Here is a 115,343-nt window from a genome sequence, read left to right on the forward strand (position 1 = left end):
ACCCCGCCAATGGAGAGCAGATCGGCCACTACCCTTTCGAATCCGCCGAGGCACTGGACGCCGCCCTCGCCCGTGCCGCCGCCGGTTTCTCGGTATGGCGCCGGACACCAGTAGAACAGCGCGCACAATCGCTGATCGCCCTGGCCCAGGCACTGCGCGACGATGCGCCAAAACTGGCGCGCATGATCACTCTGGAAATGGGTAAGCCCACCACCCAGGCCCGCGGTGAAATCGAAAAGTGTGCGCAACTGTGCGAGTGGTACGCCGAACACGGCCCCGCCATGTTGACCGCCGAGTCGACGCTGGTTGAAGGTGGCAAGGCGCGCATTGAATACCGCCCGCTGGGCCCGATTCTCGCCGTGATGCCGTGGAACTTCCCGATCTGGCAGGTACTGCGTGGCGCCGTTCCGGCGTTGATCGCCGGCAACACCTACGTCCTCAAGCACGCGCCCAACGTCATGGGCAGCGCCTATTTGCTGCGCGATGCAATCCAGCGCGCCGGGTTTGCCGAAGGTGTGTTTGAAGTTATCAACGTCACGCCGGACGGCGTTTCAAAAGCAATTACCGACCCACGCATCGCCGCCGTGACCCTCACCGGCAGCGTGCGCGCCGGTATCGCCATCGGTGCTCAGGCCGGTGCGGCGCTGAAGAAGTGCGTGCTGGAACTCGGTGGCTCCGATCCTTTCATTGTGCTCAACGACGCCGACCTGGACGACGCCGTCAAAGCCGCTGTGATTGGCCGTTACCAGAACACCGGGCAAGTGTGCGCGGCGGCCAAGCGCCTGATTGTCGAGCAAGGCGTTGTCGAGGAATTCACCCGCAAGTTTGTCGAGGCGACTCGCAAGCTGGTAGTCGGTGATCCGCTGGCCACCGAGACCTACATTGGCCCGATGGCGCGTTTTGATCTGCGTGATGAACTGGACCAACAGGTACGCGACACCCTGGAAGAAGGCGCGACGTTGTTACTTGGCGGTAAGAAGGCTGAAGGCCCCGGCAACTTCTATGAGCCGACCGTGTTCAGCAACGTCACCGACCAGATGACTTCGTTCAAGCAGGAACTGTTTGGCCCGGTCGCCTCGATCATTACCGCCCGCGATGCCGCCCATGCGTTGGCGCTGGCCAATGACAGTGAGTTCGGGCTGGCTTCAACGATCTACACCCGCGATCTTGAACTGGCCAAGCAAATGGCCGATGAGCTTGAAACCGGTGGAGTGTTCATCAACGGCTACTGCGCCAGCGACCCGCGCGTCACCTTCGGCGGCGTGAAGAAGAGCGGATTTGGTCGTGAGCTGTCGCACTTTGGCGTACGCGAATTCTGCAACGCGCAGACCGTGTGGCTGGATCGCCGCTGAGTAACAACGCATGAAAAAGCCCGGGAGCGTTTGGCTCCCAGGCTTTTGCGTGTTCACGGTGAACCATTGACCGGCCTGGGCCGAACAAACCATTGCCCGATAATCCGTCCACCCCAGTGCTCCCCTTCTTGCTCCTGCTCCAGTGTGAAACCCACGTCTTCATACAGTTTGCGCGCCGCATCCAGGCCTTTGAACGTCCACAGTCGCGTTGCCCGAAAGCCCCATTCGTCACAGAACTTGATGGCTTGCGCCAGCAAGCGTTTGCCGGCACCTTTGCCCCGCGCGCTGTCATCCAGAATGAAACAACGCAGCACTGCGTCCCCACCCTCACCTTCGCCGTCGATGGCGATCGAACCGACGATCCGCTCGCCGTCGAGCGCCACCCACACCTCGTTGCGCGGGTTGTGCAAACGCCCCATCAGTTCGGCCATGTCGCTGGCCACCAGGCTTTCGAATGGCTGGCCGAAGTTCGCGTGTTTGGCGTAATAGCAGGCATGCATTTCCACCATGCGGCCGATGATGCCGGGGCGGTAGCCCCGGGCAATTTCCAACGGTGCCGGGGGCGTTGGCTCTGTACCGAGTCGCTCAGTGTGCAGCGCTCCGGCATAGTGGCCGAGACCTTCGCTCACTGTCTGCTGTTGCGCCTCGGTCAAGTGTGCCATGGCCGCGCCGACCCGCCGGGTGGCGAACGCATCCACCGCGCGCAACGTCTGTCGGCCCTGTGCCGTGAGTTGCAGTTTTTTCGAGCGCGCATCCTGCTCATTCGGCACTTCTTCGATCTCGCCCGCCTCGATGAGTTTGCGCACCATACGGCTGACGCTGGATTTTTCCAGACCCAGCAGCGCCACCAATTCCACGGCCGTCAGCGAATCGCGGTTGCCCAGCTCCACGATGGTGTGCACGGAGGACGGCGGATACTCCGTCGCCGCCAGCGTGGCCTGCATGAAACCCAACTCCCGCACCATGAGGCGCGACGCCGAACGGACGTGGTTAATCAGGTTGGAATCGGTCACGGCACACACCTCGCGAGAAACGATGAGTTAGTTGTATAGCACAACAAAATGATCGTCAATCGAGGCGTGACCGCCCGTAACCCGGCCCGAGGCCGCTGCAATGCTTCGCTATTCTTAACGACACACCCGCTGGAACTGCGCAATGTGGGGCTGGCGGTAATCGGGAGCAAGGGTCTTGGTAGGGAGCAGCCACTTCAACCGAGCATCAAACAATGAAAATGCTACTGACGGTCGAATTCCCGCACGAACCTTTCAACACGCTGGTCCGGGCCGGCAAAGTCGGCGAAATCATAGGGCGGGTACTGGATAGCATCAAACCCGAGACGGCTTACTTCACTGAGCAGGACGGCATGCGCGGTGGGATTTTCCTGATCGACATGCAGGACGCTTCCGAAATCCCGCGTTTTGCCGAACCGTTTTTCTCAACTTCCAGGCCAGTTGCAAATTCCGTATCGCCATGAGCCCGCAGGATCTGCAGAAAGCCGGACTGGAGGCCCTTGGCAAAACCTGGGGCTGAGGCCTGATCAGGACGCCGTGGCCCCAGCCCTGCGGCCACGACTTGCCAAAGCGATGGCGAGCGCTACGACGATCAGAACAGCGGCCACCGCAAACGTAATGCGCATACCGGAGGCGACGGCTTCAGGAGCCGTCGTGGTCAAGTCAGTCGCCGCTGAAGCGAGGGCAAACACCGCGCCGATCACAGATGCGCCGGTGATCAGCCCGAGATTGCGTGACAGGCTGAGCAGGCCGGACATCACCCCCGCTGCTCCGAAGGCACGTCCAGCATCACGATCGTGTTGTTCGCTGCCTGGAACAACTGATATCCGGGGGTCAAGATGACGATGGCCGCGACGTACCCCGCCAGGCCGAACAGCGCCGGGAGCACGGAAAGTGCCACGCAACCCGCCGCCATCGCGATCAGCCCGACGATGACCATGATCGGCGCACCAAAACGGTCAACCACACGCCCCGCCGGAAAACCGCTCAGTGCCGAGATGACCGGGCCAATCGACATCACCCCGCCGACAATGGCCAGGTTGAGCCCCAGGCCACGAAGAAGGTAGAACGGCCCTACCACCAGTGTCGCCATCATCACCGTCGAAACGAACAGGTTCATGGTGAGGCTGCCGCTCAGCGAACCATCACGGAACATCGCCAAACGAATCAGCGGTGATCGCACCCTCGCCTCGACGAAAACGAAGAGCCCACCACCGAAGACAGCCGCCAGTAGCAGCGCCACGTTGAGCGCACCGAAACTGCCGCGGCCCAGGGTCATGGCGAGTGCATAGGCCGCGAGTGTCAGCGCCAGCAGCAGCGTGCCCAGAGGATCGAAACCGTAACCTGCGGTCTTCGGCTCCCGCCGATCGGCAGGCAGGTAAAGGTACGCGAGCACGAACGTCAGAATCCCCAGCGGTACGTTGATGAGGAAAATCGACTGCCAACCGAATCCGGCGATCAGCACACCACCCAGCGACGGACCGAGCGCGGTGCCAATGGCCGACATCGTCCCGAGCAACCCCATGGCGCTACCGGTCCTGTCCTTCGGCACCGTCTCACCGATAAACGCCATGGTCAGCGCCATCATGATCGCCGCGCCCAGGCCCTGTACCGCCCGCGCGGCAATCAGCAGCGAGAGCTTCGGCGCCAGGCCGCACAAGGCTGAAGCCAGCGTAAACACAACAATGCCGACCAGCAGCAATCGACGTCGGCCGATGAGGTCACCGAGCCGTCCTACGCTGACAATCAACGTGGTAATGGCGAGTAGATAGGCGAGGACGATCCACTGCACGGCTTGAAAGGACGCGCTGAACGCCTGGGCCAAGGCCGGCAAGCCGACATTGGCGATGCTGGTGCCCAGGGATGAGAGCAACATCGACAACGACAGGCTCGCGGCCCTCGTCGCGACCGACGGTGTCCACTGCTCGCTGGCGGCGATAGTCTGATTTGGATTGATCATGAGGATGAGTTCCTTGACTGGTAACGCCCGAAACGGAGCTGTAAAAAGCCTACGGCGTTGCCTGACAAGGCGGAAGGCGCACCATTTGCACATTACTTGTGCGTTTGACGCCATACCCCGATCACGCTTGTGCTACCGTCGAAATATGTCGATGCCCGATCTCAACTTGCTTATTACCCTGGATGTTCTGCTCACAGAAGGCAGTGTCACGCGCGCTGCCCAGCGCCTGCGACTGAGCCCGTCGGCGATGAGCCGGGCCTTGGCGCGCTTGCGTGAAACGACGGGCGATCCGCTGCTGGTCAGGGCCGGTCGCGGCCTCGTACCCACCCCCGCGCACTCGAACTGCGCGAGCGGGTCAGCCAGTTGGTCCAGGACGCGGAAGCGGTTTTGCGCCCGGTTGAGCAGCTCAATCCGAAACTATTGGTGCGCACCTTTACCATCCGCACCAGCGACGGTTTTGTCGAGACGTTCGGCCCGGACCTGCTTGCTCGTGTCAGCGAAGAAGCGCCGGGCGTGCGGCTGCTGTTTGTGCAAAAGCCCAACAAAGACAGCACGCCACTGCGAGACGGGAGTGTCGACATGGAAACCGGCGTGGTCGGCAAGTCGATGGCGCCTGAGGTGCGAGCGCAGGCGCTGTTCAGGGACCGATTTATCGGTGTCGTGCGCCTGGAGCATCCACTGAGCCAAGGCGAAATCACCCCCGCCCATTATGCCGCCGGCCGCCACATTGGCGTGTCGCGACGGGGCCCGGAGAAAGGGCCGACAGCCATTGATGACGCCTTGAATGCCCAGGGGCTGGAACGAGAGATCGTCACCATCGTCGGCGGCTTTTCGACCGCTCTGGCGCTCGTTCGGGCCTGCGACCTGATCGCCAGCGTGCCCGAGCGGCATACCGCCAGCCTGCGCGCCGGCCTGCACAGTTTTCCCCTTCCGGTTGTCATCCCCCCGATCACGGTGTCATTGCTCTGGCACCCTCGACTGGAAGCCGACCCGGCACATCGCTGGTTGCGCGGGTGTATCCGGGATGTGTGCGCCCAGCCATTCTTGTAGCGCCATGCGTAAGTCCCGTGTCTAGAGGACTTGCCCAATACCCGTCAGTCAAGAAGTACAACCTGTGGGAGCGGGCTTGCTCGCGAAGGCAGTGTGTCAGCCAATGTTAATGGCGACTGACACTCCCTCTTCGCGAGCAAGCTCGCTCCCACAGGGATTGCGGTGTTCGTAGTTTCTGCTGTGGTCTTTATAAGATCTTTATTCCCCCGCCCCTAATCCTGATAACAACTTACCAAGCGTCCCTCTAGGCTTTGCTCATCAGCGGGAGGAAACGCCATGGACTTCATCTTTCTAATACTCGACGCAGTGTTTTTCATCAGCCTGATCGGCCTGGCACTTGGCTGTGCGGCGCTCAACAGGAGACGGTCATGACGGGCTTTTATCTGTTCGGCGGGATCATCGCGGCCGGGTTGCTGGTGTACCTGGTCGCCGCGCTGTTTTTTCCGGAGGACTTCCTATGACCACTCAAGCCTGGGTCCTGCTCGGGGCCTTTTTGCTGGCGCTGGGTTTGTTGGCGTGGCCGCTCGGGCGGTGGCTGACCACAGTAATGGAAGGTCGGTTTGCCTTCGGTGCGCGCATTGAGTCGCCGCTGTATCGCCTGGCCGGCGTAAAACCGGAAACCCAGATGGGCTGGCTGCAATACGCCCTCGCCCTGATCCTGTTCAACGCCTTGGGCTTGCTGGTGGTCTACGCGCTGCAACGCTTGCAAGGTGTGCTGCCATTCAACCCGCAAGGCTTCGGCGCCGTAACGCCGGACTCCTCGTTCAATACCGCCGCCAGTTTCGTCACGAATACGGACTGGCAAGGCTATAGCGGCGAGTCGACGATGAGCTACCTGACACAAATGCTCGCGTTGACGGTGCAGAACTTCCTGTCGGCCGCCACCGGCATCGTGGTGGCCGTGGCCCTGATTCGCGGCTTCGCCCGCCACAGCGCCACCAGCATCGGCAATGCCTGGACCGACCTCACCCGCATCACATTGTGGGTGTTGCTGCCGCTGTCGTTGATCTTCGCGCTGTTCCTGGTCAGCCAGGGCGCGATCCAGAACCTTGACCCCTACAAGGACGTCACGACGATGGAGGTCATGCAGTACCAGAACCCGGTGCTCAATGACGCCGGCCAACCAAAACTCGATGCCCAGGGCAGCCCGGTCACCGTGGCCGCCAGCACCGACAAGCAAACCATTGCCATGGGCCCGGTCGCCTCGCAAGAAGCGATCAAGATGCTCGGCACCAATGGCGGCGGTTTCTTCAATGCCAACTCGGCGCACCCTTACGAGAACCCGACCGCGCTGACCAACTTCTTTCAACTGATCGCGATCTTCCTGATTCCGACCGCGCTGTGCTTCGTCTTCGGCCACGTCGTCGGTGACATCCGCCAGGGTTGGGCGCTGCTGGCGACGATGACGATCATCTTCGTGATCGCTGTAGTCGCCGTCACCCACTACGAACAACTCGGCAATCCACAGTTTTCCGCGCTGGGCATCGACACGGCGGCGGGCAACATGGAAGGCAAGGAACTGCGCTTCGGCATCAGCGCCTCCAGCCTGTTCGCGGCAGTGACCACGGCGGCCTCCTGCGGCGCAGTCAATGCGATGCACGACTCGTTCACCCCACTGGGCGGCGCGGTGCCGCTGGTGCTGATGCAACTGGGTGAAGTGGTGTTCGGCGGCACCGGTTCGGGCCTTTACGGGATGCTGATATTCGCGATCCTGGCGGTGTTTATCGCCGGGTTGATGATCGGCCGCACTCCCGAATACCTCGGCAAGAAGATCGAAGCCTACGAGATGAAAATGGTCGCCATCGCGATTCTGGTGACGCCGCTGCTGGTGCTGTTCGGGACCGCCATCGCGGTCATGGCCGAGGCCGGCAGGCTGGGGATCGCCAACCCCGGCGCCCATGGCTTTTCGGAAATCCTCTATGCCTTCACCTCGGCGGCCAACAACAACGGCAGTGCCTTCGCTGGATTGTCGGCCAACACCCCGTTCTACAACACGATGCTGGCGATCGTCGCCTGGTTCGGCCGCTTCGGCGTGATCGTCCCGGTCCTCGCCGTCGCCGGCAGCCTGGCGGCGAAGAAACGCCTGGCGGTCACCGGCGGCACGATGCCGACCCACGGAATGCTGTTCGTGGTGTTGTTGATCGGTACGGTGCTGCTGGTCGGTTTGCTGAACTACGTGCCGGCGCTCGCGCTGGGGCCCGTCGTCGAACACCTAATCCTGATCAAGTGAGACCACGACCATGACACGCCAAGCGTTCTCCTTGTTCGACCCAAAACTGATAACCCCGGCCATCGTCGATTCCGTACGCAAACTCAGCCCGCGGATCCAGTGGCGCAACCCGGTGATGTTCGTCGTCTACATCGGCGCAATCATTACCAGCGCCCTGTGGGTCCAGGCCCTGCGTGGCCAGGGTGAAGCCAGCGCCGGGTTCATCCTCGCGATTGCCTTGTGGCTGTGGTTCACCGTGCTGTTCGCCAACTTCGCCGAAGCCCTGGCCGAGGGCCGCAGCAAAGCCCAGGCAGCCTCGCTGCGGGACCTGAAAAAGGAAACCTGGGCGAAGAAACTGCGCGAACCGCACTACGGCGCCGAGTGGCAATTAGCGCAATCGAGCGGCCTGTGCAAAGGCGATGTGGTGGTGGTCGAGGCCGGCGACCTGGGCGACTCGATCATCCCCGCCGACGGTGAAGTGATCGAAGGCGCCGCCTCGGTGGACGAGTCCGCGATTACCGGCGAATCGGCCCCGGTGATCCGCGAATGTGGCGGCGATTTTTCAGCCGTGACCGGCGGTACTCGCGTGCTTTCCGACTGGATCGTGGTGCGCAGTGACCACCAACCCCGGGCGAGACCTTCGTCGACCGCATGATCGCCCTTGTCGAAAACGCCAAACGGCAAAAAACCCCGAATGAAATCGCCCTATCCATCCTGCTGGTCGCACTGACCATCGTATTCCTCGGCGTGACCGTGACGTTGCTGCCCTTCTCGCTGTTCGGAGTCGCGGTGGCCCAGGCCGGGACGCCGGTTTCGATCACCGTGTTGATCTCGCTGCTGGTCTGCCTGATTCCCACCACCATTGCCGGTCTGCTGTCGGCGGTCGGTGTGGCGGGCATGAGCAGGATGATGGAAGCCAACGTCATCGCCACCTCTGGCCGGGCTGTTGAGGCGGCCGGTGATGTCGACGTTCTGTTGCTCGACAAGACCGGGACCATCACCCTCGGCAACCGCCACGCCTCGGCATTTTTACCGGCACCGGGAGTCAAGGAAGCGGAACTGGTGGACGTGGCACAACTCGCCTCCCTGGCCGATGAAACCCCTGAAGGCCGCAGCATCGTGGTGCTGGCCAAACAACGCTTCAACCTGCGCGAACGCGACATCGCGGCGCTCGACGCGCACTTTGTGCACTTTTCTGCGCTGACTCGCATGAGCGGCGTCGACATGGGCACTCGCCAACTGCGCAAAGGCGCGGGCGAAGCGATCCTGCGGCACGTCCAAAGCCTGGGCGGCCACTTCCCGGAGGCGGTGCAAACCCTCGTCGACGAAGTCGCGCGCCGGGGCAGCACGCCGCTGGTGGTCGCCGACGGCGCCAAAGTGTTGGGCGTGATCGAACTCAAGGACATCGTCAAAGGCGGGATCAAGGAACGTTTCGTCGAGCTGCGGCGCATGGGGATCAAAACCGTCATGGTCACCGGCGACAACCGGATCACCGCTGCGGCCATCGCCGCCGAGGCCGGTGTCGATGACTTTCTGGCGGAAGCCACGCCGGAACAAAAACTCGAGCTGATCCGCCGCTACCAGGCCGAAGGCCGGTTGGTGGCAATGACCGGCGACGGCACCAACGATGCACCGGCGCTGGCTCAAGCGGATGTCGCGGTGGCGATGAACTCGGGAACCCAGGCGGCCAAGGAAGCCGGGAACATGGTCGACCTCGACAGCAACCCGACGAAGCTGATCGAGGTGGTGGAAACCGGCAAACAACTGCTGATCACCCGCGGCGCCCTCACCACCTTCTCGATCGCCAACGACATCGCCAAGTACTTCGCGATCATGCCGGCGGCGTTCGTCACCACCTATCCGCAGCTCGCGGCACTGAACATCATGGGCCTGACCAGCCCGAATTCCGCGGTGCTGTCGGCGGTGATTTTCAATGCGCTGATCATCATTTTCCTGATTCCCCTGGCGCTCAAAGGCGTGAAATACCGCCCGGTCGGTGCCGCCCTGCTGCTGCGGCGCAATCTGTTGATCTATGGGTTGGGTGGGGTAATCGTTCCATTCATTGGCATCAAAATCATCGACATGGCCCTGGCCGCTGTCGGTCTGGTTTGAGGGAGCACTGTCATGGCCACTCTGTTGCGTCCGGCGTTGACCCTGTTGATTGTATTTTCACTGCTGACCGGCCTCGCCTATCCGTTGGTCACTACCGGGATCGCCCGACTGGTCTTTCCCCATCAGGCTGCCGGCAGCCTGATCGAACGGGACGGCAAAACCGTCGGTTCGCTGCTGATCGGCCAGGGCTTCAGCGATCCGAAGTACTTCTGGAGCCGCCCTTCCGCCACCAGCCCCATGCCCTACAACCCTTTGGCCTCGGGCGGCTCGAACCTCGGCCCATCGAACCCGGCGCTGGCGGACGCGATCAAGGGCCGGATCGCCGCCTTGCACGCGGCGGATCCGGGCAACACCGCTACGGTGCCCGCCGACCTGGTCTACAGTTCCGCCAGTGGTCTTGATCCGCATATCAGCGTGGCGGCCGCGTTGTACCAGGCTGGCCGGGTGTCGCGGGTGCGCAACTTGCCGGTCGAAAAAGTTCGTCAACTGATCGGCGAGTATGCTGAAGGCACGCTGCTCGGGTTCATCGGCGAGCCCCGAGTCAACGTGCTGGCGCTGAACCTGGCACTCGACACCACCCACTGAGCGCTAACTCACACACGGTGAGCTTGATGGCCGAACAACGTCCCGACCCGGACCAATTACTGGCGCAGATTCGCGAAGAGGAAGCGCAAGCCAAACGCGGGCGGCTGAAGATTTTCTTCGGCGCCAGTGCCGGGCGTCGGCAAGACCTACGCCATGCTTGCCGCCGCTCATACCGCGAAACTGCAGAACATCAACGTGCTGATCGGCGTGATCGAAACCCACGGTCGCAGCGAAACCCAGGCGTTGACCGAAGGCCTCGAGTTACTGCCGCTCAAGCACGTCGTCGACAAGCAGCGCACCGTGACCGAATTCGACCTGGACGCCGCACTCACCCGCGCGCCGAGCCTGATCCTGATTGACGAACTGGCGCACTCCAATGCCGTCGGCTCCCGGCACCCGAAACGCTGGCAAGACGTGGAAGAATTGCTCAGCGCAGGGATCGATGTCTGGTCGACGATGAACGTCCAGCACCTGGAAAGCCTGAACGATATTGTCGGTGGCATCACCGGCATTCGCGTCTGGGAGACCGTGCCCGACCACGTGTTCGACAACGCCGATGAAGTGGTCATCGTCGACTTGCCGCCCGATGACCTGTTGCAGCGTTTGAAGGAAGGCAAGGTCTATCTGGCGCAACAGGCCGAGCGCGCGGTGCAGAATTTCTTTCGCAAAGGCAACCTGATTGCCCTGCGCGAACTGGCGCTGCGGCGCACCGCGGACCGGGTCGACAGCGACATGTTGCAGTACCGCCAAAGCAGCGCGGTGAAACCGGTCTGGGGCACCCGCGATTCTCTACTCGCCTGCATCGGCCCTCATGAACAGGCCGAAAAAACCGTGCGTTCCACCGCTCGCCTGGCCGCCCAGCTCAATGTGCCGTGGCACGCCGTGTATGTGGAAACCCCGGCCTTGCAGCGCCTGCCCGAAGCCAAGCGACGCAGGGTGTTGGCGACGCTAAAACTGGCTCAGGACATGGGCGCGCAGATCTCCACCCTGGCGGGTCAGGACATTGCTGAAGCGCTGGTCAAGTACGCGCGCCAGCACAATCTGTCCAAGGTTGTGCTCGGACGTGACGAGCAACCACGACGGCGGTTCTGGCGTCAGGTGCTGGCCGATCGGATTGGCGCGCTGGGCGCGGATCTGGATGTGATTCAAGTCTCACTGCCGTCGGGCAGCCCACGCACCGAAAACAAATCCGAAACCCGCGAAAGCCCGATCCTCTGGCCCGCCTATCTGTGGAGCGTCGTGTTGTGTGCGGCGACGACCCTGATTGCCCTGCCGCTGCTAGGCGTACTGGAACAAGCCAACATCGTCATGCTCTTTCTGCTGGCGGTGGTCGCCGTCGCGGTGCGCTTCGGCCGTGGCCCTGCGGTGCTCGCGGCGTTTGTGTCGGTCGGGGCCTTCGACTTTTTCTTTGTCTCGCCACGGTTTTCCTTCGCCTTTGCCGATGTCCAGTACCTGGTGACCTTCAGCGTCATGTTGGTGGTCGCGCTGGTGATCGGGCAAATGACCGCCGGCCTGACGTACCAGGCGCGGGTGGCGCAACGGCGCGAAGACCGCATGCGCGCGCTGTACGACATGTCGCGCTTGTTGTCCGCCGCGCTGATCACCGAACAGGTGGCCGAGATCAGCGCCCAGTTCCTGAGTGCCGAGTTTGGCGCCCGATCTGCCTTGCTGGTGGCCGATGACAACAACAAACTGCTGGCGCCGATGGTCACCGGCGATGCTCCGCAAGTCGACCTGGCCATCGCCCAGTGGTCGTTCGATAAAACCGAACCGGCCGGCTACGGCACCGACACCCTGCCCTCCAGCACCACGCTGTACTTGCCCTTGTCCGCCCCGATGCGGGTACGCGGAATACTCGCCGTGCAGCCTCGCGACACCACTCGATTGGTGGTGCCGGAACAGCGGCGCCTGCTCGATACTTGCGCGTCGTTGCTGGCCATCTCCCTCGAACGAATTCACTACATCAACGTGGCCCAGGACACGACGGTGCAAATGGAATCCGAGCGGTTGCGCAACTCACTGCTCTCAGCCATTTCCCATGATTTGCGGACCCCGCTGTCGGTAATGGTCGGGCTCGCCGAAGCGCTCCAATTGACCAAGCCACCCTTGACCGGCGAAGCCGCCGAGATCGCCACGGCGGTGGGTGAATCGGCGCTGCGCATGAACACGCTGGTCAACAACCTGCTGGACATGGCGCGGCTAGAGTCCGGCAAAGTGGTGTTGAATCGTCAGTGGCAACCCATCGAAGACGTGGTGGGCAGCGCCCTGCGAGCGGTGCAGCCGATACTCGGCGGGCGTTCGGTGCACGTGGTGCTGGAGGATGACTTACCGCCGGTGCGCATCGATGCGGTGCTGATCGAACGCATCCTGATCAACCTGATCGAAAACGCCGTCAAATACACCCCGCCCGCCACCACCCTCGACCTCGGCGCCAGAGCCACGCCGGACCATTTCGAGGTGTGGGTCGCCGATGAAGGCCCGGGGCTGCCCCACGGTCACGAAGAGGCGATCTTCAACAAATTCATGCGCGGCAAAAGGAAAGCTCGATACCCGGCGTCGGCCTCGGCCTGGCCATCTGCCGGGCCATTGCCCAGGCGCATGACGGGACCATCACCGGCGTCACCCGGCCCGAGGGCGGTGCCTGCTTCACGTTACGTCTGCCCCGTGAAACGCCTCCCGTCATCGAACCCTTTGCCCAGCAAACTGACGAGGAACAGCCATGACCGAATCAGTGCCGCACGTCCTGATCATCGAGGACGAAAAGGAAATCCGCCGCTTCGTGCGCATGGCCCTGCAAGCCGAAGGCCTGGAAGTTCATGAAGCCGACACCTTTCACCGAGGCCTCATCGACGCAGGTACGCGCCGCCCCGACCTGATCATCCTCGACCTCGGCCTGCCCGACGGCGACGGCATCGACCTGATCCGCGATGTGCGCAGCTGGTCGCCGGTGCCGATCATCGTGCTGTCTGCCCGAGGTAGTGAATCAGACAAAATCCTCGCCCTCGACACCGGCGCTGACGACTATCTGGTGAAGCCGTTTGGTACCGGCGAACTGCTCGCCCGAGTCCGCGCGCTGCTGCGGCGGCAGGCGAAAGATGCCGACAACAATTCCGTGCTGAGCTTCGGCGAGGTGCGCATCGATATCGAACGGCGCGTGGTGGAACGCTCTGGTGCACCGCTGCATCTGACGCCGCTGGAGTATCGGTTGCTGGTGCACCTTTGCTCACATCCGAATCGGGTGCTGACGCATTTGCAACTGTTGAAAGCGGTGTGGGGGCCATCGCATACCACCGATACGCCATATCTGCGGGTGTTTATGGGTGGGTTGAGGAAGAAGGTTGAGATGGACCCTTCGCAGCCGCGGCATTTGGTGACGGAGACGGGGGTTGGGTATCGGTTTATTCCGTGAGGTGGGGATTTTGGGGGGCGAGTCCATCATTGTCTTTCTGGGATTTAATCTTCGAGCTGATATCATCCAGGCTTTTACACGCTGAGCAGAAAGACATGAATCGTCAAAAAAAACTACAGCAGTTATTTAAGGCTAAAGCCAAAAAGGCGAGTGCCAAATTGGCACCGCAAAGCAAGACTAAATACGTTAGTAAAGCTGACCGATTGAAACTGGCGGCTGAATCCAGTGATGACTCAGTCGTTTCCGCTGAGAGCTGATCTGTAGAGCTTAAGCACCAGCGGAATCTACAAATCTGGTTGGGCCAGGCATTCCGATGGCACCTACCACGAGGACGCGGCCTGACAATTCATTCAAGCCGAAGCCGCTTCCTGCCGCGCCCAACCTCGGTGGGGCACCCGCCCTTGCTTAACGCATGACGAATCCGCCATCGACGGAAATCGACTGGCCGGTGACAAAGCTTGAGGTGTTGCTGCTCAGCCACAGGACGGCATCGGCAATTTCTTCAGGTCGGCCATGGCGGCCCATCGGCACACTCTTGACCATCGCCTCAAGCGCTTCGCCCTGACCTGCGGCGACCATCTGATCGGCCATCGGCGTCCAGATCAGCCCTGGGCACACGGCATTGACCCGAATGTTGCGCGCCGCATATTCAAGCGCTGCGCTTTTGGTCAGGCCAATGACGCCGTGCTTGGCGGCGTGATAGTTGGCCCGCTCGGCGCCGCCCACCAACCCACCGAGAGACGAGCAGTTGACGATGGTTCCGCTGCCCTGCCGGCGCATGTGCAGTAACTCGAACTTCATGCAGCTCCACACGCCACGAAGATTGACCGACATGACTTTGTCGTAATCGTCGACGGTAGCGTCAGCCATTTCCGCCAGGATGTTTTGAATGCCGGCATTGTTGAACGCTGCGTCCAGACGCCCGAAGGTGGCGACGGTCTCCTTGACCATGGCCTCGACCTGATCGACGTCGGCGACATCACAACGAATGCCAATGGCCTTAAAACCTGCGCGAACCAATTCCTCCGCAGCAGCCCGCGCCGCCTCCCCGTTCACGTCCGCCAAAGCGACCGACGCACCGGCCTGGGCAAAGGCCTTGGCTGTCGCCAATCCGATACCGGAGGCGGCGCCAGTGACGAGTGCGACCTGATTTTCAAATGAAAAACTCATCAATACATTCCTCAACATCACGTTTGAATAGATCTGATGCAGTGCACGCTAACCAACACCGGCGGCAATGAATACCGGGTGAAAACGAGATGCGTCGATGAGCAGCGCTCATCAATCAGTCAAGCGCAGTGTCTTGAGGGGTGTGCAGGAGGATCTTGATGCGAGGTGAGATTGATGAGCCATGCTCATCGCTTCATGCGGTCTCGGGGCCGTCTGTTCGTGGACTAAGTAGGCTGTTGAATCGTCCTTTCAAGCAGGAGAAAAGGTCTGGTCGACCTCTACTCCCCCAGCGGCTTCATTTCGCGGATCAGATCAATCAGCAAGCGCAGCCCCATCGGCAGTTGCCGATGGCTTGAATAGTACATATGAAAACCCGGTGCGAGACTGGACCAGTCATCCAGTACACGCTGGACCTCGCCGCGCTCGACCAGTGGCGTGATGACCGGCTCGGGCGCATACATCATCCCCGCGCCGTGGCGCAGCAGCGACAGGCCGACACGGGTTTCGTCGATAGTGATTGCGCCGGGCACAGCGATTGCCAGGTGCTCGGTGCCTTTGTCGAACTCCCAGTCGTACATGCGATCATTGCCCAACCGTATGCGCAAGCACCGATGCCGGATCAAGTCCTGAGGGTGCAGCGGCACACCAAAGCGACCCAGGTAAGCCGGCGAGCCCGCGACGACCCAACGAATGTCCGGCGACAGACGCTGGGCGATCATGTCTTCCGGTACCGTGCCACCGTAGCGGATACCCGCATCATGACCGCCGCCAATGACATCGATCATGCGGTTGGTAACCGTCAGGTCGATCTCAATCTCCGGATAGCGCTCGTTGAAAATCGGCAGCACCGGGCCCAGCAGCAGATCCGCCGCATCACTCAGAATGTTCAGGCGAATGCGCCCCGCCGGCGCGTCGCGAAACCGATTGAGCACTTCCATCGCCTGGCCGATGTCATCGATGGGTTTGCTGATCAGCGCATGCAACTCCTCGCCTGCGGCGGTCAGCGTTACGCTGCGTGTGGTGCGATTCAACAGGCGGACCCCAAGCCGACTTTCCAGGCCTTTGATCGCATGGCTCAACGCAGAAGCACTGATGCCCATCTCCAGGCCAGCACGATTGAAACTCTGATGACGGGCGATGGCCAGGAAGTAGATGAAGTCCGCCAGATTGGCGCGGCTGAGTTGCATGTCAATCTCCGGCAATGGATAGCTGTATTTTTTTAGTGCGCCAATAAGCAATCGACGACTGCCGTGACCAATTCAGCCAAAAGAATTGGCCGGCAGGCGTCCGCTAGACAATCGGCTGCATGGTCCGACACTTGGGAAATGCACTACACCCCCAATACTGTTGACCGATTTTCGGGCCACTCTTGAATGCACGAACCACCAACGCACTCCCACAACGTGGACATTGGCGCAACGCCATCGGATCACTGCGCTGCTTAAGTCGTTGCACATGTTCCCGCCCGGTCGCCAGCGTTGGCGCTCGACGCCCGGTTTGCAAGGCTAGCAGCATCGCCCTCACCTCCTCCTCGCTGAACACCGGTTGCTGGAAGGATTTGATGTAGCGGATGAAGCGCATGCCTTGGGTGACGTTGGCGGGCATCTCGGTCTTGAAGGTGCTCGCGCCGACAAAGGCAATGACCGAATGCAGATGTTCTGGCCCGATACCCAGTGCTACCTCCAATGCCTTCAAGTGCTTGTAGTTCTGCCGCGTCGGGTTCTGGAATTTGAAACGCTGCTTGAAGATTTGTTGCGTCCACTGCGCCTGGTTTTCGCTGCCAAAGATCCAGCCGCGCATGTTCTTGGTCTCCAGCACGAAGACGCCGAAAGGTGAAAGGAACACATGGTCGATCTGCGTGGTGCCATCCGGAGTGTCGAGTGTCACGTTATGCAAGCGGCGGTAGATCTGGCGATCCAGGCAATAGTGCGCAAAAAAACCGACCAATTGCTCACCGAACCAGCCTTTAAACCAGGGCGTTTTCAGCAGTTTTATCAGAACCCAGATCAGCAGCACCGGCGGTAGCAGCCACTTCAGGGTGTCGAATAGCGGTTGAAAAACAACGAGGGTATTCACAGGGCCGTCCTTTGCGTTGGGGCCGAAATGGATACTTGGCCCGAGTCAGCGTCGCGTCAGCATTGTGCGCGTAAATGCAGACCCAATGCGTGTGGATCGAGTAGGACATCCCCTGTGCGGCGATTCTCTCGATGCTGATTACCGAAGCGCGCGATGTCCGATGGTCACCGGTTCAGGCCAGTCGCCACTGGCGATCTATACTATTGAGTTGGTTATCTGTGTGTCATGCAACACGTCGACACCTGTGCGCTGTGCGGCGCACCCGTGCCAATCGCCAACGTAATCAGTCCGAGCCCGTGCGTCGTGTCTCCCTGGATCAAACGACCGGCCGTGCTCAATGGCTTTGTGGCTGATGGGTTATGGAGAACATCATGAAACATAAGCTTTTTTCAGGCGTTGTATTGGCGCTCGCGGCGGCGGTGGTAATGCCCGGAGCCTGGGCTGCGCAGGCGCGAGCCTTGGCGGCGGATGGGGCTGATCATGTGGGTGCCGGGGCCGTCGCGGCAGATGGAGCCGATCATGTCGGGGCCGGCGCAGTCGCGGCGGATGGTGCCGATCACGTCGGGGCCGGGGCCGTCGCTGCGGATGGTTCCGACCATGTCGGTGCCGGCGCAGTCGCGGCGGATGGTGCCGATCACGTCAGGGCCGGCGCAGTCGCGGCGGATGGTTCCGATCACGTCGGGGCCGGCGCAGTCGCGGCGGATGGTTCCGATCACGTCGGAGCTGGCGCAGTCGCGGCGGATGGTTCCGATCACGTCGGGGCTGGCGCAGTCGCAGCGGATGGGTCCGATCACGTCGGGGCTGGCGCAGTCGCGGCGGATGGTTCCGATCATGTCGGGGCTGGCGCAGTCGCTGCGGATGGTTCCGATCACGTCGGGGCCGGTGCAGTCGCAGCGGATGGGGCCGATCACGTCGGTGCAGGCGCAGTCGCATCCGATGGCACCAATCACGTCGGATCTGCTCGTCTTGCATACTCGCGCAGTGGAATAGGTTCGGATCGGGTGGCATCCTCGCTCATGGACGGCAGTTACTCCGACCAGTTCAACAGCCCGACCATCAATCAGTAACGCGCCACTTCACTGAGGGGAATGACCATCCATGACGACGCAAACCGAAACCGCCATTTTGGCCGGTGGCTGCTTCTGGGGCATGCAGGATCTGCTGCGACGTTTCCCCGGCGTGCTCTCCACGCGGGTGGGTTATTCAGGCGGCGATGTGCCGAACGCGACCTATCGTCATCACGGTGACCACGCCGAATCCGTCGAGATCGTCTTCGATCCCGCGGTGATCAGCTACCGCGAGCTGCTGGAGTTCTTCTTCCAGATCCACGACCCAACGACCAAGAATCGCCAGGGCAACGATATGGGCGCCAGCTACCGCTCTGCCCTCTTCTACCTCAGCGAGGCGCAGAAACAGATCGCCGAAGACACCGTGGCCGATGTCGACGCTTCTGGACTTTGGCCCGGCGAGGTGGTCACCGAAATCACCCCGGCCGGCCCGTTCTGGGAAGCCGAACCGGAACACCAGGACTACCTCGAACGCTTGCCCAACGGCTACACCTGTCACTTCATCCGGCCAGGCTGGAAACTGCCCAGGCGCGGGTAATCACTGAACAGAGGCGGCTCGAATGAGTCGCCTCTGGCTTTTGCGTCAACGTGGAGTGAACTCACATGACACAGATATTATTTATCGGACAGACGCCAGAAACCGTCGACTTCTCTGATCCGGCCTTACCTCCTGGCTTTAATGCCGAAAAGATACATGCAGGCATAGCGATTGGCATGGCGACCTTGGAAGACCGGGGCTGGCACGCCGACCTGTGCTTGATCCCACCCGACAAAACCGCCGGGCCCTTGCTGGAGAAACAGCTGGCAACGACGACCTACGATTGTGTAGTCATCGGCGCCGGTCTGCGCCTGCCGCCAAAAAGTCTTTCACTGTTCGAAGTCGTCATTAACGCCGTGCACAAAGCTGCGCCCAACGCATCAATCGCCTTTAACACGGGACCTGAAACGACCGCCGACTCCGCTGCTCGCTGGTTAAAAGACGATTGATTGCATTCGGCAACAGCATCCCAACCCGCAGACTCAGCCCTTGGCCGCCATCGCGGTGACTTCAACACGCATACCTTCAACGGCCAGTGATGCCACGCCAACAGCGGCGCGAACCGGCCAAGGCTTGGCGAAGAAGCGTTTGTAAACCTCGTTGAACGCCGCGCGGTCAGCCATGTCGGTGAGGTAGATCGTCAGGTGCATGACGCGGTCCATGGAACTGCCGGCACGTTCCAACGCGACCTTCAGCGCCTGCAAGGTGCATTCGCTCTGCTCGATGATGCCGCCCAGCTCCAGACTGCCGTCGGCGCGGGTCGGGATCTGGGTGGAGACCAACAGGCCGCCGAAACCGGCGACGTCCGAGGAAATGGAATCCGCGTCAGGGTCGGGGGTGAAGGTGATGTCGTGGTTTGCCATGAGGATCTCTTGTTTGTGTTCGTAAATTGAGCGGTCGTTGCCGTTGGGGCGTTCAATGAGGCAACGCCTTTTGAGCGGTCAGTTTACAACTCCGTTGTGATCGACGGGAAATGCAGCGCGAAAGTGCGCAATGGGTCCGTTTTCAGCCGGTCACCACAGGCAGAAAACGGCCAAAAACGGTCATTCGTGAGCGCCTCCAAACGACGATCCATCGTAGATAGTCAGTTTGATGGAGTGGCCTTCGCTTGCTCAATAAGCCAGTCGATCAGCAACACGATCTCGGGAACACCTCGACTTTCTTCGTTGCAAATACAGTAGTAATCCATTGCGGCAGGGACTTTCATTGAGAACGGCTGCACCAGCCGCCCTTCCATTAAGTCCCTCGATGAGTTGATTTCATCACTCAACGCTACCCCGTACCCATCCCGCGCAGCCTGTAGCGCGATACCAAAATCTTCAAAATGGACGTCCGCGTCCCCTGGATACGGCAACCGGGCTTCAAGCAGCCAGCGTCGCCATTGCGTCCCGTCGTCTTCATGCAAGAGCCGGTGATGAATCAGATCCGATGGTTGCCGTAAGGCATGCGGGCCACGCAACAATTGCGGACAACAGACTGGAAACATATGCAAAGGTTGCAGTGGGCGCCACCAGAAACCGTCCCAGATCGGCGCGTCATAGAGCACGGCGATATCCGCTCTGCGCCAGTCCACCTCGCCCAGCTCATCGGCGCTGATCACCCGAAGCTGAATATGAGGATGCTCGGCTCGAAATGCGAAAAGCCTAGGCATCAGCCAAGTCGCGCCAAATATCGGTTCGGTAGAAATCGTCAGCACCTTGGCCTGTGGCTCTTTGAAGTGCTCCTGCGCTATCTGGCGCACGCCTTCGGTTATTTCGTGGATGCCACGGGCCACCGAACGTTGCAACGCCAACCCGCTTTGCGTCAGCACCAAATGGCGACCCTGTTTGTAGAACAGGTCGATGCCTAACGAACTTTGCAAGGTCCTGAGTTGTTGGCTGACAGCACCGGGGGTCACATGCAGTTCGGCGGCCGCCGCACCGACATGGCCCAATCGTGCGACGCATTCAAACACTCGGAAAGCATGCAAGGGTGGAAAGGACATAGCGTTCAACCGTTTAGTTTTATTGTAAGTTTGTTCGGTAATTTATATAGATTGATTGGCGCATGGGCAACAACAACAATCGTGGGGTAGTCGAGCCAAAAAACAACAATTCAAAGAGCGCCCCCTATGAAAGTCATACAGGCACATCGAAAACATGCGATACCGCAAACAGATCAGCCTCTCCCAAACCATTATGAGTTCGGAGGGTGCCAATCATGAGGGTCACGCTTGCACTGATACTGGTCGCTTTGGCATTACCTGCGTCAGCCGCTGAACGGGTCGTCCAGTTCTATGGATGGGCGGAATACGTCGGGGTCAAAACCCTTATGGCCTTCGAGGCGGAAACGGGAATAAAGGTCCAGTACGACACCTTTGATAGCGCCGACGTGCTGGAGACCAAGTTACTCACCGAGCACAGCGGCTATGACGTCGTCGTTCCGAGCATCGCCATGCTGGATCGGTTGCTCCAAGCCAAAGCCCTGCAACCGAGCGGCATTCAGCAGACCCAGCGACTCGGCGAACTGGACCCTGTGCTCTTGTCGCAGTTGACTACTGTCGATCAAGGCAATCTTTACGCGGTGCCCTACACCTGGGGCACCACAGGACTGGCAATCAACCGCAAGGAGATCGAGAAGCGGATCCCCGATGCTCCCTTGAACAGCTTTGACTTGCTATTCAAACCCGAATACGCAAGCAAGCTCAAAGAGTGTGGCGTTTCGATCGTCGATGCGCCGCAAGAAGTGATCAGTATGGCGCTGCACTACTTGGGTAAATCGCCGTATAGCAAGGATCGGGGAGACCTGAAAGCGGTGCAGGCGCTACTCACGCAACTGCATCCATCGGTGCGTTACATCGGCACGGGCACGCAAAGCAGTGACTTGGCCAACGGGGATATATGCCTCGCGCTGACTTACAGCGGCGATGCAGTCCTGGCTAGGATTATGGCTGAGAACGCAAAAAAACCGTTCGACATCGATTACGTCATTCCCCGCGAGGGCACCCTCAACTGGATCGATACGCTGGCCATCCCGGCCGATGCACCTCACCCGGAAGAGGCCCGGGCCTTCATCGAGTTCCTCACTCGACCGGAGTCTCTCGCCGACCTCACCAACAGCTTGTATTACGCCAACGCCAACACGGCGGCCACCCGGCTGATAGATCAAAGCATTGCCGAAAATAGCGGCATCTATCCCTCCGCCGCCGTGCGCAACACCTTATTCGGCGAAGAACCCATGGCCCTGCAACTCATGCGTGAGCGCACACGGGTCTGGTCCACCTTTCGTAGTCAACGTTGAGCATTTCCATGGAAAACAGTAATCCAACCGATCAGGCGATCACCCGTACCAGCCTGTATGGCACCGACGCAGAATCGACTTACGGCGGTATCACCAGCTTCATGCGCCGCCGCTATAGCCGGGATCTTCGTGGCGTAGACCTGGTCATCAGCGGCGTGCCTTTCGACACAGCGACCAGCAACCGACCGGGCAGTCGGTTCGGACCACGCGCCATTCGTGAGGCCTCCGTTCAATCCGCTTGGACGCGGCACTGGCCATGGGATTTTGATCCGTTTGACGTGCTGGCCTGCGTTGATTTTGGCGATTGCTCCTTCGACTATGGCCTACCTCAAGAGACGCCGGCCGCCATCAAGGCGCACGCCGATCACATTCTGGGGGCCGGCGCTGCGATGTTGACCCTGGGGGTGATCACTTCATCAGCTATCCGTTGCTGCAAGCCCATGCCGCCAAGCATGGTCCATTGTCCATGATCCATTTTGATGCTCACCATGACACCGAAAATGATGGTGAGGAAAAGCGCATCGATCACGGTTCGATGTTCTATCACGCGGTGAGGGAAGGTCTGGTTGATCCCTCCAGATCCATCCAGATTGGCCAGCGCATGACCAACGATGATGTGATGGGCTTCCAGGTCGTGGATGCACGTCAAGCCAACACCACCAGCGCTCAAGATATTGCCCGCATGATTCGTGAGCGAGTCTGTGACCACCCGGTGTATCTGACCTTCGATATCGATTGCCTGGACCCGGCATTTGCCCCCGGTACCGGCACCCCGGTATGTGGCGGTTTGTCTACGTTCCATGCCTTCGAGATTCTGCGCGGCCTTCGCGGTATCAACGTGATCGGCATGGACGTGGTTGAGGTGGCCCCTGCCTATGATCATGCCGAAATCACAGCGTTGGCGGCAGCAGCGCTCGCGATGGAAATGATCTGTCTGTATGCAGCTCGGCATAAATTGTGAGCTGACAGGAGATGCTCAAAAGCAGATGGAGAGCTTTCACCGTGCAGCACGAAGGCTTGAATAAGAGCTACCTCGGGTTGGCGTTAACCAGAACCTAGATGGCATGATCAAAGGGTGGCCGGTTGAAGCGGACGGCTTTCATAGTCCGCTCAATCGGCTTACATGAATGTCTGCTGTGGGTCCAGGCTGTGTGAAAACGCACTGAATACGTCGAAAGTTGAGAACGACGGGCGTTGTCTGCGAAACCAGCAGACGGAAGCGCGATTTGCCCTAGTCAGCTACATAGACGTTCGTAATGCTGTTTGGGCCGCGTCAGCGGCCCAAACGGCTACTAACTGGCGAGCCAAGCGGCTGGGTTCACGCCCTGATCGCCTCAAGCAGTCCTGCGATGCCGAAGATGCTCATCATTCGTTTGAGGTTGCGAGCACATGAAGGCTCATTTCGGTACTTACCCGCGGAAGCGTTTTGGTCAGGACGTGGGTGGCTCCCATCCAATATTTGAGCGTTCCAAAAGGATGCTCAACAGTCTGGCGGCGAACCTTCATCTTCCCCGGGTCATGCTCCAGCCGAACCTGCATCGCGTCGATTACCGCCTCATGTTCCCAGCGCTTCACACGGCGCTCCTTACCCGTCGTACATTGCTTTTGCATTGCGCAGGACTGGCAGCCCGAGAAGTAGTAACAATGCAATAACATGCCGTCTTCCATCGACGAATGCCGCCTGGTTAGTAACTGCCCCGCAGGGCATCGATACTCGTCCGACGCCGCAAGATAGATGAAGTCCTGCTTACCAAATCGGCCTTCGGCTTTGCTGCCAGATGTGAGGGGTTTTGGTACGAAGGTAGTGATGCCAGCCTGCTCGCAAGCAAGGATTTCCAGACCTTTGTAATAGCCTCGGTCGGCCACCACTGTTAGCGATTCAGCCTTGATTTCTTCACGCGCCTGGTTCGCCATATTGCTCAGTTGCCCACGATCATTACCAACGTTGGTCACCTCATGGGCAACGATCAGATGGTGTTTGTCGTCGACAGCAGTTTGTACGTTGTAGCCAACCGTTCCGGTGCCTCGGCCGCTCGTAGCCATTGAGCGTGCATCTGGGTCTGTGAGGGAGATCTGTTGGTCTGGACTTTCGTGGAGCTGCGCCTCGATGTCCTTGAGTTTCTGCATCTGCTTTTTCAGTGTTTCTATCTTTTCTTTCAACCGCTCTGCTTTGGCCTCGGCCACTTCGGGCGTTGCCCGATCCGCCGAATCCATCGCCGCCAGATATCGATCAATGCTCTGTTCGATCTGCTGCATGCGTGCCTTCACTTTGCCCTGAGTGAAGTTGCGGTCGCGATTATTGACGGCTTTGAATTTGCTGCCATCGATGGCGATGATCGATTGGGAGAAGAGATTGAGGTTGCGACAAAGAACTACGAACTGGCGGCATACGCTGCGAATGGCTTTGCCGTTGTCCTTGCGAAAGTCGGCAATGGTTTTGAAGTCCGGAGCCAAACGCCCCGTTAGCCACATCAACTCGACGTTGCGCTCGGCCTCACGTTCAAGTCGGCGGCTGGACTGAATCCGATTGAGATAGCCATAGATATAGATCTTCAGCAACACCGCTGGGTGATAGGCCGGACGACCCGTTGCGGCAGGATCGACGCCCTCAAAACCAAGTGCGCCCAAGTCGAGTTCATCGACGAAAACATCGACCACGCGCACTGAATTTTCTTCGGCCACGTAATCGTCCAGACACTCCGGCAGCAAGGTGACTTGCGTCCGAGCCTCACCTTCAATAAATCGCTTCATGATCGCCCCCGCTACGATCTCGACGATCAGAAGATTAGACAATTGCGGGAGTTTTCACACAGCCTGGACCCAAAGCTGTCGATCAATACCTGGCAGATAGCGATCAGAAAGTAGCGGTAGGTGGCTTCTCTAACCTGCCAAGATCCCAAGAGCCGAAATGGTGCTCACCAAAATCGATAGGCACCATCACTCTGAGTACTTCTGCGCGCTTTCTCGTGCGTCACTGATTTAGATCACCGAACCCAACTTGAACGAACAAACTATGGTCGCTTGCTCCCAACAAAATAAAAAACAACGCTGATCACGAAGAACGCTATGCCAGCGATGATCAAACCGTACAAAAAGTAATGCTCACGGAACGTTAGATATACAACCGATCCGTGCGTATCCAGCGGGTAGATTTTTCCACTTTGAGGATCCGCTGTTCTCAGCCCGTGAGCATCAAAGTACTTCCAGACAAAAAATGAAGAAAACCAAAAGCCTATGGCCAGTATTCCCACGACGAGTTTAAGTGAATTCATTCTCCAGCCTCCCAGATTTCCAAAGTGAAGACTTCGGCTGGGACCGTTCGTCGTCAGCTGAAGAGCAGGAATGAGCAGGAGTGGGCACATGTCCAGCAAAGATTTGAGTGGGCCGTCTCACTTGGATAATGACCAATTTTGGCCGATTTCTGCCCGCCACAAAGGACAGAAAACGACCCCAAAGCGGACTCTGACCAGCATTTGGTAAAGGGGGCTTTAGCCCGTCCCATTGAGCGAAGCGAACGGTTTGAACCAGTTGTTATGCATGTTTTACTAGACGTTTCTTTAAATGATACAGGTTACTCCCGATTGGGCGATCCTCAAGAACACCATAAATCTCATACCCATGCCGCTCATAGAACTGTTTAGCATCAACGGTTTTTAAGAATGCAACTACTGCCCCATTGTTGACACCAATCGCTTCTGCTTTTTCCAAAAGCATAGATCCTACCTTTTTACCGCGATGAGACTCCTTAACCCAAAAGGTGTCAATTTCTAAGCCATCCCAGTAACAATTACAGCTTATTGCACCGATATAGTCGCCTACTTCATTGTGTGCAACCACCATAAATATTTTATCTTCCGACTCTGGTGGTAGATTTGGATATTGAATTCGAAGATATTCTGAAAACCTATCATTCAGAGCTCCTTTGTCCTTTGCTGATGGAGAACCCAATATATCAATCTTGATTTCCACTTTATCGCTCCTGAAATTAAACTTTGAGGTGCCAAACGGCTTTTGGCATAACATTCCATGTTTATGCATAACCCCTTGAGCAATCAAAAAATCGAGTCTGTAAACGCGACTTCAAGAAGGGGGAAGCAGTATATTATTTTGCACATTACTGACGTATTAGCTGCGTGTCCATGGTCTGCTTTTGGCCGATTGTTGCCTTTCGAAAGGGCAGCTTTAGGTCGATATCAGTCCTCTGTGAACGTCTGCTTATCACTATTTTGCCTTGAGTGTTGCAGCTGAAGCTGTTGAGGAACCCCATACAGGTTTTCATAGAACACGAAGGTCAGTCATTTGAAACTTCGCTTTTGTTCCGTCATATATCAACTCAAGGGAAAGAGTCAGGTCGCTCATTCCTTCTCCCTCTGTCCACAGAGATACATCGAGAGCTAAGCCGGAGCCATCGCTGTACTCATAAGTATCTATCTTCTCACGAAAGACGCTGGAGGCAATACCAATGTATTGCCGTACTCAGAGAGTCTTGCCTCAACATCATGTTTGTTGAGTCTGCCATACCAGTTTTCGGCGGAAATTTTATCAAAATCGCCATTAACTAGTGCGTCAACAAGATCAATTATTTCTAGCTCGAGCCTCTTATCAATCTTCATTTTCGTCTATTCTCTGGTATGCGAGTCGAAGTCTCCGGTTTAACATTAATAGCACTTGAAGTGCTCGTCAGTGTTTCTGATCAAGGCTTTGCATAGAGAAAAAGGGGACAGATTTATTTTCGAACAAACAGAAAATAAATCTGTCCCCTTTTTTGGTCTCTCGCTGGACTTTACTTTTTAAACGCTTAACAGCCAAGACTCGCACTGGTTTATTTTTTCATTGTCGTCCATGGTATGAGATATTTTCTTATCAATTTCTTTGAATTTATTTGGTTCGTTTTCTTGGTAGAACATTAGCCAGCCGTCTCTACCGTCGTGCTCTATCATGTATTTTTTATTGTCTTTTCTGATGTTTAATGACCAAGATGAAAAGAAGTCTGGATGGTCCGAAAACACCGTTACCGTAAAGCCGCAACGACTTGCCATGTTATATAAATCAGTTTGCTTCATTCGTAGCCTCTTAGATTTTAATAAATTATTGGGTTTTTTCAAAGTTGCCTTTAGCGCTGCTAAAGACTTGAGTGCCCCCACCTGATGACGGTTGCGTCATCCCTTTTACAGACCACGTATCATCAATCGGTTTGGCTGTCGATTTCAATACAGGCGTTTTTTCGGTCGTTCGATAAATGTCTTGCAGTTTTAGTTCCACCGTGCCTGCTGCGCGATTATCTCCGAGCGGACCAATGCCGAGCTTTGATGGGCTTGTAGCAGGGTTCAGAGAATAATAGTTGCCTTGTGGGGCTCCGGGTGATTGAAATTGATAAACCGTTTTACCTCGATTCAACGTCTCTACATTTACTGGCTGATTAAAATCGATTCCGCTCAAGTGGCCCGGAATGCTCGTCTCTTCAAAACCTTGTGTTCGATAGAACTCTGTAGCAGTCTCTTTTCTTCCACGAGCGTTGATATCGTTATTGATATCCCCTGTCCGACCGTATTTTTGATTGAGTTCAGATCGCCTGTCATCTGGGCAGTTGCTGGGAGCGCAGCTCAACCCCAATGGATCCACCCACCCCGTAGGGTTAGGCACGTACTGGTAGTTGTTCAACCCCCAGCCAGCTTGATTGGATCTGGCGTCAGATACCGTCCAGTGCCCGGATTGTAGTAGCGATGCCGGTTGTAATGTAAGCCCGTCTCAGCATCGAAGTATTGACCCTGGAAGCGCAGCGGGTTATCGATTTGAGCCACATCAAGAGTGGCGAGGTTGCCATAGGCACGGTATTTCGCCGACCACATGATCTCGCCGCTGTAGTCGGTGAGTTCCTGAGGAGTGCCAAGGTGGTCAAGTTGGTAGTAGAACGGCTCAGCTTTGAGCGGGCCTTCGCCATCGAGCATTGCCAACGGTCGGAAGCTGCCCGGCTCGTAGATGTAGCTGCGATAGCGATTGTTGGCGCTTTCGGCAATGAGGCGTTCGCCTTGCCACAGGAACTCTGTGGTTTGGCCGTCGACGGTTTTGGCTATACGGCGACCGAAGGCATCGTATTTGTAGCTTGCAACGCTGCCGCCAGGAAGGCTAACGCCGACCAATCGATGCTGGCAGTCGTAACTGTATTCGGTGACGAGCTTTTGTCCTGTTCCGCGGCGCTCACGGCTCAAATTGCCAAAGGCGTCGTAGTCGTAATGTCGATCGCCCTGCATCAGCAAACGGTTGCCTTTGACATTGGCCAAGTTCGCGGTGGGTTGGTTACCTTGACCTAGAAGGTTGCCCGCCGGGTCGTGGGCAAAACTTTCCGGGGTGGCGCCTCGAACGTTGATCAAACGGTCGAGCGGGTCGTAGTGATAACTACGATTGCCTTTCCGGCTGTCATCGATGCTTTGCTGTTGCTGCGGTGGCTTGCTCGATTTTCAATGCAGCCTTTTTGGCGGCATCCATCGGTACGCCTTGCGCACTGGCCAACAGTGGTTTCACGGTTTCGCCGTGAGCCTTCAAGGCGTGTCCCTTACTCGCGGCCAAGAGTTTTTCCGCGAGTTCCTCTAGCATTTTTACCGCTGTGCCAGATTGGACCTTGGCCAAGGTTTTTGTGCCAACACGAATCGCTAACCCGAGACCGCCCGATAGGCAGATACCCAGCACCAAATTGATCAGAAAGGAAGCGCCGATGGCCGTAATTACTTCCACACAGACTTGCGGCGGCAGCATGCCAACCCACGCGATAATGGCTGAGAGGTAGATGAACATCAGCGGTTCGTCGCTGAGAATCAGCAGTCCGGTGGCAATCGCTTCTTTCGATGCTGAATAGAGTTTCTCGATTTCTTCTTCACTCAGGTACTGAAGAAGTTTTTTCACATTTTTAAAGGGGTCGGCTAATAGTTCGAACAGGCTTTTGATGTCATCCCACAGACCCAGAAGCGCCTTCTCAAGACTATCGAGTGCAGACTGCATCAATATGAGCGAGCGACCCGCCCGGTCAGTCGCCGAGTAGCTCGCCCACTGCGGCTGGAACTTACTCGACCATTCGCTTTTCAACCAGCCGTCAAGATTGCCGATGACACCCTGGTATGAGTCGTACAGCGCTTTGACGTTGCTTTCAGAAACATTAGGGAAAAAAGTGATGCGGTACATCTGACCCGGCTTGCAGCCCTTGATAACTTCAATGCCGCTCGGGCCGATATTCGCAGGAGTCACCGGGCCGACCACGTCGTATCCGCCGAACATCGCTTTTTTGACGGGTTCGAGCTTGACCGGTGTATTGCCGATGGGCACGTACCGAGCGCTCTCAAACATATGGATCAGTGTGAAATCACCCATCAACGGGCAGGTGGCAAAGGTTTCAACCGGCCCTGTCTTGGTCTTGCGCTCAGTAACGCTGACTTCGTTGCCCACCTTGAACTTCTGATCTACATCCATTGCCCAGCCAGTCCAGAAGCCGTCGGCCCAGGTCTTGTATTCGGTTAGGCAATTATTGAAGTCCTTGAGAATGACATTCACGTCTGGGGTCTTGGCGTCGAGAACTCGAATAACCAAATTACCGATGGGATCAATCATGACGTGACTTCCTTTGTCAGCTCAGCAGCAAGACGCTCTGCCATATCTTCTGTATTGGATTGTTGGCGCACGAAGCGCTCGACCTTGTGGCGCAGGTTACTTTCGGGGAAGGCGAAGAAGAGTTCCGGGCAATCCTCTCCCAACCACTGCATCAAGTTGTCGACGACGGTGGTGTGGTCTTTCTCTGCCAGTGTGTCGACTAACTTCTGCGGCACCTCCCACCACGGCCAAGCCTTGGCCGGTGGCACTCCCCTTGGCCCCACCTCCAGTTTCTGGCCATTGATCAGGTAGCGGTCGAACACTGGCAAAACCTCACCAGCTCCTGCACCCAGCCCTTCAAGAATCGGGAAGATGTGCCGCCCATCCCAGAACCGAAAAAACACCTCGGTTCCGTCAGGCATGAACACCTGAGTCAAACTGCGAAGATGTTCAAACACGACGTCCTGGGTGCTGGAGGACACCGCCAACCAACCCCAATCCTGGGCGTCGGTTTCGGCAATCCACTGAAGAAAACCGGCGTTGGGTTTCAATTCGGTGAGGTAGGGCATAACGGGCTGCCAATCGGCGTAAGGCGTGCCGCTCCAGATGGGGGTCAGTTCTGGAGCCATGTCTTGTTGGTAGAAGGCTTTGATCGCCTCTGCATCACTGGCCGCACTAACGATCAAATACAACCGCTCACCCACCTGCAACGGCCGCTCAGCCAACCACGCCTGCGGGGTCAAAAGATCAGATTGCACAAGCACCTGCCTTGCATTTCTCACACTCTTCACAGAACGGCGCATTGCGTTTCAACGTATTGATTTGCGCCGGCGACCGGCAGCCATTAGCAGACACTGGGAGGTCCAATCGCGCTGAAGGAAGCGAATTGTTCCAACTTCAGCAACGCCGCATACTGGTATGTAAAGCCAATGGAGGACTTTCATGTCAACTTCCCAACCTGATTTCACTCACCGCCTTCTCTCGGATGCGGGGGTTCGTGTTGGAATGCGAGTGCTTGATATAGGCTGCGGCTCCGGGGAGGTCACCCTCCTCGCAGCAAGGCTCGTTGGACTAAACGGAACAGTTGTTGGTATCGACCAGGACGAAAATGCGCTGTCCATGGCACGTCAGCGGATACACCCGGAGGGCGCAGCGGCAACAACCTTTATACAAGGGGATCTGCTCTCAATGCCGGAGGCTCTAGGAAATTTCGATGCCATTGTGGGACGCCGGGTACTGATGTACCAGGCTGATACTGTGCAGACCGTCCGTGCGCTCGCCGCTCGACTTCGACCAGGAGGAATTATTGTATTCCAGGAGCACGACAGCACAATGGTGCCGGCCAGCCTTACACCCTTTCCGCTGCACGCCCAAGCCCAAGGCTGGATTCGAAGGATGATCGAGTTGGAAGGGGCTGATCTCCACATTGGCTTCAACCTGCATCGAATCTTGACGCAAGCAGGACTGGTCGTGGAAAACGTCCGTGCAGAATGTCTGGTGCAGACGCCCAGTTCGGCCTATGGCTTAGGCAGCATTGTCCGCGCCTGCCTGCCACGAGTTGTTGCACATGGCGTCGCGACGGCAGAAGAGATTAAGATCGACACGTTGCAAGCGCGACTGGATGCGGAACAGGCACAGACCGACAGCATTTATATTGGTGATGTGATGTTTGGAGCTTGGGCACGCAAACCAATGCAGGTTCTCTAAACATCGTCTAGGTCGCAGCCCAACAGCAACGTCTTAAACGGCAAAAATCATCCCCTCACCCACCCTCACCGCCCCGTAGCCTGCCGATACTCCCGCGGACTAAAACCGGTCGATGCCTTGAACTGCCGAGTGAACGCACTGTGGTCGGTATATCCGCACTGCAACGCAACATCAGTGATCGGAATATCGGTATGGAGCAAACGATGCGCATGCTCCAGCCGAACCTTTTGGATCATCTGCCGGGGCGTCAGGTGGAACACGCGCTTGCAGTATCTTTCCAGTTGGGCCACTGAAATACCGGCAATCCGTGTCAGTTCGCCCAGGGTGACGCGACGATTGAAATTGGCACGAATGTATTCGTCGACGGCGGCCAGGCGCTGGTAGGCCGGGTGCGTGTCGCTGGCCGATTGCAGGTCAACCGAGATCCCTGCGAGGCCGATGATTACACCGTTGCGGTTGTACAGCGGCCGTTTGTGCGTCAGGCACCAACCGGGTTCTCGACTTCCGTACAAGTGCAGCTCGAGTTGGTCTTCCAGGACCAGGCCTTGCTCCAGAACACGTCGATCCTGTTCGGTATAGCCAGGCCCCAACTGCGCTGGAAAAACCTCGGCACTGGTTTTTCCGAGCAAGGGTTGCAGCTGTTTCAATCCACATCGATGAACCAGGGTGCGATTGGCCATGACGTAACGCGCCTGGGTATCTTTGATAAAGATCGCGGCATTCGGAATCACATCCAGCATGGGCAACAGCAGTGCCACGCCCGCCAGTAATTCTTCGATGGTTTCAGGGCGACTCTGATCGTTTCCCTGGCACAGGATCGCAAAGGCGTTCTGCGTCATGAATCTCACTCTCCCACTGTCCGCCAGGCGAAAGGCCGCGCCTGTGTCGAGACACCTGCCCATCAGACTGCCCCAAGGTCGACGCACTGTCGAGCTTGCAGCGATGCACCTGAGCACATGCTGAAATGCGGCAGTGTAGCTCCAGCTCGCCCGTCAAAACTGTGCCGATTTCGTCATCGACATCCACGCAAAACATCAATCGCACGCCTGCTGACGCGTTCAATCTATGGCCATTGCATGCACACCTGCCTATCCAATAACTCACAAGAAGGCGACGCTATGTCAGGCAAAGGCAAGTTCAAAAAACAACTTTCATTGATGGACCTTACGTTCATCGGATTGGGAGCGATCTTCGGTTCCGGCTGGTTGTTCGCGGCCAGTCACGTTTCCGCTATCGCGGGGCCGGCCGGGATCTTTTCCTGGCTGCTGGGCGGTTTTGCCGTCCTGCTGCTGGGCATTGTTTACTGCGAGTTGGGTGCTGCGCTGCCGCGTGCCGGTGGTGTGGTTCGCTACCCGGTTTACTCCCATGGCCCGTTGCTGGGTTACTTGATGGGTTTCATCACGCTGATCGCCTTCACCAGCCTGGTGGCGATCGAAGTTGTTGCCTCTCGCCAGTATGCCGCTGCCTGGTTTCCCGAGCTGACGAAGGTCGGTTCCAGCGATCCGACGATCATTGGCTGGCTCATGCAGTTCGCCCTGCTCTGCCTGTTCTTCATGCTCAACTATCGCAGCGTGAAGACCTTCGCCATGGCCAATAACCTGGTCAGCGTGTTCAAGTTCATCGTTCCGCTACTGGTGATTGGTGTGCTGTTCACCTTCTTCAAACCGGAAAACCTCCACGCCCAGGGCTTCGCGCCATTCGGCCTGTCGGGTGTAGAGATGGCCGTTTCTGCAGGTGGCGTCATCTTCGCTTACCTCGGGTTGACGCCGATCATCTCGGTGGCCAGTGAAGTGAAGAATCCACAACGGACCATTCCGATTGCACTGATCTTGTCCGTGCTGCTTTCCACCTTGATTTATGTGTTGTTGCAAGTGGCTTTCCTCGGCGGCGTGCCGACCGAAATGTTGGCCAACGGCTGGGCTGGCGTTGCCAAGGAATTGTCCCTGCCGTATCGCGACATTGCCCTGGCACTCGGCGTGGGTTGGTTGGCCTATCTGGTGGTCGCCGACGCGGTGATCTCCCCCAGCGGTTGCGGCAACATCTACATGAACGCTACACCGCGAGTGATCTACGGCTGGGCGCAAACCGGTACGTTCTTCAAGGTGTTCACCCGCATTGACGAAAAGTCCGGCATCCCGCGCCCGGCGCTGTGGCTGACCTTTGCCTTGTCGGTGTTCTGGACCCTGCCCTTCCCTTCCTGGGAAGCCCTGATCAACGTCGTCTCCGCCGCGCTGGTGTTGAGCTATGCCGTCGCTCCGGTGTCGGTGGCGGCACTGCGCCGCAATGCGCCAGATATGCCGCGTCCGTTCCGGGTGAAGTGGATGGGCGTACTCGGTCCACTGTCGTTCGTGATCGCCGCGCTGATCGTTTACTGGTCGGGTTGGGACACCGTGTCCTGGCTACTTGGCCTGCAGATCCTGATGTTCGTGGTCTACCTGTTGTGCGGTCGCTTCGTCCCGACTCAACACCTCAGCCTCGCCCAGCAAATCCGCTCATCCGCGTGGCTGATCGGTTTCTACGCCGTGACCATCGTGCTGTCCAAACTCGGCAGTTTTGGTGGCCTGGGCGTGCTCAGTCATCCCTTCGACACCGTGGTCGTGGCGGCCTTCGCGTTGGGGATTTATTGCTGGGGCGCAGCCACCGGCGTGCCGGCGCATCTGGTTCGTCTGGAAGACGAGGACGATGAAAGCGAAGCCGAGCTTCCACAGACAAGCATCCCATCAGGCCAACGCCCGGTGAGTGCGCGCACCCAGGCTTCTTCCTGACATTCAGGCTCTCGTCTAAAGGATAGGTTTATGAAAAAGTCCATGTCATTGACTCCCACACCGGCGGCGAACCGACTCGGTTGGTGATGCAAGGCTTTCCACAGTTGCCGGGCCAGACCATGGTCGAAAAGCGCGATGCCCTGCGCGATCAGCATGATCAATGGCGTCGCGCCTGCCTGCTGGAACCCCGTGGCAACGATGTACTGGTCGGCGCGTTGTACTGCGAACCGGTCTCGCCGGATGCCACTTGCGGCGTGATTTTCTTCAACAACGCCGGCTATCTGGGCATGTGCGGTCACGGCACCATTGGCTTGGTCAACTCATTGCACTACCTGGGGCACATCGCTCCGGGTGTGCACAAGATCGACACACCGGTCGGGCCGGTCGATGCCACGTTGCATGAAGACGGCACCGTGACTCTGCGCAATGTGCCCGCCTACCGTTATCGCCAACAGGTGTCGGTCGAAGTGCCAGGACACGGCCGCGTGTACGGCGACATCGCCTGGGGCGGTAACTGGTTCTTCCTGGTTTCCGATCACGGGCAAGCCTTGCAACTCGACAACGTCGAGGCTCTCACCGAATACACCTGGGCGATGCTCAAGGCCCTGGAAGCCCAGGGCATTCATGGTGAAGACGGCGCCCTCATCGACCATGTCGAACTGTTTGCCGACGACGATCAGGCCGACAGCCGCAACTTCGTCATGTGCCCGGGCAAGGCCTACGACCGCTCGCCCTGCGGCACCGGCACCAGCGCCAAACTGGCATGCCTGGCGGCCGACGGAAAACTGGCCGCCGGTGAGTCTTGGGTACAAGCGAGCATCACCGCCAGCCAGTTCATCGGCAGTTACGAATGGGAAGGCGAGCGCGTCCGCCCGTTCATTACCGGCCAGGCTTTTATGACCGCCGACAGCACCCTGCTGATCGACGAACAAGATCCCTTCGCGTGGGGCATTTGAGCGGCCACGCGGCACTTCACCTTAAATAAATTTGAATGCTTCAAGGAGTGACAACGATGAGCGACAACATTTTCACTGGCTGCATCCCTGCACTGATGACCCCTTGCACCGCCGAGCGCAAGCCGGACTTTGACGCGCTGGTGGCCAAGGGTCGCGAACTGATCGACATCGGCATGAGTGCGGTCGTGTACTGCGGCTCCATGGGTGACTGGCCGCTGCTCACCGAAGCCGAGCGTCAGGAAGGTGTGGCACGTCTGGTCGCTGCGGGCATTCCGACCATCGTTGGTACCGGTGCCGTGAACAGCCGCGAGGCGATTTCCCACGCGGCACATGCGGCCAAAGTCGGCGCCCATGGCCTGATGGTGATTCCCCGCGTGCTGTCCCGGGGCGCCTCGCCAGCCGCGCAAAAAGCCCACTTCGGCGCCATTCTGAACGCCGCGCCAAAGCTGCCGTCGGTGATCTACAACAGCCCTTATTACGGCTTCGCCACCCGCGCCGATTTGTTCTTTGAACTGCGCCGCGAACACCCGAACCTGATCGGCTTCAAAGAGTTCGGCGGTGCCGCCGACTTGCGCTACGCCGCCGAGAACATCACGTCCCAGGACGACAACGTCACGCTGATGGTCGGCGTCGATACTCAAGTGGTCCATGGCTTCGTCAACTGCAACGCCACCGGTGCGATTACCGGCATCGGCAACGCCCTGCCACGGGAAGTGCTGCAACTGGTGGCCCTGAGCAAGCAAGCGGCCAAAGGCGATGCCAAGGCCCGACGTCTGGCCCGGGAGCTGGAATCTGCACTGGCCGTGCTGTCGTCGTTCGATGAAGGCTGCGACCTGGTGCTCTATTACAAGCACTTGATGGTGCTCAATGGCGACAAGGAATACACCCTACATTTCAACGAGACCGATGTGCTGAGCGATGCCCAGCGTCATTACGCCGAGAACCAGTACGCGCTGTTCCGCCAGTGGTACAAAAACTGGTCGGCAGAACAGAACGTCGCCTGACCTTAGCCCGTGTTCGTGCCCGCTGCGCAACACCCCTGTTGCGCAGTTGGGCCCACCCTTTTTCCAGGAAAGCGCCATGACTCTGACAGGGCAAATGCTGATCGGTCAGCACGCCATTACCGGCACTCGCGAAGCGATCCGGGCGATCGATCCAGCCACCGATAAACCGCTCGATCCGGCCTATCCCGGCGGCACCGACCAGCACGTCAAACAAGCGTGCGCATTGGCGTCGGCAGCCTTCGACAGCTATCGCGAAACGCCACTGGCGACCCGCGCGCACTTCCTTGAAACGATCGCCGATGAGATCGAAGCCCTTGGCGATGAATTGATCGAACGCGCGGTCGCCGAGACAGGACTGCCGCGCCCGCGTATCCAGGGTGAACGTGGCCGCACCTGCCAGCAACTGCGAACCTTTGCCCGCACCGTGCGTGCAGGCGAATGGCTGGACGTGCGCGTCGACGCGGCGTTACCGGAGCGCCAGCCGCTGCCGCGCCCGGACCTGCGTCAGCGTCAAATTCCGCTGGGGCCGGTGGCCGTATTTGGCGCGAGCAATTTTCCGCTGGCCTTCTCCGTTGCCGGCGGTGACACCGCTTCGGCCTTGGCCGCCGGTTGCCCGGTGATCGTCAAGGCCCACGGTGCTCACCCCGGCACCAGCGAACTGGTTGGCCGCGCGGTGGCTCGTGCCGTGAAAAAATGTGGCCTGCACGAAGGTGTGTTTTCGCTGTTGTTCGGCTCTGGACGCGAAGTGGGTATCGCCTTGGTCACCGACCCGCGCATCAAGGCTGTGGGCTTCACCGGTTCGCGCAGTGGCGGCATCGCTTTGTGCAAGGCAGCCCAGGCGCGGCCCGAGCCAATTCCGGTGTATGCGGAAATGAGTTCGATCAACCCGGTGTTGCTGTTTCCGGCGGCCCTTCACACCCGAGGCGAAACGCTGGCGCAGGGCTTCGTCGCCTCCCTGACTCAGGGTGCCGGCCAGTTCTGCACCAACCCGGGTCTGGTGATTGCCCGCCAAGGCCCGGCACTGGAGCATTTCATCAGGACTGCTGCGGACCTGGTTCAGCGCAGCCCGGCGCAAACCATGCTCACCCCCGGCATCTTCAATACTTATGAGGCCGGCGTGGGCGCGCTGCTCGAACATGCCCACGCCAAGGCAGCGGCTGTTGGACTGAGGGGCGAAACCCCGAACCAATGCCAGACTCATTTGTTCGTCACCCAGGCGCAGGATTTTCTCGCCGACCCAGCGTTGCAGGCGGAGATGTTCGGCTCTGCATCGTTGGTTGTGCAATGCGTCGACGACAACGAAATCCGCCAGGTTATCGAGCATTTGGAAGGCCAATTGACCGCAACCCTGCATCTGGACGACGCCGATCTGGACAGCGCCAGGGCATTGCTGCCGATGCTCGAGCGCAAGGCCGGACGCCTGTTGGTCAACGGCTGGCCGACCGGGGTTGAGGTATGTGATGCCATGGTCCATGGCGGCCCCTACCCAGCCACTTCCGACTCACGCACAACCTCGGTCGGCACCGCCGCCATCCTGCGGTTCCTGCGCCCGGTCTGCTACCAGGACTTTCCTGACACTTTGTTGCCTGCAGCGCTCAAACACAGTAATCCGCTGCAATTGCGGCGCCTGCTCGATGGCCAAAGAGAAGCCCAGGACAATGTCTAATCACCACAGCCACGACACTGCTGACATTGCCGTGGTCGGCGCCGGGATTATCGGCGTTGCGTGCGCCCTACGGCTGGCACGCCAAGGTCTGCGAGTGGTCGTAATCGATCAGCAGGAGCCGGGTCACGGCGCCTCGTTCGGCAACGCCGGGCATCTGGCGACTGAACAGGTATTTCCCATCGCGGACCTGTCCATCCTCAAACGCCTGCCCGGCATGCTCATGGACCCCATGGGCCCGCTGCGGCTGGACTGGAAATACATGCCGCGCGCGTTGCCGTGGTTCACGCGCCTGTTGTTGAACCTGCGTCCGGCGCCCTTCCAACGCACCGTCGCCGGCCTGCGCGCACTCAACGAGAGCAGCCTTAGCGCCTGGCAGCGGTTGTTGGCGGACATTGCTCGCCCCGATTTGCTGAGAGAAGACGGCTCTTTGCTGGTGTTCGAGCGGCCCGAATCGCGTCAGGCGATCGAAGCACTGCAAGCACGTATGCGCCAACAGGAAGTTCCGGTCGACTACTGGCAGGCCGAGGCCATCCGCGCGAAGGCCCCGCAACTCAGCGAGCGGGTCCAGGGCGGACTGTTCTATCCGAGCACAGGGCATTTTCTCGATCCCTACCGGGTGGTCTGCGAACTGGTACACGCGGCCAAGGCCAGCGGCGTGGCGTTTTTGAAGCAACAGGTCCAGGGCGGACGCCTGCATGAGCGCGGTGTGTCGCTGACGACAGAACAAGGCAATTTGACGGCCCGCCAGGTACTGATCGCTTGCGGTGCCCACTCGGCGAAACTCACCGCTGCGTTGACCGGCAAGAAGGTCCCGCTGGACACCGAACGCGGCTATCACCTGATGCTGCCGCATGAGCATGATCGATTGCCTTTCGCCGTCACCTCGCTGGAACGCAAATTCATCATGACGCCGATGACCGATGGCTTGAGGCTGGCAGGCACCGTCGAGTTCGCCGGCCTCGAGCGTCCTGCGACCATGGAGCGTGCGTGGCAGTTGCACCGCCTGAGCAAAGGCCTGTTCAGTCGCGACTTGAACGCGGAAGCCGCCACGCCCTGGATGGGCTTTCGCCCGTCCTTGCCGGATTCCCTGCCGATCATCGACCGGGTGTGCGACGGCAAAGTCCTGCTCGCCTTCGGCCATCAACACCTAGGCCTGACACAGGCGGCCGTCACCGCCGAGCTTGTTGCACGAATCGCGTCACCTGCGACCGTCACTTCATCACAGGAGTTGCCGGCGATGGAGCCCTACAGGCTGGATCGTTTTTAAAAGACGTCGAGACTGACGACAATCAACCCTGTGGGAGCGAGCTTGCTCGCGATGAGACCATCACATCCAGCATCAATGTCGACTGACACACCGCCATCGCGAGCAAGCTCACTCCCACCCTGGATCGGTGTCAGGCGCATAAACTCCGGTCAACACCACCCCCTGTGGGAGCGGGCTTGCTCGCGATGAGGCCAGCACATCCAGCATCAAAGTCGGCTAACACTCAACCATCGCAAGCAAGCCCGCTCCCGCCCCGAAATTTGCCGCAGTGCCACCATGAACCAGAATTCAAACCCGCAGTCATAGACCTGCCCTGAAATACGCTCGCCCCCCGCCAGCGCATCCTCAGCCCCATGGTCGTCAGTACCGTCGTCATCTCATCAGAGCCATTCGCCCCATGCGCCAAGCCGTCCTGTCCTTTCGCGTTGCTTCGCTCTGCCTCATGCCTTTGCTTCCCCTGTTTGCCACGTCCGCCCATGCCAGCGAGGAGCGGCAACTAGTGTCGGACATCAACAACTACCGCGCCCACCCTGGCCGCTGCTCGGTACGTCCGCCCCAATCTCTGACACCCCTAGCGCTGAAATCGAACCTGGCCTTGCCGATCGGTTACGGCGGCCCGTTGCGCGAGGGTTTGAAGCAGAACGGCTATCAAGCGGTGAGCGTGCGCACCATCCGCCTGGTCGGTGCGCAAGATGCCGAAGAGGCGTTCGATATGCTGCAGGGCCGCTACTGCGGGGCGCTGCTCGATGGGCAGTACGCCGACATCGGTATCAGTCGCGCCCGCAGCGAGTGGCAAGTGGTGCTGGCGCAGCCGTTGCTCGACAGTCGCATGGGCGACCCGCGAGCCACGAGCAAGACCTTGCTGACCGAGGTCAACGCCGCACGGGCCAGGCCGCGGATGTGTGGTCGCCAGCGTTTTGCCGCCGCCCGGCCGCTGAGCTGGAATGCCGCGTTGGGCGCCGCCGCGCAGGGCCACAGCAAAGCCATGGCCTACGGCAATTACTTCGCACACCAGGACCCCGACGGTGATATGCCGGCAGACCGCGCCAGGGCCGCTGGCTACCGTGGCCGGCAGATCGGCGAGAACATCGCCGCCGGCCAGGGCTCACCGAGCAAGGCGATGGCCGGTTGGCTAGCCAGCCCCGGCCACTGCGCCAACTTGATGAACCCGATGTTCACCCAGGTTGGCGCAGCCTTTGCCACCGATACGCGCAGCAGCGAGGGCGTCTACTGGACGATGTTGTTCGGGGCAAAATGACGCAGCAGCCGTCTACAGAAGCGCAATGGATTTAGGTAGAGTGAGGGCCTTGCGCAGCGCCTGCACACGGGGAGTCGGGAAAATGATCAATCAACAGTTGGGCGTGGTCCTTCCCGGCTTGGCCAGTCAAAACTCATGACTCAGCCAGCCTCGAATCTGCCAGCCGCCACTCCCGGCAAACTCACCTCCCGTGAACTCCGTGGGTTGGTGGCGATTCTGGTGTCGATTGCCCTCGCGGTACTCGACACCGCCATCGCCAACACCGCGCTGCCGACCATTGCCGCCGATTTACACGCGTCGCCCGCCGCGTCGGTGTGGATCATCAACGCCTACCAACTGGCGGCCGTGGCCACCCTACTGCCGTTCGCCTCGCTGGGCGGGATCATCGGGCACCGCAAGGTGTTCCTCGGTGGCATCATCCTGTTCGTGGTGGCTTCGGCGTTGTGCGCGCTCGCCTGGTCGCTGCCGACCCTGACCATCGCCCGAGTCCTCCAAGGCGTCGGCGCCAGTGCGATCATGAGCGTGAATGCCGCGCTGATCGGCTTGATCTTTCCCCCGGAACGCCTCGGTCGCGGCCTCGGTTTAAACGCATTAGTGGTCGGCACCTGCTTCGCCGCCGGCCCGACCATCGCCTCGCTGGTGTTGTCGGTCGCCAACTGGCCGTGGCTGTTTTTGATCAATCTGCCACTGGGCCTGTTTGCCCTGACCTTCGCCTGGAGTTCCTTGCCGACCAGCACACTCAAAGCCCAGGTCTTTGACCGGCCAACAGCCGTGCTCAATGCCATCACCTTCGGTGCGTTGATCTTCGCGTTGAGCCAGGCCGCGCAGTTGGGCTCAATGAACAGCGTGTTGATCGCCCTCATGGTATTCCTGGTTGCCGGGGCCTTGATGTTGCGCCGAGAATCCGGGCGTCCGGCGCCGATGTTCCCGCTGGATTTGCTCAAGCGCCCGATGTTCGCCTTATCGGCGCTAACCGCGTTCTGTTCCTTCGCCACTCAAGGCTTGGCCTTCGTCTCGCTGCCCTTCTTCTTCGAAACAACCCTGGGCCGCGACCCGATCCAGACCGGATTCTTGATGACCCCGTGGTCCATCGTCGTGGCGCTTATCGCGCCGGTGGCCGGGCGTCTGTCCGACACCTACCCGCCCGGCCTGCTCGGCGGGATCGGGCTGGCCATTCTCAGCGCCGGCATGGTGTCCCTGGCCTTAATGCCGAGTGATCCCGGCGCAATCGAGATCGTGGTCCGCATGATCATTTGCGGCATCGGTTTCGGTTTCTTCCAGGCCCCGAACCAGAAAGCCCTGATGACCAGCGCACCTCGGGACCGCTCCAGCGGTGCCAGCGGCACCATCGCCATCGCCCGACTGATCGGCCAGGCGACCGGTGCCGCGTTGGTCGCGTTGAGCTTCGGGATATCCGGCCCCCACGGCCCGGTGCTGGCGCTGAGCATCGGCGCAGGGTTTGCTGCGGTGGGCAGTGTCGCGAGTGCGTTGCGGTTGGTGACGCGTAATACCAGCACCTGATCCTGACCGACGGTACCAACTCACGCGAACCGCTCTGGAAAGCAGTTCCGAACAAACAGCAGAACCCAAAATCCCGGCATGCCCGGGATTTTTCACGCCTCAATCTGACACGTTTATTTTCAGACTATTGATTAATGAAATAATACATGTCATTTATAGCCTCACAAAATCATCAGGACTGCTCCACCGCGCCAACCGGACGGCTCGCACCTGCACCACCCAACGCCCCCTCCAAGGAGTCAACAATATGAACAAGACAGAACTTCTAGGTGCCCTGGCACTGTGCGCTTTCAGCTTTTTGGCTCACGCCGACGACGACAGCCTGCGCATCGGTATCGAGGCCGCTTACCCGCCCTTCTCCTACAAAACGCCGGAGGGCAACGTCAGTGGTTTCGACTACGACATCGGCAACGCGCTGTGCGAAGAGATGAAGGTCAAATGTGAGTGGGTGATCCAGGAATTCGACGGCATGATCCCGTCGCTCAAAGTGCGCAAGATCGATGCCGTGTTGTCGTCGATGTCGATCACTGAAGACCGGATGAAGTCGGTCGACTTCAGCAAAAAGTACTACCACACGCCGGGCAAGTTCGCGATGAAGGCCGGCAATGTGATCAACGACCCTCTGGTGGATCTCAAGGGCAAGAAAGTCGGCGTGCAACGCTCCTCGACTTACGACCGTTTCGCCACCGAGCAGCTTGAAAAAGCCGGGGTCGACGTGGTGCGTTACGGCTCACAAAACGAAGCCTTTCTCGACCTCGCCTCGGGTCGTCTGGACGCCACCCTCGCCGACATCGTCAACACCAATGAAAGCTTTATCAAAACCCCGGCAGGCAACGGTTTCGCCCTGGTTGGGCCGGACATCAGCGACCCGAAATACTTCGGTCGCGGCGCCGGGATTGCGGTGCGCAAAGGCGACAGTGTGACCGTCGCGCGCCTCAACACCGCGATTGATGCGATCCGTGCCAACGGCAAGTACCAGCAAGTGATGGCCAAGTACTTCGCGTTCGATATCTACGGCGAATAAGCCCTTACCTGTGACCCTGGCGTCGCCCCGCTAAAGGCGCTGCGCCGGGTTTGTGTCGCGCGCCATTCGGCGCTCGCTTGAGGAATTTCATCATGCTTCACGGCTACGGATCGAGCATTCTCGATGGCGCCTGGCTGACCATCAACCTGGCCCTGACCTCCATGGCCATGGCGATTGCCCTCGGCCTGATCGGTGCAGCGTTTCGCTTGTCGCCGCTCAAATGGCTGGCGATGCTCGGCGAAAGTTACACCACCCTGATTCGCGGTATTCCTGACCTGGTGCTGATCCTGCTGATCTTCTACGGCGGCCAGGACCTGGTGAACCGCCTCGCGCTCGCGTTCGGTTACACCCACTACATCGACATCAACCCGTTCATTGCCGGCGTCTGCACCATGGGCTTCATTTTTGGTGCCTATCTCTCGGAGACTTTTCGTGGTGCGTTCATGGCGATCCCCAAAGGCCAGGCCGAGGCTGGCGCGGCGTATGGCATGAGTGGCGCGCAAGTGTTCTGGCGGATTCTGGTGCCGCAGATGATCCGCTTCGCCATTCCGGGCTTCACCAATAACTGGCTGGTGCTGACCAAATCCACCGCATTGATCTCGGTAATCGGCCTGCAAGACATGATGTTCAAAGCCAAGAACGCGGCGGACGCGACCCACGAGCCGTTTACGTTTTTCCTCGCGGTGGCGGCGCTGTACCTGATGCTCACCAGCGTGTCGTTGCTGGTGCTGCGCTATCTGGAAAAACACTACTCGGTCGGCATCAAAGCCGCCGAACTGTGATTGGGAGCAACCTTTGATGCTCGACTACAACCTGATCTGGGAAAACCTGCCGCTGTATTTCAACGGCGCCTTGTTGACCCTCAAAGTGCTGCTGATTTCCCTGGCGTTTGGCCTGATGCTGGCGATCCCGTTGGCACTGATGCGCGTGTCCCGCTCACCGCTGCTCAGCTTCCCGGCCTGGCTCTACACCTACGTGATTCGCGGCACGCCGATGCTGGTGCAATTGTTCCTGATCTATTACGGCCTGGCGCAGTTCGCCGCCGTGCGTGAAAGCGCGCTGTGGCCGTACCTGTCCAGCGCGACCTTTTGCGCTTGCCTGGCCTTTGCGATCAACACCAGTGCCTACAGCGCGGAACTGTTGGCCGGCAGCTTGAAGTCCACGGCCCACGGCGAGATCGAAGCGGCCAAAGCCATGGGCATGTCGCGCTTCACCCTGTACCGGCGGATTCTGCTGCCATCGGCCTTGCGCCGGGCAGCTGCCGCAGTACAGCAACGAAGTGCTGATGATGCTGCAAACCACCAGCCTGGCGTCGATTGTCACCCTGGTGGACATCACCGGCGCCGCGCGAACAGTCAGTTCGCGGTTCTACCTGCCGTTCGAGGCGTTCATCACCGCCGGCCTGATCTACCTGGCCCTGACCTTCATTCTGGTGCGTCTGTTCAAGCTGGCCGAGCGCCGCTGGCTGGCGTATCTGGCACCGCGCAAGCACTAAGGAGCATTTATGGAGCACATTGAATACTTGTTGCCGTGGAGTGCGTCGGGCACTGAACGGCGTCTGTCGCTGTTTCGCTTTGGCAGCGGGCCGCGCAAGGCTTACATCCAGGCTTCCCTGCATGCCGACGAGCTGCCGGGAATGCGCGTGGCGGTTGAACTCAAGCGACGTCTGCGGGTGCTGGAAGAACAAGGTCGGCTGAACGGAACCATCGAGCTGGTGCCGATGGCTAATCCCATCGGCATCGCCCAGATGTTCCAGGCCACCCATCAGGGGCGCTTCGAGTTCAACAGCGGCAAGAACTTCAACCGCGACTTCCCGGAACTGGTGGAAGCCGTGGCAGCGCTGGTGAAAGATCAACTGAGCGACGATGCCGACCTCAACACCGTGCTGATCCGCCGCGCCATGCTCGATGTCCTCGCCGACATGCCGCCCGCGACATCGGAACTCGATGGCCTGCGCCGGCTGTTGCTACAACATGCCTGCGACGCCGATGTGGTGCTGGACCTGCACTGCGATTTCGAGTCGATCATGTTGCTTTACGCCATGCCGCAAAACTGGCCGCGCCTGCGCTCGTTGGCCGCTCGACTCGGTGCCGGCGCCGCTCTGCTGGCCGAAGATGCCGGCGGCAGCGCCTTCGATGAAGCCTGTGCGATTCCTTGGCTACGGTTTGCCGAACTGTTTCCTGAAGCCGCTATTGCGCTGGCCTGCGTGGCCACCACCATCGAGTTGCGCGGCATGGCCGACACCGAACGCGAGCAATGTGTGGATAGCGCCGAAGCCATTCTCGGTTACCTCGCCGAACAAGGCCTGATCAGCGGCGACTGGCCGGACGCGCCACCGAGCGGCTGCGAAGCGACGCCCTTCGCCGGCGCGCAATACGCTTATGCGCCGCACCCCGGCGTGGTGAGTTTCCTGCAACCGCTGGGCGCCCGGGTCAGGGTCGGCGATCCACTGTTCGAAGTGCTGGATCCGCTGACCGACCGCCACAGCATCGTGCGCGCCAGCACCGACGGCATCCTCTATGCCCGCGAACGCCTGCGTTTTGCCCAACCCGGTTTGTGGCTGGCCAAAGTCGCCGGCTCCCGCCTTATTCGCCAGGGTCGCTTGCTCAGCGACTGACTCCAGAAGAGTGAACAGCATGTACAAACTTGAAATCCAGAACCTGCACAAAAGCTACGGCTCACACGAAGTACTGAAGGGTGTGTCCCTGGAAGCGAAGGCCGGCGATGTGATCAGCATCATCGGCTCCAGCGGTTCGGGTAAAAGCACCTTTTTGCGCTGCATCAACCTGCTGGAGCAGCCCAACGCCGGCAACATCGTGCTCAACGGTGAACAACTGAAACTGGTGAGCAACAAACTCGGCGGGCTCAAGGCTGCCGAACCCAAACAGTTGCAACGCATGCGTTCGCGACTGTCGATGGTGTTCCAGCATTTCAACCTCTGGTCGCACATGAGTGCGCTGGAAAATGTCATGGAAGTCCCGGTTCACGTGCTGGGCATCAACAAGAAAGAGGCACGGGAAAAGGCCGAGCATTACCTGAACAAAGTCGGCGTGGCCCATCGTATGGACGCCTGGCCGGCACACATGTCCGGTGGCGAGCAGCAGCGGGTGGCGATTGCCCGCGCGCTGGCGATGGAGCCGGAAGTGATGCTGTTCGACGAACCGACCTCGGCCCTCGACCCGGAACTGGTCGGCGAAGTGCTCAAAGTCATGCAGGACCTGGCCCTCGAAGGCCGGACCATGGTGGTCGTGACCCACGAAATGGGCTTCGCCCGCGAGGTCTCGAACCAATTGGTGTTCCTGCACAAGGGCCAGGTCGAAGAGCGTGGCGACCCGCGTGAGGTGCTGGTCAATCCGCAGTCCGAGCGCCTCCAGCAATTTCTGTCCGGCAGTTTGAAATAGTCGGTCAAACCCGCGCTGCGCACCGACGGTTGGCTTCGGATACACTCCAGCCAACCTTATGCCCTCAGGATCTGTTGAGCCGCACATGCCGACTTCATCGAAAAACACCACGGTCTATGCCGCGCCGGTCATGCGCAAACTGGCGGAAATCGTTGCCGATTTGCCGCCGTCGCTGCGCAAGGTCGCAGATTTTATCCTGCGTCACCCATTGCGGGCGGCAACGCTGACCATCGAAGAGATGGCGCACGAGACGTCGACTTCACCCGCGGCCGTCAACCGCTTGGCCAAGGCCATGGACCTGGGCGGTTACACCGGGATGAAGGCCGAACTGGTCGCAACGTTGCAGCAGATGGTCTCGCCAGTCGACAAACTGCGCAACGAACTGGCTCATCGGCCCGGTGGCGCGTTTGGCCTGCATGAGCAAATCCAGAGCGCCAGCAGCAACCTCGCCACGGCGGCGACCAACAATCATGCCGACACCTTCGAAGCGTTCGTCACCCGACTGACCACCGCGCGCAAAATCTACATCCTCGGCTTTGGCAACAGCGTCTACTTCGCCGGCCTCGCCGCCTCGACCCTGATGCCGTTCTGTGCCGACGCCACCGCGATCAGCATGGAAGGTGGTAACGAAAACGCCGCGTACCGACTGGCGGCGATCACCGATCAGGACGTGTTGCTGGCGATCTCGCTGCCGCGCTATTCCCTCGACACCCTGCAACTCGCGCGCTTCGCCAACGAACGTGGCGCCTCGGTACTGGCGATCACCGACTCCCCCGCCTCGCCGCTCACCAGCATCGCCGAACACACGCTGTTTGCCCCCGCCGACCACCCGGTGTTGACCAGTTCCAACATCGCCGTGCTCGCGTTGATTGAAGGCTTGGTCGCGGGCGTGATGGCGCGCAATAAAGAAGCTGTGAAACTGGCGACCGAACTGACCGAAAGCGTGATGGCTTACCTGCACATCCCTACCAGCGGTAAAACCCCGAAAAAATAATGCCGCTCCGACAAGGACTGACCGGACCATGCACAAAACCACCGCGCGATTGATCTTGAGGCCGCCAAAAACCGAAGATCTGGCTCGCCTGTTTGAGATCTACGGCGACCCGGCGACGAATCAGTTCAACCCGGCAGGGCCGCTGGCCGACGCTCGTCAGGCCGAAGTGTTGCTGCAAAGCTGGCTCCATCACTGGGGCAAAAACGGCTACGGCCAATGGGCGATTTCAACCAGTGGAGCACCGGAGCAGGTGATCGGTTTCGGCGGCATTGCGTTGTACAACTACCTCAACGTTGAGCGACTGAACCTGGGCTATCGGTTTGATGCCGCCGCGTGGGGCAAGGGCTATGCGACGGAGTTGGGCAGCGCAGCGCTCGAATTCGCCTTTACTGACCTGGAGGTCGAACAGGTTTATGCGTTAGTCCGGCCTGCCCACTCGGCCTCCATCGGTGTGCTGGAAAAAATCGGCATGCAACCCTTCGGTGAGCTGGATGATGTACCGGGGCAACCGCAGAGCCTGGTGTATAAGGCTGAACGCCTTCAGATGATATAGCCGCCAGCAACCTCGATGTTCTGCCCGTTGATCCAGCCACTGTCCTCGGACAACAGCATGGCGATGACCCGCGCGACATCGGCCGGTTCGCCGACGCGACCGAGGGCGGTTTGCGAAGCGAGCAATGCTTCGAATTCATCGTTCAGGCCACCACCCAATTCCGTGCGGATCGCGCCGGGCGAGACGGCATTGGCGCGGATACGCCGCTCACCGAATTCCTTGGCCATGTAGCGGGTCAGCACTTCCAGGCCACCCTTGAACGCGGCGTACGGGGCTACGCCGGCAGTGGCCACGCGGGTGGTCGCGCTGGTCAGGTTGACGATGCCCGCGCCCTCCTCCATCAGCGGCAACAGGGCCTGGGTCAGGAAGAACGGGCCTTTGAGGTGGACGCCCATCAGGCTGTCGAACTGCGCCTCGGTGACCGTCTCGATCGGGTTAAACAGGCCATGTCCGGCGTTGTTGACCAAGCCTTTCAGGGTCGCCTTCTGCCAGGTCGATTGCAGCGCATGCCGTACCGCCTCGACAAACACACCAAACGAGCCGACATCCCCTACGTCCAGTTCCAACGCCACGGCCTTGCCGCCTTCAGCGTTAATAAGCGCCACGACCGACTCGGCCGCCTGGCGGTTGCTGTTGTAGGTCAGGATGACGCCCATGCCGTGCCGGGCACATAACTGGGCGGTGGCGGCGCCGATGCCGCGACTACCGCCGGTGATCAGGATGACGAATTCATATGTTTGCTCCGTTGTGAATGAGGTAAGCCACCACGGTAGCGATTGACCTGCCGGCGAGCGCAGCCATTCCTACTCGAAACCTGCCTGTTTCTGCTTTTTGCTTGCGCCGTGGGTGGTCATGGGATCAGATGTCTCCCCATGAACAATCAGCTGAATGAACTTAGAACCCTCGCTGCCAGGGCGGAAAACCGCCGTACCGAGACCGGCATCCCACGGGTGGCAATGGTTCAGGGCGCAATCCCGGAACACCTGCTGGCCGCGGTCTACGAGCCGATGATCAACCTGATACTGACGGGCAGTAAATCGATGACCGTTGGCGACCGCACGCTGCGCTATGACCCGGCGACGTACTTCGTCATGTCCATCGAACTGCCGGCGGTGGGCCAGGTGCATCCGGCCGCGACCGGCGAGCCTTACCTGGCCGTCAGCCTGACGCTCGACCCTGCGGTGGTGGCGAATCTGCTGGCGGACCTTCCCCGGCGGCCGGGCGCCATGAACAGGAAGCCGGTTTCTCGGTCGCTGCAGTCACACCCGAGCTGATGGACGCCTGGGTACGGATGCTGCGATTGATGGATCGGCCGACGGATATTGCGGCGTTGAGCCCAGTCTACGAGCGGGAGATTCTCTATCGGGTGTTGCAGGGCCCCCACGGCGGGATGCTGCGGGAAATCGCCGCGCCCGATTCGGCAATAGCGCGGGTGAGTCTGGCCATCCAGTGGATCCGCCGCGACTTTGCCGAGCCGCTACGGGTGGAGGCGTTGGCGCAGAAAGCGGCGATGAGTGTGTCGGCCTTCCATCGGCACTTCAAGGCCGTAACCAACTTCAGCCCCTTGCAGTATCAAAAGCGCGTTCGACTGCTACAGGCCCGGACGCTGTTGGTGGCCAACGCTAAAAGCGTCACCAGCACAGCCTTCGATGTCGGCTATGAAAGCGCCACCCAGTTCAGTCGCGACTATGCTCTCGTATTCGGTTTACCGCCGGCGCGAGATGCGGCGCGGATCCTGGCCGATATCCGAGGTGCGATCCGCTGAATATGGACTCTTTATGGAGGCATCCCATGCCCGCGCTGAGCAAAATCCTGGCGACCCTGTGCCTTGTCGTGCCGGGCATGGCCAACGCCGAACCACGGCCCGAGCACATGGTTTATCTGCGCACAATCGCCCCCAGCATCGAGCAAGACATCCGCTACGCCACGGCCCACAACTTCACCGGCCACCCGCTCGACGGTTACGAGGCGCCTGAATGCCTGCTGTCGGTGGATGCGGCCAAAGCCCTCGCCCGGGTTCAAACCGCACTGCATTCCCAAGGCTACGGGTTGAAGGTTTTCGACTGCTATCGCCCTGCTCGCGCGGTTGCCGATATGGGTAATTTCGCCAAAGTGGTGGGTGATCCGACCAAAGCCGAATTCTATCCGCGCGTGGACAAGCAAGACTTCTGGCACCTGGGCTACGTGGCGCGGGTGTCGAATCATTCCAAGGGCAGCACCGTTGACCTGACGCTGACCGGCCCAACCGCCCTGCCCGCCGCCACCTGGACGCCGTCGGCCAGGCAAGTCGATTGCACCGCGCCTTATGACCAGCGCTTTGCGGACGGTGCGCTGGACATGGGCACTGGCTTCGATTGCTTCGATGAGCCGGCACACACCGACAGCACGGCAATCAACGCCACCGCCAAAGCCAATCGCCAGCGACTCACCAGCGCGCTGGAGAAAGAAGGGTTTGTCGGTTATTCGAAAGAATGGTGGCACTTCACCTACACCGGCAATCCCGCGTTGAAGCAGGTGATGGATTTCCCGATTACCCCGCTGGCACTGAGTACCAGCAACCAATTGATTATCGTCACTACCAAAAACTGGACCGACATTCAGGGCAGCGCCCAGCGCTATGAACGCCATGGGCCAACCTTTGAAAAATACGGCGAGCCGTTTGCGGTGGTGGTCGGTAAAAGTGGACTGGCCTGGGGCAAGGGACTGACCGTCGTCGACCAACGCGAGGGGCCAGTCAAGCGTGAAGGCGATGGCAAAGCCCCGGCGGGGATTTTCAAACTCGGCACAGCGTTTGGCTACGGCAACTCGGCGGACACCAAATTGCCCTATCTGGCGCTGACCTCGACCGAGGAATGCGTGGATGACAGCCAATCCAAACGCTACAACCAACTGGTCGACGGCTCGACGGTAAGCAAGGACTGGAACAGCTCCGAACAGATGCGCCGCGACGATGACATGTACCAAAATGGGATCTTCATCGAGCACAACACGCCAGCGGCTGCGGGTGCTGGGTCGTGCATTTTCTTCCATATCTGGCGTGGGCCGACTTCGCCGACGTTGGGGTGTACGGCCATGGACCCGGCTAATATTGCGAAGTTGTTCAGTTGGCTCGACCCGCGGCAGGAGCCGTTGCTGGTTCAGTTGCCGGAGTCGGAATATGCGCAGCTGCGTGAAAGCTGGGATCTTCCAGAACGCTGATACCCGTCAATCAAGCCTGACACCGAACCTGTGGCGAGGGAGCTAGCTCCCGCTGGGCTGCGAAGCGGCCCCGCTCTATCCAAAAGCTGGGGCCTGCTGCGCAGTCCAGCGGGAGCAAGCTCCCTCGCCACAAGTAAGCTTCTTTCTCCTCAAGGACAGTGTTCTCAAGTGAGCCTGAGTTAAATCACACCCTGACGTTCCGCGCCGGCAATGAGGTCCGCTGACTGGTCTCCCAATCCTCAACACGCCCCACCGCCGCTTCCGACGCCGGCAGCATCTTGCGTCCGCGAACCAGATCCGAAGCCCGTTCGGCCAGCATAATGGTCGGCGCATTGAGGTTGCCATTTGGCTCAGTCGGGAACACCGACGAGTCAATCACCCGCAACCCGGCGATGCCATGCACCCGCAGCTCCGAGTCCACCACCGCCCCGTCGTCCTCACCCATGCGACATGAACCGCACGGATGGTAGGTGCTCTCGAGGTTTTCCCGCACGAACGCATCGATCTCCTCATCGCTATTCACCAACGGCCCTGGCGCGATCTCGCCGTCACGGAAGCGGTCCATCGCCGGTTGGCCGATGATCTCCCGGGTCAGGCGGATGCAGCGGCGGAAACCTTCCCGGTCCTGCTCGCTTTGCAGGTAGTTGAACTGGATCAGCGGATGCTCGTAAGGGTCGGCCGAGCGGATGCGTACATAGCCGCGACTTTTCGGTTTGTTCGGCCCGGTGAGCACCATGAAGCCATGGCCCTTGATCGGTTTGTTGCCGTCGTAGCGCATCGCCGCCGGCAGAAAGTGGAATTGAATGTCCGGCCAGCGCAAACCCTTCTCGGAGCGAATAAAACCGCCGGCCTCGAAATGGTTGGTAGCGCCGAGTCCGTCCTTGAACAGCAACCAGCGCAGGCCGATCAGCAGTTTGCTCAGCGGATCCATTTTGCTGTTCAGCGTCACCGGTTCCTTACAGCCAAACTGGATGTAGACCTCGGCGTGATCCTGCAGGTTTTCACCGACGCCCGGCAGGTCATGCCGGACCTCGACCCCGGCCTTGCGCAACACTTCCGCCGGGCCGATGCCGGAGCGTTGCAGCAGGTGCGGCGAGCCGATCGGCCCGGCGGAAATCAGCACCTCGCGGTTGCAATACACCTCATGGGTCTGGCCGTCGTGGTCGTAGGCGATCCCCACGGCGCGCTTGCCTTTGAGGATCACGTGACGGGTCATCGCCTTGGTGACCACCGTCAGGTTCGGGCGGTTCATGGCCGGGCGCAAATAGGCGTTGGCCGTGGAGCAACGCACGCCATTCTTGACCGTCATGTGCATCGCGCCGAAGCCTTCCTGCATAAAGCCGTTGCAGTCATCGGTCTTGATGTAGCCCGCTTCGGCTCCGGCCTCGACCCACGCGCCGTACAACGGGTTTTTCATGTGGTTGCCATTGGTGGTGTGCAGCGGCCCGGTTTTACCCCGGTAGTTGTCACCGTCACCTTCGTAGTGCTCTGCCCGTTTGAAGTACGGCAGGCAATTGCGGTAGCCCCAATCCTTGGCACCGAGCGACTCCCATTCATCAAAGTCACAGGCGTGACCACGGATGTAGACCAGGCCATTGATCGAGGATGAGCCCCCCAGCACCTTGCCGCGCGGGCAGTGAATACGGCGTCCGTTGAGGTAAGGCTCGGGCTCGGTTTCGTAGCGCCAGTTGTACTTCTTGGTGTTCATCGGGATCGAAAACGCGCTCGGCATCTGGATCACCACACTGCGATCACTGCCGCCGAATTCCAGCACCAGCACCGAGGTGGCCGGGTCTTCGCTCAAGCGGTTGGCCAACACACAACCTGCCGAGCCGGCGCCGATAATGATGTAGTCGTATTTTGGGGTAGTCATGGTTATCTCCCGACCGTCGATTCGTTGAAGACCGGTGACGAGTGTTTGGTCAGCGTGTCGCCGGTGGTGTATTGCGGGCAGGTTTTCTCGATCTGCTGGATCACCGCTTCTTCGCGCTTGAGGTCAATCGAGCGGCTGAACCAGTAGTAGACCAACCCGGAGACGATCAGCCCGACCAGCCAGGCGATGTCGATGCTGCCGAGCGCTCTGGCGAGCGGGCCGACGTAGACTTCGCGCTGTTCGACGCCGTCGTAGATGTAGAAAAACGGGATCATCGAGATGAAGCCGATGGCATACGCGGCGATACCGCGCAGGCCCCAGCTGCCGTAAATATTGCCGTGGGGCATGAAGAAGTGCGGGATGGCGTAGCGACCCTTGCGCACGAAAAAGTAGTCAGTGAGGTTGACCGAGGTCCAGGGCACCAGGAAGTACAGCATCACCACCAGGTAGATCCCCAGCACGGACAAACCTTTGCCGGAACTCTGGATGCTCAGGGCCACGCCCAGTTGCAGCAGGATCACAAAACCAATCGCCAGAATCCGCGCCTTGCGGGTCGGTTCGATGTGTTTGATGGAGTCGACGCAGGTCAGCGTGGTCAGTTTCGCGCTGTAGATGTTCATCGCAATGACCGGCAGGAACGCCAGGATCGTGACCACCACCACCGCCGTGCCCATCAGTGGCGAGACGGTGTTGCCGACTTGCCCGAGCGCCACCAGTACGTCAGTGGAATGCAGGTGATCGGCCAGCCAGCCACCGACGGAAATCATCCACGCACCGGACAACGAAGCGCCGAGGAAGACCACCGCGATCAGCTTCCCGCTGGAGGTGTTTTTTGGCAGATAACGCGAGTAGTCGGACACATACGGGGCATAGGCGATGTTGTAGCTGGCGGCCGCCGCGAACTGAGCGATGAAACCGGTCCAGTTGAAACCCAATGGCGCCGGGGCGACTTCACCGGGGGCCAGTACCGGCATCGCGGCATCGGGCACCCAGCCCATAATCACGGCCAACGTCACCAAGCCGTATAGCGGCAGCGACAGGTACAACGCCCATTTGAAGCTGCGGTGCATCCAGTCATGGCCGAGGATCGCCAGGACCGCCGCCGGTATCGTCACTGCCACAGCGATCACGGCGGGGTTGAAGCCAAACAGCGTGTGCAGCCCTTGCATCATCAACACCAGGTTGACGATGTTGAACCCGGCAAACACAAACAGCGTCGCCAGCAACACCAAAATCACACCTCGATAACCGAACTGCGGTCGCGACTGGATCATTTGCGGCAGACCGAGCTGTCGGGCCCTGCGAACCGTGAAACGCCATGAACAGCGTGCCGAACATGATGCCCAGCGTGCCAGCGAGCGTGGTCCACAAAGCGGTCAGACCGACGCTTGGGCCGACGAAGCCGATGGTCATGGTGAAGAAGGTGAAGTTGCCGAGAAACCAGAACGGGCCCTGGCTCGACAGCTTGTCGGTGCGCTCGTTCTCCGGGATGAAATCAATCGAATGGCTTTCGACGACGGGTTTGTCATCGAGGACCGACACGCTCGGGGCGGACTTGGCGTTAGTGTTCATGACGTACTCTTATTGTTGGAAGATCATGACGAAATAACCGCATCCTTACGGGGGAACGCCTCTGTGGGAGCGGGCTTGCTCGCGAAAGCGGTGTATCAGCCGACATCCATGCTGGATGTGCCGACCTCTTCGCGAGCAAGCCCGCTCCCACAGGGTTTGAGTCAACAATGACTCAGGGCAGCGTGATCCACACGGCCTTGGTTTCGAGCAAGTATTCGAGCTGCTCCGCACCCAGGTCCTTGCCGAATCCAGACTGCTTGTAACCACCGAACGGCATCGACGGGTCGAGGGTGCCGTGGGCGTTGACGTAGACCGAGCCGGCGCGCAATCGCGGGATCAGGCTATGCACTTTTCCAAGGTCATTGGAATACAGCGCGGCCGCCAGGCCGTACGGCGAGTCATTGGCCAGGGCCAACGCCTCCTCTTCATCGTCGAACGGCGCGGTCACCAGCACCGGGCCAAAAATCTCTTCCTGAACGATGCGCATGTCGTTGCGGCAATGGGCAAAAATCGTCGGTTCGACGAAGAACCCAGGCCCTTCGACCGGCTGGCCGCCGTAGACCAGTTCGGCGCCTTCCTGTTTGCCGGTTTCGATGTATTCCGTCACGCGGGCCTTTTGCAACGCCGAGACCAACGGGCTGATAAAGCAATCTGGATCCAGCCCCGGTGCCATCTTCAAGGTGCGGGTATAGGCGATCAGTTCGCGGAGGAATTCGTCGTAGACACTGCGATGAATATAGGCCCGCGTACCGGCATCGCACACCTGGCCGGAGTTAAAGAACACGCCATTGGCAATCGCTTGGGCGGCGGCCGGCACGTCGGCATCGGCGAGGACGATTACCGGCGATTTTCCTCCCAGTTCGAGGGTTAGTCGCTTCATTTCATCCAGCGCCGCGCGGCCGACGGTACGACCGACCGGCGTCGAACCGGTGAAGGTCAGTTTGTCGATACCAGGGTGCGTCGCCATTGCCGCGCCAACCACACTGCCGCGCCCGGTGACGATGTTGATCACGCCGTCCGGAATCCCGGCTTCTTGCACCAGTTCGGCGAAGCGCAAGGCCGACAGCGAGGTCAGTTCGGCGGGTTTGACCACCACGGTGCAACCGGTCGCCAGTGCCGCGCCGAGCTTCCAGGCCATGGTTTGCAGTGGAAAATTCCACGGCACGATGGCGCCGACCACGCCCACCGCTTCCTTGCGGGTATAGGCCAGGTAGTTGCCCGGCAGCGAAGGCTCGACGGTGCGGCCGTGGATTTTCGTCGCCCAACCGGCGAAGTAGCGCAGGGTGTCGACCGTGCCCTGAATATCGACATCCTTGGCAAACGCCACGGACTTGCCCATGTCGATGGATTCGATCTCTGCCAATTCAGCGGCGTTTTGTTCAATCAGATCCGCCAGCCGCTGCATCAGCCGTTCGCGTTCCGCCGGTTTGGCCTGACGCCAGGCGCCGCCGTCGAACTGGGCACGGGCGGCTTGCACAGCGCGGTCCAGATCCTCGGTGGTGCCCATCGGAATGCGGGTGATCAGGCCTTCGGTTGACGGTTCGATCACATCGGACGTCTGCCCGTCGCTGGCCTCGACAAAGGCGCCACCGATGAACATTTTCTGCACTTTGCTGAGGAAGGTTTGGGTGGCTTCCGAGACGCCGAATTTCTGCAGGTATTGCTTAACGATTGTGTCCATGTTCATACCCTCTGTGCGGCGGTCAAATCACGCCGTGGCCGTGGTGGATTCGCTCATCGCGTGCCGCGCCTGAGCCCGCTCGTGGAAGATGAAACCAATGCTGTTAAGCAGCAGTTGCGCCGCCAGAATCGAGGTCATGCCGGTCGGGTCATAAACCGGTGCCACTTCCACCAGGTCCATGCCGACGATGTTGCCTTGGCTGCGTTTGGCCAGGGCCTGGATGATTTCCAGCACTTCGTAGTAGAGGAAGCCGCCATGGCTCGGCGTACCGGTGCCAGGGGCAATGGACGGGTCGAAACCGTCGATGTCGATGGTGATGTAGTAGTTGATGTTCTGCGGGATCAGCGCCAGTACACCTTCGACACCGAGGCGACGGACGTCGCGCACCGAAAGGATTTTCGAACCCGCCGCGTGGGCCGCTTCGTAGTCATCACGATTGGACGACGAGACGTTGCGGATGCCCATTTGGGTCATGCCGACGATGTGGTTCATTTCCGAAGCGCGGCGCAGCGGGTTGCCGTGGCCGTAGCGGACACCATGGCGCTCGTCGACAAAATCCAGGTGCGCATCGAAGTGAATGATGTGGATCGGGCCACGCCCCTCGAAGGCCTTGATTACCGGGGCGTGGATCGAGTGATCGCCGCCGAGCACCACCGGCATGACGCCCGCATCGAGAATCTTGCGCACGGCGTATTCGGTGTTCTGGTTACTGGTGACCATGTCGGTGTGGACGATATCGGCATCACCGACGTCAACCATGCGCACGTCCGCCGCGGTCAAGTACATGACATCATCTTCGTGGTCGTAGGCGCCGGCATGACCGAAGGAAAACAGCGTCGATGCCTCACGAATACCCCGTGGTCCGAAGCGTGCGCCGGAGCGCCATTGGGTGCCCATGTCATTGGGTGCGCCAAGGATCGCCACGTCGGCATCCAGCGCGTCCCAATCGGTGCACACCGGGGATTTGGCGAACGTACAGTGCCCTACGAACGGCAAGTTCAGGCGACCGGATTCATAACCGTTGTTCGACATTTCAGGCTTCTCCAATTCTTGTTATCGACTCAGCGGAGGTGGAAGGTGACCGCTGTTGAAATGACTATGAGCGCAGGTTTTCGTGGAAAAAATGCCAAACATCAGATACTCATATCGGCATTACCGATGCATCTACACGCGGGAGGTCCAAGGTGATTCAGCTGCACGATGTCGATCTGAAACTGCTCAGGGTGTTTGCCACGATTGTTCGGTGCGGCGGGTTTTCCGCAGCGCAGGCGGCGCTGAACGCCGGCCAGTCGACCATCAGCGAACAAATGACTCATCTGGAAACTCGCCTGGGGGTCAAACTCTGCCAGCGCGGGCGCAGCGGCTTTCGCCTGACCGAGCAAGGCGTGGCGATTCATGAGGCGACCCAGCGCCTGCTCTCGGCGGTAGAAAACTTCTGCATGGACGCCGACGTGCTCAAGCAGCACATCAGCGGCAAGCTCAACCTGGGGATCATCGACACCACGATTACCGACCCCGACTCGCCACTGCCGCGCACCACCCAACGCTTCGTCTCCCGGGGGCATGACGTGCACCTGAACGTGTACGTCGGCACCCCCGCCGAACTGGAAGAACGCGTGCTCGACGGCCGACTGCACCTGGCCATCGGACACTTCCCGATCCACGTGCCTGGCCTGCTGCACTCGCCGCTGTATCAGGAAGCCTTGGGCTTGTACTGCGGGCGGCGGCATCCGCTGTATGGCAGCCAGGCCGAGAGCGATGAACTGCTCGAAGAAATTGGCGCGAGCCGGATCGTCGTGCGCGGCTACATGCAGCAATACGACCTGGAACACCTGGGCGTCAGCAAGGCGGCGGCCACCGTCGACAACATCGAAGCACTGGCGATTTTGCTGATATCCGGTGCTTACCTGGGCTTTTTGCCGATGCACTTTGCGGCCCAGTGGATCAAGACCGGCGAGATGCACCAACTGGCGCCGACCAGCATGCGCTTGATGTCGCCGTTCGATGTGATCACCCGGCGCGGCACCGCCCCGCCGCCGATCCTTCAGGCGTTCCTTGAAGACCTGGCGGCGTGTTCGCGCAAAACCGCCAACACCTGACAGACCCGGCATGTGCCGGGCATACTCATTTCGTTCGCCAACCTTGCAGGCACTCCATGCGCATCCACGTCACCTTCATCGACCGCGTCGGCATCACCCAGGAAGTGCTGGCCCTGCTCGGTGGGCGCCGGTTCAACCTGGACGCGGTCGAGATGGTCCCGCCGAACGTCTACATCGATGCGCCGACCCTCGGTGCCGAGGTGCTGGAAGAATTGCGCGAGGCGTTTCTCGGGGTGCAGGGCGTGCAAGCGGTGACGATGGTCGACATCCTTCCGGGGCAACGCCGACGCCTGCAACTCGATGCTTTGTTGGCGGCCAGTACCGACCCGGTGTTGGCGGTGGATGAGCGCGGCTACGTGTTGCTGGCCAACCCGGCGCTGATTTCACTCTGTGGCCGTGAACCGGCGGGTGAGCCGCTGACCGCGCTGTTTGATGATGCGGATTTACAAAGCACCTTGATCGAAAACGGTTACCGCTTGCCGATGCGTGAAGTCAGCCTCGGTGGCCAGACCTTGCTGCTGGACGCAATGCCGATCACCGACGCTGGCGCCCTGCTGACCCTGTATCAACCGAACCGCATCGGCGAACGCCTGTCAGCGCTGCACCACGATCATGCCGAAGGTTTCGATGCCTTGCTCGGCGAATCCCCGGCGATCCGCACCCTCAAGGCCCGCGCCCAGCGGGTGGCCACCCTCGATGCGCCGCTGCTGATTCAGGGCGAAACCGGCACCGGCAAAGAGCTGGTAGCGCGGGCCTGCCATGCCATCAGCAGCCGTCACGACTCACCGTTTTTGGCGTTGAACTGCGCGGCATTGCCCGAGAGCCTGGCCGAGAGCGAGCTGTTCGGCTATGCGAGCGCGGCGCCTTCACCGGCGCCCAGCGTGGCGGCAAACTGGGTCTGCTGGAACTGGCCGATCAGGGCACGGTGTTTCTCGATGAAGTCGGTGAAATGTCGCCGTACTTGCAGGCGAAACTGCTGCGGTTTTTGAGCGACGGCTGCTTCCGGCGGGTCGGGGGTGATCGTGAGGTCAGGGTCAACGTGCGGGTGCTCAGCGCCACCCACCGCGACCTGGAAAAAATGGTCGCAGAAGGCAGTTTTCGCGAGGACCTGTTCTACCGCCTCAACGTGCTCAACCTGCAAGTGCCGCCGCTGCGTGAACGCGGCCACGACATCCTGCTGATGGCCAACCACTTTATGCAGCAAGCCTGCGCGCAGATTCAACGACCACCGTGCCGACTGGCCCCCGGCACCTTTGCGGCGCTGCTCGGCAACCGCTGGCCGGGCAATGTGCGGCAACTGCAAAACGTGATCTTTCGGGCGGCGGCCATTTGTGAGAATCCGTTGGTGGACATCGACGACCTGGACATCGCCCGCACCGCTGTCGAGCGCAAAAACGATGGAGAGGTTGGCAGCCTGGAAGATGCGGTCGAAGGGTTTGAAAAGGATCTGTTGGAACAGCTTTATCGCAGCTATCCGTCCAGTCGTTTACTGGCGGCGCGTTTGCAAACCTCTCACAGTGCAATTGCGGTTCGGTTGCGTAAATACGGGATTCCCGGCAAACCGTAAGCCTTGCTCGATCAAAATGTGGGAGCGAGCAAGCCAGCTCCCACAGGGATTTGCGTTGTGGCTGAATAGCCGTATTAAAATCAATACACCGTATCGATTTCAAGACAATACCTTCTCGACGCCTCTGGCCCGGACTTCACGCCCTCCTCTCACGACTCCCGTATTGACTTCAATACAGCCGCGCTCTCTCCATTCGACTAAAAACCTCTCAACCCATTGATTTACAACGCCTAACCAACATTGGCACCACCCTTGCTATCAACCCTCAAGCCACGCTCGTCACCAACACGAGCCTGTAAACGTCATCCGCCACCAGCAGCGGATGAGTCAGAACAATGAGGAGTTGATATGAGCGAATTGCGTTTTACCGTCGATCACGAATGGCTACGTCTTGAGGCCGATGGCCTGATCACCGTGGGCATCACCGCTTACGCCCAGCAGGCGCTGGGGGATGTGGTGTTCGTTCAGGTGCCGGAGTTGCGTGCATTCGGCGCTGGCGATGAAGTCGCTGTGCTGGAGTCGGTGAAAGCCGCCAGCAGCGTGTACATGCCGCTCGACGGTGAAGTGGTCGAGGTCAATTCAACGCTGGAAAGCTCCCCGGAATTGATCAACGAAGACGCGCTGGGTGAAGGCTGGTTTTTCCGCATGCGCCCCAGCGACGCCAGCGCCAGGGACGCCCTGCTCGACCAGGCCGCTTACGAGCGCCTGACCCACGAAGACGCTTGAGGACTTCTGTATGACCCTGCGCCTCGACACCCGCAACGAATTCATCGCCCGCCACATCGGCCCGCGCTCCGGCGATGAGCAAGCGATGCTCAACAGCCTCGGCTTCGACTCCCTCGAAGCCCTGAGCGCCAGCGTCATCCCGGACAGCATCAAAGGCACCAGCGTGCTCGGCCTCGAAGATGGCCTGAGCGAAGCCGATGCCCTGGCGTTGATCAAGTCCATCGCCAGCAAAAACCAGCTGTTCAAGACCTACATCGGCCAGGGTTACTACGGCACCCACACGCCGTCGCCGATCCTGCGCAACCTGCTGGAAAATCCGGCCTGGTACACCGCGTACACCCCGTACCAACCGGAGATTTCCCAGGGTCGTCTCGAAGCGCTGCTGAATTTCCAGACCTTGATCAGCGACCTGACCGGCCTGCCGATTGCCAATGCCTCGCTGTTGGACGAAGCCACTGCCGCTGCCGAAGCGATGACCTTCTGCAAACGCCTGAGCAAGAACAAAGGCAGCCATGCGTTCTTCGCTTCCGTGCATTGCCACCCGCAAACCCTCGACGTGCTGCGCACCCGTGCCGAGCCGTTGGGCATCGACGTGGTGGTCGGCGACGAGCAAACACTGACCGACGTGACGCCGTTCTTCGGCGCGCTGCTGCAATACCCGGCCAGCAACGGTGACGTCTTCGATTACCGCGAACTGACCGAACGCTTCCACGCCGCCAATGCCTTGGTCGCGGTGGCCGCTGACCTGCTGGCCCTGACCGTACTGACCCCGCCGGGCGAGTTCGGTGCCGACGTGGCCATCGGCAGTGCGCAACGTTTCGGTGTGCCACTGGGTTTCGGTGGCCCGCACGCGGCGTACTTCTCGACGAAAGATGCGTTCAAGCGCGACATGCCGGGCCGTTTGGTCGGCGTCTCGGTGGACCGTTTCGGCAAGCCGGCCCTGCGCCTGGCGATGCAAACCCGCGAGCAACATATCCGCCGCGAGAAGGCCACCAGCAACATCTGCACGGCGCAGGTTTTGCTGGCCAACATCGCCAGCATGTACGCCGTTTATCACGGCCCGAAAGGCCTGACGCAGATCGCCAACCGCGTGCATCACCTGACGGCGATTCTGGCCAAAGGCTTGAGTGCAATCGGTCTGACGGTTGAGCAGGAAAACTTCTTCGACACGCTGACGCTGAACACTGGCGCCAACACCGCCAAGCTGCACGACAAGGCTCGCGCCCAGCAGATCAACCTGCGTGTGGTCGATGCTGAACGTCTGGGCCTGTCCCTCGACGAAACCACTTCGCAAACTGATGTCGAAACCTTGTGGGCGCTGCTGGCTGACGGCAAAGCGCTGCCAGATTTCGCGGCATTGGCTACAAGCGTTCAAAGCACCATCCCAGCTGAACTGGTTCGCCAATCGCCGATCCTCAGCCACCCGGTGTTCAACCGTTACCACTCGGAAACCGAGCTGATGCGCTACCTGCGCAAGCTCGCCGACAAGGACCTGGCACTGGATCGCACCATGATCCCGCTGGGTTCCTGCACCATGAAACTCAACGCCGCCAGCGAAATGATCCCGGTGACCTGGGCTGAATTCGGTGCCCTGCACCCGTTCGCCCCGGCCGCGCAAAGCGCCGGCTACCAGCAACTGACCGACGAACTGGAGGCGATGCTCTGCGCCGACACCGGTTACGACGCGATCTCGCTGCAACCGAACGCCGGTTCCCAGGGTGAATACGCTGGCCTGCTGGCGATCCGCGCCTATCACCAGAGCCGTGGCGAAGATCGTCGCGACATCTGCCTGATCCCGTCCTCGGCCCACGGCACCAACCCGGCGACCGCCAACATGGCCGGCATGCGCGTGGTGGTGACCGCGTGCGATGCCCGTGGCAACGTCGACATCGAAGACCTGCGCGCCAAGGCCATCGAGCACCGCGAACACCTCGCCGCGCTGATGATCACCTACCCGTCGACCCACGGCGTGTTCGAAGAAGGCATCCGCGAAATCTGCGGCATCGTTCATGACCATGGCGGCCAGGTCTACATCGACGGCGCCAACATGAACGCGATGGTCGGCCTCTGCGCACCGGGCAAGTTCGGCGGCGACGTCTCGCACTTGAACCTGCACAAAACCTTCTGCATCCCCCACGGCGGTGGCGGCCCGGGCGTTGGCCCGATTGGCGTGAAATCGCACCTGACGCCGTTCCTGCCGGGCCATGCCCAGATGGAGCGTAAAGAAGGCGCGGTCTGCGCCGCACCGTTCGGCAGCGCAAGCATTTTGCCGATCACCTGGATGTACATCCGGATGATGGGCGGCGCCGGTTTGAAGCGTGCTTCGCAACTGGCGATCCTGAATGCCAACTACATTTCCCGTCGCCTCGAAGAACATTACCCAGTGCTCTACACCGGCAGCAACGGCCTGGTCGCGCACGAATGCATCCTCGATTTGCGTCCGCTGAAAGACAGCAGCGGCATCAGCGTCGATGACGTCGCCAAACGCCTGATCGACTTCGGCTTCCACGCCCCGACCATGTCGTTCCCGGTGGCCGGCACGCTGATGATCGAGCCGACCGAAAGCGAATCCAAGGAAGAACTGGACCGCTTCTGCGACGCCATGATCCGCATCCGCGAAGAAATCCGCGCAGTGGAAAACGGCACGCTGGACAAGGACGACAACCCACTGAAAAACGCCCCGCATACCGCGGCGGAAATCGTGGGCGAGTGGACACATCCGTATAGCCGTGAGCAAGCGGTTTACCCCATCGAAACCCTGATCGACGCCAAGTACTGGCCACCTGTAGGGCGTGTCGACAACGTGTTTGGCGACCGCAATTTGATCTGCGCCTGCCCATCAATCGCCGACTACCAGGACGCCTAAAAACACCGTCTCGAAAAAACACACAACCCTGTAGGAGCTGCCGAAGGCTGCGATCTTTTGATCTTCCGTATCAAGAGCAAGATCAAAAGATCGCAGCCTTCGGCAGCTCCTTCGGGTGTACGTCAGACATCCAAGAACAACAGAGGACTTCACCATGTTCACCAAGCACGACCAGATCAAAGGCTATGACGACGAATTGCTGGCAGCGATGAACGCCGAAGACGCACGCCAGGAACACCACATCGAGCTGATCGCTTCGGAAAACTACACCAGCCAACGGGTGATGGAAGCGCAAGGCAGCGGCCTGACCAACAAGTACGCCGAAGGCTATCCGGGCAAGCGTTACTACGGCGGTTGCGAACACGTCGACGTGGTCGAGCAACTGGCGATTGATCGCGCCAAGCAACTGTTCGGCGCCGACTACGCCAACGTCCAGCCGCACTCCGGCAGCCAGGCCAACGCAGCGGTTTATCTGGCGTTGCTGCAGGCTGGCGACACGGTGTTGGGCATGAGCCTGGCCCACGGCGGTCACCTGACCCACGGCGCCAAAGTGAGTTTTTCCGGCAAGCTCTACAACGCCGTGCAGTACGGCATCGACACCGCGACCGGGCTGATTGATTACGACGAAGTCGAACGTCTGGCCGTCGAGCACAAACCGAAAATGATCATCGCCGGATTCTCGGCGTATTCGAAGACCCTGGATTTCCCACGCTTCCGTGAGATTGCCGACAAGGTCGGCGCTTACCTGTTTGTCGACATGGCCCACGTGGCCGGGCTGGTGGCGACCGGGCTGTACCCGAACCCGATCCCGTTTGCCGACGTGGTGACCACCACCACTCACAAAACCCTGCGCGGCCCACGCGGTGGTTTGATCCTGGCCAAGGCCAATCCGGAGCTGGAGAAAAACTCAACTCCGCCGTTTTCCCCGGCGGCCAGGGCGGCCCGCTGATGCACGTCATCGCGGCCAAAGCCGTGTGCTTCAAAGAAGCGTTGGAGCCGGCGTTCAAGACCTATCAAGCGCAAGTGATCCGCAACGCCCAGGCGATGGCTAAGGTCTTCATTGACCGTGGCTACGACGTGGTGTCCGGTGGCACCGATAACCACTTGTTCCTGGTCAGCCTGATCCGCCAGGGCCTGACCGGCAAAGACGCCGACGCCGCCCTCGGCGCGGCCGGGATCACCGTGAACAAAAACGCCGTGCCCAACGATCCACAATCGCCGTTCGTGACCTCGGGCCTGCGCATCGGCACACCGGCGATCACCAGCCGTGGTTTCAAGGAAGCCCAAAGCATCGAATTGGCTGGCTGGATCTGCGACATCCTCGATCACCTTGGCGATGCCGACGTCGAGGCAACCGTCGCCCGCCAGGCCGCTGCGATGTGCAGTGACTTCCCGGTTTATCGCGACTGATCCAAAGCAGTCAAACCTGACACTGAACCTGTGGCGAGGGAGCTTGCTCCCGTTGGACTGCGCAGCAGTCCCCTTCTTTTGGGAAAGAGCGGGGCTGCTCCGCAACCCAGCGGGAGCAAGCTCCCTCGCCACAGGTTATGCGTCGCCCGCGCTATTTCAGCTGACGGCCCCGTTCCCGCATAAGGACAAAAGCATATGAGCACACTGGCGCAATCGCCCGTAAAAGCCCCGGTAAAAATGGAAGTCGGCGTCAAATTGCGTGGCGCCGAGAAGGTTGCGCGGATTCCGGTGAAAATAATCCCGACCGATGAGTTCCCACGCAAACCCGACTGGATTCGCGTGCGTATCCCGGTTTCCCCGGAAGTCGACCGCATCAAGGCCCTGCTGCGCAAACACAAGCTGCACAGCGTCTGCGAAGAAGCGTCCTGCCCGAACCTGGGCGAGTGCTTCTCCGGCGGCACCGCGACCTTCATGATCATGGGCGACATCTGCACCCGTCGCTGCCCGTTCTGCGACGTCGGCCACGGTCGTCCGAAGCCACTGGATGTCAACGAGCCGCAAAGCCTGGCCATCGCCATCGCCGACCTGAAACTCAAGTACGTGGTGATCACTTCGGTGGACCGCGACGACCTGCGTGACGGCGGTGCCCAGCACTTTGCCGACTGCATCCGCGAGATCCGCAAGCTGTCGCCGAACGTGCAGCTCGAAACCCTGGTCCCGGATTACCGTGGGCGCATGGACGTGGCGCTGGAAATCACCGCCACCGAGCCGCCAGATGTGTTCAACCACAACCTGGAAACCGTGCCGCGCCTGTACAAGGCTGCGCGTCCGGGTTCGGATTACCAGTGGTCGCTGACCCTGCTGCAACGCTTCAAGCAGATGATGCCGCACATTCCGACCAAGTCCGGCTTGATGCTGGGCCTGGGCGAGACCGACGAAGAAGTCATCGAAGTCATGAAGCGCATGCGCGAACACGACATCGACATGCTGACCCTCGGCCAGTACCTGCAACCGTCCCGCAGCCACTTGCCGGTGCAGCGTTTCGTGCACCCGGACGTGTTCGCCTGGTTCGCCGAAGAAGGTTACAAGATGGGCTTCAAGAACGTGGCGTCCGGCCCGTTGGTGCGCTCGTCGTACCATGCCGACGAGCAAGTTAAAGGCGTGAAAGACACCACACGTCAGTCGTGACGCTCGCCCGCGCGTTTGAGCATCTGCTTGCAGCGCTCCGACAGGTGAAACACCCGCAGATGCTTGCCGGCCTTGGCGTAGCGTTCACGCAAAGTCTTCAGCGCGGCGATGGCTGAGTAGTCGACGAAGCTCAAGTGACGGCAATCGAGGGTCACTTGAGCGGGATCGTTGGCCGGATCGAACTGGTTGAGAAACGGCGCCGTTGAGGCGAAAAACAACGTGCCGTGCAAACGATAGAGTTTGCTGCCGTCGGTTTCCAGATGCGTGTCGGCGTACAGCTCACGGGCCTGCTGCCAGGCGAAGTTGAGCGCGGCAATGATGATCCCGCAGAGCACGGCGGTGGCCAGATCGGTGAACACAGTGATGGTGGTCACGGCGATGATCACCAACACATCGTTGAGCGGCACTTTGTTGATCACCCGCAGCGAGGCCCAGGCGAAAGTTTGCTGCGACACCACGAACATCACGCCGACCAATGCCGCTAGCGGAATGCGCTCGATCAGCGGTGACAGGAACAGCACGAACAGCAGAATCATCACCCCGGCGACCACGCCGGAAAGTCGACCACGACCGCCAGAACTGAGGTTGATCACGGTCTGGCCGATCATCGCGCAGCCGCCCATGCCGCCGAACACACCCGACACCATATTCGCCGCGCCCAGCGCCACGCACTCACGATCCGGGTAGCCGCGACTCTCGGTGATTTCGTCGGTGAGATTCAGCGTCAGCAGGGTTTCCAGCAGGCCGACCAGCGCCATCAAAATCGCGTAAGGCGCGATGATGCGCAGGGTTTCAAGGTTCCAGGGAATGTCCGGCAGCGCGAAGCCCGGCAAGCCGCCGGCAATGTGCGCCATGTCCCCCAATGTGCGCGTCGGCAAGCCAAGCAAGTAGACCGCCAACCCGACGCCGAGAATCGCCACCAGTGCCGGCCGGCACCGCGCGGGTCAGGCGCGGCAGCAGGTAAACGATGGCCATCGTCAGCGTCACCAAACCGCTCATCACGTAAAGCGGTGTGCCGCTGAGCCAGGTGTCGCCACTCTTGAAGTGCTCCAGTTGTGCCAACGCAATAATGATCGCCAGGCCATTCACAAAACCGAGCATCACCGGGTGCGGCACCATGCGCACCAGTTTGCCCAGCCGCAGCAGCCCGAACGCCATCATGATCAATCCGCCGAGCAACACCGTGGCCAGCAAATACTGCACGCCGTGCTGCACCACCAGCGCAACGATCACCACCGCCATCGACCCGGCCGCACCGGACACCATTCCCGGCCGACCGCCGAACAAAGCAGTCAATGTGCAAATGATGAATGCGCCGTACAGCCCCATCAGCGGATTGAGGTGGGCGACCAGCGCGAAGGCGATGCATTCGGGCAGCAAGGCGAAGGATGTAGTGAGCCCGGCCAGGGCATCGGCGCGTAGACGTTGAGGTTTCATGGCTTACCTGAAATGCGGGCCGGTGAAATGGGCCGCGGGGAGTTGCGGGGGAAATAGGGTTGCGGATGTTACGGAATTGGGGATGGTTGGGCCAGTGATTGGAGGATTGCGGCGGCATAACTCTAAAAGCCAGCCAGATGTGGCTAATACCTGTCAGTCAAGGATTTGAACACTGCACTCCTTGTGGGAGCGAGCCTGCTCGCGATAGCAGTCTGTCTGACACATCGATGTTGAATGTGCCGCCGTCATCGCGAGCAGGCTCGCTCCCACAGGGGATCTGTGCATCTGCCAGATATTTCCTCATTTCTATTTGGACGTTAAACGGCTTTTTTGCCATGCATTTAAAGACACTCAGTGTTACGTCCCAAAGGCTACAACGCCTTGCGCCGTTGCCTACAGGTACGCCAGAATCCGCCGGCTTGTGCGTCTTGGGTGTCGCCGGTAACTTGGTTCGCATCACTGATTGCCAGTGATCGGGTTTAGTAGCCCGTCGCAGTCAAGTCGCATATGTCTCTATCAGTCAGGTATCCATTCCTGCACTTGATGGTGGCTGTGCGCAGGGCGCCCTCGGGCGCGCCGATTTCTTGGCTCATCGGTCTACTAACCTGTGCACAGCTGCCTCCCTTTCGTATTAGTAGCGAAATGGTTGCAGCCTCACTCATGTAGAGGTTTGAGCCAATGTATAAAATTACGCCTAATCCACCGGACACTGATCCGATCCCGCACGACCCTGCCCTCGATCCCAAGAAGCTAAAAGAGGCCGCCGACCGGGCACTCAATTACTACCTCAACCCATCAGCCCTCAAAGAAACCCCACGCAAACCCAGCACCATCTTCACCATCACGGCGGGTGTCGATAACGAAACCCTGCTGACCAATGCCTGCGAATCGATGGCGTCGGCCAGTGTCATGGCCAGTGATTTCGCCGCGCAGATGCAAGGCAGCCAGCGCAACACCATGCTGGCGCTGCAACAGGTCATCATGCTCGGTGAACTGGCGGTGAATCGGATACTGGATAACCTTGAGGTGCCTAAGTAGTCACGCAATCCGGTAGCGAGGGAGCTTGCCTCTCTCGCTACACTGCTGCGAAGTGATCCCAACAATGAGAATGAGCTTGCAGAGCCAAAACCCGATGCCCGCCCTCACCGCCCGCGAAGTCTGCCAAATCCTGCGGGACGCCGCCCTGGAAGTCCGCCCGTTACGGCGCATCCAGGAACCGTGCGAACCCGGACAGGTAAGCGTCAATATCGAAGGCTGGCGCCTGACTCTGGACTTCGACGGCAAGCGCTTGCACCACTGCCAACACTGCCTAAGCCCTGACGGTCGCGAAGGAACGCTAGAGGCCTGGCGCTTTGGCACCGACCCGTTGAGTTTGCTGAGTACCTGGGAGTTGGCGCAGATCGAGCGGCTGTTGAGCTGACGCAATCAACCCTGCTTCAAATCGAGCAAGTAGGTGTAGTAACCCTCATCCCGCACATAACCCACCGACTCATACAAACGTTGCGCGCCGTAATTGTCGGTCGCTGTTTCCAATATCAGCCCCTTCGCACCCGTCGACAGTGCAAAACTGCGGGCGGTGTTCATCAGCAACGTCCCTACCCCGCGGCCCCGTGCGGCGGGCGTGGTGAACAGGTCACTGAGCAACCATGCGCGATGGGCCTCGATGGAAGAAAACGTCGGGTACAACTGGACAAAACCCAGTGCTTCACCGTCGGCGTCCAGGGCCAGGAAAATCGCGGATTCACCCTTGGCGATGCGCTCGGCGATGAAGTCTCGGGATTGCGGCAAGTTTGAGGGCTGACCGTAGAAACCCCGGTAGGCGTCGAACAACTGCGCGACTGGGTCGAGGTGGCTGGCGTCGGCGCGTTGGGCGTGGATTGCCATGGTGACTGTCTCCATACAGATTGAAAGAAGGCATCGAACTCACGGGCTCGAATACTATCCTGTGGCGAGCGAGCTTGCTCGCGCTGGGGTGCGAAGCGGCCCCGCTCTTTCCGAAAAAGAAGGGGACTGCTGCGCAGTCCAACGGGAGCAAGCTCCCTCGCCACAGAAAGCCCCTTCCCCTCAGCAAGCCCCCTCACCACAGGGAGTGTAAGCGCTCAACACGCTTTCGCGTCCTTCACGCCTTCGATTGCTGCTCCAAACCCACCGCCAACGCCGACGTCCTGGTCAGCCAGTAATAAAGAATCCCCGGCACCACCAACCCCACGATCCACGAAATATCGACACCACCGAGCTGCGCAACCATCGGCCCGGAGTAGAAATGCGTGTCGACAAAAGGCAACTGGATCAACACCCCAATGACATAGACGCTGATCCCGCGCCCGTTCCAGCGGCCGTAACGACCCGCCGGGTCGGACAACGCCGGGATGTCATAGCGCTCCTTGTTGATGAAGTAGTAATCCACCAGGTTGATCGCGCTCCACGGCGTGAAGAACGTCAACAGAAACAGGATGAAGTACTTGAACGTGTTCAAAAACGAGTACTGCCCCAGCAAAGCGAGCGTGGTCGACGCGACGACGATTAGCAGCACAAACACCATGCGCTGCCTGGCGGTGATTTCCAGACGACTGCGAAAGCCGCTGATAATCGTGGCCACGCACATGAAGCTGCCATAAGCATTGAGCGTCGACACCGTGACCTTGCCAAACACCACGCTCAAGTACAGCAGCGAGGCGATCACGCCGGTACTGCCCAACCCGACGATGGTCGCCACCTCGTGACCACGAAAGTTCGCCCCGGCCAACGCGGCCGCAAACACCCCCAACACCATCGATGCCTGAGCGCCAAGCACGGTGCCCAGGCCAACGGCGGCGAAGGTTTTCCAGGACGAAGTCTTGCTCGGCAAGTAGCGCGAGTAGTCGGCCACATAAGGGCCAAACGCGATCTGCCAGGACGCCGAGAGCGACACCGCCAGCAGGAAAGTACTCCAACCGAAGTGGCGATTTTCCAGCAACAGGCCGATGTCGTTGAGGGTCATCAACCGGGTAAACAGGTAGGCGAAGGCGATGATGCCCAGCACGCTGGCCACCCTGCCGACCACATGGATAACCCGGTAACCGAAGATCGTCAGAAACGCGATGCACGCGGCGAAAATCAGGATGCCGGTGCTGTCGCTGACGCTGATCAACTGCGCAATCGCCTGCCCCGACAACACCGCACCGGTGGCGCTGAAGCCGAGGTACATCAGGCACACCAGCACAATCGGGATCGCCGCGCCGTAGACGCCGAACTGCACCCGACTGGAGATCATCTGCGGCAGCCCAAGCTTCGGTCCTTGCGCGGCATGCAGGGCGACGACGGTGCCGCCAAGCAACTGGCCGATCAGCAAGCCAATCAGCGACCAGAACACATCACCGCCCAGCACCACCGCCAGTGCGCCGGTGACGATGGCGGTGATTTGCAGGTTGGCGCCGAGCCACAGGGTGAACTGGCTGTAGAGGCTGCCGTGGCGCTCGGCCTCGGGGATGTAATCGATCGAACGTGTTTCGATCAGGGGACTTCGTTGTTGGGTCATTGCGATGCGCTCTTTTATTTTTGTTATTCAGCGTTCAAAACGGCGACGGGAACCGGTTGCCGATCCAGACCAACGAACGGTGCCTTGGCCCACACGACTTTGCCGCCGACCATCGTCAGCACCACGTTATTACGCGCCAGTTCAGCCTCGGGGACCTGCATGAAGTTCTTGTCCAGCACGATCAGATCCGCAAACTTGCCGACCTCGACCGAGCCGACCATCGCGTCCAGCTTCAATTGCTCGGCGGCGTTGAGGGTGACGCTGCGCAGCACTTCAGCACGGGACAGCGCCGGATCGGCATTCAGCCGGCCCGCGTACTCGGCGCCGTAGCTGTGCGGGTTCAGCGGATCGCCGGAGCGGGTGACGCCGACTTTCAGCGCGAGAAATTCGTCGAGCGGGTCCACCGGCCAGTCGCTGCCGTAGGCCACGCGACCGCCGGCATTGGCGATGCTGCCCGACGGTTCCATACGGGAAAAACGCTCGGCACCAAGATGTTCGCTGGTGCCATCGACGGTGGACGGCGCCTGTTGGGCCCACTGAAAGGACATGGTGGCCGTCACGTCCAACGCCTTGAAGCGCGCATAGTCGCCAGGGACCACCGACTCGGCGTGGGCGATGGCAGGACGGAAAGTATTGCCCGGCAGTTGCTGACGCACGTACTCGATGCCGTTCAACGAGTCACGCACTGCGCGGTCACCCGTGGCGTGAAGGTGCGGGTCGAAGCCAGCCTGAACAGCCTTCAGCAGCAGCGAATCGAGCACTTGCGGCGGGAAGTACAACTCGCCGACATTCTTGCCCGGCCCCCACTTCGGCGCCTTGGCGGTGCCCGCGTTGTGCAGGTACGGCGTCAACATCGCGCCTGTATCTGCCGGCGCATTGATGATGCCGTCCATGAACAATTTGACGTGGCGCATGCTCACGCCCGGCGCGACTTTGGTTTCGCCTTGGTCGTAGGTGTTGGCCAGTGCCTTGGCTTCGGCGATGGTTTTCGCCGGGTCTGCCGCAGCGGCGGCCGGGTCCAGTTTGATCGCCAGCAAGGCCCGAGCGGTCAGTTCGCCGGACTGCTGCAGGCTGGTGAAGGCTTTGCCATTCTCCGGCCCCGACAAGGCGTCGAAGAAACTGGTGATGCCCTGCTGGCGCATGGCGTCGAGTGCCGCGCGAATCTGGATCAGCTTCTGTGCATCGGTGGCCGGCGGTACCACGGCGGCCATGCTTTCGGCAGCACCGTCTTCGCAGATACCGGTTGGGTTGCCAGCGCCGTCGCGTGCGTACTTGCCATCACCCGGGTTGGGCGTTTGCTTGTTGATGCCGGCGACTTCGAGGCCCCGGGAGTTGACCAGCACCGTATGGAAATCGGTGGAACGCACCTGAATCGGCCGTTTGGTCTTGAGCGCGTCGAGAGTTGATTTGTCCGGATCGCCGTCGAGGCCGTCCATGCCCATGCGATCCCAACTGCCGACTTCGAGCCACACATCCGGCCCCTTGTCCTTCTCGGCATCAAGGCAGGCCTGAATGGTTTCCTGGAACACCTTGCGGGTCATGGTCTGGTATTTCAGGTCGCACAAAGTCATGGCGCGGCCGCCGTCCCCCGGGTGCATGTGCGCGTCGATGAAGCCTGGCATCAACATGCGCCCGGCCAGATCGACCAGTTGGGTCTGTTTGCCGATGTACGAGGAAACGCCTTCATCGCTGCCGACGTAAATGATCTTGCCGCCCGTCACGGCAATCGCCTGCTGCACCGAATTCTTGCCATCGACGGTGTAGACATAGCCGTTGCGCATGACCATGTCGGCGCCGGTCGAACCCTGCGTCTGACACCCCACCAACGCCACACCAGAAAACGCCGTCGCCGCGGCAACCGCGATAAAAAGCCTGGAAAATTTCAACTGACCCACCTCTGTTCTTATAGTTTTTGAAGTGCCCGAACCGACGGCTGTGCACGCCCGTGGCAGGCAGGGCCTAGCCTATAGAGCGCCGTCGAGGTTCGGACCTCTGCAAATGAGGAGGGGTCGGGGAATTAGTTACACCGGTACATCCGTCAATTCGTTACCGCCCTTCTCGCCTTCCAGATCGACAAGGCGTGTTGTGGGGCCGTTGGCTTTCAGGCGTTCAGTGACAACTTTTGGCCACAGGTTGCGGGAGCGGCGCTTGGCGAGGCTGTAGGTGAGTTCCTGAATGCGATCCTGGGGGTAGAGCATTGGCTCGAGTATCAGTTTTGCAACATCACCGGCGCCTAAGTAATTCTTGCCACCCGCCTCCTTCTTCGCCTGTTTTAACTGAGCCAGTGTTTGCTTGAAGCTGTCACTCATTTTGGGGCGCACAGCCAGTTGGCTTTTTACAAACGCATCCGACTCACTGTGCTTACCGTGCTCGTCGAAATAAGGGCCATTGTTCATATAGGAACGAATGTATTCCCAAAAACCTTTTTGCATGGCCAGTGATTTACCGAAGGGCGCGCCGAGACTGATCATCAATACCATTTTCGGGTCTTCAAATTTCCACACCTTAATTTGCAGCGAAGCGCTTTGCATGCCGCCGATGTGCGTTCCGACTAATTGAAACTCATTGGCCACGGCTGAGATACCCTCCCATGGAGTGTGGTAAAGATCGCCCTCATGATTGAAGTACACTTCACGGGTGCGGCGGTTGAACAGAATGGGCAGAGGTAAAGGGCGAAGGGTTTCCCATAAAAACGGCACCAAAAACATCGGCAGGCCAATGCCAAGCATGATGTAGAGCCCGTTGAATTCAGCGCTTTGAACAAAGCTGTAAACACCGACACCTAAACATCCGATAAAAACCCAGCCACCAAGGCCAGCGACTAACCCGCGATCAGCGTCTCCGCCGGTTTGCAATGCCAAGTAATTCTCAGTGTGCTCATCAGTAATGAACAGCTCCATTGGCTGCTCGCCAGTGGGCTTATCCGCTTCCAGAAGCACAGTGGGTATAGAGCTGTAGCGCGGTTGCCCCGGCGTATTCATATCCATGCCCAGCCCTTGATTTTTACTGCTGGCAGCGTCAGTCCGTCACGCGGCGAATAAATCAAATCGCCCTCGATACGCTTAACCCCTGCTCGTATTCCAGATCGACAAGTCGCGTGCTAGGACCGTTGGCCTTCAGCCGCTCAGCGACGACTTTTGGCCACAGGTTGCGGGAGCGGCGTTTGGCGAGGCTGTAGGTGAGTTCTTGAATGCGACAGGTGGGATAGAAACAAAGATCGAGTACCAAGCCCAATACATCGATGCCACGTAAAAAATTCTTGCCGCCGTTCTCTTGCTTCGCGTGTTTTATCCGTTCCAGCGTTTGTCTGAAGCTATCGCTCATTTTGGGCTGCACGGATAACTGACTTTGTACAAATGCGTCCGACTCACTGTGATGACCGTGCTCGTCGAAATATGGGCCGTTGTTCATATAGGAGCGGATGTACTCCCAAAAGCCTTTTTGCATCTCCAGTGATTTGCCGAACGGTGAACCGAGGCTAACCATGAGCGATATATCTGGTTTTTCGAAACTCCAAACGCGAATTTCCAGTGCAGCGCTTTGCATGCCTCCGATATGTGGGCCGACCAGCTGGAACTCTTTGGCCTCGGCTGAAATACCGTCCCATGGAGTGTGGAACAACTCGCCTTCGTGATCGAAATACACTTCTCGGGTACGGCGATTGAACAGGATGGGTAGAGGTAACGGGCGGAGGGTTTCAAACAAAAAAGGCACAAAAAATAGGGGAACACCTATAGAAAACATCATGAAAGTGACGTCGAACTTACCTTGCAGTGCGCCCAGAAGTCCGAGCCATATCGATGCGCAGCCACCAATCCCACCTAAGATACCCGTCCATAACCCACGATCCGAACCGCTGCCCGCTTGCAACGCCAAGTAGTGCTCTGTGTGCTCATCGGTAATGAACAATTCCATCGGCTGTTCACCAGTCGGTTTGTCCGACTCAAGCATGACTGTGGTTGCGGCACTGATTTGAGATTGCTCCGGTGTATTCATATCCATGCTCGTTCCATGATTTTTAACGCTGGCAGCGTCAGTCCTTCTTGTGGGGAATAGATCAGCTCGCCCTCGATACGCTTCAAGTCCCGAACTCCTTCCTCATGGTACACACGACGATAAGGAGTGATGCCAGCCGGTACAGGGATGCGGCTACCGCTATGCAGAGCAAAGTCTTTGCCCGTCCATTCGACCTTTTTTATCTTTTCGGGATGGTAGCCGAGTGTATCTCCCCACACTTCGATGCCCTTGAAGTGAATCATCGCATCGGTCAACGATACATTTTCCCCGGGCAGGTTCAGCATCAGATACGTGGAGGTGACTTGCCCCTGATAAGGATTCATTTCTGCCAGCCGGCGAGCATCAAAGCTGACTGGAAACAAAATGGGGTACAGCTTATCCATGGACAGGCTGTAGCTCTTTGACCAGACGTCGTCCGGGCGGATCCCGAAATGGCTATTTTTTATCCACTGTTCCAGCGGCGAATCTGCTGTGTAGAGTCGGGCAATGACCCCCGCGACAATCACCACGGTAAGGCCAAGTATTTTAATACCTGCATGTGGTACAACATTCATCCCCCTGCAACAGAGGCCGCCTCACCGATCAGCACAGCCACTTGTGCGGCGCGGTATGCCCGGAAAAGCTTTATATAGAGCATGATCCCGGCCAGTTCGGCACTAGCGACTACCAAACTCGTCGTCATGGTGTCGAAATCACCTTTTTGATACGCCTCAAAAGCTTCTATCCCGTAGAGCACGACGTCGACGGCCAGCACGGCGACCTGTGCGCCCGCAGCAATGGCCGCTCGCCCCAATGCTTTAACCAAAACTAACCTTGAAGAAACTGAAAACTTTCCGGTCTGGCGGACTGTCTCACCCCAATTAACTTCTCCCACTCGCTGCCATAAGGCAGCACCTGCTGCGCCAACGCCAAACGCAGCTCCGGCGGTAGTAAATGCGCTTTTGTATGTACGTTTATCAAAAAGCTGATCCCCCGCCCAAACAAAATTCACCCCAGCCACCAACGTCACAATCGACTTGATCGGCGCTTTGCTCAGTGCACTTTTCAAATCAAACACACTACTCAGCTCTATACTTGCCGCCAGATTCACCGGCAACGGTGGCAGCTTGGTGCTGGTCGGGACCAAATTCATGAACGGGATACCGCCAGCCACTCCGTTGGCCAACGGTGAAACGCTCAAATGAGCAGGCGCCGCAGGGCGTGTTCCCATCAAATCGCTATACCACTCGCCTAACTGACGCGGAGTGACGCCCGAGGTCTGAATGCGCTGGTCGCTGCGCGCCAGCGCTGCCGCCATATACAAACGCCCCGCCGTACTGCTGGTCTTTTCACCCTGATGCAATTGCAACCCGGCCACCGGCGCGATGGACAGAAACAGGGCCTCAATGCTTGAAGCCGATTTGTGTTGCTTCAGTTTGTCGGCAGTCTGGTTGATCGCCCCTGCATAACCGAAAGCCCTGGTGAGTTTGTCGGCGCCCTCTTGCACGGCCGCCATGTTGTCGCGAACCACATCACTGAAGTCCACCAGATATTTAATCTCGCCAACACCCAGCCGAGATGGCAACCCGAGCAATGCCCAAAGCAGCCAAGGCTTGCCGGCCTGGTTACCTTCCAGACTGAAGGTAATGGCCTCAGCCCCGACACTGGTACTCGCCGGCCCCAGACAAGCAGCAGCAAAATGCAATTCCAGTGCCTCACGAGCAATCGCCTGAGTTATATCGAAATGACCGCACGCCGTGTCCATGCTCGACGGGCCAGCCACTTGTTGGGTGTTGAACCATACAACCCAAAGTTGGCCCAGCCGTCGCATATCGGCGGTATATCGATCGTTCTGGATTTCTTGATCTTTCCACGCCCGTTGGAGTTCGTCATAGCGGGTGATGGACGGCAGTTGTGCGCTCAGTTGGCGGTCGCCTTCGCTCAGTGACTTGATGACACTGGCCATCGCCCACTCTTCAGCGTGATGCTCCTGATAACTGTCGAAAGCCTCTTTACGCACACGCATCAACGCCGCGAGGTCGAGCAGTACGCCCCATGCGTCATCAATGATCGCGAAGGTTTGTTGTTCGCAAGCTTTCATCTGACGCTGCAATTTCAGCCAGTCGGGGGCATGTTCCGTTTCCGGCTCAGTGCTCCAACCGTAGCTCGTCGCATCGTTGTATTCGCCAATCTGCTTGGCGACGGTGCCGACGTGACCACTGAGCGGCGCAACGCCCGGCACAAAACTGCGCATGATGCGCTGGCGTATGGCGGGATTGGTTTTAGCCGCTTGGTACTGCGGCTCGCTCCAGCGCACGGGCGACCACACCAACGCGGCCGCATCACCGGCCCTGAGAAGCAGATGCGGTTTGACCCGGGTGTCGATCACCTTGCCTGCGCGCGGAGTTTGCGTGAGCTGCGCTTTTTCGACCTCATACTCCACCAGTCTGGGTGGGTTGCTCTCCCACACGTAAAGCCAACCGTCACGCAAAAAACGGGAGGTGTAGTTGAGCGTGTGCGCAGTCAGATCAGGATGCCTCGGCCCCAGTTCGGGAAACTGGCCATTCAGAGCAGGCACGTCATGGGCGCTGGTATCGACAGCGGTTGTCGGGCCCAAGGCATAACGCAGTGGCAGGACTGCAGCGAACAGCGGGCACGTTCCAACGCGGGTTTTATTCTGGGCGCTCATGCATTTTTCTCCGGGCTGGCGAGCAAACTGAGTGCATGCAGTAGCGACTCAGGCAGAGTGATTTGCGCAGCCAGACCTTTATTGGCCGGTGCCGCGTCGTATTCAGGTGCTTCGTTTTCCCAGGCGCACACCGCCGCATTACCATGCCGCAACCAGACGCAATCCACGCCATGCCAAAAACCTGCAGGCCATTGCGCACCGGCCATCCAGGCACGGCTTAGAACAGAGCCATCCGCCAGACGTAACCAAAATTCACACTGTTGCTCGTCAAAAATGCGTAAGCGACGTTGCAGGATCGGTAGCAATTGTTGGGCGCTTTGCGCAGAAGCCAGCCACACAGCGTGCTGCAGGTCGGAGCCGCCCCACCATGCGGCATAGGTGGCGCTGCCGAGCGAGGCATTCAGGAGAAACGGGCCCGTTGCGCAAATGGGCTCGTAAGCGGTGCCCTTGAATAGCGACTGAGGCTGGTCCGGGCCGTAGTGCTCGAGGAGCCAATCCGTAGCGTTCTCATACTGGGCACCGTCGAGCAGGAGCAGCCCTTTGTTTGGAGTGGCTGGCGTCATGCTTGCGCCCCTTCTGCTTCCTGTCTTTGCTGGGCGGCATCGCACACCGGGCAGAGGCCGGTATTGGCCTCACGAAAGACGATGGTCTGTTTGAGCAGTGCCTCCATGGAGATGACGTCAATAACCATGGCTGCGGCAACCTGCGGTACGACCGACAACGCCGCCTGCGCCGCAATCCCCACCACTGGCGAACCGCCCTCGACAATGGCCACGCTACTGAAGATCCCGCCGGCGTTGATGACGATATGGTGACCGCCCGCCGTGAGCGTCAGGCTCGAACCCGCATCAATCACCACGTTGGCCGCGTTGACACGCGCATGCGGCCCAGCCTGAATCACCAGCGTTCCGGTCGCCATCGTGCTGCTATTGCCGCTGATGGTGATCAGCTCATCCCCGCCTATCACTGTGTTGCGCAAACCTTGGGTGGTGTGCAACTCGTCACCCTTGATCAGGCTGGCACTGTGGTTGTCGACCTGCTCAAAACGGTCGTGGCCGATCAGACTGTGGCTGTCGCGGGTGATCTGTTCGCGGCGGTCGTTACCGATCTGGGTGTCGCTGTCATTGAGGATCAACTGCTCGATATCGCGTTGCGCCCGCAGGTAGATTTTTTCCTGCCCTGCACGGTCTTCAAGCGACAGTTCGTTGTAGCCACCGGTGTGCGGAGAGCTGTGGCTACGCAACACGGTTTTGGTTTTGTGCTCAGGTAAGGAATGCGGCACGGGCGTGACTTTGTTCGCGACACAGCCGGTGATCAACGGTTGATCAGGATCGCCTTCCAGGTAGGTGACGACGACTTCCATACCGATGCGCGGAATGGTCACCGCCCCGAAATCTTGCCCCGCCCAACTGGAGGACACCCGGAGCCAGCAACTGCTTTTCTCACTGTTGAGTTCCGCTCGATCCCAAGGCAGTTCGACCTTCACACGGCCATATTCATCGCAATAGATCTCTTCACCGATGGGGCCGGTGACGCGGGCGGTCTGGCTGACCAGCCGTGTTTTTCGTGGACGCAGCGGCGGTCGGTAATGCACGTCCCACGGAATGGCGCTGAAGTGGTTGCGATAGCCTTGAGTGAAGCCATCTTCAGGTTTGACGTCGCTGGTGATCGCCTCTTCCAGTGACTGCGGCTGTTTCCCATGGTGTGTCACGCTGAGCAATAACCACAGGGCGTTGCCGGTTTTACGCGGGTGCTCGGTCAGGTCAAAAAAGTGACCACTGCGCAGGCACGGCTGGTCGCTCTGGCCCTCGGCCAATTGGTAATCGGTGCGGTGCCGCTCCAGGGCCTGCCGAGCGAGTTGCTTGCCGCGCGTTTCGTTCTCGATCAGAACGGGGTAGCGATAGTCTTCGAGTTCGGGGCTGAACTCGGCAGTGAAACGACTTTCCAGCAGTTGGCTCGGGCGTTGGAAATCGTAGTCCCGGCGCGTGATCGTGTTGGTGCGGGTGCGAACGCCCATGGCGAACTGGTTGACGACCGGGTTGTCCGCGACCATGCCAGAGTCTTGTTGATAGGGGTTTCGCCCAGTTTCGGGAAGAACGTCTGATCGTCGGTGAACACCAGCCGATGACCGTCCTGCGAGTGCTGGTGATGCCAGGCGATGCCGTCCTCGGCGCACAGCCGCTGGATGAACTCGAAGTCGCTTTCCCCATACTGCGTACAGTACTCGCGCACGGGACTGGTGCTGACATGGAAGGTAAACGCATCGCCCTGAATGCCGTGCCCTTTGAACACCTGCATGATGATCTGCGGCACGCTCAGGTGCTGGAAAATCCGTTGGTCGTGACTGAACTGCAAGTAGTGCAGCGCCGGCACCAGAGTCAGGTGGTAGCGGGTCAATCGCTTGCCGGCCTCACCCACCCAAACGTCTTCGATACTGCCGTGAATCCCTTCGCCATTGAATCCAAACTGCAGAAACGCCGGTTGACTGAGCAGGCTCTCCAGATCGAAATCCGGGTGCTCGCTGACCAGTTCAACGTTGATGGCGTACAAGGCACTGATCGCCTCTGTACCTTCAAAAGCCAGCACCTTGAAATCATTGCGAACGTTGGGAATTTTTAGTCCGAAGTGCGCAACATTGGCCCGCGCGAACATACGCTAATCCTTGAGCTGAAAGACAACGCGCGACGCTCAATCCATAGCGGACATGAGCAGGCGTCAATTGCCGAGCAAGCTAACAAGGAGGAGGAAGAATTAATGTCAGACCGCCCTACAAAGCGCGTAGGAGCTTTCCGTATTTCAGAATGTTGCTTTGTGAATGTGAGCTGGCGGTAAAGTGACGTACCTGTTGCCAGTGTTTGGAGGGAAGCCCAAAAAAGCAACGGGCGATAAACCATCGTATCCACCCCGAATTGCCAGCGTTCCCGCAGATTTAGCTGCGGCGCATTGCGTCCGCATGGGAGCTTGGCGAACGCAAGACAGAACCCAACTCCACCTTGCTCTTCACCCCAAGCTGCAAGTAGCAGTTGCGCAGATAAGTGCGCACGGTGGCCGGGCTTAGCCCAAGGATTTTGGCGATTTCTTTGTAGGAATGACCGGCGGCGAACAACAGCGCAGCCGTGCGTTCCCGTGGTGCCAACACCGCCCCGCGCGACTGGGCTTCAAGGGACAGAATCACATGCTCTGCGTTGGGAGTCAGGGTCAGCGCGCAGCGACCGAGGCGAATCACGCACGGTGCTTTTGGCAATTGCGATGTCAGCTCAAACGGCAGAACTGAGCCGCCCCACCCCGGCAACTCACGCTGAATCGCCGCACACACACTCGCCCCGACGTACAGCAAACTGCCGTCCATGCGCGCCACGCCGAAATCGGTTGCACCACTGCCGGTGTCGAAGCGGATCATGTCTTGCACCTGGAATCGCCAGAGCTGCAACAGGTGATCGCAGAACGCCGAAAACAAATCGGCCTCGACGTCGCTGAACCCCGGTGCATCGATGCCACGGTAGAGACAGACGAAAAACATCAAGCCGCTTTCGGGCAATTCGAAGGTGATGCACATCGCGTGGAAAAGATCATGACGCCGCGCAAACGAGCCCACCACCTCATCGAGATCGTCGAACCCGCTTTCGCGAACGACCTTACCGGGCTGGCTCAACGTGTTATGGGAAAAACCGTCATTGTCCGCGCCCTGGTGCCATTCGACGGCAAACGATTCCGGCAGATTGATCCGCCCGTGCATCCAGCTTTTCGGCGGTGCATCGGCGTCTAACGCTGACATCTCGCCCCACCAGGCGGATGCGAACGGCACCAGTTCGCTGAATGCCTGCAAACCACCTTCGATGAATTGAGAAGCGCCGCGCTCCCGGGCAAGACGACCGAGGTGCAGCACGCAGCGATTGAATGCATTGAGCGTGGCCGTGGCACCGACTTCGTTACCCTCCCCCATTTGTTCTTATCCTGTTGATTACGTGGCAGGCCCTAACCTAAATACGAACAGACCAAGTGCACAAGCTCTTCTTTCAGCTCCTTGGATTTCAACGTCCCGCTTCTGGCTGCGCTATGAATGACCCCTTCCACGGCGGCGGAGAGCACTTGCGCCACCATTGAGTTCGCCGCGTGGCCTCGTGAGCCCGGAAAAGCCTCTACAACGGTTCTATATCGCGCCAGATATTGCGCTTCGAACACGCTATGAGCGGAGATGGAACTTGAATGCGGCGGGGCAATATCAAGCAGGACTCGATGAAGTTCTGGCTGAATGCTGTGTGCCGCAATCATACCGTCGACCAGATCGCCCACTAGTTGCCTGGGATGCTTTTCACCGGTACCCACGGCGCGTATGACCGCTAGAACATCATCAAGGTGACGTTGCCGAATGGCTTCGATCAACGCTTGCTTGTCTGGAAAGTACTGATAGAGCGATCCAATACTCACGCCAGCCGCCTCCGCGACGTCGTTGGTATTGAAACCCGCCCAACCCCGGTCGCTCAAAACGCGAGCACCGGCCTGAACAATGGAATCGACCGTGGCACGAGAACGCGCCTGGCGTGGCTCCTTTCGCATCCGGGAATGCGTTGATGAAATGCGAGTAGTCAAAAATCGCTCCCTGGAATCAAAATATAAACACAGCACTCACATTCTAGAACGTCAAAAGGGGTCACGGATCATGAGCGCATCACCCTTACTTCGTACACTGTTCGGCTATCAGGCATGGGCCAACAGCGAGTTGTTAAACAAGATGGAAGGCTTTGATCCCGAACGCCACAAAGAAGAGTTCCACAGTGCATTACGGTTGATCAATCACGCCCATGTCGTCAGCCAGATATTTGCTGCGCATCTGGTTGGCAAGCCACACGGATTTTCCACAGACAACACACCGCAGACACCTTCACTGACTGATCTGCGCGTCGCTGTAGCAGCCTCCGATCGGTGGTACCTCGAGTACGTAGAGGAAGTGACCCCACAACTGTTGTCCGAATCCGTGCCTTTCGTGTTTACCGATGGAGACGCCGGCTATATGTCGCGTGAAGAGATGCTGACCCATGTCGTCACGCATGCCGGTTACCACCGCGGTGAAGTGGGTCAAATCATGAAGCAACTGTCTCTTGAACTGCCGTGGGATACTTTTGCTGTGTATCTGCATCGCACTGAACCTTCACGTCGATCACACGCATTGTGATGGGTGCCCCAAAATAATCAGCAACCAGGACTGTTGGCGCCTGAGACCTACGCTGTTCCATCCGGTTTGACTCAATAAGGAAATATTGTGAACTCGGTACACACTCTCACACGCTACAAGGCGTGGGCGGACGACACTTTTTTATCCGTACTGGAAAGCCTTCCGGAATCTCAACTGACTGCTCCAGACCCGAGCTTTTTCGGCAATATCATCCGAACGCTCAATCATTCGTACTCCATGGATTTTGTGTGGAAGTGCCACTTGCTTGGCGAGCCTCATGGTCTTACCACGCGCAACCCATCCGACCATCCCTCTATCCGGGACCTTGTCGCTGCTCAACGCGAGATAGACAGTTGGTATGTCGACTATGCGGATTCGCTGTCCCCGGCCCAGTTAAGTGAAGTGATCGAGTTTCATTTCATCGGCGGCGGCCTTGGTGCCATGTCCCGTGAAGACATTTTTCTGCACGTGGTCAACCACACGACCTATCACCGCGGAAACATCGCGGGCATGTTGTATCACCTCGACATTGCTCCACCGGCAACAGACCTTCCGATCTTTCTTCAGGCTTCAGTGCGCACTTAGGGCTCCCGCAGCACTGACGATTGGCCGAAAAACCTGAACAGTTCTCCAGCCCAAGTACCTCGCTCTTTACCCGCTACGCCTCACCCGTACAACGATGGCCGCCGATCCCGATGCAGGTCATTGCGCTCACTGATCCGCTTGTTCCGCGCCTCGGCCAGGTTCAACGTTGCCAGCAAAATCTGTTCGCCACCCTGCTCCGCCGGCCCCGCCAAGGGGTAACCATCGGCATCGACGATGACTGAACCCTGCACCCAGCTGACGCCGCGCTCGTGGCCATGTCGGTCACAGGCGGCGACGAACATTCGGTTGACCGACGCATTAGCCTGGACCCGTACGACTTCTGCGGGGCGCTCGGTCAGCGGCCTCGGGCCGTCGGGCCAGTTGACCGGGGCGCAGAGCAAGTCTGCGCCGGCCAGTGCCGGGAGTCGCACCCATTCGGGGAACTCCAGGTCGTAGCAAATCAGCATGCCGATGCGTCCGTGGACGGTTTCGACTACTGGCGGCGCGGCGGTGCCGGCGGTGAAAATCTCTCGCTCGGCGTCCCAGAGGTGCGCCTTGCGGTATACGGCGCGCAGGCCCTGAGCGTCGATCATCGCGGCGCTGTTGGCCAGTTCATTGCCCGCCAGTCGCTCGCAGAACCCGCCCACCACGACGATGTTCAGCTCCCGGGCGAGTGCCCCCAGCGTTGCAAAGTCGGACCTTCCGAAGTTTCCGATAAGGACAGTGCTTCGCGATGGTCGGCAAACAGGTAGCCGCTCTGCACCAGTTCTGGCAGGACCACCACGTGCGCGCCCTGGAGCGCCGCCGAACGAATCGCTCGTTCGGTCAACGTCCGATTGAACGTCAGGTCGCCTATTTTCGGTGCCAATTGGCAGCAGGCAACCACGGTCTGTTTTGCAGTGTTCAACGCCCCTCCTCCACAGAATGATGGGCCATAGCGACGATGTCGCTCTCGGTAATCGAATCGATGATCCGGCGTTCGTACTCAAGGTCTATCGAACGGCTGAGGATGTAATACGTCAGGCCCGACACCACCAATCCCACCAGCCAGGCGATGTCCACGCCCTCCAGCATCCGCGCCAGCGGCCCGACGAACACTTCTTTGTTGGCGGCGGCATCAAAGATGTAGAAGAACGGCACCATGGCGGCGAAGCCGATCAGGTACGAGACAATGCCGCGAAACTGCCAGGCGCCGTAAATGCCTTTGGGGGTGAAGAAATGCGGAATCGCGTAGCGGCCTTTGCGGACGAAGAAATAGTCCACCAGATTGACCGCGGTCCATGGCACGAGGAAGTACAGGAGCAACACCAGAAAAGTGTTCAGCAAGGCAATGCCATCGCCTTTGATCGCCAACACGCAGGTCAACAGAATGACGCTGATGGTGGTGATCGACATCACCCGGGCGCGGGGTGTCGGGGTGATCTTTTTGATCGAATCGACCCCCGTCAACAAGGTCAGCATGGCGCTATAGGTGTTGAGCGCGATGATCGGCAAAAAGCCCGCCACGGAGACCATCACCAACACATTGCCCAGACCCGGAATCATCGAAGAGCCAACCTGATTCAGTGCCACCAATGCATCCACGGCTTTCAACTGCTGTGCAAGCCAGGCACCGAGGCCGATCATCCAGCCGCCCGACAACGAGGCACCGATGAAGACCGCCGCGATCAGTTTCGGTCGGCTGGTGTTTTTGGGCAGGTAGCGAGAATAGTCGGACACATAAGGTGCATAGGAAATGTTGTAGCTCGCGCCAATCGCAAACAGGGTGGCGAAGGCGACCCAGTTGAAGCCCAGGCCGGCGGCGGGTGTGACGCCCTGCTGACCGGCGCCGAACATCAACGCGATCGTGACCAGTGCGTACAGTGGCAACGTGACCAACAGCGCCCACTTGAATGCCTTGTGCATCAGGTCGTGGCCGTAGATCGACAGCAGCGCGCCGATCAGCACAACCACAACCGCGACGATGGTCGGGTCCAGACCGAAGACGTGTTCGAGGCCGTTCATGATCAGCGAGATGTTCACCACGTTGAAGCCGACAAACACAAACATTGTCGCCATCAACGCCAGGATCACCCCGCGATAGCCAAATTGGGCACGGGACTGGATCATTTGCGGAAGGCCCATTTCCGGACCTTGTGAGCCATGAAACGCCATGAAAATGGTGCCGAACATGATGCCCAGTGCGCCGGCAATCAGGGTCCACAGCGCCGACAAGCCCAGGCTTGGGCCGACAAACCCGATGGAAATGGTGAAGAAGTGGAAGTTGCCCAGAAACCAGAAAGGTCCCTGGCTGCTGAGTTTGGCGTGACGTTCGTTTTCCGGAATGTAATCGATCGAGTGGCCTTCGATGGCCAACCCGCTACTCGCCTCGATGGCGTGCGCAGTTTGAGGGGACCCTGACATACGATTGTTCCTATGCGGTTAATTGTTTTTTTTGTGGGTGAAGCAGTCAGTTCGACGTCCAGATCAGGTGAAGCTCCAGAAAAAGCTAACGATGACGCTGATTTCATTGCAATGTAGGGCGTTGGTCGGGGCTATAAAATATTGCAGGCAAACTGTTCACATAGACGTTTATCTATGTGAACCACTCTCGGGAGTCTCCATGCTGGGATCTGTATCGGAGTTGGATCTACGCCTGATCCGGGTATTTTTGACCGTTGTTGAAGCGGGCGGCATTTCAGCCGCACAAACGGCGCTCAACACCACGCAACCCACGATCAGCGCGCAATTGGCAACGCTGGAAGCGCGAGTGGGATTTCGTCTTTGCGAGCGTGGCCGTGGCGGGTTTTCGGTGACGCCCAAGGGCGGTCAGTTTGTCGAGGCGGCCCGCCGATTACTGGCCGCCGCCGAAGGTTTCCGGATTGAAGTCCAGCACATCAACCGAAAGGTGTCGGGCAACATCAACATTGGCCTGCTCGGTCAAATCGATCCTGTTGCCAATAAGAAAATCGCCCTGGCCATCGCCCGTTTACGCTCTCGGCATGAGGGCCTGTATTTCCACTTCACCGAGCTGTCGTCATCGCTGCTGGAAGAGAAAATCATCAACAGCCATATCGATCTGGCGATCGGTTACTTCTGGCACCGCTTGCCCAACATCGACTACTTCCCGCTGTTCCAGGAAACCCAAATCGCTTATTGCGCGCCCACTCACCCGCTGTTCGAACACGTAGGCGAGTTGACCAGAGAGGAAGTCGCCGGGCATGACTGGGTATGGCCCAGCCATCCTTTGCCGGAAATGCCGGCACCGGCCTCAATTGAACGTTTGACGGTGCTCACCGACAGCATGGACGGCGCCGCGCTGCTGATTCTGTCGGGCCAACACTTGGGGTTTCTGCCGCAGCACTATGCGGCGAAGCATGAACAATTGGGGCAGTTGCATCCGCTCAATCCTGAGCTTCTACGCTATGAGGTCGGCTTTCACGCGGCAGTACGACACTCTGCCCGGCAGCGGGATTTGGTGAGTGCCTTCCTGAGCGAGTTGATCGAGATTTTCGGTTCGCCGTAAATTCGCACTTTGCGTGGCAACATCCTTGCTGTGGGAATCAGACGATTCGCACGGTCGCATCTGGCTCATTCGCTGTATAGTTTTGTATATTACGAACCCGAATCCCCCCAAGTCCTTCTCATGCCCCTGTCTTTCGTTCCTTCTCCATGACCAGCATCCGCCAACGCAATCAGCGGCTGATCCTGGCCGCCGCCAGCGAAGAGTTTGCCGCCAAAGGCTTCGACGCCACCCAGACCCTGGACATCGCGCTGCGCGCGGGGCTGCCGAAGGCGAATCTTTATTACTACTTCCAGAGCAAGGAGAACCTCTACGCCAAGGTGCTGCTCGGGTTTGTCGAGCCGTTGCTGGAGGCCTCGGCGGTATTGCGCGAGAGCGATGATCCGATGGTGGGGTTGCAGGCTTACATCGCGGCGCGGATACGAATCGCGCGGGAGCATCCGCACATTGCCAAGGTGTTCAGCGGTGAGTTGTTGCTCGGCGGTCGGCAGTTGCCTGAGGAGTGTCGGGATTTGTTGTATGCCGAGGCTCAGCGCAATGTCGAGTGCCTGCGCAGCTGGATCGAGCGCGGGCTGCTGGCGCCGGTGGATCCGGAGCATTTGATGTTGTTTATCTGGTCGGCGACGCGCACGTATACCAATCTGGGTTGGCAGATGGCGCATATCACTGGTCGGCAGGTGCCGGAGGATGCGGATTATTCACAGGCGGCGGCGACGATTACCCGGTTGGTGTTGGGCGGTGTGGTGCCGCAGAGGGTTGGGGCGATAGGCGGGTTGTTGTTTGCGACTTGAGTTTTTTGGGGGGCTGCTGCGCAGCCCAGCGCGAGCAAGCTCGCTCGCCACAGGGAAGCTCGCTCGACGGAAAATTCTGGAATGGTTTTAGAGGTGGATTTTGGCGGTGGGCAGGACGTCGATCCGTGCCACGGGACCCGTCAAATGCGCCAGGTCTGCGTTGTGCTCGGCGATGATGTCTTCGGCCGAAAGATTACCGTTGTCGACGGTGGAATGCGCATCGGCGACGAGCACAACGTCATAGCCCAGGTTGAGGGCCTGGCGGACGGTGGCGTTGACGCAATAGTCGGTTTGCAAGCCGCAGATGATCAGTCGATCAGTGCCCTGCTCATGCAGCAATGCTTGTAGATGAGTCTGGTAGAACGAATCCCGCGTGGTTTTGCGCACACGCAGGTCTTGCGGCGAAGTCTCCAGGCTTTCGGCCAGTTGCCAACCCGGGGAGCCGTGTTGCAGCAGATCATCCTTTGCTTCGTGCTGGATCAGGATTACCGGAATCCCGGCTTCTCTGGCCTTGGTGCTCAGGCTGTTGATGTTCTCGATAACGCGTTTGATGTCGAAGCATTCGTACTCGCCGGTGCACAAGGCGTGTTGGACGTCGATGATCAGCAGTGCAGTGGTCATGGCGGGGGCCTTAAAGTAGTCCATCAGATTAAGGGGTACGCAACCTGCTCACTGGAGGCCGAACATGGATCGCGTACCGTCGATAATGCCGCAAAACGCTGCTGTATAGAACAGCCCCGCACCGCCGCTTGCCGATAATGGGACAGCCCTCTCAGCGCCGCTAAGCACCCTCACCGCCGGTTACGGCAGTACCGAAACCGCGGGCAAGGACAGTTCACAAACCGCCGGCGATCGCAGTAAATTGATCGTTGGTAAGGACAGCACCCAAATCGCCGGCGACCGCGCCAAGCTGACGGCGGGTGATGACTGTACGTTGATGGGCGACGATAAAAGCGTTTTGACCGCGGGCAAAAACAGCATCCTGGTGGGCGGTGCCCGCAGCAAACTGATTGGCAGCCTGGGTTCGACCCTGACCGGCGGCGAGAACGCGACGCTGATTTTTCGATGCTGGAACGGCAAGCGCTACAAGAATGTCGTGGCGCGTACGGGCAAGGATGGCGTGGAGGCGCATGTGCCATATCAGGTGGATGAGGCGGATAACCTTGTCAGCAAAACAGACGAATAAGTAACGCCGCACCTGTAGGAGCTGCCGAAGGTTTGGGCCGCATTCGGACGATCTTTTGATCTTGTTTTTAGACGCGAAGATCAAAAGATCGTCCGAGCTCCTACGGGACAGCGCGCAGGAAGAACACCCACTCTCGCCCCATCTTGCGCTTCTCGAACACCTTCAACTCGACCAGCCCGTTCAGGGTGGCCGAGGCGGTGTTGTAAGAGCAGTCCAGATTCTCCTTCACATTGACCGCCGTAAACTCTTTGGCCATGCCACTTTTGGCCACTTGGTAGACGGCTCGTTGCTTTTCGGTGAACTGGTCAAATAAACCTGACGCCATCAGCCATCGATCAAAATCCGCGGTGTACGCCAGACTTTTTCGATAGGCCTCGGTAAAACCAGTGACGGCTCGCAAGATGACTGAACACTGGAAATCGATAAAGTAAGTCAGGTCCAGATCGTCAGCTTCGGTGTGCAGATACGAGCGCCCGTATTTCACCGGTGCATTGCGCAGCAAGATGCTGATGGCTATGTAGCGAAAGGCTGAAAAATCATTCTTGAACATGAACCAATAAAACAGAGCCCGAGCGACTCGGCCGTTGCCATCGCGAAAAGGATGCTCATAACCCAAGGCGAAATGCAGTGCGATGGCTTTGATCAAAGGATGAATGTAGTCCGGGTGAGTGGGGGCGTTGTGGGATTGGTTGATCCAACTCGAAAGCACCTGCAAGCGAGAGGCAAGCCCCGCAGCAGGAGGCGGCGTATGAACCGTATTGCCCTCGCCATCCTGCACCACAACTTCATCGTTTTTCCTGAACGTCGCCGGCGAGTATTGCTCGTCATTGATCCCTTCGACCCCTACCCGATGGATTGCCGCGATCAATGCTTCGCTCAAGGGCTCATCGCGTTTTTCCCAGGCAAAATTCATCATCTTGTAGTTGCCGATGACCATTCGCTCATCCGGCGTACGCGGCAGGCGCTTGCGTTTAAGCATGTCCTTGGCCACGCGGGTGGTGGTTGCCGCCCCTTCCAATTGGCTACTGCTGATGGCTTCGTCTTCGATCAGATCGTTGAGTAGATAGCTGAAGTGCGCGTGCTCACCAATCTGACTGGTCATGTACTCCAGCGCCGCGGTCGTGGCTTGGCGGTCGACGGCCGAAATGGCCTTTTGCGCGAGCGGCGTACACACGAACTTGCCGCACTGGACAGGCTCACCCAATGGCAACAGGGCGGAGTATTGCGCAATCCTGGCCTTCTTGACCAAGGCCCAGCACAAGTTCGAATCCAGCCCCGGCGCCCAGCGATAACGCAACTCATCAAAAGGAAGGTAGCGCCCCAGATCATCCAGAGGCTTGAGCAGAGCCAGGTAATCCGGGAGGCGTTCCTTGTGGGGTGATTGCGCCAACAGGTCAAATACCGGATCGAACCTGCCCTTCAGGACGGGGGCCTTTTTCATAATGGCTGTCTCAAAAGCTCTCAAAACCGAGGCTCAAGTACAGCATTCAGATAGCTCTGACTCAATATCAGAGCATTCTGAAATACGTGTAGGACTTGCAGCAGGCTACGATTTTTTTGAAACAACGCTCCATAAGGCTTGAGGACCACCCTCACCCTGGACGAGGGCTCGGGTGGCCTCCGATCCTGTCTCAGTAACCCAACGACAACCCGGTATTCCTGCGTGGATCATTCGCCCCATAGAAGCGATTCTTGCCCACCGGCTTGCCTCCCAGCGAAGGTGCCCCGACCAGAATCGCCGCCACATGATTGGCATCCTGTGGCTTGGCAAATTTATGCCCCCAACTTTCGAGGATCTTCACCGTATCCGGACTGGTGGTGAAGGTCTCCAGGTTGGTCTCTTCCGGCAACCACTGCTGGTGGAAACGCGGCGCATCCACGGCTTCCTGAATGTTCATGCCGTAGTCGATCACGTTGAGGATGGTCAGCAAGGTCGCGGTGATGATGCGGCTACCTCCAGGGGTGCCGACGACCATGACCACTTTGCCGTCCTTGGTGACGATGGTCGGGCTCATCGACGACAACGGCGCCTTGCCGGGCGCGATGGCATTGGCCTCGCCTTGCACCAGGCCGTACATGTTTGGCACGCCGATTTTCGAAGTGAAGTCGTCCATTTCATCGTTGAGGATCACCCCGGTTTTGCTGGCCATGACGCCGGCGCCGAACCAGTCGTTGAGGGTGTAGGTCATCGACACCGCGTTGCCCCACTTGTCGACGATGGAGAAGTGCGTGGTGTTGCTGCCCTCATGCGGCGCTACGCCAGGTTTGATCTCGCGGGACACGCCAGCCTTTTGCGGTTCGATGGCGGCGCGCAGTTTGGTCGCGTAGTTTTTGTCGAGCAGGTGGGCGATCGGATTTTTCACGAAGTCCGGGTCGCCGAGGTAGCTGTTGCGGTCCACATAGGCGTGGCGCATCGCTTCAATCTGATAATGCATGCCTTGGGCCGAGTGGTAGCCCAAGTCTTTCATCGGGTAGCCGTCGAGGATGTTCATGATCTCGCAAATCACCACGCCGCCGGAGCTTGGCGGTGGCGCCGAGACCACGTGGTAGCCGCGATAATCGCACTCCACCGGGGCCAGTTCACGGGTCTTGTATTTATCGAGGTCGGCCTGGGTGATGATGCCTTTGTTGGCCTGGCTGGACGTGACGATCGCGTCGGCCACCCAACCTTTATAGAAACCGTCGGCGCCCTTCTCGGAGATCTCCCGCAGGGTTTTGCCCAGGTCTTTTTGCACCAGCTTCTGCCCGACTTGCATCGGCTCGCCGTTACTCAGGAAGATCGAACCCGAATCGCGCATGTCCTTCTTGAACACGTCAGTCGCGGTTTCCAGCAGATCGACATCTCCCTGCTCCAGCACGAAGCCTTCTTCGGCGAACTTGATCGCCGGGGCGATCACTTCCTTGCGAGGTTTGGTGCCGTATTTGCTCAGGGCCAGCTCCATGCCGGACACAGTGCCCGGCACGCCCACGGCCAAGTGGCCACGGGTGCTCAGGTCCGGGACGACATTGCCGTCCTTGTCCAGATACATGTTGGCGGTGGCCGCCAGCGGGGCTTTTTCGCGGAAATCGAGGAAGGTCTTGCGCCCGTCCGCCAGTTGAATGGTCATGAAACCACCGCCGCCCAGGTTGCCCGCCGCGGGATAAACCACCGCCAGCGCATAGGCGACCGCGACGGCGGCATCTACGGCGTTGCCGCCGTTCTTGAGTTCATCCACGCCCACGTGAGTGGCCAGATGCTGGGCGGTGACCACCATGCCGTTTTCGGCTGCAACCGGGGCCACGGAGGCGGCGTAAGCACTGAGGCAACTGAGCGCCAATGAGGTCGCTATCAGCGATTTGGCAAAAGGTTCGAACGTCATGATTCGGTCTCTTTTTTTGTTTTTAGGCTCTGTATCAAACAGAGGGAACGCTTCAAGAGCACTAGCCAGTATGGCTGGGATTGCGTATTGCGCCTCTCTGATCAGGCAGTATGCTGAGCGCCTGTTCAGCCTTTTTCGGAGTCCGCCGGCATGACCTACACCTGCACCACCATGCCCTCCCCGGTCGGCGAGTTGAAGCTGGTCGCGAACGGCTCAAGACTGGCGGCCATCCTCTGGGAAAACGACAAACCAAACCGAGTACGGCTCGGGCCGATGACTGAAGCAGCGGACAATCCGATCCTGATGCGCGCGGTTAAACAGTTGCAGGAATACTTTGCCGGCACGCGCAATCAGTTCGATCTGGAGCTGGATTTTGTCGGGACCGAGTTCCAGAAGAAGGTCTGGCAAGCGCTGCTGACCATTCCCTTTGGCGAGACCCGTAGCTATAGCCAGATTGCCGAACAGATTGGCAATCCGAGTGCAGTTCGGGCCGTGGGTGCGGCGAATGGCAAGAACCCGATCTCGATTGTCGCGCCGTGTCATCGGGTGATTGGGGCGTCGGGGAAGTTGACGGGGTTTGCCGGGGGCTTGGGGCGAAGGAGCGATTGTTGACGCTGGAAGGATGTGAGTGGTCGGGAGCGGCCAGCAGAACGGGCGATCTGTTTTGACAAATCGATCTTTGTGGCGAGGGAGCTTGCTCCCGCTCCAGTGCGCAGCGCTGGCAAAAATCCTTGGTTTAGGCCGCTTCGCAGCCCAGCGTCGGATCGCCGCCCGGAGCAAGCTCGCTCGCCACACTGGACCGCGTCAGTTTCAGGATTGGGCGAAGAGGTTTTTCATCGCCGCATACTGCAACAGCATGATGGTCTTCGCATCGCAGATCTCGCCGCGATAAAACGCCTCAAGCGCCTCGTCGAACTTCCACTCCAGCACTTCAAGCTCTTCAGTCTCGTCTTCCAGCCCACCGCCATCGCTGACTTTCGATGCTGCGTCATATTCGGCGATGAAGAAGTGCAGTTTTTCGGTGACTGAGCCGGGGCTCATGTAGGACTCGAAGACCTTTTGCACGTGGTGAACGCGATAGCCGGTTTCCTCTTCAGCTTCAGCGCGGATGCGCTCTTCAGGTGCCGCGCCTTCGAGCAACCCCGCCGCCACTTCAATCAGCAAACCATCGTGGCCGTTGACGAAAACCGGCAGCCGAAACTGACGTGTCAGCACGACAGTTCTTTTCTCGCGGTTAAACAGCAGAATCGCCGCACCATTGCCACGGTCATAGACCTCACGGGTCTGGCGCTGCCACTCGCCGTTATTGCGCTGGTAGTCGAAGGTGATTTTCTTCAGCAGGTACCAGTCGTGGGACAACACCTGTGATTCGATGATGTTGACCCTATCGGCTGTATTTGCCATGACACCGCATCCTTTTTTTGTCAGAAGAGCCCCCATGGTAGGCGAAAACCAAAAAGCCCGGCATCTCTGCCGGGCTTCTTTTACGGTTGGCTGGCGACTTCAGGCGCCGCGTGCTCTTCCTCGTGGGTAGAAAGCCGCTTGCCGTTGATCAACGGCCCGTAGCGACGGCTGAACTCCCAGTTGTACGGCACGTGGTCTTTGTTGACCCCGTTATCCCAGTTCACCGACCAGGTCATCAGGCCTTTGATCGAAAGCCCTTTGGCGTCGAGACGCTTGAAGGCATTCACCACTGCCGCCGGGTCGATCACGTAACCCGTGGCCGCGGCATCGACGTTGGTCGGCAAGCCGATCACGAACTTGTCCGCCGGGATTTTGGTGAACCCGCGAGTACCGCTCACCAGACTTTCGGTCAGGTAAAACAGGAAGTCCTCTTTCATCGCGTCGTTGTTTTGGGCAATCCACGCGCCAGCGCCGTTATTGGCTTCCTGCACCCAAACCCCGTCACCGCCCTGGTTGTAATACTGCGGGGCGATGAAGTCGTAATAACCTTCCAGGGCCTGGATATAGCCGACATATTTGCCGGCGGTGGTCAGGTACGGGAATTCCGGCGCCATGCTGATGATGAAGTGTTTGCCTTCACCGGCGTAATGGTCTTTGACCAGTTTCAGCGCGGCGGGCAGGACGGTCTTGTTGTCGGCGAAATCAATCGCGCTTTGTTCAAGATCGATGTCCAACCCATCGAAGCCGTAGGTTTCCACCAGCCGGATGATTTCGTTGGCCAGTGGCTGTTCGTTGCCTTTGTGCAACTCAATGTGAGCATCGGCACCGCCGAGGGAAATCAGCACCACCCTACCCTGGCTGTTCAGCACACCGACCTGGCGCCGGAACTCGGCGTCGGACAGGTTGTACGGTTTGAAGGTCGGAATGCCATTACCCTTCATGAAGGCCACGGCCACCACGTTGTAATCCTTGGGCACGTCCTGCAGCGCGATGTTGGCAAATTGGCCACGCTGGTAACCGTCACTCGGCCCGGCGGGCCAGTTATGCCAGAAGCCCATCAGGATTTTTTTGCCGGCAATGCTCGGCATCAACGAAGCAGCGTCGCTCAGTTGAGATTTCATTAACGTAAAGTCGATCTTTGACATGTTCTATTCCTTCAGAACGTGTGGGGGTTAACGCTGTCGGCTTACTTGAAGTCCACGTCGAACGCTTGATAGAAGGCGTTGCCGGTGTTGGCCACGATCCACACCAGCACGATCACGTGATGGCCGCTTTTATTGCCCGGCAATTTCACTTCGTGGTTGACCTTGGCCTTCATTTCTTCGGAATGGCTGTAGTACGGAACCTGGGTGTAGAAGTCGTCGAAAAACGATTTCGGCTCCAGTTGCGCACGGCTGATGCGCTGTTTCGGGTCCCAGCCATCCTTGGTGATAAACCAGCTGTAGCCACGAGTGACGTGGGGAGCGGTGTATTCCCAGGTGACTTTGAAGGTCTGGCCCGGCTCGACATTCAGCAGTGGCCAGGCGAACGGACGGTTGAGCTTTTTGCTCAGTTCCTCGTTGGTGAAGTTGATGCAGTCACGGGCGTCGACCTTGCCGCCACTGAGGATATAACCGTCGGCAGGTGGCACGTCGCTGGCCGTGTCGGTTTGATACGGTGCCGGGAACGGGCCGGCGACCAACGACGGGAAGTTCTTGCCACCTTCCATTTCATTGACCTGCCAGTTACCCAGCAGCCCCTGCTCGACGGCCACCGCGCCGCGGCTGGAAGGGGATGTGACACGACCGTGTCGCAGTTGTGATTGGGTCTGTGGTTTGTTCATTTTTTCACTCCATTGATTTAAGAACTCTCCTTCCTGAGGAGAGGCCTTCAACCTAACGGAGCTGCTTTTTTTGTCCACCGGCCGATTTCCCGCCCCGAGTGATGTTTGCTTGGGCAATCGCTCGCAAATACTGGATATATAACCAGTACATTGTGCCAAGTCCTACAACCTGTGTAGCAGAAGGATTACACCGCAAGGTAGCAATCGGAACCGTTCTCATCTCAGGAAGCCAGCTCAGGAAAGTTGAGCCTTGTATTCCTTCTCATATTGGCCGGCCAGGGATTCTTTCTGTTTTTCATCAAGCAGTTTGCCGGCCATCTGGAAGAACTTCTGCTCTTCTTCCTTGAGGTGGTGATGGACCTTTTCGGACAACTTTTTCGCCGTCACCAGCCACGTCGGATCAGACATCTGTGTCTCATCCAGCGTCTCCATCATTTCGTCCATTTCATGGTGTTCGGAAATGGCATGACGGCTCAGATCGACTCCGTTGTCGAACTCCATCAGCGGAATGTAGAAATACCGTTCTTCCGCGGTTTCGTGGGCCTGGAGCTCGGATTTAAGCCGTTTGTAGGCCTCGGTCCGTTCCGGGGTGTCACCGCTGGTCTGGATCAGCGCGTCGGCATAGCTGCGCTGGCGGTCGTGGCTTTCGCGCAAGGCTTCGAAAATGTTCATTGGCTATCCTCATGGCCGCGTTTTGAGTTGACGCTCTTGAGGCTAGACATCTGCGTGCAAGCGGCGGTTCCTCCCGGTGGATGGAACGCCGGTCGCTTTTCGGGATAGGCTTGGGCGTTCTCACTTCATAGCCATAAGGATGTAGCCCATGACGTTGCACGTCGAATGGTCGCCAAACCCCACCAACGAAGAGCGCGAGGCCATCCTTGCACCGTTGCGCGCCTATAACGCGGCGCAAGCCGGGCCAGCCAACCCGCAACCGTTCGCCTTACTGGTGCGCGACGACCACGGCGAGATTCTCGGCGGGCTCTACGGCCGGGTGTTTTACCAATGGTTGTTCATCGAATTACTGTCGGTACCGGAACAGGCCCGGGGACAGGGCATGGGCTCCAGGCTGATGAACATGGCCGAAGAGCTGGCCCGAGAGAAGGAATGCGTGGGGATCTGGCTCGACACCTTCGACTTCCAGGCGCCAGCGTTTTACAAGAAGCTCGGTTATAGCGAATTGGGCCACATCGCGGACTATCCGCCGGGGCACCAGCGCTTCTTCTTACAGAAACGCCTGATGAATATCGACTAAATCGCAAAACCCTGTGGGAGCGGGCTTGCTCGCGAAAGCGGCTTATCATTCAACATTGATGTCGACTGACCCGCCGCTTTCGCGAGCAAGCCCGCTCCCACAAGGGAAATGCATCAGGTCATCAATTACAAACAGGTCGCCAACGCCGCCAATCGGCGCTTGGCCACGAAATCATCGTGCTGCGCGTAGTAACTCAGCACCGTGCCGGACGCATTGCTGGACAAGTCCACAAACGATTCCGCCGAACGGGTGTAGACCGTAGAACCGCCCTTGCGGCCCGGTTGCAGGTAAGCCCCGGCATCAATCCCGAACACCGCCTCGTCCTGCCAGGCGAATTGCACGCATTGGGCAACGACTTTTTCCGGTTTGTCCGAGTTCAGGACCTTGGTCGGGGATTTGGTGCGGGAGTCATCCATCACCGAGCCCGCGCATCCCGCCAGCAGGGTTGCGGCCAGCGCCACCATCAGAATTCGCATTGTGTTCGCTCATCAAGAAAAAGCGGACTGTATCACCGTGGCGCGGCGTATCGTTCTGCTTTACTTCATTTATACCGCGACACCGCGTGACGATTCGCGCACCCTGTCGCGCAATTAACAGCGCATCACCTCTTTTTTCTGGAAAGCCACATGACACCCAACGCCGAATTTTACAAACCAACCGCCGAATATGCCGACAAGCTGATCAGCCAGATCGGTCAGACACCGTCCTGGATCGCCAAGCGAATCGGCGTTACCGACAAGCGGATTCGTTACATCCTTGATGGCGAAAGAACCGTCAAAGGCGAAACCACGCCGATCCAGATGACCTACCCCGAGCAGTTCGCCCTCGAGTGCCTGGCCGCAGCGGCCAAAGCCAAGAAGCAGTCTTCGTAACCTGACGTTCAAGGAGCGACCATGGCAGCCACCGAACAGCAACACGAGCAGGCGCTGAAGAAGTTTCTCGATGAGCGCCCGGAACTGCGTCACGAGCTCGACAACCTCAACCCGTTGCTCGCCCAGGCCAAGGGTGAAACTGCGGCCGAGTACCGCGACGAGCGCTTGCACGAAGCCTTCGAAGCCGAGGCCGAGCGCCTGGGATTGTTTGCCTGGGAGCTGACCCTGCAACTGACCGCACCCACTGCCGAGGACTACCAGACCCAGCGTCTGGAAGTGCACAAGGAAGTGGCCGAGATGGCCGGCATGGACTGGCTGGAGTATTGCGAGTTATATGGGTTGAGTAAGTGACCGTCTCTGTCGCTGCCTGAGGAAGACCTGCACCAATGCTGCCATCTGCCTCCACTCACCGCGCCAGCCCTGGCCATCTGCATATCCAGAAATGGCGCGGACGCATCGGCATGTCGCTGGTGGCTACACTTTCAGTACTCGCCGGCATGACCGACGCCATTGGCTTCATGGCCAGCGGCGACTTCGTGTCCTTCATGAGCGGTAACACCACTCGTCTCGCCGTGGCCATCAGCGATGGTGACCTCGGCCTGACCGTGCGTTTGTTGATCCTCGTGGCTACGTTTATCGTCGGCAATGCCTTGGGCATTGTCGTCAGCCGACTTGGCGGACGTCGGGCGCTGCCTTTGCTTCTGTGTATCGCCACCCTGCTCTGCGGTGCTGCCGCGTGGCCCTATGACGAGCAACTGCCGGCGCTGCTGGCAGCGATCATCTCCATGGGCATGCTCAATGCTGCGGTGGAAGAAGTGAACGGACTGCCGGTCGGCCTGACCTACGTCACCGGCGCCCTGTCGCGCTTCGGCCGTGGCCTGGGACGCTGGATGCTCGGCGAGCGGCGCAATGGCTGGCGGGTGCAGTTGATTCCCTGGAGCGGCATGTTTGCCGGCGCGATCCTCGGCGCGGTGCTGGAACACCACCTCGGGCTCAAGTCCCTGTTTGTCAGCGGCCTGCTGGCCGGGGCGGTGGGGTTGCTGTCGCTGAAGATTCCCCGGCGCTGGCAGTTGGGTTACATGCCGCGCTGAACACCGGTTGCCCCCGATCCCTGTAGGAGCTGCCGAACGCGGCCCGAGCCTTCGGCAGCTCCTACAGGGTGTTGTGTTGATCACTAAACCGTGGCTAGACGCAGATCGAATGTGGGAGCGAGCTTGCTCGCGATGGCAGCACCTCGGTCCACGGCTAATCGCCCTTCGCCGCCCCGCCGATAAAGCTTTATCATGGCCGCAGTTTTGCTGATCGAGTCCGTCATGAAGTTCGCCATCGCGCTGTTTTCCGCCGCCCATGCGCCCTCCTCGCGCCGTGCCTTGCTGTTCGCCCAGGCCGCGCTGGCCGGCGGGCATGAGATTGTCCGGCTGTTTTTCTATCAGGACGGCGTCTACAACGCGTCCGGCAGCGTCGTCACGCCCCAGGACGAGCAGGACTTGCCCAAGCAATGGCGCGCCTTTGTTGCCGAGCATCAACTGGACGGCGTCGTCTGCATCGCCGCTGCCCTGCGGCGTGGGGTGTTGAACGAAGAGGAAGCCAAGCGCTATCAGCGCGAAGCAGTGGCAGTCGGTGCGCCGTGGGAATTGTCCGGCCTCGGCCAACTGCATGACGCAGTACAAGACGCCGACCGACTGATCTGTTTTGGAGGCGCGTGACATGCCTAAATCCTTGCTGATGATCAGCCGCCAGGCGCCGTGGTCCGGGCCGAACGCGCGGGAAGCGCTGGACATCGTGCTGGCCGGCGGCGCGTTCGACTTGCCGATCGGCCTGCTGTTTCTCGATGACGGGGTTTTCCAACTCGCGTCGAAACAGGACGCCAAGGTCCTGCAGCAAAAAGACCTGAGCGCCAACCTGCAAGCGTTGCCGATGTTTGGTGTCGAAGAGCTGTTTGTTTGCGCCGACAGTGGCCGCCGAGCGCGGCCTCGACCCGACAGCATTGTCGCTGGAAGAAGTCCAGGCACTGACCGCCAAAGAAATCACCGCCCTTATTGACCGTTACGACCAGGTGATCACCCTCTGATGTCGACTCTGCATGTGTTGTCTCATTCCCCGTTTGGCGACGATCGCCTGACCAGTTGCCTGCGTGTAATCGGCGCTGACGACGCGCTGCTGCTGTCTGGCGACGCGGCTTATGCCTTGCAGCCAGGCACCGCGCCGTTCAACGCATTGAGCATTCGTGGCCTGAAACTGTTCGTACTGGTTGAAGACGCCCAGGCTCGCGCGCTCCCAGTGCCCGATTGGGCCCAAGCCATCGACTACCCGTCCTTCGTCGAACTGTCGATTCACTACGACAAGGTCAACAGTTGGCTATGAACTCCCTGACCGTCGGCGCCCGCGCCATCGAGCTGGACAAGGATGGTTTCCTGGTCGATCTGAGCGACTGGAGCCTGGATGTAGCCAGCGCCCTAGCGGCCGCCGAAGACCTCGAGCTGAGCCCCGAGCATGTGGAAATCCTCGAATTGCTGCGCAGTTTCTACGCTGAATTCCAGCTGTCCCCGGCCACACGCCCGCTGATCAAATACACCGCGTTGAAACTCGGCCCGGAAAAAGGCAACAGCCTGCACCTGAACCGACTGTTCAAAGGCACCCCTGCCAAACTCGCCGCAAAACTGGCGGGCCTGCCCAAACCGACGAATTGCTTATGACCGACTACCCAGCACTGACCCTCGAAACGCCCGCCGAGCATCCGTTCGCTCAGTTCGTGCGGATCCTCGGCAAAGGCAAACGCGGCGCCCGCGACCTGACTCGTGAGGAAGCCCGGCAGGCCATGGGCTTCGTTCTGGACGACAAGGTCGAAGACACCCAGCTCGGCGCGTTTTTGATGCTGTTGCGACACAAAGAAGAAAGCGCCGAGGAGATGGCGGGGTTTACCGAAGCCCTTCGTGAACGCTTGAAGGCTCCGGCTTTAAATGTCGATCTGGACTGGCCGACCTACGCCGGCAAGAAGCGTCATCTGCCGTGGTATCTGCTGGCGGCCAAGTGCCTGGCGCAGAACGGCGTGCGGATTTTTATGCACGGCGGCGGCGCGCACACGGCAGGTCGGCTGTACAGCGAGCAACTGCTGGAAGAACTGAAAATCCCCTTGTGCCGCAACTGGCAGCAGGTCGGCGAAGCGCTGGATAACGGCGGCCTGGCATTCATGCCGTTGGTGGATTGGGCGCCACAACTTCAGCGCATGATCGACCTGCGCAACACCCTGGGCCTGCGCTCACCCATCCACTCCCTCACGCGGATTCTCAATCCGTTGAGTGCGCGCTGTGGCCTGCAAAGCATTTTCCACCCCGGCTACCAAGCCGTGCATCGCGATGCCAGCGGCTTGCTCGGTGATACGGCAATTGTGGTCAAGGGCGACGGCGGCGAAATAGAGATCAACCCGGACGCCGACAGTCACTTGTACGGCACCACCGGCGGCGAAAGCTGGGATGAGGAATGGCCGCAACTGTCGGCACAGCGCCACGTCAAACCGGCGACGCTCGATCCTGAACACATGAAGGCCGTGTGGCGTGGCGATGTGGTCGACAGCTATCCGCAAATGGCGCTGATTTCGACCATGGCCCTGGCCTTGCGTCGGCCTCGGCCAGACCCGCGAGCAAGCCTTCGAAACCGCCCAGCAATACTGGGACGCCCGGGACAAATCGATTTAACCGATCATAACTGCCCAACCTTTGCGCTTTTTGTTCGAACTCATGGGCATAGACTCCTCTCCAACGCTTATTGGTTAAGGAGTCTTGAACATGGGTTTGTTAGTTGAAGGCCGCTGGCAAGACCAGTGGTATGAAAGCAGCAAGGACGGCGCGTTCCAACGTGAACAAGCGCAGCGCCGCAACTGGCTGACCGCCGACGGCAAGCCAGGCCCGTCCGGTGTCGGTGGCTTTGCGGCCGAAGCCGGTCGCTATCACCTTTATGTGTCCCTGGCTTGCCCGTGGGCCCATCGCACGCTGATCCTGCGCAAACTCAAAGGCCTCGACAACCTGATCGATGTGTCGGTGGTCAGTTGGCTGATGCTGGAAAACGGCTGGACCTTCGACCAGAACCTCGGCTCCACCGGCGACAAACTCGATCACTTCAATTTCATGCACCAACGCTACACCGCCGATACCGCCAACTACACCGGCCGCGTCACCGTGCCGGTGCTCTGGGACAAACAGCAGAAACGCATCGTCAACAATGAATCGGCGGAAATCATCCGCATGTTCAACAGCGCCTTCGATGACCTGACCGGCAATGATCTGGATTTCTATCCGGCGCCGCTGCGGGGCGAGATCGATGCGTTAAATGAACGGATTTATCCGGCGGTGAACAACGGCGTGTACCGCGCCGGGTTTGCCACATCGCAGACCGCTTATGAAGAAGCGTTCGATGATGTGTTTGCCGAGCTGGATCGGCTGGAGCTGCTGTTAGACAAGAACCGCTACCTGGTCGGTGAATACCTGACGGAAGCGGACATTCGGTTGTTCACCACGCTGATCCGCTTCGATGCGGTGTATTACGGGCACTTCAAGTGCAACCTGCGGCGAATAGCCGATTATCCGAACCTGTCGAACTGGTTGCGGGAAATGTATCAGTGGCCAGGGATTGCCGAGACGGTGGATTTTGAGCACATCAAGCATCACTACTACGGCAGCCACAAGACCATTAACCCGACGGGGATTGTGCCGAAAGGGCCGGCGCAGGACTTTACCGCGGCGCATGATCGGGCGCGGTTGAGTGGGAAAGGGGTTTGGCAGAAGCGTTAAGATCAAAAGATCGCAGCCTTCGGCAGCTCCTACATGGGATTGCGTAACCCTGTAGGAGCTGCCGAAGGCTGCGATCTTTTTCCAACAGGCGACGCAGAAATCAGACTTGCGCCTGAGCCCCCTCGAACCACGCCAGTTTCTCGCGCAATTGCACCACTTCCCCAACAATCACCAATGTCGGCGCATGCACTTCATGCTCCGCCACCAGTCGTGGCAAATCAGCCAACGTACCGGTAAACACCCGCTGATTGACCGTGGTGCCCTGCTGAATCAACGCCGCCGGGGTATCCGCCCCGCGACCATGCTTGATCAACTGCTCGCAGATGATCGGCAAGCCCACCAGCCCCATGTAAAACACCAGGGTTTGCGCCGGGGCGACCAGGTCGGCCCACGGCAAATCGGTGGAACCATCCTTCAGGTGGCCGGTGACGAACCGCACCGACTGCGCGTAATCACGGTGAGTCAGCGGAATCCCGGCATACGCCGCGCAACCGCTAGCCGCCGTAATGCCCGGCACGACCTGGAACGGAATGCCATGGGCCGCCAGTTCTTCGATCTCTTCACCGCCACGACCGAAGATGAACGGATCACCCCCTTGAGCCGCACCACGCGCTTGCCAGCCTTGGCCAGATCCACCAATTGCTGGTTGATCTGATCCTGCGGCACAGCGTGATCGGCGCGACGCTTGCCGACGTAAACCCGCTCAGCATCGCGACGACACAAATCCAGAATTGCCGGCGCGACCAGCCGGTCGTAGAGCACCACATCGGCTTGCTGCATCAGCCGCAACGCACGGAAGGTCAGTAGGTCCGGATCGCCCGGCCCGGCGCCGACCAAATACACTTCACCGGTTTTTTCGGCGGCTCGCCAGCGATTTTCGCCAGCAGCAAGCGCTCGGCTTCAGCGCCCTGCCCGGCCAGTTGCCGATCGGCAATCGGGCCCTGGAAAACATCCTCCCAGAACGACCGACGCTGCTGCACATCCGGAAGCAGGTTTTTGACCTGAGTACGAAAGCGCGCCGCCAGGCCGGCCAGTTGACCGTAGGTGGAAGGAATCCAGGTTTCGATTTTGGCCCGGATCAGCCGCGCCAGCACCGGCGCATCGCCGCCGCTGGAGATGGCAACGATCAGCGGGGAACGGTCGACAATCGCCGGGAAAATCACGCTGCACAGGGCGGGCGCATCCACTACGTTGACCGGCACGCAACGCCGATGAGCGTCGGCGGAGACTTGCGCATTCAGCGGCTCGTCGTCGGTGGCGGCAATGATCAGCCCGCAACCGTCCAGGTCCGCCTCGACGTAGCCACGCACCAGGCACTCGCCACCGCTACCGACAACCAGCTCGCGCAATTGCGGTTCGATTTCAGGTGCGACCACCCGCAGCAGCGCACCGGCTTCGGCCAGCAGGCGGGATTTGCGCAAGGCAATCTCCCCGCCGCCGACGACCAACACACGACTGCCGCGCAGGTTATGAAACAGCGGCAGATAGTCCATTTAGCCGATGACCTCAAGGCCACCCATGTACGGCTTCAGTACGGCTGGCACACGGATCGAACCGTCGGCCTGCTGGTAGTTTTCCAGCACGGCCACCAGGGTACGACCGACCGCCAGGCCGGAACCGTTCAGGGTGTGAACCAGTTCAGGCTTGCCGGTTTCCGGGTTACGGAAGCGCGCTTGCATACGACGGGCCTGGAAATCGCCGCAGTTGGAGCACGACGAAATTTCACGGTACTTGTCCTGGCTCGGAATCCACACTTCCAGGTCGTAAGTCTTGACCGCGCTGAAGCCCATGTCGCCAGTGCACAGCGCCAGGGTGCGATACGGCAGTTCCAGCAATTGCAGGACTTTCTCCGCGTTGGCGGTCAGGCCTTCCAGCGCCTCCATAGAGGTCGATGGCTCAACGATCTGGACCATTTCGACCTTGTCGAACTGGTGCTGGCGGATCATGCCGCGAGTGTCACGACCCGACGCGCCGGCTTCGCTGCGAAAGCACGGCGTGTGGGCAACGAACTTGATCGGCAGCAGTTTCGAATCGAGGATTTCGCCAGCGACGATGTTGGTCAGCGACACTTCAGCCGTCGGGATCAGGTACAGATCGGCTTCGCCTTCGCGAGTGATCTTGAACAGGTCTTCTTCGAACTTCGGCAACTGGCCGGTGCCTTGCAAGGCCGGCGCTTGAACCAGGTAAGGCGTGTAGGCCTCTTCGTAACCGTGTTCGGTGGTGTGCAGGTTGATCATGAACTGCGCGAGTGCGCGGTGCAGACGGGCGATCGGGCCGCGCAACAGGGCGAAACGCGCGCCGGACAGCTTGGCGGCAGTTTCGAAGTCCAGCCAGCCGAACTTCTCGCCCAGGGCCACGTGGTCCTGAACCGGGAAATCGAACGCGGTCGGGGTGCCCCAGCGGCGCACTTCGACGTTGCCGTCTTCGTCAGCGCCGATCGGCACGGATTCGTGCGGCAGGTTCGGGATGCCGAGCAGGATCGAATCCAGGTCGGTCTGGATCTGGTCCAGTTCAACCTTGCCGGCGCTCAACTCGCTGGCCATGCGCTCGACGTCAGCCATCAACGGCGCGATGTCTTCACCGCGTTGTTTGGCCTGACCGATGGATTTTGAGCGCGCATTACGTTCAGCCTGCAGTGCTTCAGTGCGGGTCTGGACGGTCTTGCGCTGTTCTTCCAGCGCTTCGATGCGCGCAACATCCAGCACAAAGCCACGGGATGCCAGGCGGTCCGCTACGTCCTGAAGGTTGCTACGTAACAGTTTGGAATCGAGCATGTCGGTCTCTCGTTATCAAAGTTTGGTCAGGGACAGGCCGGCCCAGGTGGCGAGCAGCCCGCCGAATACGCTGATGGCCAGATAACCGAAGGCTATCGGTGCCTGCCCGCTTTCCAGCAAGCGCAACGTATCCAGAGAAAAGGATGAAAAAGTCGTCAGACCGCCCACAAAACCGACGATCAGGCCGGCGCGGATTTCGATTGGTACTTCCGGGCGCGTCAGAAACAGCCCATACAGCAAACCGATAATCAGGCAGCCCACCAGATTGACGGCCAGGGTCGCCGCATAAAAATGCCGCGGCCAATTGGCGCTGACCCAAGTGCTGGTTGCGAAACGCAGTAATGTACCAGCGATACCGGCCACGGACACCGCAAGAATCGTTCGAATCACTATTTTCTCCGCTGCCGGGGGCTGAGTCGGTCAAGTTGGGCGAGGTGGTTAAGCTTTTCGCCGATTTTCAGTTCCAGGCCTCGCGGCACCGGTTGATAGAACGGTTGCGGGTCGAGCTCTTCCGGGAAGTAGTCTTCACCAGCCGCGTAGGCGTCCGGTTCATCATGGGCATAACGGTATTCATCGCCGTAACCCAATTGCTTCATCAGCTTGGTCGGTGCGTTGCGCAGGTGCAGCGGCACTTCAAGGGAACCGTGTTCGGCGGCGCTGCGCAGCGCGGCTTTGAACCCCATGTACACCGCGTTGCTTTTCGGCGCGCAAGCCAGATAGGTGATGGCCTGGGCCACCGCCAACTCGCCTTCCGGGCTGCCGAGCCGTTCCTGCACTTCCCACGCCGCCAGACACAGGCTCAGGGCGCGAGGGTCGGCGTTGCCGATGTCTTCGCTGGCCATGCGCACCACGCGCCGGGCCAGGTACAACGGATCGCAACCGCCGTCGATCATGCGGGCAAACCAGTACAGCGCGCCGTCGGGGTTGGAGCCACGTACGGATTTATGCAGCGCGGAAATCTGGTCGTAGAAGGCTTCGCCACCCTTGTCGAAACGCCGACGGGTATCGCCGAGCAGACTTTGCAGCAGATCGACGCCGATCTCGCTGCTGTCTTCGGCCAGGTCCGAGGCGTTTTCCAGCAGGTTGAGCAGGCGTCGGCCATCGCCATCAGCAGCGGACAGCAACATCTGAAAGCCTTCATCGCTGAGGGTCAGTTGCCGCTTGCCCAGGCCACGTTCTTCAGTGAGTGCACGGTGCACCAGTTTGCGCAGCGCGGCCTCGTCGAGGCTTTTGAGCACGTAAACACGAGCCCGGGAGAGCAAGGCGTTGTTGAGTTCGAAGGACGGGTTTTCGGTGGTCGCACCGATGAAAATCAGCGTGCCGTCTTCCACATACGGCAGAAAGGCGTCCTGCTGGGATTTGTTGAAGCGGTGTACTTCATCGACAAACAGGATCGTGCGCTTGCCGTACTGCCCGGCCTGCTGCTTGGCGATTTCCACCGCCTGACGGATTTCCTTCACACCGGCAAGCACCGCCGAAACCGTTTCGAAGTGCGCATCCGAGACTTCCGCCAGCAACCGCGCCAGGGTGGTTTTACCTACCCCCGGCGGGCCCCAAAAGATCATCGAATGCAGGGCCCCCTGCTCCAGGGCTTCGCGCAAAGGCTTGCCGCGAGCGAGCAGGTGTTCCTGACCGACGTACTCATCCAGATTGGCCGCACGCAAACGGGCGGCCAAGGGCTGAGCAATCGGGGCACTGCGAAACAGGTCCATCACGTAAGGTTCAAACCTCGCTTTATGACATTGCTCTCAAGTCTGGCGAAAATCCTGTGACAAGAGCGACTTACCTGTGGCGAGGGGGCTTGCCCCCGCTCGACTGCGAAGCAGTCGTAAAACCATCGCATGCGGTGTTTTTTGAAAAACCGCGGATGCAGGTTTTAGGGCCGCCTCGCAACCCAACGGGGGCAAGCCCCTCGCCACACAAGCCCGCTCCCACAGGTCCTGGTGTTTATTCCTGGATCACGTCCGCCCCTTTAGGGATGTCGAACTTGAACTTGGACGCCGGGATCGGCTCGTTGGCCTTCACGCCGGTGAACAGGATATTGGTGCGCTGGCCGACGCTGTCGATCAGTTGCATGTCATTGACCAGGCCATTGCGGAACGACAGGCGCAGGCTGTCGAACAGGGTGTCCTTGGTTTTCGGCTTCAGGGTGAAGTCGATCACGCCGCCGGCTTCCTTGGCACTGATATCGAAGCTCTGGCTGATCTTGGACACGTCACCGGACAACAGCAGCGCCGGGGTCTGGGTCAGGCGCAGGTCGAGGTTCTTGATGGTGACCTGTTCCAGGTCCGGGTCCCACAGGGTGACCTTCTTGCCGTCGGAAACCATGGTTTGTTCAGCCGGCGCATTGGTGTGCCAGTAGAACAGGCCCGGACGCTGCAGCGACATGTCACCGGCGGTTTCCTGCAACTGGGTGCCGCTGCCATCGAGGGTCAACTGGGAGAAGTGTGCGGTCAGGGTCTTGGATGTTTCGAGCAATTGGGTCAGACGCGCCACGTCCTTGTCATCGGCGTGGGCCGAGAGTGTGGTCAAAGCCAGAACCGGCAGCAACAGCATGCGGATAAGACGCATGGGAGTCCTCTTGATATTCGTGGGAGTTGCGGAGGCGCGTCATTGCGCCACCCTTTTCAATTCAAATCAGTCGCGCACCGGGCCAGGGGCCAGGACTTCGCGCGAACCGTTGGTGTTCATGGACGTCACGACCCCGGCCATTTCCATGGCCTCGATCATGCGCGCGGCGCGGTTGTAGCCGATTTTCAGCTTGCGCTGAACCGCCGAAATCGACGCCCGACGACTTTCCAGCACGAACTGCACGGCTTCGTCGTAGAGCGCATCGGATTCACTGTCATCATCGCCACCGCTGCCGCCTTCAAAACCACTACCGGGCTCTTCGACACCGGCCAGGATCTCGTCGTTGTATTCCGGTGCCCCGCGCAGTTTCCAGGCCTCGACCACCCGGTGAACCTCCTCATCGGAGACGAACGCGCCATGGACACGGATAGGCAGGCTGGTGCCTGGCGGCATGTAGAGCATGTCACCGTGGCCCAGCAGTTGCTCGGCACCGCCCTGGTCGATGATGGTCCGGGAATCGATCTTGCTCGATACCTGGAACGCCATACGGGTCGGAATGTTGGCCTTGATCAGACCGGTGATCACGTCAACCGACGGACGCTGGGTCGCAAGGATCAAGTGGATCCCGGCCGCACGGGCCTTCTGGGCGATACGGGCGATCAGTTCTTCAACCTTTTTGCCGACGATCATCATCATGTCGGCGAATTCGTCCACCACCACGACGATGGTCGGCAACTTGTGCAGCAGCGGCGCTTCGTCGTGGATGCTTTCACGCTTGTACAGCGGGTCGGCCAGCGGCGTGCCAGCTTCCTCGGCATCCTTGACCTTCTGGTTGAAGCCCGACAGGTTACGCACACCCATCTTCGCCATCAGTTTGTAGCGACGCTCCATCTCCGCCACGCTCCAGCGCAGGGCGTTGGCCGCGTCCTTCATGTCGGTGACCACGGGGCAGAGCAAGTGCGGAATGCCTTCGTAGATCGACAGCTCAAGCATTTTCGGGTCAATCATGATCAGCTTGGCGTCTTCCGGGCCGGACTTGAACAGGATCGACAGGATCATCGCGTTCACACCCACCGACTTACCGGAACCGGTGGTACCGGCCACCAGCAAGTGAGGCATTTTCGCCAGGTCAGTGATGACCGGCTTGCCGCCAATGTCGTGGCCGAGGGCCAGGGTCACCGGGGATTTGAAGTTGTCGTATTCGGGCGACGACAGCACTTCGGAGAAGCGCACGATCTGCCGGTCTTCGTTAGGAATCTCGATACCGACCGTGGTCTTGCCCGGAATCACTTCAACCACCCGCACACTGGTTACAGCCAGCGAACGCGCCAGGTCTTTGGCCAGGTTGGAAATGCGGCTGACCTTGACGCCGGCTGCCGGCTGGATTTCGTAACGGGTAATCACCGGGCCTGGGTGAATCGAATCCACGGTGACTTCGACGCCGAACTCCTTGAGCTTGATTTCCAGCAAGTGGCCAACCGCAGCCAGGGATTCAGGCGAGTAATTGAGTTGTTTCTTTTCCGCCGGATCGAGAATCGAGATCGGCGGCAAGGTGCCTTCCACGGCGCTGTCGACGAACAACGGCGCCTGTTTCTCTTTCTGTACGCGCTTGCTTGGCTCGGGCGCCTTGATCGGAGCCGGGGCGATGACCGGCGGCACCTGTTTCTCGCGTTCGGACATGTGCTTGCTCAGCGCCTGCTCGCGTTCGATCAGGCGTTCCTTGACCTTGGCCTGCTCGCGCTTGTCGGTGACGGTCGGCGCCACCACGTCGTGGACGCGGTCATCGACTTCACGCAACTGGGCGACCAGTTGCTTGCGTTCGGTACGCGCAGACCACCAGCGATTAGCCGCGCCTTGGAACAGTTCAAACAAGTCGAGTGTAATTTTGCCCGTGACGTCCATCACCTTGAACCACGACAGGTCGGTGAACACCGTCAGGCCGAACAGGAACAGCGCGATGAACAGCAGCGTGCTGCCCTGGATGTTCAGGGCATTTTTGGCCAGGTCGCCAAGGCTTTCGCCCAACGCGCCGCCAGCGCCAGCCGGCAAGCCGGTCGCTGCATGGAAATGGATGTGGGCCAGGGCCGCGCCCGACAGCACCAGGAAGACCAAACCGATCAGGCGCCAGGAGAACAGCCAACCGCTCCACTGCCACGGTTCGTGACGTTGACGGAAGATCTGGTAGATCTTGACCGCCAGTAACAGCGGGAAGATGTAGGCGAAGTAACCGAGCACCATGAACAGGATATCGGCACTGTAGGAGCCAACCGGCCCGCCGAAGTTCTGCACATCGTCGATCTTGCTGTTGTGGCTCCAGCCCGGATCGTCCTTGCCATAGGTCAACAAGGCCATCATCAGGAACAGGCACAAGGCACCGATGGCGATCAGCGCACCTTCCTTGAGTCGGTAGTGCAAATGCTGGCGCCAGAGCGGAACGACGGCTGGTTTAGGTGCTGCGGTGGATTTCTTCAAAACGCTTCTATTCCTGCGCCAATGGCGCGTCCATCTGTTGAATGACTATAAAAACTGCCCAATCCAGGCAGGTAAAAAAGTTAACAGGCGCAACTGGGACTACTTTTAACACTGCACCCCGGTGTTTCAAAACAGGGCATGCACAGCTTTTTTGATACAAGCGCTGTTACAAGCCGGCATTGTACGGGTTTGTTCGCCCGATGCCATGCTTCAGACCCTTGGGTGTAGCATAGCCAAAAGCACATGACACACGGTTCAATTTGAGCATGCATTCTCTTTTGTGACAAAGGCTTATGAGGTGTTTTTATGAGCGAAGCCAAGCATTCACGCCTGATCATTCTGGGTTCTGGCCCTGCCGGTTACAGCGCCGCCGTTTATGCCGCCCGCGCCAACCTCAAACCCGTCGTCATTACCGGCATACAGGCCGGTGGCCAACTCACCACCACCGTCGAAGTCGACAACTGGCCTGGCGACGTCGAAGGCCTCACTGGCCCGGTGCTGATGGAACGCATGCAAAAACACGCCGAGCGCTTTGACACAGAGATCGTTTACGACCACATCCACACCGCCAAGTTGCAACAGCGCCCTTTTGAACTCATCGGCGACAGCGGCACCTACACCTGCGACGCGTTGATTATCGCCACCGGCGCCTCGGCCCAGTACCTGGGGCTGCCGTCGGAAGAAGCCTTTGCCGGCAAGGGCGTTTCCGCCTGTGCGACGTGCGACGGTTTCTTCTACCGCAATCAGGTAGTCGCCGTGGTCGGCGGCGGCAACACGGCGGTTGAGGAGGCGTTATACCTGTCGAACATCGCCAAGGAAGTCCACCTGGTGCACCGTCGTGACAAGCTGCGCTCGGAGAAGATCCTTCAGGACAAGCTGTTCGAAAAAGCCGCCAACGGCAATATCCGCCTGCACTGGAATCAGAATCTTGATGAAGTGTTGGGCGATGCCGGCGGCGTAACTGGCGCCCGCCTGCGTGACAGCAACACTGGCGAAACCCGCGAACTGCCGTTGACCGGCGTGTTCATTGCCATCGGCCACAAGCCCAACACCGACCTGTTCCAGGGCCAACTGAAAATGCGTGACGGCTACCTGCTGATCAAGGGTGGCAACGAAGGCGATGCCACCGCCACCGACATCGAAGGTGTGTTCGCCGCCGGCGATGTGGCCGATCATGTTTACCGCCAGGCTGTGACGTCTGCCGGGGCTGGCTGCATGGCCGCGCTGGACGCCGAGAAATACCTCGACGATATTCCTACCGTTTGATGCACGACTTCACGGCGGACCGAAACGTCCGCCCCTGCCCTCCCCTTCTGCAAGCCCGGATGCCATGCTGACTTGGTTACAACGCAACACCCTGACTTTTCCGCCCCTGGAAAAAGCCATGCGCGATCCCAATGGGCTGCTGGCGGCGGGCGGTGATCTGTCCGCTGATCGGCTGATCCAGGCCTATCGCCACGGCTGCTTCCCTTGGTTTTCCGAAGGCCAACCGATTCTCTGGTGGTCGCCCGATCCACGCACCGTGCTGTTTCCCGACGAACTGCACGTTTCCCGCAGCCTGAACAAGTTGCTGCGCCAACAATGCTATCAAGTGACCTTCGATCAGGATTTTGCCGCGGTCATACGCGCCTGCGCCGCGCCGCGCGATTACGCCGACGGCACCTGGATCACGAAAGCCATGCAGAACGCCTACCTGGAGCTGCACAAGCGCGGCTACGCCCATTCGGTGGAAGTCTGGGACCAGGGTGAACTGGTCGGCGGCTTGTACGGCCTGGCCATGGGTCAGCTGTTTTTTGGCGAGTCGATGTTCAGTCGCGCCGACAACGCCTCCAAATATGGCTTTGCCACATTGGTGCAACATCTGAAAGACTCAGGTTTTGTGCTGATCGATTGCCAGATGCCTACCGACCATTTGCACAGCCTCGGCGCCCGAGCGATACCCCGCAGCGAGTTTGCCGGCTATCTGGCTCGACATCTGGATCAACCTAATCACGCCACCTGGGTTTGCTGAGCGACTTTTGCGCGCGTGGCTTACACTTATTCAAAAGCTTATCCCCGAGGTTGATCATGACCGAGTTGGCGCGTTTGAAGTTCTATGCCACTCAGCCCCACTCTTGCAGTTATCTGCCCGAGGAGCAGGCCACAACCCTGTTTCTCGATCCTAGCCAGCCCATGGATGTGCATGTCTACGCAGACCTGTCGGAAATGGGTTTTCGTCGCAGTGGCGATCATCTCTATCGGCCTCATTGCCAGAATTGCAATGCGTGCGTGCCTGCACGCATCCCTGTGGCTCAATTTGCGCCCAACCGTCAGCAAAAACGCATTTTCAAGCGCAACGCAGACTTGCAGGTGCGCCCGGCCAGGCCCGGGTTCAGCGAAGAGTATTTCGACCTCTATCAACGCTATATCGAACAGCGTCACGCCGACGGCGACATGTACCCGCCGAGCCGCGATCAGTTTTCGACCTTCCTGGTGCGTGACCTGCCGTTTTCGCGGTTCTACGAATTTCGTCTCGACGGCCGGTTGGTGGCCGTGGCGGTTACCGACTTGCTGCCCAATGGCCTGTCGGCGGTCTACACCTTCTACGAGCCCGCCGAGGACCATCGCAGCCTCGGACGTTACGCAATCCTCTGGCAGATCGCAGAAGCCCAGCGTCTGGGACTGGAAGCGGTCTACCTCGGCTACTGGATCAAGAACTGCAAAAAGATGAACTACAAGACCCAGTATCGCCCCATCGAATTGCTGATAAATCAGCGCTGGGTCATCCTGAACTAAGGCAATCTGTAAACCGCTTGGCGTAAACCCCATTTTTCGGGCACAATGCACGCCGCTTTTGCCTGGCGCAGTTGCACCGGGCCATTCATTGGATACCGAGGGCTTTACTGCATGTCGAAAGAAGACAGCTTCGAAATGGAAGGCACTGTCGTCGACACCCTGCCCAACACCATGTTTCGTGTGGAGTTGGAAAATGGGCACGTCGTAACCGCGCATATTTCCGGCAAGATGCGCAAGAACTACATTCGTATTCTTACCGGTGACAAAGTGCGCGTCGAGCTGACGCCCTATGACTTGAGCAAAGGGCGCATTACTTACCGCGCTCGCTAATCAAGTCAATACAAAACGCCCGGTTTATGCCGGGCGTTTTTGTGTGTGCGCTGTTTTAGTGGGCTCTCTAGGGTTGGGTGTATATCCGTTGCTGCGGTAACGGCTGCTTAGGGTTTCGCTCTTACAGCGACTCACTTTTCCAAACGCCGAAAAGTAAGCAAAGGCTTCGCCCCGACGTACGGCATCTCGCTACGCTCGATGTACCCTCGCTACGGTGTCCATCAGGGGGCATCGCCTACGGTCTGCTTCGCGACGACCTCCTCTCGATGTGTTCGGCTCCGCCGAACGGCGCTACGCGCCTAACCCCCTGATGAACACCTACGCTCGGCCTGCCGAAGGGGCGAGAGATCAAAAGCAGGATCAAGATCCAGATCAAAAGCCAAAACCAAAGCCAAAGCCAGCTCACACAATTGGACTGAGTACATCCGGTAAATATTGGTCGGCTGCCCGGCCGCCTTCGCGGGCAAGCCTCGCTCCTACAAAATCAAAAGCAGAATCAAAAACAGACCAGCGTACACCTCTCGCTCTTCACCACTCAACAGGCCGAGCGTTAGCTCGCCTGCAGCTTTTGATCTTGCTCTGCCCGCCCCTTCGGGAGGCTGAGTGGAGGTGTTCAGCTGGGGGTGGGCGCGTAGCGCCGTGCGGCGAAGCCGCACACATCGAGAGGAGGTCGTCGCGAAGCAGACCGTAGGCGATGCCCCCAGATGAATACCGGAACGAAGGAACGCCGAGCCTAAGCGAGGGGCCGGACGCCGGGGCGAGCCTTTTTGGGTACTTTTTTGGCGTTTGAAAAAAGTGCCTCGCCGTAAGGGCGAAACCCTAAGCAGCCGTTACCGCAGCAACGGATATACACCCAAAAACACCCAACCCACAAAACACAAAAAAGGCGCCCGAAGGCGCCTTTAGCTTTGCTTTACAACCAACCAACCATCAAGCCATTTCAGCCGTGGTCTCGAACTCGAAGGTCAACTCGCCGTCCTTAAGGTCGATGTGAACCACACCACCATGGTCAGCCAATTCACCAAAGAGAATCTCCTCAGCCAGCGGACGCTTGATCTTGTCCTGGATCAAACGCGCCATTGGTCGAGCGCCCATTGCCGAGTCGTAGCCACCCGCTGCCAGCCAACTGCGTGCAGCGTCGGTCACTTCCAGCTGCACGCGCTTGTCTTCCAACTGCGCCTGAAGTTCGGTAAGGAACTTGTCCACCACGCTTTTGATGACCTCATGACTGAGGCGACCAAACTGGATAATGGTGTCCAGACGGTTGCGGAACTCTGGCGTAAAGCTCTTCTTGATCACTTCCATCGCATCGGACGAGTGGTCCTGATGGGTGAAACCGATCGAAGCGCGGGCTGCGGTTTCGGCGCCGGCGTTGGTCGTCATGATGACAATCACGTTACGGAAATCCGCCTTGCGCCCGTTGTTATCAGTCAGCGTACCGTGATCCATGACCTGCAACAGCAGGTTGAACACGTCGGGGTGGGCCTTCTCGATCTCGTCGAGCAGCACATACGCAGTGCGGTTGCTTGGTGATGGCTTCGGTCAGCAGGCCGCCCTGGTCGAACCCGACATAGCCCGGAGGTGCACCGATCAGACGCGATACGGTGTGGCGCTCCATGTACTCGGACATGTCGAAGCGAACCAGCTCGATGCCCAGCGCCTTGGCCAACTGACGCGCCGCTTCGGTTTTACCGACACCGGTAGGCCCGGCGAACAGGAACGAACCAACTGGCTTGTCAGGCGACTTGAGGCCGGCACGGGACAGTTTGATCGCAGTCGACAACGAGTCGATCGCGGCATCCTGACCAAACACCGTCAGCTTCAGGTCACGCTCAAGGTTACGCAGCAGCTCTCTGTCGGAACTGTTGACGTGCTTAGGCGGAATCCGCGCGATTTTCGCGACGATGTCCTCGACCTGAGGCACTTCGATGCGTTTCACGCGTTTCTCGATTGGCTGCAGGCGCTGGTAGGCACCCGCCTCGTCGATAACGTCGATAGCTTTGTCCGGCATGTGCCGGTCATTGATGTAGCGTGACGCCAGTTCAGCCGCTGCACGCAGGGCTTCATCGCTGTACTCGATGCCGTGGTGCGTTTCGAAACGCCCTTTCAGGCCGCGCAGGATGCTGATGGTGTCTTCTACCGAAGGCTCCGACACATCGACCTTCTGGAAGCGTCGTGCCAAGGCACGGTCCTTCTCGAAGATCCCGCGGAATTCCTGGAACGTGGTCGAACCGATGCAGCGGATATCGCCGGACGACAGCAACGGCTTGAGCAGGTTCGAGGCATCCATGACGCCACCGGACGCGGCACCCGCACCAATGATGGTATGGATTTCGTCGATGAACAGGATCGCCTGCG

General features: G+C 59.2%; 88 protein-coding genes and 23 pseudogenes (2 of these 111 running past the window's edge). 60 read left to right on the forward strand and 51 right to left on the reverse strand.

What is annotated here, in order from left to right; genetic code table 11:
* Positions 1-1,352 carry the 3' portion of an aldehyde dehydrogenase family protein gene (locus RHM58_RS29745; protein ID WP_201254999.1) on the forward strand. Its footprint begins 40 nt before the window's first position, so the window shows 1,352 of its 1,392 coding nt (coding positions 41-1,392); the start codon falls outside the window, past its left edge; it ends in the stop codon at positions 1,350-1,352.
* Positions 1,353-1,405: 53 nt separating this feature from the next.
* On the opposite strand, the gene RHM58_RS29750 is transcribed toward RHM58_RS29745, so the two are convergent.
* A complete protein-coding gene (locus tag RHM58_RS29750; RefSeq protein ID WP_322270919.1) occupies positions 1,406-2,317 on the reverse strand; it encodes a bifunctional helix-turn-helix transcriptional regulator/GNAT family N-acetyltransferase in 912 nt (303 codons plus the stop codon).
* Between the two features lie 260 nt (positions 2,318-2,577).
* Here RHM58_RS29750 and RHM58_RS29755 point away from each other — a divergent pair, with 260 nt between their 5' ends.
* Entirely contained in the window at positions 2,578-2,826 is a 249-nt protein-coding gene (locus RHM58_RS29755; RefSeq protein WP_322268958.1) for a hypothetical protein, read from the forward strand.
* 63 nt (positions 2,827-2,889) lie between these two features.
* Here RHM58_RS29755 and RHM58_RS29760 read toward each other — a convergent pair.
* Positions 2,890-4,322 (reverse strand): annotated as a pseudogene (locus tag RHM58_RS29760) (MFS transporter).
* Between the two features lie 145 nt (positions 4,323-4,467).
* Here RHM58_RS29760 and RHM58_RS29765 point away from each other — a divergent pair.
* The 9 genes and pseudogenes from RHM58_RS29765 to RHM58_RS29805 all read left to right on the forward strand — a co-directional run bounded on the left by RHM58_RS29765 (position 4,468) and on the right by RHM58_RS29805 (position 13,944).
* Positions 4,468-5,372: pseudogene (locus RHM58_RS29765) on the forward strand (LysR family transcriptional regulator).
* Positions 5,373-5,740: 368 nt separating this feature from the next.
* Positions 5,741-5,833, forward strand: a complete 93-nt coding sequence (gene kdpF / locus RHM58_RS29770) for a K(+)-transporting ATPase subunit F (RefSeq protein ID WP_123402870.1) — start codon at positions 5,741-5,743, stop codon at positions 5,831-5,833.
* Entirely contained in the window at positions 5,830-7,602 is a 1,773-nt protein-coding gene (gene kdpA, locus RHM58_RS29775; protein ID WP_201255003.1) for a potassium-transporting ATPase subunit KdpA, read from the forward strand. Before kdpF ends, kdpA begins: the two co-directional genes overlap by 4 nt.
* A gap of 10 nt (positions 7,603-7,612) precedes the next feature.
* Positions 7,613-9,693, forward strand: a pseudogene (gene kdpB, locus RHM58_RS29780) (potassium-transporting ATPase subunit KdpB).
* Between the two features lie 12 nt (positions 9,694-9,705).
* On the forward strand, positions 9,706-10,278 hold the full coding sequence (gene kdpC, locus RHM58_RS29785; protein WP_201255005.1) for a potassium-transporting ATPase subunit KdpC: 573 nt from the start codon (positions 9,706-9,708) through the stop codon (positions 10,276-10,278).
* A gap of 153 nt (positions 10,279-10,431) precedes the next feature.
* Positions 10,432-12,714: pseudogene (locus RHM58_RS29790) on the forward strand (DUF4118 domain-containing protein); the annotation flags it as partial.
* A gap of 131 nt (positions 12,715-12,845) precedes the next feature.
* Entirely contained in the window at positions 12,846-13,001 is a 156-nt protein-coding gene (locus tag RHM58_RS29795) for a hypothetical protein (RefSeq protein ID WP_416195347.1), read from the forward strand.
* Positions 12,998-13,687 (forward strand): response regulator, encoded by a 690-nt coding sequence (locus RHM58_RS29800; RefSeq protein WP_201255007.1) that lies wholly within the window; start codon positions 12,998-13,000, stop codon positions 13,685-13,687. The genes RHM58_RS29795 and RHM58_RS29800 overlap by 4 nt, the downstream gene beginning before the upstream one ends.
* A gap of 95 nt (positions 13,688-13,782) precedes the next feature.
* Positions 13,783-13,944 (forward strand): DUF2986 domain-containing protein, encoded by a 162-nt coding sequence (locus RHM58_RS29805; RefSeq protein ID WP_201255020.1) that lies wholly within the window; start codon positions 13,783-13,785, stop codon positions 13,942-13,944.
* 148 nt (positions 13,945-14,092) lie between these two features.
* Here the strand turns inward: RHM58_RS29805 and RHM58_RS29810 are convergent, their stop codons facing one another.
* From RHM58_RS29810 to RHM58_RS29825, 4 genes are all read right to left on the reverse strand, one after another.
* Complete coding sequence (locus RHM58_RS29810) at positions 14,093-14,857, reverse strand: SDR family NAD(P)-dependent oxidoreductase (RefSeq protein ID WP_201197191.1); 765 nt, start codon at positions 14,855-14,857, stop codon at positions 14,093-14,095.
* Between the two features lie 278 nt (positions 14,858-15,135).
* Positions 15,136-16,044, reverse strand: a complete 909-nt coding sequence (locus RHM58_RS29815) for a LysR family transcriptional regulator (protein WP_322268959.1) — start codon at positions 16,042-16,044, stop codon at positions 15,136-15,138.
* A gap of 103 nt (positions 16,045-16,147) precedes the next feature.
* Complete coding sequence (locus RHM58_RS29820; protein WP_322270921.1) at positions 16,148-16,894, reverse strand: nuclease-related domain-containing protein; 747 nt, start codon at positions 16,892-16,894, stop codon at positions 16,148-16,150.
* Positions 16,895-17,322: 428 nt separating this feature from the next.
* Positions 17,323-17,883 (reverse strand): hypothetical protein, encoded by a 561-nt coding sequence (locus RHM58_RS29825; protein ID WP_322268960.1) that lies wholly within the window; start codon positions 17,881-17,883, stop codon positions 17,323-17,325.
* A 148-nt stretch (positions 17,884-18,031) separates the two neighbouring features.
* Here RHM58_RS29825 and msrA point away from each other — a divergent pair, with 148 nt between their 5' ends.
* The gene (msrA, locus tag RHM58_RS29830; protein ID WP_322268961.1) at positions 18,032-18,538 is read left to right on the forward strand and encodes a peptide-methionine (S)-S-oxide reductase MsrA; all 507 of its coding nucleotides are present in this window, start codon (positions 18,032-18,034) and stop codon (positions 18,536-18,538) included.
* A 65-nt stretch (positions 18,539-18,603) separates the two neighbouring features.
* Positions 18,604-18,987 carry a hypothetical protein gene (locus RHM58_RS29835; protein ID WP_322268962.1) on the forward strand — a complete coding sequence of 128 codons (384 nt, stop codon included), beginning with the start codon at positions 18,604-18,606 and terminating at the stop codon, positions 18,985-18,987.
* A gap of 33 nt (positions 18,988-19,020) precedes the next feature.
* Here RHM58_RS29835 and RHM58_RS29840 read toward each other — a convergent pair whose 3' ends face one another.
* Positions 19,021-19,401, reverse strand: a complete 381-nt coding sequence (locus RHM58_RS29840) for a RidA family protein (RefSeq protein ID WP_201204171.1) — start codon at positions 19,399-19,401, stop codon at positions 19,021-19,023.
* A 221-nt stretch (positions 19,402-19,622) separates the two neighbouring features.
* Entirely contained in the window at positions 19,623-20,522 is a 900-nt protein-coding gene (locus RHM58_RS29845; protein ID WP_322268963.1) for a LysR substrate-binding domain-containing protein, read from the reverse strand.
* A 215-nt stretch (positions 20,523-20,737) separates the two neighbouring features.
* Between RHM58_RS29845 and RHM58_RS29850 the strand changes: the two genes are divergently transcribed.
* Together RHM58_RS29850 and speB (RHM58_RS29855) are read left to right on the forward strand one after the other, a co-directional pair.
* On the forward strand, positions 20,738-21,817 hold the full coding sequence (locus tag RHM58_RS29850; protein ID WP_322268964.1) for an extracellular solute-binding protein: 1,080 nt from the start codon (positions 20,738-20,740) through the stop codon (positions 21,815-21,817).
* Positions 21,818-21,825: 8 nt separating this feature from the next.
* Positions 21,826-22,778: pseudogene (speB, locus tag RHM58_RS29855) on the forward strand (agmatinase).
* Between the two features lie 357 nt (positions 22,779-23,135).
* Here speB (RHM58_RS29855) and RHM58_RS29860 read toward each other — a convergent pair.
* The 8 genes and pseudogenes from RHM58_RS29860 to RHM58_RS34225 form a co-directional block, all read right to left on the reverse strand.
* A pseudogene (locus RHM58_RS29860) lies at positions 23,136-24,568 on the reverse strand (IS1182 family transposase).
* Positions 24,569-24,828: 260 nt separating this feature from the next.
* The gene (locus RHM58_RS29865) at positions 24,829-25,089 is read right to left on the reverse strand and encodes a hypothetical protein (RefSeq protein WP_322268965.1); all 261 of its coding nucleotides are present in this window, start codon (positions 25,087-25,089) and stop codon (positions 24,829-24,831) included.
* A 259-nt stretch (positions 25,090-25,348) separates the two neighbouring features.
* Positions 25,349-25,786, reverse strand: a complete 438-nt coding sequence (locus RHM58_RS29870; RefSeq protein WP_322268966.1) for a GNAT family N-acetyltransferase — start codon at positions 25,784-25,786, stop codon at positions 25,349-25,351.
* A gap of 821 nt (positions 25,787-26,607) precedes the next feature.
* The gene (locus tag RHM58_RS29875; RefSeq protein WP_322268967.1) at positions 26,608-26,880 is read right to left on the reverse strand and encodes a hypothetical protein; all 273 of its coding nucleotides are present in this window, start codon (positions 26,878-26,880) and stop codon (positions 26,608-26,610) included.
* Between the two features lie 25 nt (positions 26,881-26,905).
* Positions 26,906-28,242: pseudogene (locus tag RHM58_RS34215) on the reverse strand (polymorphic toxin type 46 domain-containing protein); the annotation flags it as partial.
* Positions 28,235-29,416 carry a hypothetical protein gene (locus tag RHM58_RS34220; protein ID WP_416195281.1) on the reverse strand — a complete coding sequence of 394 codons (1,182 nt, stop codon included), beginning with the start codon at positions 29,414-29,416 and terminating at the stop codon, positions 28,235-28,237. The gene RHM58_RS34220 and the pseudogene RHM58_RS34215, both read right to left, overlap by 8 nt.
* Positions 29,413-30,153, reverse strand: a complete 741-nt coding sequence (locus RHM58_RS29885; protein ID WP_322270922.1) for a DUF4123 domain-containing protein — start codon at positions 30,151-30,153, stop codon at positions 29,413-29,415. The genes RHM58_RS34220 and RHM58_RS29885 overlap by 4 nt, the downstream gene beginning before the upstream one ends.
* A pseudogene (locus RHM58_RS34225) lies at positions 30,143-30,229 on the reverse strand (Rhs element Vgr protein); the annotation flags it as partial. The pseudogene RHM58_RS34225 and the gene RHM58_RS29885, both read right to left, overlap by 11 nt.
* A 108-nt stretch (positions 30,230-30,337) precedes the next feature.
* Here RHM58_RS34225 and RHM58_RS29890 point away from each other — a divergent pair.
* The gene (locus RHM58_RS29890; protein WP_322268968.1) at positions 30,338-31,102 is read left to right on the forward strand and encodes a methyltransferase domain-containing protein; all 765 of its coding nucleotides are present in this window, start codon (positions 30,338-30,340) and stop codon (positions 31,100-31,102) included.
* Positions 31,103-31,167: 65 nt separating this feature from the next.
* Here the strand turns inward: RHM58_RS29890 and RHM58_RS29895 are convergent, their stop codons facing one another.
* A complete protein-coding gene (locus RHM58_RS29895) occupies positions 31,168-31,941 on the reverse strand; it encodes an AraC family transcriptional regulator (protein ID WP_201255015.1) in 774 nt (257 codons plus the stop codon).
* Between the two features lie 279 nt (positions 31,942-32,220).
* Between RHM58_RS29895 and RHM58_RS29900 the strand changes: the two genes are divergently transcribed.
* From RHM58_RS29900 to RHM58_RS29965, 14 genes and pseudogenes are all read left to right on the forward strand, one after another.
* Positions 32,221-33,867 (forward strand): APC family permease, encoded by a 1,647-nt coding sequence (locus RHM58_RS29900; protein WP_201202775.1) that lies wholly within the window; start codon positions 32,221-32,223, stop codon positions 33,865-33,867.
* A 32-nt stretch (positions 33,868-33,899) separates the two neighbouring features.
* Positions 33,900-34,823 (forward strand): annotated as a pseudogene (locus RHM58_RS29905) (4-hydroxyproline epimerase); the annotation flags it as partial.
* 56 nt (positions 34,824-34,879) lie between these two features.
* Positions 34,880-35,827, forward strand: coding sequence for a dihydrodipicolinate synthase family protein (locus RHM58_RS29910; protein WP_201202771.1), 948 nt, complete (start codon positions 34,880-34,882; stop codon positions 35,825-35,827).
* 76 nt (positions 35,828-35,903) lie between these two features.
* Positions 35,904-37,493: an aldehyde dehydrogenase (NADP(+)) gene (locus RHM58_RS29915; RefSeq protein ID WP_322268969.1), complete on the forward strand. Its 1,590-nt coding sequence runs from the start codon at positions 35,904-35,906 to the stop codon at positions 37,491-37,493.
* Positions 37,486-38,760 (forward strand): NAD(P)/FAD-dependent oxidoreductase, encoded by a 1,275-nt coding sequence (locus tag RHM58_RS29920; RefSeq protein WP_322268970.1) that lies wholly within the window; start codon positions 37,486-37,488, stop codon positions 38,758-38,760. The genes RHM58_RS29915 and RHM58_RS29920 overlap by 8 nt, the downstream gene beginning before the upstream one ends.
* Before the next feature lie 397 nt (positions 38,761-39,157).
* Complete coding sequence (locus RHM58_RS29925) at positions 39,158-40,018, forward strand: CAP domain-containing protein (RefSeq protein WP_201256002.1); 861 nt, start codon at positions 39,158-39,160, stop codon at positions 40,016-40,018.
* A 135-nt stretch (positions 40,019-40,153) separates the two neighbouring features.
* Positions 40,154-41,539: an MFS transporter gene (locus tag RHM58_RS29930; RefSeq protein ID WP_322268971.1), complete on the forward strand. Its 1,386-nt coding sequence runs from the start codon at positions 40,154-40,156 to the stop codon at positions 41,537-41,539.
* 247 nt (positions 41,540-41,786) lie between these two features.
* Positions 41,787-42,563 (forward strand): ABC transporter substrate-binding protein, encoded by a 777-nt coding sequence (locus tag RHM58_RS29935; RefSeq protein ID WP_201256000.1) that lies wholly within the window; start codon positions 41,787-41,789, stop codon positions 42,561-42,563.
* A 92-nt stretch (positions 42,564-42,655) separates the two neighbouring features.
* Positions 42,656-43,345: an ABC transporter permease gene (locus RHM58_RS29940; protein WP_201255999.1), complete on the forward strand. Its 690-nt coding sequence runs from the start codon at positions 42,656-42,658 to the stop codon at positions 43,343-43,345.
* A 16-nt stretch (positions 43,346-43,361) separates the two neighbouring features.
* Positions 43,362-44,058, forward strand: a pseudogene (locus RHM58_RS29945) (ABC transporter permease).
* A gap of 9 nt (positions 44,059-44,067) precedes the next feature.
* A complete protein-coding gene (locus tag RHM58_RS29950; RefSeq protein ID WP_322268972.1) occupies positions 44,068-45,180 on the forward strand; it encodes a succinylglutamate desuccinylase/aspartoacylase family protein in 1,113 nt (370 codons plus the stop codon).
* Positions 45,181-45,199: 19 nt separating this feature from the next.
* Positions 45,200-45,964, forward strand: coding sequence for an ABC transporter ATP-binding protein (locus tag RHM58_RS29955; protein ID WP_322268973.1), 765 nt, complete (start codon positions 45,200-45,202; stop codon positions 45,962-45,964).
* Between the two features lie 85 nt (positions 45,965-46,049).
* The gene (locus RHM58_RS29960) at positions 46,050-46,958 is read left to right on the forward strand and encodes a MurR/RpiR family transcriptional regulator (RefSeq protein ID WP_201255995.1); all 909 of its coding nucleotides are present in this window, start codon (positions 46,050-46,052) and stop codon (positions 46,956-46,958) included.
* A gap of 28 nt (positions 46,959-46,986) precedes the next feature.
* Positions 46,987-47,511, forward strand: a complete 525-nt coding sequence (locus tag RHM58_RS29965; RefSeq protein ID WP_322268974.1) for a GNAT family N-acetyltransferase — start codon at positions 46,987-46,989, stop codon at positions 47,509-47,511.
* Here RHM58_RS29965 and RHM58_RS29970 read toward each other — a convergent pair.
* Complete coding sequence (locus tag RHM58_RS29970) at positions 47,499-48,233, reverse strand: SDR family NAD(P)-dependent oxidoreductase (RefSeq protein ID WP_322270923.1); 735 nt, start codon at positions 48,231-48,233, stop codon at positions 47,499-47,501. The genes RHM58_RS29965 and RHM58_RS29970 overlap by 13 nt on opposite strands.
* Positions 48,234-48,383: 150 nt before the next feature.
* On the opposite strand from RHM58_RS29970, the pseudogene RHM58_RS29975 reads away from it, so the two are divergent.
* Both RHM58_RS29975 and RHM58_RS29980 read left to right on the forward strand, forming a co-directional pair.
* Positions 48,384-49,276 (forward strand): annotated as a pseudogene (locus tag RHM58_RS29975) (AraC family transcriptional regulator N-terminal domain-containing protein).
* Positions 49,277-49,302: 26 nt separating this feature from the next.
* Positions 49,303-50,709 (forward strand): M15 family metallopeptidase, encoded by a 1,407-nt coding sequence (locus tag RHM58_RS29980; protein WP_322268975.1) that lies wholly within the window; start codon positions 49,303-49,305, stop codon positions 50,707-50,709.
* A 184-nt stretch (positions 50,710-50,893) separates the two neighbouring features.
* Here the strand turns inward: RHM58_RS29980 and betA are convergent, their stop codons facing one another.
* From betA to speB (RHM58_RS30000), 4 genes and pseudogenes are all read right to left on the reverse strand, one after another.
* Positions 50,894-52,582: a choline dehydrogenase gene (gene betA / locus RHM58_RS29985; protein ID WP_322268976.1), complete on the reverse strand. Its 1,689-nt coding sequence runs from the start codon at positions 52,580-52,582 to the stop codon at positions 50,894-50,896.
* A gap of 230 nt (positions 52,583-52,812) precedes the next feature.
* Positions 52,813-54,154, reverse strand: a pseudogene (locus tag RHM58_RS29990) (purine-cytosine permease family protein); the annotation flags it as partial.
* A gap of 172 nt (positions 54,155-54,326) precedes the next feature.
* On the reverse strand, positions 54,327-55,835 hold the full coding sequence (locus RHM58_RS29995) for an aldehyde dehydrogenase family protein (RefSeq protein ID WP_201255988.1): 1,509 nt from the start codon (positions 55,833-55,835) through the stop codon (positions 54,327-54,329).
* 27 nt (positions 55,836-55,862) lie between these two features.
* A complete protein-coding gene (speB, locus tag RHM58_RS30000) occupies positions 55,863-56,867 on the reverse strand; it encodes an agmatinase (RefSeq protein ID WP_201255987.1) in 1,005 nt (334 codons plus the stop codon).
* Between the two features lie 152 nt (positions 56,868-57,019).
* Between speB (RHM58_RS30000) and RHM58_RS30005 the strand changes: the two genes are divergently transcribed.
* The 6 genes and pseudogenes from RHM58_RS30005 (at position 57,020) to lipA (ending at position 65,691) form a co-directional block, all read left to right on the forward strand.
* The gene (locus RHM58_RS30005; protein ID WP_201197163.1) at positions 57,020-57,934 is read left to right on the forward strand and encodes a LysR family transcriptional regulator; all 915 of its coding nucleotides are present in this window, start codon (positions 57,020-57,022) and stop codon (positions 57,932-57,934) included.
* A gap of 56 nt (positions 57,935-57,990) precedes the next feature.
* A pseudogene (locus RHM58_RS30010) lies at positions 57,991-59,501 on the forward strand (sigma-54-dependent transcriptional regulator).
* A 348-nt stretch (positions 59,502-59,849) separates the two neighbouring features.
* Positions 59,850-60,227 (forward strand): glycine cleavage system protein GcvH, encoded by a 378-nt coding sequence (gene gcvH / locus RHM58_RS30015; protein WP_322268977.1) that lies wholly within the window; start codon positions 59,850-59,852, stop codon positions 60,225-60,227.
* A 10-nt stretch (positions 60,228-60,237) separates the two neighbouring features.
* Entirely contained in the window at positions 60,238-63,093 is a 2,856-nt protein-coding gene (gene gcvP / locus RHM58_RS30020; RefSeq protein ID WP_322268978.1) for an aminomethyl-transferring glycine dehydrogenase, read from the forward strand.
* A gap of 154 nt (positions 63,094-63,247) precedes the next feature.
* Positions 63,248-64,503, forward strand: a pseudogene (gene glyA, locus RHM58_RS30025) (serine hydroxymethyltransferase).
* Between the two features lie 195 nt (positions 64,504-64,698).
* Positions 64,699-65,691, forward strand: a complete 993-nt coding sequence (gene lipA, locus RHM58_RS30030; protein WP_322268979.1) for a lipoyl synthase — start codon at positions 64,699-64,701, stop codon at positions 65,689-65,691.
* Here the strand turns inward: lipA and RHM58_RS30035 are convergent.
* A pseudogene (locus RHM58_RS30035) lies at positions 65,682-67,128 on the reverse strand (SulP family inorganic anion transporter). The gene lipA and the pseudogene RHM58_RS30035 sit on opposite strands and share 10 nt — an antisense overlap.
* Before the next feature lie 678 nt (positions 67,129-67,806).
* Here RHM58_RS30035 and RHM58_RS30040 point away from each other — a divergent pair.
* Both RHM58_RS30040 and RHM58_RS30045 read left to right on the forward strand, forming a co-directional pair.
* A complete protein-coding gene (locus tag RHM58_RS30040) occupies positions 67,807-68,166 on the forward strand; it encodes a DUF6124 family protein (RefSeq protein ID WP_322268980.1) in 360 nt (119 codons plus the stop codon).
* A gap of 70 nt (positions 68,167-68,236) precedes the next feature.
* The gene (locus tag RHM58_RS30045; RefSeq protein WP_416195348.1) at positions 68,237-68,548 is read left to right on the forward strand and encodes a hypothetical protein; all 312 of its coding nucleotides are present in this window, start codon (positions 68,237-68,239) and stop codon (positions 68,546-68,548) included.
* A 5-nt stretch (positions 68,549-68,553) separates the two neighbouring features.
* Here RHM58_RS30045 and RHM58_RS30050 read toward each other — a convergent pair whose 3' ends face one another.
* From RHM58_RS30050 to RHM58_RS30100, 11 genes and pseudogenes are all read right to left on the reverse strand, one after another.
* Positions 68,554-69,012 carry a GNAT family N-acetyltransferase gene (locus RHM58_RS30050; protein WP_322268981.1) on the reverse strand — a complete coding sequence of 153 codons (459 nt, stop codon included), beginning with the start codon at positions 69,010-69,012 and terminating at the stop codon, positions 68,554-68,556.
* 235 nt (positions 69,013-69,247) lie between these two features.
* On the reverse strand, positions 69,248-70,645 hold the full coding sequence (locus RHM58_RS30055; protein ID WP_322268982.1) for a purine-cytosine permease family protein: 1,398 nt from the start codon (positions 70,643-70,645) through the stop codon (positions 69,248-69,250).
* Between the two features lie 23 nt (positions 70,646-70,668).
* Positions 70,669-72,531 carry an amidohydrolase gene (locus RHM58_RS30060; protein WP_322268983.1) on the reverse strand — a complete coding sequence of 621 codons (1,863 nt, stop codon included), beginning with the start codon at positions 72,529-72,531 and terminating at the stop codon, positions 70,669-70,671.
* 135 nt (positions 72,532-72,666) lie between these two features.
* Positions 72,667-73,632, reverse strand: coding sequence for a hypothetical protein (locus RHM58_RS30065; RefSeq protein WP_322268984.1), 966 nt, complete (start codon positions 73,630-73,632; stop codon positions 72,667-72,669).
* A gap of 55 nt (positions 73,633-73,687) precedes the next feature.
* A complete protein-coding gene (locus RHM58_RS30070) occupies positions 73,688-74,647 on the reverse strand; it encodes a hypothetical protein (RefSeq protein WP_322268985.1) in 960 nt (319 codons plus the stop codon).
* On the reverse strand, positions 74,638-75,216 hold the full coding sequence (locus RHM58_RS30075; protein WP_322268986.1) for a hypothetical protein: 579 nt from the start codon (positions 75,214-75,216) through the stop codon (positions 74,638-74,640). Before RHM58_RS30075 ends, RHM58_RS30070 begins: the two co-directional genes overlap by 10 nt.
* Complete coding sequence (locus RHM58_RS30080) at positions 75,213-77,330, reverse strand: toxin VasX (RefSeq protein ID WP_322268987.1); 2,118 nt, start codon at positions 77,328-77,330, stop codon at positions 75,213-75,215. Before RHM58_RS30080 ends, RHM58_RS30075 begins: the two co-directional genes overlap by 4 nt.
* The gene (locus RHM58_RS30085; RefSeq protein WP_322268988.1) at positions 77,327-77,893 is read right to left on the reverse strand and encodes a DUF4123 domain-containing protein; all 567 of its coding nucleotides are present in this window, start codon (positions 77,891-77,893) and stop codon (positions 77,327-77,329) included. The genes RHM58_RS30080 and RHM58_RS30085 overlap by 4 nt, the downstream gene beginning before the upstream one ends.
* Positions 77,890-79,982: pseudogene (locus tag RHM58_RS30090) on the reverse strand (type VI secretion system tip protein VgrG). The gene RHM58_RS30085 and the pseudogene RHM58_RS30090 overlap by 4 nt, the downstream one beginning before the upstream one ends.
* 277 nt (positions 79,983-80,259) lie before the next feature.
* The gene (locus RHM58_RS30095) at positions 80,260-81,273 is read right to left on the reverse strand and encodes a helix-turn-helix transcriptional regulator (RefSeq protein WP_201257203.1); all 1,014 of its coding nucleotides are present in this window, start codon (positions 81,271-81,273) and stop codon (positions 80,260-80,262) included.
* 32 nt (positions 81,274-81,305) lie between these two features.
* Positions 81,306-81,920 carry a TetR/AcrR family transcriptional regulator gene (locus RHM58_RS30100; RefSeq protein ID WP_201257204.1) on the reverse strand — a complete coding sequence of 205 codons (615 nt, stop codon included), beginning with the start codon at positions 81,918-81,920 and terminating at the stop codon, positions 81,306-81,308.
* 70 nt (positions 81,921-81,990) lie between these two features.
* Between RHM58_RS30100 and RHM58_RS30105 the strand changes: the two genes are divergently transcribed.
* Positions 81,991-82,503 carry a DinB family protein gene (locus RHM58_RS30105; RefSeq protein WP_322268989.1) on the forward strand — a complete coding sequence of 171 codons (513 nt, stop codon included), beginning with the start codon at positions 81,991-81,993 and terminating at the stop codon, positions 82,501-82,503.
* An 87-nt stretch (positions 82,504-82,590) separates the two neighbouring features.
* Entirely contained in the window at positions 82,591-83,088 is a 498-nt protein-coding gene (locus RHM58_RS30110; protein WP_322268990.1) for a DinB family protein, read from the forward strand.
* Between the two features lie 80 nt (positions 83,089-83,168).
* On the opposite strand, the pseudogene RHM58_RS30115 reads toward RHM58_RS30110, so the two are convergent.
* Positions 83,169-83,995, reverse strand: a pseudogene (locus RHM58_RS30115) (nitrilase family protein).
* Entirely contained in the window at positions 83,992-85,491 is a 1,500-nt protein-coding gene (locus RHM58_RS30120; protein ID WP_201257208.1) for a purine-cytosine permease family protein, read from the reverse strand. Before RHM58_RS30120 ends, RHM58_RS30115 begins: the two are co-directional and overlap by 4 nt.
* 199 nt (positions 85,492-85,690) lie before the next feature.
* On the opposite strand from RHM58_RS30120, the gene RHM58_RS30125 reads away from it, so the two are divergent.
* Both RHM58_RS30125 and RHM58_RS30130 read left to right on the forward strand, forming a co-directional pair.
* Positions 85,691-86,593 carry a LysR family transcriptional regulator gene (locus RHM58_RS30125; protein WP_322268991.1) on the forward strand — a complete coding sequence of 301 codons (903 nt, stop codon included), beginning with the start codon at positions 85,691-85,693 and terminating at the stop codon, positions 86,591-86,593.
* 146 nt (positions 86,594-86,739) lie between these two features.
* Positions 86,740-87,381, forward strand: coding sequence for a TetR/AcrR family transcriptional regulator (locus tag RHM58_RS30130; protein ID WP_201257210.1), 642 nt, complete (start codon positions 86,740-86,742; stop codon positions 87,379-87,381).
* Positions 87,382-87,468: 87 nt separating this feature from the next.
* Here the strand turns inward: RHM58_RS30130 and RHM58_RS30135 are convergent, their stop codons facing one another.
* A complete protein-coding gene (locus RHM58_RS30135; RefSeq protein WP_201257211.1) occupies positions 87,469-88,002 on the reverse strand; it encodes a cysteine hydrolase family protein in 534 nt (177 codons plus the stop codon).
* Positions 88,003-88,243: 241 nt separating this feature from the next.
* Here RHM58_RS30135 and RHM58_RS30140 point away from each other — a divergent pair, with 241 nt between their 5' ends.
* On the forward strand, positions 88,244-88,567 hold the full coding sequence (locus RHM58_RS30140) for a hypothetical protein (RefSeq protein ID WP_322268992.1): 324 nt from the start codon (positions 88,244-88,246) through the stop codon (positions 88,565-88,567).
* A gap of 100 nt (positions 88,568-88,667) precedes the next feature.
* Here RHM58_RS30140 and RHM58_RS30145 read toward each other — a convergent pair whose 3' ends face one another.
* Both RHM58_RS30145 and ggt read right to left on the reverse strand, forming a co-directional pair.
* The gene (locus RHM58_RS30145; protein WP_201257213.1) at positions 88,668-90,008 is read right to left on the reverse strand and encodes a Fic family protein; all 1,341 of its coding nucleotides are present in this window, start codon (positions 90,006-90,008) and stop codon (positions 88,668-88,670) included.
* 190 nt (positions 90,009-90,198) lie between these two features.
* Entirely contained in the window at positions 90,199-91,926 is a 1,728-nt protein-coding gene (gene ggt, locus RHM58_RS30150) for a gamma-glutamyltransferase (protein WP_201204544.1), read from the reverse strand.
* Positions 91,927-92,076: 150 nt separating this feature from the next.
* Between ggt and RHM58_RS30155 the strand changes: the two are divergent.
* Positions 92,077-92,594: pseudogene (locus tag RHM58_RS30155) on the forward strand (methylated-DNA--[protein]-cysteine S-methyltransferase).
* 142 nt (positions 92,595-92,736) lie between these two features.
* Here the strand turns inward: RHM58_RS30155 and RHM58_RS30160 are convergent.
* The 4 genes and pseudogenes from RHM58_RS30160 to RHM58_RS30175 form a co-directional block, all read right to left on the reverse strand.
* Positions 92,737-93,330 (reverse strand): NUDIX domain-containing protein, encoded by a 594-nt coding sequence (locus RHM58_RS30160; protein WP_201257215.1) that lies wholly within the window; start codon positions 93,328-93,330, stop codon positions 92,737-92,739.
* 143 nt (positions 93,331-93,473) lie between these two features.
* Positions 93,474-94,475: pseudogene (locus RHM58_RS30165) on the reverse strand (chitinase); the annotation flags it as partial.
* Positions 94,476-94,516: 41 nt separating this feature from the next.
* Entirely contained in the window at positions 94,517-95,152 is a 636-nt protein-coding gene (locus RHM58_RS30170; protein ID WP_201257216.1) for a lytic polysaccharide monooxygenase auxiliary activity family 9 protein, read from the reverse strand.
* A gap of 234 nt (positions 95,153-95,386) precedes the next feature.
* Positions 95,387-95,824: a hemerythrin domain-containing protein gene (locus RHM58_RS30175; protein ID WP_201257217.1), complete on the reverse strand. Its 438-nt coding sequence runs from the start codon at positions 95,822-95,824 to the stop codon at positions 95,387-95,389.
* 148 nt (positions 95,825-95,972) lie between these two features.
* On the opposite strand from RHM58_RS30175, the gene RHM58_RS30180 reads away from it, so the two are divergent.
* Entirely contained in the window at positions 95,973-96,404 is a 432-nt protein-coding gene (locus tag RHM58_RS30180; protein WP_322268993.1) for a GNAT family N-acetyltransferase, read from the forward strand.
* 125 nt (positions 96,405-96,529) lie between these two features.
* Here the strand turns inward: RHM58_RS30180 and RHM58_RS30185 are convergent, their stop codons facing one another.
* Positions 96,530-96,880, reverse strand: a complete 351-nt coding sequence (locus tag RHM58_RS30185) for a hypothetical protein (protein ID WP_201204553.1) — start codon at positions 96,878-96,880, stop codon at positions 96,530-96,532.
* Positions 96,881-97,030: 150 nt separating this feature from the next.
* On the opposite strand from RHM58_RS30185, the gene RHM58_RS30190 reads away from it, so the two are divergent.
* The 9 genes and pseudogenes from RHM58_RS30190 (at position 97,031) to RHM58_RS30230 (ending at position 102,063) form a co-directional block, all read left to right on the forward strand.
* On the forward strand, positions 97,031-97,276 hold the full coding sequence (locus RHM58_RS30190) for a hypothetical protein (protein WP_054053620.1): 246 nt from the start codon (positions 97,031-97,033) through the stop codon (positions 97,274-97,276).
* 21 nt (positions 97,277-97,297) lie between these two features.
* Complete coding sequence (locus tag RHM58_RS30195; protein WP_201257219.1) at positions 97,298-97,627, forward strand: DUF6388 family protein; 330 nt, start codon at positions 97,298-97,300, stop codon at positions 97,625-97,627.
* A gap of 35 nt (positions 97,628-97,662) precedes the next feature.
* Positions 97,663-98,367 carry a YoaK family protein gene (locus RHM58_RS30200; RefSeq protein ID WP_322268994.1) on the forward strand — a complete coding sequence of 235 codons (705 nt, stop codon included), beginning with the start codon at positions 97,663-97,665 and terminating at the stop codon, positions 98,365-98,367.
* 222 nt (positions 98,368-98,589) lie between these two features.
* Positions 98,590-98,982: a sulfurtransferase complex subunit TusD gene (tusD, locus tag RHM58_RS30205; protein ID WP_201205314.1), complete on the forward strand. Its 393-nt coding sequence runs from the start codon at positions 98,590-98,592 to the stop codon at positions 98,980-98,982.
* Between the two features lies 1 nt (position 98,983).
* Positions 98,984-99,347 (forward strand): annotated as a pseudogene (gene tusC / locus RHM58_RS30210) (sulfurtransferase complex subunit TusC).
* Positions 99,347-99,640, forward strand: a complete 294-nt coding sequence (tusB, locus tag RHM58_RS30215; protein ID WP_201204557.1) for a sulfurtransferase complex subunit TusB — start codon at positions 99,347-99,349, stop codon at positions 99,638-99,640. The pseudogene tusC and the gene tusB overlap by 1 nt, the downstream one beginning before the upstream one ends.
* On the forward strand, positions 99,637-99,972 hold the full coding sequence (locus tag RHM58_RS30220) for a TusE/DsrC/DsvC family sulfur relay protein (RefSeq protein ID WP_201204558.1): 336 nt from the start codon (positions 99,637-99,639) through the stop codon (positions 99,970-99,972). The genes tusB and RHM58_RS30220 overlap by 4 nt, the downstream gene beginning before the upstream one ends.
* Positions 99,969-100,971, forward strand: a pseudogene (locus RHM58_RS30225) (glycosyl transferase family protein). The gene RHM58_RS30220 and the pseudogene RHM58_RS30225 overlap by 4 nt, the downstream one beginning before the upstream one ends.
* Before the next feature lie 90 nt (positions 100,972-101,061).
* On the forward strand, positions 101,062-102,063 hold the full coding sequence (locus RHM58_RS30230; RefSeq protein WP_322268995.1) for a glutathione S-transferase family protein: 1,002 nt from the start codon (positions 101,062-101,064) through the stop codon (positions 102,061-102,063).
* Between the two features lie 100 nt (positions 102,064-102,163).
* Here the strand turns inward: RHM58_RS30230 and cysG are convergent.
* From cysG to ftsK, 6 genes and pseudogenes are all read right to left on the reverse strand, one after another.
* Positions 102,164-103,556, reverse strand: a pseudogene (cysG, locus tag RHM58_RS30235) (siroheme synthase CysG).
* Positions 103,557-104,837, reverse strand: coding sequence for a serine--tRNA ligase (gene serS, locus RHM58_RS30240; protein ID WP_201204564.1), 1,281 nt, complete (start codon positions 104,835-104,837; stop codon positions 103,557-103,559).
* Positions 104,838-104,852: 15 nt separating this feature from the next.
* Complete coding sequence (crcB, locus tag RHM58_RS30245; RefSeq protein ID WP_201197133.1) at positions 104,853-105,227, reverse strand: fluoride efflux transporter CrcB; 375 nt, start codon at positions 105,225-105,227, stop codon at positions 104,853-104,855.
* Complete coding sequence (locus tag RHM58_RS30250; protein WP_322268996.1) at positions 105,227-106,549, reverse strand: replication-associated recombination protein A; 1,323 nt, start codon at positions 106,547-106,549, stop codon at positions 105,227-105,229. The genes crcB and RHM58_RS30250 overlap by 1 nt, the downstream gene beginning before the upstream one ends.
* A 235-nt stretch (positions 106,550-106,784) precedes the next feature.
* Positions 106,785-107,408: an outer membrane lipoprotein chaperone LolA gene (gene lolA / locus RHM58_RS30255; protein WP_201204566.1), complete on the reverse strand. Its 624-nt coding sequence runs from the start codon at positions 107,406-107,408 to the stop codon at positions 106,785-106,787.
* 66 nt (positions 107,409-107,474) lie between these two features.
* Entirely contained in the window at positions 107,475-109,880 is a 2,406-nt protein-coding gene (gene ftsK / locus RHM58_RS30260) for a DNA translocase FtsK (RefSeq protein WP_201204567.1), read from the reverse strand.
* A 306-nt stretch (positions 109,881-110,186) separates the two neighbouring features.
* On the opposite strand from ftsK, the gene trxB reads away from it, so the two are divergent.
* From trxB to infA, 4 genes are all read left to right on the forward strand, one after another.
* Entirely contained in the window at positions 110,187-111,146 is a 960-nt protein-coding gene (gene trxB / locus RHM58_RS30265; protein ID WP_322268997.1) for a thioredoxin-disulfide reductase, read from the forward strand.
* Positions 111,147-111,210: 64 nt separating this feature from the next.
* On the forward strand, positions 111,211-111,891 hold the full coding sequence (aat, locus tag RHM58_RS30270) for a leucyl/phenylalanyl-tRNA--protein transferase (protein WP_201204569.1): 681 nt from the start codon (positions 111,211-111,213) through the stop codon (positions 111,889-111,891).
* 56 nt (positions 111,892-111,947) lie between these two features.
* The gene (locus RHM58_RS30275; RefSeq protein WP_201197128.1) at positions 111,948-112,655 is read left to right on the forward strand and encodes an arginyltransferase; all 708 of its coding nucleotides are present in this window, start codon (positions 111,948-111,950) and stop codon (positions 112,653-112,655) included.
* Between the two features lie 111 nt (positions 112,656-112,766).
* On the forward strand, positions 112,767-112,985 hold the full coding sequence (gene infA, locus RHM58_RS30280; protein WP_002553999.1) for a translation initiation factor IF-1: 219 nt from the start codon (positions 112,767-112,769) through the stop codon (positions 112,983-112,985).
* A 930-nt stretch (positions 112,986-113,915) separates the two neighbouring features.
* On the opposite strand, the pseudogene clpA reads toward infA, so the two are convergent.
* Positions 113,916-115,343 (reverse strand): annotated as a pseudogene (gene clpA / locus RHM58_RS30285) (ATP-dependent Clp protease ATP-binding subunit ClpA); it runs 844 nt beyond the window's last position.

This window comes from Pseudomonas sp. 10S4 (assembly GCF_034344865.1).
GTDB lineage: Bacteria > Pseudomonadota > Gammaproteobacteria > Pseudomonadales > Pseudomonadaceae > Aquipseudomonas.

Coding starts and splice junctions, on each gene's coding strand:
- RHM58_RS29750 (WP_322270919.1), bottom strand. CDS start 2,317: ATGGTGCGGGAGTTGGGTTTCATGCAGGCCACGCTGGCGGCGACGGAG.
- RHM58_RS29755 (WP_322268958.1), top strand. CDS start 2,578: ATGAAAATGCTACTGACGGTCGAATTCCCGCACGAACCTTTCAACACG.
- kdpF (WP_123402870.1), top strand. CDS start 5,741: ATGACGGGCTTTTATCTGTTCGGCGGGATCATCGCGGCCGGGTTGCTG.
- kdpA (WP_201255003.1), top strand. CDS start 5,830: ATGACCACTCAAGCCTGGGTCCTGCTCGGGGCCTTTTTGCTGGCGCTG.
- kdpC (WP_201255005.1), top strand. CDS start 9,706: ATGGCCACTCTGTTGCGTCCGGCGTTGACCCTGTTGATTGTATTTTCA.
- RHM58_RS29800 (WP_201255007.1), top strand. CDS start 12,998: ATGACCGAATCAGTGCCGCACGTCCTGATCATCGAGGACGAAAAGGAA.
- RHM58_RS29805 (WP_201255020.1), top strand. CDS start 13,783: ATGAATCGTCAAAAAAAACTACAGCAGTTATTTAAGGCTAAAGCCAAA.
- RHM58_RS29810 (WP_201197191.1), bottom strand. CDS start 14,857: ATGAGTTTTTCATTTGAAAATCAGGTCGCACTCGTCACTGGCGCCGCC.
- RHM58_RS29815 (WP_322268959.1), bottom strand. CDS start 16,044: ATGCAACTCAGCCGCGCCAATCTGGCGGACTTCATCTACTTCCTGGCC.
- msrA (WP_322268961.1), top strand. CDS start 18,032: ATGACGACGCAAACCGAAACCGCCATTTTGGCCGGTGGCTGCTTCTGG.
- RHM58_RS29835 (WP_322268962.1), top strand. CDS start 18,604: ATGACACAGATATTATTTATCGGACAGACGCCAGAAACCGTCGACTTC.
- RHM58_RS29840 (WP_201204171.1), bottom strand. CDS start 19,401: ATGGCAAACCACGACATCACCTTCACCCCCGACCCTGACGCGGATTCC.
- RHM58_RS29845 (WP_322268963.1), bottom strand. CDS start 20,522: ATGTCCTTTCCACCCTTGCATGCTTTCCGAGTGTTTGAATGCGTCGCA.
- RHM58_RS29850 (WP_322268964.1), top strand. CDS start 20,738: ATGAGGGTCACGCTTGCACTGATACTGGTCGCTTTGGCATTACCTGCG.
- RHM58_RS29865 (WP_322268965.1), bottom strand. CDS start 25,089: ATGAATTCACTTAAACTCGTCGTGGGAATACTGGCCATAGGCTTTTGG.
- RHM58_RS29875 (WP_322268967.1), bottom strand. CDS start 26,880: ATGAAGCAAACTGATTTATATAACATGGCAAGTCGTTGCGGCTTTACG.
- RHM58_RS34220 (WP_416195281.1), bottom strand. CDS start 29,416: ATGATTGATCCCATCGGTAATTTGGTTATTCGAGTTCTCGACGCCAAG.
- RHM58_RS29890 (WP_322268968.1), top strand. CDS start 30,338: ATGTCAACTTCCCAACCTGATTTCACTCACCGCCTTCTCTCGGATGCG.
- RHM58_RS29895 (WP_201255015.1), bottom strand. CDS start 31,941: ATGACGCAGAACGCCTTTGCGATCCTGTGCCAGGGAAACGATCAGAGT.
- RHM58_RS29900 (WP_201202775.1), top strand. CDS start 32,221: ATGTCAGGCAAAGGCAAGTTCAAAAAACAACTTTCATTGATGGACCTT.
- RHM58_RS29910 (WP_201202771.1), top strand. CDS start 34,880: ATGAGCGACAACATTTTCACTGGCTGCATCCCTGCACTGATGACCCCT.
- RHM58_RS29915 (WP_322268969.1), top strand. CDS start 35,904: ATGACTCTGACAGGGCAAATGCTGATCGGTCAGCACGCCATTACCGGC.
- RHM58_RS29920 (WP_322268970.1), top strand. CDS start 37,486: ATGTCTAATCACCACAGCCACGACACTGCTGACATTGCCGTGGTCGGC.
- RHM58_RS29925 (WP_201256002.1), top strand. CDS start 39,158: ATGCGCCAAGCCGTCCTGTCCTTTCGCGTTGCTTCGCTCTGCCTCATG.
- RHM58_RS29930 (WP_322268971.1), top strand. CDS start 40,154: ATGACTCAGCCAGCCTCGAATCTGCCAGCCGCCACTCCCGGCAAACTC.
- RHM58_RS29935 (WP_201256000.1), top strand. CDS start 41,787: ATGAACAAGACAGAACTTCTAGGTGCCCTGGCACTGTGCGCTTTCAGC.
- RHM58_RS29940 (WP_201255999.1), top strand. CDS start 42,656: ATGCTTCACGGCTACGGATCGAGCATTCTCGATGGCGCCTGGCTGACC.
- RHM58_RS29950 (WP_322268972.1), top strand. CDS start 44,068: ATGGAGCACATTGAATACTTGTTGCCGTGGAGTGCGTCGGGCACTGAA.
- RHM58_RS29955 (WP_322268973.1), top strand. CDS start 45,200: ATGTACAAACTTGAAATCCAGAACCTGCACAAAAGCTACGGCTCACAC.
- RHM58_RS29960 (WP_201255995.1), top strand. CDS start 46,050: ATGCCGACTTCATCGAAAAACACCACGGTCTATGCCGCGCCGGTCATG.
- RHM58_RS29965 (WP_322268974.1), top strand. CDS start 46,987: ATGCACAAAACCACCGCGCGATTGATCTTGAGGCCGCCAAAAACCGAA.
- RHM58_RS29980 (WP_322268975.1), top strand. CDS start 49,303: ATGCCCGCGCTGAGCAAAATCCTGGCGACCCTGTGCCTTGTCGTGCCG.
- betA (WP_322268976.1), bottom strand. CDS start 52,582: ATGACTACCCCAAAATACGACTACATCATTATCGGCGCCGGCTCGGCA.
- RHM58_RS29995 (WP_201255988.1), bottom strand. CDS start 55,835: ATGGACACAATCGTTAAGCAATACCTGCAGAAATTCGGCGTCTCGGAA.
- speB (WP_201255987.1), bottom strand. CDS start 56,867: ATGTCGAACAACGGTTATGAATCCGGTCGCCTGAACTTGCCGTTCGTA.
- gcvH (WP_322268977.1), top strand. CDS start 59,850: ATGAGCGAATTGCGTTTTACCGTCGATCACGAATGGCTACGTCTTGAG.
- gcvP (WP_322268978.1), top strand. CDS start 60,238: ATGACCCTGCGCCTCGACACCCGCAACGAATTCATCGCCCGCCACATC.
- lipA (WP_322268979.1), top strand. CDS start 64,699: ATGAGCACACTGGCGCAATCGCCCGTAAAAGCCCCGGTAAAAATGGAA.
- RHM58_RS30040 (WP_322268980.1), top strand. CDS start 67,807: ATGTATAAAATTACGCCTAATCCACCGGACACTGATCCGATCCCGCAC.
- RHM58_RS30045 (WP_416195348.1), top strand. CDS start 68,237: ATGAGCTTGCAGAGCCAAAACCCGATGCCCGCCCTCACCGCCCGCGAA.
- RHM58_RS30050 (WP_322268981.1), bottom strand. CDS start 69,012: ATGGCAATCCACGCCCAACGCGCCGACGCCAGCCACCTCGACCCAGTC.
- RHM58_RS30055 (WP_322268982.1), bottom strand. CDS start 70,645: ATGACCCAACAACGAAGTCCCCTGATCGAAACACGTTCGATCGATTAC.
- RHM58_RS30065 (WP_322268984.1), bottom strand. CDS start 73,632: ATGGATATGAATACGCCGGGGCAACCGCGCTACAGCTCTATACCCACT.
- RHM58_RS30070 (WP_322268985.1), bottom strand. CDS start 74,647: ATGGATATGAATACACCGGAGCAATCTCAAATCAGTGCCGCAACCACA.
- RHM58_RS30075 (WP_322268986.1), bottom strand. CDS start 75,216: ATGAATGTTGTACCACATGCAGGTATTAAAATACTTGGCCTTACCGTG.
- RHM58_RS30080 (WP_322268987.1), bottom strand. CDS start 77,330: ATGAGCGCCCAGAATAAAACCCGCGTTGGAACGTGCCCGCTGTTCGCT.
- RHM58_RS30085 (WP_322268988.1), bottom strand. CDS start 77,893: ATGACGCCAGCCACTCCAAACAAAGGGCTGCTCCTGCTCGACGGTGCC.
- RHM58_RS30095 (WP_201257203.1), bottom strand. CDS start 81,273: ATGGGGGAGGGTAACGAAGTCGGTGCCACGGCCACGCTCAATGCATTC.
- RHM58_RS30105 (WP_322268989.1), top strand. CDS start 81,991: ATGAGCGCATCACCCTTACTTCGTACACTGTTCGGCTATCAGGCATGG.
- RHM58_RS30120 (WP_201257208.1), bottom strand. CDS start 85,491: ATGTCAGGGTCCCCTCAAACTGCGCACGCCATCGAGGCGAGTAGCGGG.
- RHM58_RS30125 (WP_322268991.1), top strand. CDS start 85,691: ATGCTGGGATCTGTATCGGAGTTGGATCTACGCCTGATCCGGGTATTT.
- RHM58_RS30130 (WP_201257210.1), top strand. CDS start 86,740: ATGACCAGCATCCGCCAACGCAATCAGCGGCTGATCCTGGCCGCCGCC.
- RHM58_RS30135 (WP_201257211.1), bottom strand. CDS start 88,002: ATGACCACTGCACTGCTGATCATCGACGTCCAACACGCCTTGTGCACC.
- RHM58_RS30145 (WP_201257213.1), bottom strand. CDS start 90,008: ATGAAAAAGGCCCCCGTCCTGAAGGGCAGGTTCGATCCGGTATTTGAC.
- ggt (WP_201204544.1), bottom strand. CDS start 91,926: ATGACGTTCGAACCTTTTGCCAAATCGCTGATAGCGACCTCATTGGCG.
- RHM58_RS30160 (WP_201257215.1), bottom strand. CDS start 93,330: ATGGCAAATACAGCCGATAGGGTCAACATCATCGAATCACAGGTGTTG.
- RHM58_RS30170 (WP_201257216.1), bottom strand. CDS start 95,152: ATGAACAAACCACAGACCCAATCACAACTGCGACACGGTCGTGTCACA.
- RHM58_RS30175 (WP_201257217.1), bottom strand. CDS start 95,824: ATGAACATTTTCGAAGCCTTGCGCGAAAGCCACGACCGCCAGCGCAGC.
- RHM58_RS30180 (WP_322268993.1), top strand. CDS start 95,973: ATGACGTTGCACGTCGAATGGTCGCCAAACCCCACCAACGAAGAGCGC.
- RHM58_RS30185 (WP_201204553.1), bottom strand. CDS start 96,880: ATGCGAATTCTGATGGTGGCGCTGGCCGCAACCCTGCTGGCGGGATGC.
- RHM58_RS30190 (WP_054053620.1), top strand. CDS start 97,031: ATGACACCCAACGCCGAATTTTACAAACCAACCGCCGAATATGCCGAC.
- RHM58_RS30195 (WP_201257219.1), top strand. CDS start 97,298: ATGGCAGCCACCGAACAGCAACACGAGCAGGCGCTGAAGAAGTTTCTC.
- RHM58_RS30200 (WP_322268994.1), top strand. CDS start 97,663: ATGCTGCCATCTGCCTCCACTCACCGCGCCAGCCCTGGCCATCTGCAT.
- tusD (WP_201205314.1), top strand. CDS start 98,590: ATGAAGTTCGCCATCGCGCTGTTTTCCGCCGCCCATGCGCCCTCCTCG.
- tusB (WP_201204557.1), top strand. CDS start 99,347: ATGTCGACTCTGCATGTGTTGTCTCATTCCCCGTTTGGCGACGATCGC.
- RHM58_RS30220 (WP_201204558.1), top strand. CDS start 99,637: ATGAACTCCCTGACCGTCGGCGCCCGCGCCATCGAGCTGGACAAGGAT.
- RHM58_RS30230 (WP_322268995.1), top strand. CDS start 101,062: ATGGGTTTGTTAGTTGAAGGCCGCTGGCAAGACCAGTGGTATGAAAGC.
- serS (WP_201204564.1), bottom strand. CDS start 104,837: ATGCTCGATTCCAAACTGTTACGTAGCAACCTTCAGGACGTAGCGGAC.
- RHM58_RS30250 (WP_322268996.1), bottom strand. CDS start 106,549: ATGGACCTGTTTCGCAGTGCCCCGATTGCTCAGCCCTTGGCCGCCCGT.
- lolA (WP_201204566.1), bottom strand. CDS start 107,408: ATGCGTCTTATCCGCATGCTGTTGCTGCCGGTTCTGGCTTTGACCACA.
- trxB (WP_322268997.1), top strand. CDS start 110,187: ATGAGCGAAGCCAAGCATTCACGCCTGATCATTCTGGGTTCTGGCCCT.
- aat (WP_201204569.1), top strand. CDS start 111,211: ATGCTGACTTGGTTACAACGCAACACCCTGACTTTTCCGCCCCTGGAA.
- RHM58_RS30275 (WP_201197128.1), top strand. CDS start 111,948: ATGACCGAGTTGGCGCGTTTGAAGTTCTATGCCACTCAGCCCCACTCT.
- infA (WP_002553999.1), top strand. CDS start 112,767: ATGTCGAAAGAAGACAGCTTCGAAATGGAAGGCACTGTCGTCGACACC.